This window comes from Rhizorhabdus sp. P4_G6 (assembly GCF_056401045.1).
The window spans coordinates 1-81,239 of record NZ_JBFUKC010000015.1; the positions used below are offsets into that span (position 1 = coordinate 1).

Genomic DNA, 81,239 nt, shown 5'->3' on the forward strand with positions numbered 1-81,239 from the left:
TGGGGTCTGGTGAACGCTGTGGTTCCGGGGGATCAGCTGGATGCCGAAGTCCGGAAATGGTGCGATGAATTGTTGGCGCTCAGTCCCACGGCGCTGAAGACAGTCAAGTCCTCGTTCAAGGATCACATGCTTCCCTACATGGGCAAGAACGTCTCGGACGTCGTGATGGAAATCGCCCCAGGCTTCTTCGAAACCGGAGAGCCGGAAGAAGGGGGACGCGCCTTCATGGAAAAGCGCAAGCCCGACTTTTCCCGTTTTCGCTAGGAGCCAGACCGATGACGATGGACCTTCCGCTCACGTCTCCCGAAAAAGCCAGCGAATATCGTGCCGCAGGATTGTGGCAGGATGTCACCCTGAGTGAGCGCTTCTTTGCCCAAGCCGATCGCCATGCCGACAAGGTGGCGATCATCGTGGGTGCCCGGCGCGTCACTTACCGAGAGCTCCGACGTGACATCCTGAGCGCCGCCAGCGGTCTGTTGGCCGAGGGATTCCAGCCCGGTGACGTAATCGCCGGCCAATTGCCCAACAGCTACGAGATTCCCTTGCTGCACCTGGCGTGCAACAGCTTGGGCATGCTGTACATGCCGCTGCATGACAGTTGGCGGCAGCTGGAAGTGGGGCATCTGCTTGCTCAGGCCCAGGTCAAAGCGATCGTCTCTCGCAAGGTTTACCGAGACTTCGACTTTGCCGATATGATCGCGGAGCTGAGGTCCGATCTTCCGGACATTAAGGTGCATTTTGTAATCGGTGCGGAGGAGGAGGCTGACGGGGTCAAGCCGTTTGACACGCTCATCGCGGCAGAGCCATTGGACGAAGCGCGGATCGCCTCGCTCCGGCCGGATGCAGACTATCCGGCTGCCGTGATGCTGTCGAGCGGGACTACGGCGATCTCGAAGATCAGCCGCTTTTCGAGCAATGACCTGCTGACCATGCTGAACGTCGCCAGGGAAGGCGCGCGCTTAGGTGAAAACGACATCGCGGCAGCGCTCGCGCCGGCCGGAACCGGCGCGACCGGCTATGTCTATCCTGTCCTGATGCCCCTGCTGGCCGGAGCCACTTCGGCGATTTTGCCGCGCTGGGGCGATCCCGAAGCCGCCGCCGATCTGATCGTGAACGAGCGCTGCACCTATGTGACGGCAATTCCGGCCCAGCTCATCAAGCTTCTGCCTATCTTGCGGGCGAGATCGCGGGATGATTTCCGCAACCTGCGCGTCATCACCAATGCCGGCGCGCCGCTTCCGTATGAAGCTGCGCGCGAGGTCGAGGAACTGACGGGCGCTATCATCCAGAGCATTTATGGTGCCACGGACGCCGGAACACCGACGCTGACGACCGTTGATGACTCACGGGAAAAGCGGCTTGGCACTGTGGGGCGCGTTGTCCCCGGTTGCGAGTGCGAAATTCGCGATTCCGGCGGGACCGCATTGCCGGCGGGATCGGTCGGCGAAGTGACCTGGCGGGGTGCCGACAAGTCCTGGGGGTACCTGGGTGCGGCTGACCAGACAAAGGCGGTGTTCACTGAGGACCACTTCTACAAGAGCGGCGATATGGGCCAGTTCGACGAAGATGGCTATCTCAAGATCGTCGGCCGGATCAAGGACATGATCCTGCGGGGCGGCCGCAATGTTTCCCCGCTCGTGATCGAAGAGGCGCTGAGCAGGCATCCCGACGTGCAGGATGTCGCCGTGGCGCCGATGCCCGATCCGGTACTCGGCGAACGGGCCTGCGTCTTCGTCATCCCGACGCCGGAAGCGAAGCTGGAACTCGACATATTGCTGGATTTCCTGCGCGCGGAGGGCCTTGCGACCTGGCAGCTGCCAGAGCGGCTCGAGCTCATGGACGAGTTTCCGCGGTCGGCGGGCGGCAAAACGCTCAAGCGCGACCTTACAGCCATGATCACGGAAAAGCTCAAGCTCGAAGCGGTGAACGGAGGTTGAGAAAACGACTGGCGGCGGGGCTACGGCCTCGTCGGGTCCAAAGAGCTCATCAAGCGCGCCGCAATGCCGCCTTTATGGCGGCGGTTCGTGTGTCGATCCGATGTTCGAGCTCGGGATGGGTGAAGATCCAGAACTCGTCGGTTCCCAGCGCGTCGGCGGTCTGCCTTGCGACAACCTCAGGGTCCTTGCCGTTGCGGATTGCAGCCGCCTGCGCTGCCATGTCCCGGCTCGGAAAGGTTTCCGGCGCGCGCGCGGCATTACCGTCGATGAGGTTGGACTTCACCGACGCTGGCATGATCACCGAGACTTTGACGTGATGGTCGGCCATTTCGGCGCGCAGGCATTCGCACAATCCGACGATCGCAGACTTGGTGGCGATATAGATGGCCGAACCCGCCGGCGGTGCAAAAATGGACATCGACGAGGTGGCGATGACGTGCCCCGGTTGACCGGAGGCCAGAATGCGCCGTGCGCCATGCGACAGGCCATAGAATGCGCCGTCGAGGTTGACCCCGCGTGACCATTCCCACAACGCCGACGGTGTTTCGCTCAAGGGCAGGACACTGCCGGAAACACCTGCATTGCTCACCATCACGGCCAACGGCCCATGCCGTGCCTCGGCGGTGTCCAACGCCGAGATCCAGTTGGCTTCGTCGCGAACATCGAGCTGCACGGCAGATGCGCCTGGAATTCCCGCCGCAACCCGCTCGACGTCGGCCAGTTGTCGGCTGGCAAGAACGACCCGCATGCCTCGCCGGCCGAATTCCTCGGCGATGGCGCGCCCGATGCCGCTGGAGGCGCCGCTGACGAAAGCGGTCTTTCCGGCAAATGGACAATCCCTCATGGCCTGCTCCCTTGTGCTCAAGTCGGATTTCTACTGCGCTTCGCTTACCGTTGATAATATATCTAGTTCACGTGTTCTAGATACCGCTGGCCCCCAACGATGCAATAGGCCATCCTTGGCGCGCGCCCGGCGCATGCCGACGGTCCCAAAACGAATCTAGGAAGGGAATTGCATGGCCGCCGTTCTTCAACTCCGCCGGGATGGCCCAATCGGCATCATCAGGATCGACGAGCCGCCGGTCAACGTGCTTAGCGTTACCGTCCGTCAGGCAATTATCGATGGTTTTGCAGCCATGCGGCCCGATCCCTCGGTCGAGGCGATCATTTTGCTGTGCGGCGGGCGAACATTCATCGCCGGCTTCGACATCACCGAATTCAGAGGCGGATTGCAGGAGCCGGCCTTGCAGCTGGTGCTTGACGCCGTGGAGAACTCTGGAAAGCCCACTGTCGCTGCGATCCACGGTACGGCGCTTGGCGGCGGGTTCGAACTGGCGATGTTATGCAGCCACCGCATCGCCGTCCCCTCCGCAGCGGTCGGATTGCCCGAGGTCAAGATCGGATTGATGCCGGGTGCCGGCGGTACGCAGCGATTGCCGCGCATAGTGGGCCCCGAACTGGCGCTTGAGCTGATGACCAGCGGGCGACAGGTGGGCGCCACAGAGGCGCTGAAGCTGGGTCTGATCGACTGCCTGGCGGGGGAAGGTCAGCTCGAAGCAGACGCGATTACGTTCGCGCGCCGGATACTCGCGGCAGGTGGGCCCTTGCCTCTGATCCGCAATCGACAGGAACTGGTCGAACCGATGCGGGGCAAGCCGGAGTTCTTCGCGGCCTTTCGCGACAGCAAGGCGGTCGAATTCCGCGGCTTCAATGCGCCAGAGGCGATCATCAAGGCGGTTGAGGCCGCGGTGGAACTGCCAATTGCCGAAGGACTCCAGCGCGAATACGAGCTCTCCTACGCGTTGGTGAACACCCGCGAGAGCCTCGCCCAGCGCCATGCGTTTTTTGCGGAGCGACGTGCAGCGAAGGTTCCCGACCTGCCTTCGGCCGGTGCAATCCGGCGGATCAACTCAATCGCCATTTTGGGCAAAGGCGGGCGAGCCGAAGCGACGGCGGGATATTTTGCGGGCGGTGGCCTTCCGGTAAGCGTGATCGACCCGGCGACCTTCGTGTCAAGCCAGGCTGACCTGATTGTCGTCGCCGGCCCGCAGGCTTTGCCCGATGATATTCGGACGGGCGCGATCGTCGTCCTGACCGACGGACTGGCGATGCTCGACGATCTGGCCGCAACCGCCAGCGCTCCGGAAAACCTGTTAGGCCTGCACATGTTTGCTGGCGAAAAGCGGCTGGCAGAAGTCGTCCGCACCAAGCGCAGCGACGCAACCGCGGTTGCGGCGCTGGTGGACCTGTTGCGTAGATCGGGCAAGGTTCCGGTACTTTGCACGCCGTCTCTCGACCTCATCGCCGACCGCCTGTTTACCGTTCTGCGTCATCAGGCGGCACAATTGCGACGCGAAGGCGTGCCTGCCTCAACCATCGACGCTGCCCTGTTCGATTACGGGTTCAGGCCAAGCCTGTTGTTCGGTGAGGCCGACGCTGTTTCGCTGACGCTGGGGCAAACCGACCCCGGGAATATCCTTGAGCGGCTGCTCTATCCAGTGGTGAACGAGGGCGCGAGATTGCTGAAGAAAGGCATTGCCCTTCGTGCATCGGACATCGACACAGCCGCAATTCACGGCTTGGAATGGCCGGTCTACACCGGCGGGCCCATGTTCTGGGCCGATACGGTGGGGCTGGATGCAATCGTAGCCCGGCTGACGGCTGCTACGGAACGGGGGGAGAGCTTACGGCCGRCGCGGCTGCTCGAACAACTGGCCACAGAGGGTCAGGCTTTTTGTTCCCCTGGCTGTTGAAGTTGAGCGCCTCTTTCGGGGGGAGGGCGGCCACATATCCGTCGCCTTCGGGTCCAGAAAAATGGGCCAAGAGTTTATCGCCGGACCCTTTCCGACTGGCACATTCGAACGCTTATACTAAAGTAGGCGAAAGCGTGCTCTGAATTCCAGCCTTGCGCTGCGGTCCGGGTAAAATGTTGGCATTCGCGGGAGATTGTCATGGCGACATCAGCAAAGCACAGCCGCAACGCTGGCCGTTGGGTGCGCGAGGATGCCGGGGCGGGAACATTCAAGGTCAACCGTGAAGTATTTACCAGTCAGGAACTCCTTGATCTGGAGAAAGAGCGGATCTTCGACCGGTCGTGGCTTTACCTCGGACACGCTACGGAGCTGAAGAAGCCGAATGATTACCTTACCCGTTCCGTCGGGGGACGCGAACTGATCTTCAACCGGAACCGCAAGGGTGAATACCAGGCGTTTTTCAACGTGTGTCCGCACCGCGGGGCGCAGGTCGTTCGCCAGCCGACAGGGAACGCGATCAGCTTCAAGTGCTTCTACCATGGCTGGGCGTTCAACAACAACGGCAAGTTCGCGACCAAGTCCAGTCCCAAGACCTATCCCGAAGGTTTCGATTGCGATGGCTCGGTAGATTTGCCGCGGGTGCCGCGGCTCGAGTCCTACCGCGACTTCTTCTTCATCAGCTACGATGCGAACATCGTGCCTCTGCCTGAATATCTTGCTGGCGTGACCGATATCCTCGATTTGATAGGCGACCAGTCGCCCAACGGCATGGAAATCGTGAGTGGCACGCAGGAATACAGCATCCGCGCCAACTGGAAGCTTTTGTGCGAGAACAGCTACGACGGTTTTCACGCTGCCGAGACGCACGAGACCTACTTCGACTATCTCGTCGATGAGCTCGGCGGTATCGACGCCGTCGACTTCAAGTCACTCGAGGAGTGCAACGGCATCCTCGACCTCGGAAACGGCCACGCCGCCACCCAGGTCAAAGCCCCATGGGGGCGCCCGGTGGCGCGGACCATTCCCACTTGGGGCGAGAAAGGAAGGGCTGACGAGGAGCGGCTGGTCGCAGAACTTGTCGAGCGCGTCGGCCCGGAACGCGCCCTGATGATCGCCGATCGGGATCGGAACACGGTGATATTCCCCAATCTCGTGGTGAATGACATCATGGCAATTACCGTCCGCACGTTCTTCCCCGTGGCGCCGGATCTGATGTTGGTCCGCTCGTGGGCGCTGGCGCCGATCGGCGAGGAGCCGGAGGTGCGGCATCGCCGTCTCAACAATTTCCTCGAGTTTCTGGGGCCTGGCGGCTTCGCCACCCCTGACGACGTTGAGGCCCTGGAATCGGCGCAGCGCGGCTACGGGGCGCTCAAGTTTGCACCGTGGAATGATATTTCGCGCGGGATGCTGCGCGAAACCCCTCGCCATGATGACGAGGCGCAGATGAGGGCATTCTGGCGTGAATGGAAACGCCGGATGGAGGGCGAATAATGGCTGTGAAGGATGCGGCGGAAGTCCGGCCCGGGTTGAAGCCGCGGACGCGTTCCGAGTATGAGGATTTCCTCTACAATGAGGCCGCCCTGCTCGACGACTGGAGGCTGGACGACTGGCTGGCGCTGTTCACGCCCGATTCGGTCTACGAGGTGCCGACGATGGGAAAGGGCTTGGAGACCGGCCCCGACAACACTTTGTATTACGTTGCCGACGATTACCGCCGGCTGCAGCATCGCGTGAAACGGCTGAACAAGCCAACCGCGCACGCAGAATGGCCGCATTCGACCACCGTTCGCGCGGTGCACAACGTGCGAATTCTAGGTGTTGAGGAGCGTGGCGTTCACGTCACCTGCAGCTTCACGACCTATCGCTCCAAGCACAGCGTGACCGATACCTATATCGGCCATGCACATTACTGGCTGATCGATGTGGATGGAGAAATTCACATATCCGGTAAGCGTGTGCTGCTTGGGATGAACAGCCTTCAGCCACACGGCAAAGTCAGCATCATTCTCTGACTGCATGCCGGGGACACCCATGCGCTGCCCACAGCATGTTGCCCGGTTCGGTTCAGTAGGGCGGCAGCCGACCTCCGGGGAGGCTCGCCGGCCGCGTCATTTTCATTTCCGTTCCCACTCAGTTGGAGCGCTTGATCCCCAGCGCATCAAGTACATCCAGATCTTCCGCAGCTTGCGAGAAGCGATAGGAGTACAAAATCGTATTGGCCTCGGGCATCTGCTCGTGCGGGGTCGGAACAGCCACCGCCAGCCCATGCATCATCTGTCGCCGGTGCTCCAGCCATGCGTCATCAAAGCTTGGCGCTTCGCCGCAATATGCGCCCAGGGCACCCAGATAATGACGGAGCAGGTCCCGTTCATTGGCTCTCCGGTCTTCGATGGAAAGTGCGCAGGTCATGAAGTAGGAGACATCGTGCCCCCATCTGCCAGGCATGCTGCATTGCCAGTCGAGTATGCCGGGTGCGGAGTCGGTTTCGTAATAGCTGTTCCCGACATGCAGGTCCGCATGAACGTAGGTCTGCGGCTGGCTGTCGTTCAGTTCCCACAACCTGTCGACGGCGCGCTCGACCAGGTCCCCGTCGCGCATTCCGGCAGGCATGTAGGCAGCCGCCGGCATGTCCATCACCTGATTCCACCAGCTGCGACGCAACTGCCACTTCATGAAGACGCGCAAAGGTTCTTTCTGGGCGGTGTAATTCCCAAGCCGCGGGTCGTTCCACCAACGGCCGTGATACTCTCCCATGAGTTCGAGCATTGCCGCCACCCTGTCGGGCGTGATGGGCCGGTTAGGCGCGCCGAAGGTCGCGCCTCTGGCTGTAAGGTCCTCCAGCAAAACGATACCCTGGCGGCTTCTCTCATCGAACTGCGCGAAATAGCAGCGCGGGATGTTGATCTTCAATTCCGGAGCGATTTCCGTGAAGAAGCGCACCTCGATCGCCAGACCACCCCAAATCCGCTTGAGCACGCGAGGGTCGAAGCCCCCTTTGATGTACATCTGCGGGGGGAGTCCAGCACGTTGCCCTGCATCGTTATACTGGAGGCGCAAGCGCGCCTTGCTCGACGTCGTGTGCATTCCGCTATCGATTGCGAATGAAGTGACTTCGACACCCGGATAGCGTTGTGACAAGGCTTGGCTCAGCCATTCCCTCCCGATTTCCTCGAATGTGAGCGGGAGCGGGATTTTCTCGGCGGTTAGCATTATCTTCTCCATGGCCAAGACTTTTTAGTGCTAGTAAAGTTTTAATCATTCACGCTGGTCGCACCAACCTTGGAGGTCAAGCCGCGGTCAGACGGTTAACGCGTATGTGGCCGACCATCGAGCCCCTCGACATGGTCGCATGACTCAAACAAAACTGCCTCCCGGAAAGCCCGGGCGGTTCAGTTCCGCGCCAACATCACATATAGTTGAAACCTGAGGTGCGACCGTTGCGGAGTTAATACGTTCGCTCTAGGCGTGCCGTGAGTCCGATCTGTCGGAGAGGATATGAACCTCCATGTCAAACTTGCCATTGGCACGGGGGCAATCGCGGTGGCATGCAGTAAGATGCTGAGCAACGGTGCCGGAAGTCTGGCGCTCAGCTTCGTCGTGAACGCGTTCCCCTCTGGCCGCTGCTGGACGCATCATTGGCAGCAATCGGAATTGCAGGCCGGTCGCCCGATAGGCATCACAAAGCGCTGCAGTTCCTGTCCAAGAGTCTTCGGACGCGCCCGGCCCGACCGAACCGGTGAATCCTGGAAAATTTGCTGTCGCCGCGCGTCGGCACGAGCCGGCCAGGGGCACGAAGTCTGCTCGAACATGTTTTGAACAGGGAGAATACCGCAATGCTCGTTTCCCATGTAGAACTGGCCAGCGCTCTCGACGCCGACAAGCTGCTCGCCGAGGCGCGGCAGATTTCCGGCCTGACCGATTTCGGCGACGAGAGGTTCATCGTTGCGCTGCGCCGAATGACTGAATGCTACATCCAGGATGTGCAAGTCGACCAGGAAGGTCTTCGCCTCTTACGCGACACCATCGTGAGGCAACTGGTCAACCGCGCGCGCTTCGCAGCTGATCTCAAGGCCCACCCAGAAATTCGCGAGGAGGACGTCAGTGATCCGATCGTGATCCTCGGCATGCCCCGGTCGGGCACGACCAAGACGCACCGCATGCTCGGCGCCGATCCCAACCTGCTCAAGACCTTCATGTGGCAGCTGGTCAATCCCGCGCCGTTCCCCGATTGGAATGGTCAGGGGCGTGACCCTCGAATTGCCGCCGCTCGCGCAGATGATCCGCTGATCGAGGCCAACGACAGCAATCCCGAGTTGCGCGCCGGCCACCATTATGGCGAGGAAGAAGTGCAGTCCGATCTCTGGCTGCTCGGCCTGACTTTCAACGACAATTTTTGGAGCAGTTGGCGCCCACCATCACCGTCTTATTACCACTACCTGATTGATCGGACTTACCCTTCGGACCGTGACAATCACGAATATGCGGCCGACCTCTACCGGTACCTCCAGTGGCAGCAGGGCGGACGAAAAGGCCGACGCTGGCTGTTCAAGAACGAGTCGCTGCTCAATTCCGCGCACGACTTCCTGACATCGCACCCCAGGGCCACGTTCATCCATATCCACCGCGATCCGCACGTCTCGATCCCTTCGCTGCTCAAGCTGGGCACGGAGTTCTCGCGACCATATTTCGCCGAGATCGAGGCACGGGATATCGCCCACACGGTGGTGGACCGGTTCTCGCGCTATGCGCACCGCTACATGGCGATCCGGGATGAGTACCAGTTGGGCGACCGGATCATGGACGTGCAGTACGAACAGATCCGGAGCAATCCGATGCCTGCCTTCCGCGAGCTTTATGAGCGAGCCGGACATGTACTGACCCCTGAGTCCGAACAGCGGATGATCGGCTGGGAGACTGCCAACGAGCAGGGAAAGCACGGCGCGCACAAATATTCGCTCGCCGACTTCGGCCTGACCGACCGCGTGATTGACCAGTACTTCGGCGAATATATTCGTCGTTTCATTCAGCGCGGCTGACCAGACAACCAGCTATCGGCGGCAGTCTTCACGCTACCGGATAGCCAACGGACGCCGCCACTCCCGCGTCATCAGAAGGGAACGACATGGTTGAGGACCGGACATACGGCCAGGCGCAGTGGAGCGCCTTCATCGATACGCTCGCTGCGGGAGGTGCCGAGGTCTATCGTGTCTCGACTCCTGGCCGATCGGTCGAAGAGCAGAGCCAGGTCACCCAGGCGCTGACCTGGGCACTGATCGCGGAGCTGCAGTCGCTCGCCAGTATCGACCGTGACCATCCGCGCTGGTTGACTCTGCTCAACCACGAGATGCGCCGTTTCAATTCCAACGCCGACAATACCTACGAAGTCGCCTATATTCGTGGCAGCGGCACCTATCGCATCTTTGGCAAGCGCGGGACGACCAAGCTGATGTACCTGCAGGTCGGCGCTGGCACGCTCGGCGTGGGCGATCTCACGCGTCACAAGATGCTTGGAGACCTCAACGTCGACGATTGCGAAATCGCTGATGACGGCACTTTCGAGGTCATCCTCAGCCCCCAACGCCCGGCCGGATACACGGGTGCATGGATGCAGCTCGATCCGACGCGCGACGATTCATTTGTTTGGGTGCGGCAGGTCTCTTACGACTGGCTGAACGAGATTGATGGCCAGCTGTCGATCATGCGCCTCGACCAGCCGATCGCCAAGCAGGAGCTCGCCGCCCAGCAATTTGCGGAGAACCTTGTATTCACCGCCGAGTCGGTGCGCGATGACGTGCTCGCAATGCTTCGGGTAATGAACGAGCAGATCGAGGGCGTCGAGGTCAACAAGTTCGCCGACGTCTCGGGGAGCTTCGGCAGCGCCGGCATTTCAGGTCAGGCCTATACACATGGCGTGATTGAGGTCACCGACGACGAAGCCTGGATTGCTGAATGCACGATCCCGGATGGATGCACCTACTGGAGTGTCCAATTGATGGACTATGCCTATAGCGCGCTGAACGGGATGTATGCGCAGACCAGTATCAACGGCCATACGGCGGTTGCCGATCCTGACGGGGTTGTTCGAATCGTGGTGAGCGCCAGGGATACCGGAGCGGCCAACTGGCTCGATACCCTGGGGCTCGAACGGGTCCAGATCCGCTTCCGCTGGTTTGCCTCGTCGGCGCCCGAAATCACTTCGAAGGTGGTTCGGCTCGATCAGCTCGATCAGGCGCTCCCCGCAAATACGGCGCGAGTGACCGCGCACCAGCGCCAGGACGCGCTCCGCAAGCGGGTAATCGGCCAGCAGTGGCGCCGCCGCTGAGTGGATGGAGTGGTCAACCTTCCTTGCGAAAACCAAATCGTCACGGGAAGGAGGCCATGGATATGAGCTTAAGGCATCCATCCGGTGAGGGCCGCGCCGAAGTTGGTCAGTCGTTTGCGCGCTTGATGACGCGTTTATGGTCTTGGCGAGATCGTGGTTGCGCGACAGCCTCGCGAGCTGGCTGGTCAGCGAGGCATGAAGCTCGGCGATCAGCGGCGCTCCTGCTGTTGATCGAGCGTTCTGCTGACTGACAGTCTTGCCCGGTCAACAGAAAGGATGATCGTGAGCAATGTGATCTTGCAGCTCGTGCGACCTTTCCCAACCGCGAGCAGACTGTGGTGTCAAATTGCAAGATTCTCGATCATGAACTGCCCGGCGATCGGCCGGCCGAAGGCGTGGGCAGACGTGATCGGGTTATAGTATTCCCGATAGCGGCGGACCTTGCCTCCGGCGAAATCGACGCGCAGGACGTAACGGTTGCGATACTCGGTGCCGGATTGCATGGTGATGTCGCCACGCGCTTCGAGGAAGAGCCGGGAGCCATCGGGGTTTACCGTCAGGTCCATGTCGGTGAAGGGGCGCATTTCGCCCTCGAAGGTTGAAGCTATCCGCCAGAATTCGAGGCAGGCGGGGATGCCTTCATAGACGCGGTAGAAACCGGCTTCGGTGCGGCCGCTTTCATTGAATGGCAATTCGATGATGATGTCCTCGTGCATCAGGCTTTCGAGCAGTGCGAAATCGTCAGTCTCGATCCCGAGGTGCCATGACCGCAGAGTCGCCAGCGCCCGGGCACGCCCTTCTGGATCATCGAGCGGGCTCACGAAGTCCGCGAGAATGGCATCAACGTGAGTGGTATGCTGCGCGGTCATCGGCTGGTTCCCAGAAGAAATCGAGTTCAGGCGGCAGGATAGGCTGCGGCTGCCCGACCGGCCAGCATGCCAAATGTCGCGGAGGATGAAAGCGAAGTGCCGCTGTAGTAGCCAGCTCCGTGGAACCCGCCTACCACCTCGCCGGCCGCGAACAGCCCGGGGATCGGTTCGCCCAACCAGTCGACGACGGCCATGTCGCCGTTGCTGGTGATGCCGCCATAGGTGGTTGTCAGCGCGTTGGCCGTGGCGGCGATGCAATATGGCGCGGTGTCGACCGGCATCAAATTGCGGGTACGGCCGAAATCGGGGTCAATGCCATTGCGGGCATTGGCATTGTAGCGCTCGATCGTACGTTCGAGCGCGGCCGGGTCGAGCTGCATATGCGCCGCCAGTTCGGCAATCGTGTCGGCGGTGCGGATATAGCCGGCGGCAATGCCTTCCGGATAGTTGTTGACCGTACTGTCTTCGAGCGTAGTTGCCAGCACCTTGTCATCGAAGATCTGGAAAGCGACACCGCCCGGCTGGGCCATTCCGGCATTGCCGAGTGCCTTGTAGGTCTGGCCCTCGTTGACGAAGCGCTCGCCGGCGGAATTGACCATGATCCCGCCCGACAAGAAGCTGAACAGCAGCGGCGGCACTTCGTCTGCTCCCTGGACGCCGTGCGGATAGTTGCGGATTGCACCGCCAAATGAGCCGCTGACGTAGCCAAGATCGGCAAGGCCAGCGCCGAGGTCGCACGCCATCATCATGCCATCGCCGGTGTTGGCGACGCCGCCGTGCTTGACCGCATCGAGCAGTTCCGGGGCAAACACGCCAAGTAATTCGCGCGACCGCGAGAAGCCGCCAGTGGCAAGGACGATGGCACGGCGGACCTCGATCTCGATAACCTGGTCGCCGAACGCGACGATAACCTGGCAGACGCGGCCGCTATCGGCGTCGCGCAACAGCTTCATTCCGGCGCACTTGGAGGCAAAGGTGATATTGGCGTGTGCGCGCGCCGCCATGTGCAAGTTGGTTATGACCCGGCCGGTGCCGGTCTCATGTAGGCAGCGATCCAGCGGGCTGAGTTTGAACTTGGCCCCATTCGCCTTCAGGAACTCGTATGCTTCGAGCTGATGATAGGCAAAGGCATCGACGAGCACGGGGTTGTTCCGGTTCTTGCCCGAAGTGAACAACTTCTCACGCAGATCTTCGGGGCCTTCATCATAGCCCGCTGCGATCATCAGGTCGGTGCCAGCGAAGATGAATCCCCCGCCGGCCATTGCGGAACTGCCTCCCGGCTGGGATGCCTTTTCGAGCAGTAGGACTTGCGCACCAGCGTCGGCCGCGGCCAGGGCTGCCGCATGGCCGGCAATACCTGCGCCGAGAATGACGACATCGGCTGCGTTGGGGATTTCCCCTGTTTCGCGCATCATTTGCCTGTTCTCCCTTTCAGGCTCTTAAATCAGGGCCGAAAACCCGGGCCATGTCCGGTAACGACGCGGGCGACTTCATTGATTGAATCGGGGTAGCCCGTTTCCCGCCAGGCGATGTGAAGGTCAGGTCGTATCAGCAGGACAGAAGCCTTTAGAGTCTCTCGGACGTGCGGCTCGTCGAGGCGGATGACTTCGAGCGGCGCGCCGATTTCAGCGAAGGCCGCTTCCATCGCAGCACTGTCATAAGTTCCTGAAAGATCTAGCAGAGTGTAGCCGCTGCCGAACARGTCCTGCATGGCCCCCCCATCCTTCAACCACATATGCGGTATTCGGATACCCGGTCGGCTGTGCGGGACAATCCGGCTGAATTCCCAGTGCGGCATGTTGCCCGGTTCATGGGCGACAATGGTTGAACCAGCGTAGGAATAGCATGTCTCCACGCCGACCATTCCGTGCATGCGGCCTTGCTGCGCGGTGAAGGTGGCGGCAATCCGCGCGCGCGCAGCTTCGCCCGCCGGGCCGAATTCCAGCGTTTCGCGTGTAACAGTCGCTTGCCAGGAGAACGCACCGTCGGCCGCCCAGGTCGAAGCCTCGACATTGCGGATGCCCACCGGGCGCCGTTCTGCCTCGTACGAGTTGAGCAGTTCCGGGCCGCCCCAGCCCTGGATCGTACCGGCGAGTTTCCACGACAGGTCGATGGCATCACCAATTCCTGTGTTCATGCCGAGCCCGCCGGTGGGAATGACGAGATGAATCGAATCACCGGCCATGAACACCCGGTCCTTGCGGAAGGACCGGGCAACCCGAAGGTGGGGGCGCCAGGTCAGAACATGGCTGATCCGGATGTCGCAATCGAACCCGATCAATTCGCGCAGCAGCCTGTGGAAGTCGGTGTCGGCCGGCAGGGGCGAATGCAGCGTGAACTCCTTGCGTGAGCCCTGCGCAACGATCGCATGACCGCCGGTTACGAAGCTATAGTGCCGCCCTTTGGGCACAGCCATCCGCTCGTAGAGATCGTCGGACTTGAAGATCACCTGCCGCAGATCGTTCGGCGCCGAAATCCCTTCAATAGGAATTTCGAGCAGGCTGCGCACAGTGCTGCGGCCGCCATCGCAGCCGACAAGGTAGCGGCAGCGGAACGTCTCGATGGCGCCCGCACCTTCTCCGACCGTTTCTGCATTGAGGTTTTCGGGAGAGGGGGCGATTGGGGTTTCGTCACCTCCGGTACGGCGGGTAGTGACGGTCACTCCGGTCTCATCCTGCTCGAACCCGATCAATTCGAGACCGTATCGGACTACGGTGGTGGGCGTTTCCTCCGCAACCTCGCGTAGCAGGGGTTCGAGATCGTTCTGCGCGACCAGCTGGTAAGGTTCGAGCGGCAAGGTGGCGTCGGTGCACGCCGCGACCTGCGCGCGCTTCTCGTCGACGCAGGGGAAGGGGATGGTGGCGATAGGCGGCTCGTTCATGGTTCTTACCAGGAACACGTCCATCGGGTTGTCGCCCGGATAGCCGAGTGCGCGAACCCGGTCGACTATGCCCATGCGACGAAAGATTTCCATGGTCCGCGCGTTGGAACGGTCCATCTTGGGCCACGGTGCGGTGGTGGGATCCCGTTCCATGATCATCGTACTGATGCCGCGGCGTCCAAGATCGATGGTCATGGTCAGACCCACCGGTCCGGCACCGGCGACGATCACGTCGAAATCATAGTGTTCGCCAGCCATCGCAATCCTTCCCCTATCAAGATATTTTCTGCTTGGAGGTTGCCTTGCCATTCCTGGTAGGGGTAGTGACAATTTCCTCAAACCCGGTGTGCGAACGCTGCGCATTGCACACGCCAGCGGGCTATCTCAGGATCGAAAAGCCGATGCGCTATCGCCTTCCTTCGCTCAATGCTCTGCGCGCACTGGAGGCGGCGGGGCGGCGTGGCAGCCTTTCGGCAGCGGCGAAGGAATTGGGTGTCTCGGTGGGAGCGATCAGCCGGCACGTGACGCTGCTGGAAGAGCATTTTGGCCGCACCATGCTGCGGCGGGGGCCTGCAGGCGTGGAACCGACGCCTGGTTGCGCCGCATTCCTGGACTCAATAGGGCGCGCGTTCGACGAGATCGACATGGCCAGTCATGCGCTCGCGAGCGACCGGCAGCGCGACAATACGCTGCGATTGCGGTTCTATTCGACCTTCACCACGGAGTGGTTGTCGGCAAGGCTGGCGAATTTCCAAGAGTTGTATCCTGAAATCCATCTTGAATTCAGCCTGTCAATCAAGGATGCAGAATGGCGCAACGATGATTTCGACATGGCGCTGACCGGCATGCCGCCGCTCGGGGAAGCGTTCCGTTGCGATCGTTTATTCGAAACCTACTTTGCGCTGGTCTGTGCGCCCAAGCTTGCGGAACAAGGCCGCATGGCAGGGCAGCCATGGTTGGCTGAGCAGACTTTCCTGATGGCTGCGCGAGAGGGCGATTTGTGGACCGGGTTACTTCAGGCGCTGGATGTTCCGGAGGCTGGCGCGCTTCGTAACATCCGCTTCGATTCGCTGAGCATGACCTACCAAGCTGCACGGCAAGGGGCCGGAATTGCACTGGGCAACCTGTTCTTCGTCGCTGGAGACTTGCAGAACGGGCGATTGGCCCTGCCGGTTGACCGGCTATTCTCGGTGTCGCTGCCGCATTATATCGTGACCCGCAGAGGTCGTCCGGACGGACCTGCGCTGAGGGCGTTCCGCACTTGGCTGTTGCATGAAACCGCCAAGGCCGCGACGGAGCTGGAAGCGTTCCTGGGCGAGCGTGGTCTGGCGCCCGAAACGCTGTCGGTACTTCCGGAGGTGCTAGCTACCGCCCAGTGAAGTGCGGCTGGCGCTTTTCTCCAAATGCCGCGATGGCTTCGGCAAAGTCCTCGGTCCCGGCGCAGCGGGATGCGAACATTCGTTCAGCGCTTAGCTGGATTTCCATGTCTGCCGTTTCGCTGGAGCGCATCAGTGCCTTGCTGCTGAGCAGGGCAAGCGGGGCCATCGCCAGCAATTTGGCGGCGATGTCGTCGGTCCGCGTTTCGAGCTCCGCATCGGGAACGAGGAAGTTGACCAGTCCGAACCGTTCGGCATCGAAGGCGGTCATGCGATCACCCAGCAGGGCGAGCTCCATCGCCTTGCGCTGTCCGATCAGGCGGGGGAGCAGGTAGGATTCGCCGTGATCGAAGACGTGGCCGAGCTTAACCTGGGGAAGTGAGATTTTCAGCGTTTCCGAAGCAACGACAAGGTCCGCGGTCAGGAGGAATTGCACGCCCAACCCGATCGCGTGACCGCGGGCACCGATGACTACCGGCTGGGGCAAGGCGAGGAAGGCCCGCAGCAGCGGTTGAATGCGGGTGGCAAGGCCATGGTAAAAGGCCCGCTCGCGTTCGGCTGGGCTCTGTCTGGCCGCATCGGCAATATCGCCGGTGTCCGCCCCGGTACACAGGTCCTTGCCGGTATGGCGAATGGCGACCACGCGGCATTCCGGGTCTCCGGCAAGATCACGGGCAATGTCAGTCAGGTCCATTATCATGTCCGGCGTCAGCGCGTTCATGCGCTCCGGCCGGTTGATGATGATCGTGGCCAGGCCCTGATCGACCTGAAGTTCAACAAATTCGCTCATTCCGTCACCAGCCGTTACCGGACAGGCCTGCGCCGTCAAATGAATGTATGAGGACGAGGTCGTTGGATCCCCGACGCACTGCCAGCCTCTCAGCGGACCGACACGGGCTTCAGCTTGCCCTCGCGGACCCTTTTGGCAAGCTCGAACTTCTGGATCTTCCCGCTTGGATTGAGGGGGAAGTCTTCGATCTGGCACCAGAGCACGGGCACCTTTGCAGGAGCCATTCTTTCGCGGCAATGCTGGTCGAGTTCGGCGAATTGCAGGGAGTATCCTTCGGCGGCCTGCACCACTGCAAGAACGATCTCGCCCCATTTGTCATCGGGAAGGCCGATCACCGCCGCCTGGGCGACCGCCGGCAGCTCGAACAGGACATCCTCGATTTCCCGGGGGTAGATGTTGGAGCCGCCGCGGATGATCATATCCTTGAGGCGACCGTTGATCCTGACGTACCCGTGTTCATCCAGCGTCCCGAGGTCGCCTGATCGCAGCCATCCGTCCGGGGTTATCGTCTCGCGCGTTGCATCTTCGCGGCCGTAATAGCCGAGCATGATCTGAGGGCCTCTGAAGCAGAGCTCGCCCACTTCGCCCGGAGCCAGGTTGGCTCCGGTTGCCGGATCGTGGATCTCCACCTCGACGCCGGGCAGGACCCGGCCAAGGGTGTGGGCAATTTCTTCGGGGCCGTCGGACAATGTGGTGTTGGTTACGGGCCCGCCCGACTCGGTCTGCCCAAAGCAGATCAGCACCGGGCAGCCGATGCGTTCGCGCACGCGTTCGAGCAGCGCGGGCGGCACGGGAGCGGCGCCGGTCACAATGAAGTCCAGGCTCGACAAGTCGCGCGTGTCGCAGTCCGGATGATCGAGTAGCGCCACTATCATGGTAGGAACGAGCAGCGTGCCGTTGACGCGTTCCGATTCGATCAGTTCCAGCGCAAATGCCGGATCCCAATGGGACATTAGCACGAAGGTGCCGTGCCGGGAGAGCGCCGCAAACAGAGTTACCGCACTCCCGCTGATATGATGCATCGGCGTCGGATTCATGTAGACGCCGTGCTGGCGAAAATCGCAGCAGTCGGCAACGCTGCGCGGCGGATTGGCAAATCCGTGGTGCAGTATGGCGCCCTTTGGCCTGCCGGTCGTCCCCGATGTGAACAGGATCGCCACCGGATCGCGGTGATGGACCTGCGGCAAGGCTGTTTCAGGAGAGCCCGAGGCGAGGAACTCGTCCCAGTCGGAAAGCGGTACGAGCACAAGCTCGGGCATGACGGACTCGCGGACAGCCGCCGCATTGGCCGCGATGTCGTTCTTGCGCCATCTGTCGGCGTGGAACAGCGCCGCTGCTTCGCAGTCCTGAAGAGTAGTGGCAAGTTCGGCCTGGCGCAGGTCAGCATTGACCGGCACTAGCACCATGCCCGCCAGCGCGACGCCATACTCGAAAATGACCCACTCGGCCGAGTTTGGCGAACAGATCGCGATGCGGTCACCCTGCTTGAAACGGGCCAACAGGGCGCGGGCCACTTGTTCCGCCTCTGCCAGCAATTCGTTGTAAGTCCAGCGCCTGCGGAGAGCTGGGTCCTCCACGCCATCGACCAGCGCCACGCGATCACCCGCCTCGCGCGCGGCTTCGCGCAGCAGGTCACCCAGCGCAATGTCGCGCAAGCTGCTGGCTGAGCCAGACTCACTGCTCGCGGCTTGCTCCACCGAATTATTGGCAACGCCCTTACCCACGATCCGCCTCCAGGTCAGCGGACACTGCACCTATGGTCAGCCTCCGCCCGATGTCAGACATTTTCTCGGTCAGTTCCGCGCCGTGTCAGGTGAACCACGGCGTGGCACCTGGTTGTGGGCGGGGGCCGAAATTTGGCCCGGACGGCATTTTTCCGGCAGCGCAGGGCTGTCTGTCAATTGCGGTGTCGAACTACCGCATATCTGGCACTTCAGCGGCCAACTCGCTCATCTCGGGCAAATGCTGATAATCATCCGGTCAAACGAGGAGAGGACAATCGCCGCTCAAGCCGGTCCGCGAACTTCGCCGGTACATCCTGCGACGCGCGGCTCGATGATCGGCGCGGCCATTGGCCTCGGTCCGTTGATCGACGGCACTATGTGCCAGTGCCAATAGACTATCTGTTCGAACCCCAATTTGCTTCCGGAGGATCCATGACCGCCACTGCCGCAGCCAAGCCGCTTACCCTTGTCGAGAACCGCGGACCGATCGAGATTCTCACGCTGAATCGGCCGGAGGCGCTCAATGCGATGAGCCCCGAACTGGCGGACGAACTTGCCGACTATTTTCAGGGGCTGCAGAAGCGGCGCGACGTCCGGGTCGTGTTGGTCCGTGCCGAGGGCAGGGCTTTCTGCGCTGGCGGCGACCTCGATTCGCAGGCCTTTGCATCCCCAGGGCCGGGTCGCGCACAGCGTCAGTATGATATCCAGGTTCGCTACGCCGCAGTGACGCGTTCGATGCGGTCCTGTCCGCAGCCGATCATCGCGCTGGTCCAGGGGCCGGCCTGCGGCGCGGGCTTCTCTCTCACTCTTGCCGCGGACATTCGCTACTGCACGCCCGAAGCCAAGTTCAATGCTGCCTATATCAGGATCGGCGTGAGCGGCACCGACATGGGGTCCGGATATTTTCTGCCAAAGCTGGTGGGTCTGTCGGTTGCCTCGGAGTTCCTCATGACCGGCCGCTTCATTTCGCCGCAGCGCGCGCTTGCGACCGGGCTGGTGAGCGATGTCGTTCCCGCGGACAAGCTGCTTGAAACCGGTCTGGAGCTGGCCAACGACATGCTGAAGACGGCACCGATGGGGCTGCGGATGACTAAGGAATCGCTCAATGCCCTGTCCCAGATCGGCAGCATCGAGGCTGCACTCGCTTTCGAGGATCGTCAGCAAATCCTGTTGATGGAAACCGCCGACCACCGCGAGGCCATCGCAGCATTCAAGGAAAAGCGCGCGCCCAATTACACCGACAGCTGAGCGGATGCGGGCTGACATGCGTTTGGCGGATGAAAGGCCGGAGCGATGACAGGTTCCGTCGGGCGGGATTTCGTCCTGTGCTATTTGACACTGCCGCACCTGCTGCCTCCCGCATTCATCTCGGTGGCTGCCGACGCGGGTTACCAGGGGGTCTCGCTCAGGCTGATCCCCATCCGCGACCAGCCAGAATTACCCATGTTCGGTAATTCCCCGCTGCTGACTGAAGCGATCGAGCGACTGGATGCGACCGGGATCTATGTGAACGACATAGAAGTGCTCCAACTGACGGCGAGCGTGGATATGTCAGCTCTGGAGCGCGTGCTCGAGACGAGCGCTCGCTTGCAGGCGCGGAACCTCATTGTAATCGTAAACGATGCGGACGAGAGCCGGGTGGCTGACAACCTTGCACGGGTGGCGAAGCTTTCCGCGGCATATGGGCTGCGCACCTGCCTCGAATGCATCGTCTACATGGGCGTCAAGACACTTGCACAGGGAATGCGGATTATCGAACGCACAGGCGATGACAGCATCGGCCTCGTCATCGACCCTCTGCACATTGATCGTGCCGGAGACGGGATCGCCGATGTCCAGCGGCTACCCGCCGGACGGATCGCCTGCGTCCAGCTGTGCGACGCCGGACCACGGCCCGACCCGCAGGATATGAACGCGATTATCCGCGAGTCGGTGGTGGACAGGCGGGTCCCTGGCACCGGAACGCTGCCGCTGCGCGCACTCATGGCGGAGCTGCCGGGGGATATTCCCGTGGCGCTGGAAGTGCCCGCGAAGGGATTTGCGAGGGCGATGCCGGACTTGGAAGTCGCTTCCATCATGCGCAAAGCCGCCCTGGACATCCTGTCAGGGTAACCGCGAAAGATCGGCCCCGCGGACGGGCTGCTCTTAGAGTGTCAGAGCCAGCCTCGTGGCCTGGTCAATTGCCCGCACCGCGTCCAGTTCTCCTGCCCGGTCGGCACCGCCAACGATATGTATTCGCGCGGCCGGCTGCATACGGATCAACGCATCGTAAAGCGATCGCTCGGCTTCCTGCCCGGCGCAGACGATGATCGTATCGGCCGGAATCACCTGCTCCTGCCCGTCCACTTCGATGACCAGACCCTCCGATGCGATCCGGCGATAAGTTACCCCACCCAGGAATTTGACGCCTGCGCGTTGCAGGGCGGCGCGGTGAATCCAGCTTGTCGAAACGGCACCCGGAATTCCCGAAGGCCGGCTGTGCTTGCGGTGCATCAGCGTTATCTGGCGCAGGGGAGGCGGCGGGGCGCTTGCCGCCCCGAGCCCGCCGGGCGCCTGGAGACTGAGGTCCAGCCCGTACTCCCGGGCGAAGTCATCGATTCCGTGGGGCTCGTTCGATTGGCCCAGCAGGAATGTCGCAACGTCGAAGCCAATGCCGCCCGCCCCGATGATCGCCACCCGGCGCCCGACCACCTTGCGATCGCGCAGCACTTCAACATAGCTGAGGACGCGCGGATCATCGCCACCCGGAATGTTGAGCACGCGCGGGAAGACGCCGGTCGCGACGACGATGTCGTCATACCCGGCAACGGTGAGTTCGTCAGGCGAGCACGGATGATTGAGGTGAACCGTTACACCCTCGTCCACCAGCCGCTGTTCGAAATAGCATAGCGCAGCGTTGAACTCGGACTTGCCGGGCACGACACGGGCCATCAGCAGCTGCCCGCCGAGGCGCGGGCCCGCTTCGAACAGGGTGACCGCGTGACCGCGCGCCGCGGCCGTAAACGAGAGGCTCATGCCTGCCGCGCCTCCGCCGATGACGGCGATCCGCCTGCTGGTCGCGGCCGGGGCGGCAATGAGGTCGAGTTCGTGTCCGGCCGCCGGATTGACCATGCACGAGACGCGCAGGTCGCGCAGCGCCCGGTCCAGACACGCCTGGTTGCAGGCAATGCAAGGGGCGATGCGATTGGGTTGGCCAGCTTCGGCCTTAATGGCGAAATCCGGATCCGCAAGCATTGGACGTGCGAGCGAGACGAAGTCCGCAACGCCTGCGGACAGGAGACTGTCCGCGTCGGCGGGGTTGTTGATGCGGTTCGAAGCGATGACAGGGATGGTCGCCGCCTCCTTGACCTGCCGGACTGCATAGGCCCAGGCGGCGCGGGGGACGACGGCGGCAATGGTTGGCACTGTTGATTCATGCCAGCCGATCCCGGTGTTCAGCATCGTCGCGCCGGCCTGCTCGATCATCGCTGCCAGTTGCCGGGTCTCGTCTCCGGTCATGCCTCCGGGCACCAGGTCAAGCGCCGAGATCCGGTAGATGACGAGGAAATCCTCAGGCAGGCGAAGTCGGATGGCTTTGACGATTTCGCATGCCAACCGAGCCCGATTCTCCAGCGATCCTCCAAACTCGTCGCGCCGATCGTTGGTTGCCAGAGCCGTGAATTGGTTGATCAGGTAGCCCTCGGAACCCATGATCTCAACGCCGTGGTAGCCGAAGCCATGGGCGAATTCGGCCGCGCGGGTGAAATCCTCGATCGTGCGCCATACCGCATCGGTGGAAAGAGCCGTCGGCGCGTACCGGTTGATCCGCGCCTGGCGAGCGGAGGCGCCGACGCACTCCTCATGGCGGGCATAGCGCCCCGCGTGCAACAATTGCATGCAGATACGGGCATCGGTTCCGCGCACCGATTCGACGATCGCACGGTGCCACTCGGTGTCCCTCCCGTGGGCCAGCCACGGAGCCTCGGGATCCATTCGTCCCTCGGCATTGGGTGAAACACCGCCTGTTATGATCAGACCGACGCCACCTTTGGCACGCGCGCGGTAGAACGCGGCGATACGTTCCTCGGGGCGGTCGAGGCGTTCAATACCGGTATGCATCGCCCCCATGACGATGCGATTGCGAATTGCAACCGGCCCCGATCGCCACGGCGCGAACAGATGCGGATAGGCGTGACTCAGCGCGCTGCGTTCGACCATCGAAAGCTCCCCGGTGTGGCGACGACCGCTAGATTGACGAGGCTCGCTTGGCCAGCCGCCCACCCGAATTAACAAGCATGCACGAACTGGGTGCCGCAGGTTCGCTTTAGGTATGTCTTGCTGGCAGCGAGATCGCCACATCGTGCAAAAGAGGATTGAATTCGATCGCTGATCTCAGGGAGTGGCACGATGGAGCCAGATGACAACTACGAGGCGCATCGGGACAACCTGCGGCGCTTTGCCGAGACGGAAATCAAGCCATTTGCGGCGGTCGTCGATCTTGAAGAGCGATTCCCGTCTGAGTCGATACAGGCGCTGCGCAAGCTGGACCTGCCGGGGTTGCCCTTCCCGGCGGCGCTGGGCGGGTCCGATGGCGATCTCATGGCCCAGGTCCTGGCCGTCGAAGAGATCGCACGGGTATGCGCCTGCACGGCGCACCTGATGCTCACCAGCTGGGTTGCGATAATGCCGCTGGTGCTGGCGGGCGATCCGGAGTTGCAGCGCAGGATCGTGCCCGACGTTGCGGCAGGCCACGACCAGGCGAGCTTCTGCCTGACCGAGCCAGGCGGGGGATCTGACGTCGCGGGAATGAAAACGACCGCCGAGCAGGTGGCCGCTGGCTGGCGCATCCGCGGCGGAAAGCGCTTCATCTCCAATGCCGGCAAATCAGACTGGTATTCCGTCCTTGCCCGCAATGCGGCGGGCGGGTTCGGTATCTTCATGGTGCATCGTGACGACCCGGGACTGGAGTTCGGCCGCAACGAACGCAAGATGGGAACCCGCGGATCGCCGCTGGCCGACGTTATTTTCAACGACTGCCTGATCCCCCTTGACCGTATCGTCGGGGACCCGTCCGGCGGCTACGGTATCATGATGGAGATCCTGACTTACAGCCGGCCGCTGATCGCGGCTCACGCGCTCGGGATTGCTCAGGGCGCGCTGGACGAGGCAATTTCCTATACCAGCCAGCGCACGCAGTTCGGCCAGACGATATCGCGATTCCAGATGACCCGCGGCATGATAGCGGACATGACCGCGCAGGTGGAAGCGGCGCGCAGCATGCTGTACCGCTGCGTTGCCATCGCGGGCAAGAACGACGACCGTGCCCGCGCATTTGCGAGCATTGCCAAGCTGGTCTGCACCAATGCAGCCATGTCGGTGACCACGGACGCCGTCCAGCTCCATGGCGGCTATGGCTACACGGCCGACTATCCAGTCGAACGCATGATGCGCGATGCGAAGGTGACTCAGATCTGGGAGGGCACCAACCAGATCCAGAAGCTGCTGATCGCCAAGCATGCCTATGCGGCGTACGAGAGGTAGCGGCGTTCTGGAACCGTCATCGACCGTACCTTCGGAGGATGAATCTCGCGTCAGGCGGTAATGACGACGCGAACCATCCCGGGCGGGCGCTTTTCCAGCACGTCGAACGCCTTTGCGATGTCCTCCAGGGGGAAGCTATGGCTGATCAGCCCATCCAGGGACAACTTGCCGCTGCGCACTAATTCGGTCACGGCCTGCAGGTCGCTGAGGCTGTTCGAATAGCTTCCGACGATCTCGATCTCTCGGGTCATCAGACCGGTGTATGTGGTCCCGATGGAGACCTTTTCGTCGAGGACCGAACCCAGGACGAGACGCCCCTGCTTCTTCAGCATACGAACGCCTTCGGTGGCGGCAGCCAGGGCGCCGCTGAAATCGATCACCGCGTCGATCTCGCCGAATTCCTTCCGAACCGCGCGCCCAGCGCCATCTAGACCCTGAACCACGGGAAATCCAAGCCCCCTGATCCGCTGGGCGGTTCCTTCGCTGTGTACGACGGCGATTGCCTTCAGATCAGGATCTATGGCGCGGCTGATTTGCAGGACGTTGGTGCCGACGCCGCCTGACCCGATCACAACCAATTTGCCGCCGCGCGGAAGCTGGGCGCGCTGCACGGCATGGTAGCCGGTGGCGACGGCATCGGGCAGCAGTGCGGCCAGATTGGGATCGAGATCGTCGACGGGCACCAGTCGGTTCGAAGGCCAGACCATTTCCTGGGCGAGGCCGCCTGGGCGGTGAACGCCGAGCATCTCGCCAAACGCGCAATAGTGCTCCCGCCCGGACATGCAGTCTTCGCATTTGCCACAGGGAAGCAGCGGGTGAACCACCACGCGCGTGCCGGGCTGCGGGCCGACGCCGGGGTCGGCCTCGATCACCTCGGCCGCGACCTCATGGCCCGGATAGACCGGGTATTCCGCGCCGACTGGCAATTTCATGCCGTGATGGAGGTGGAGATCGGTTCCACAAATGCCGCAAGCCAGCACTCTTAGTCGCGCCCAGCCGGGCTCACGGGTTTCGCGCGGGGTTGCTGCCAAGGCAATGTGGCCGGGCGAGATGACCACACGCAGATTGCTCGGTTCGGTTTTCATGCGGGGAACTCTAGCAGAATATCAGCTCAGGACGACCGCTCGGTAGGACCCGATGGAATTAACGCGTTTACGGTATCCGGCAGGGTGAGCCGGCGCGTGCCCCCGCAATGTTGACTTGGCCTAGAATTCAAAACTAGCGTTTTGCATCTGGCCTTGCGAACCCTGTCGGGATCGCGGGCAGGGTTCAGCTGCGCCGCTAAGAAGCGAGAGCGCATCGCAAATGGAGATTACCCGGATGAGCCAAGCTATTCCACTCGACAAATTTCGCGAGTTCTTCCTGACCGAGGTAGAAGAAATCTATCCGGAAGTCGCGGAGACGGAGACCGTTCCGGATCGCCTTAACCGCCGCGCGGCCGAAATGGGCTGCTACAAGCTGAGCCTGCCGGTGGAATACGGCGGCTACGGGATGAGCGTGACCGAATATATGCCGTATCTCGAAGCGGCTGCTGAAGGTCCCGGCATCGGGCGCATGCTGGTCCACACCACGAATGGCATCTGGCGTCCGATCCACCACTACGGCAATGCCGAGCAGAAGGCGATCCTGCCGCGGATGGCCGAAGGGGACTCGGTCGTGGCGTTCGCGCTTACTGAGATGACCGGCGGCACGGGGCGCGATCTCAAGTCGAGGGCGCGTTTGGAAGGCGACACCTGGTACCTGAGTGGTGAAAAGCACCTCATCACTTGGGCCGACCGCGCAGACTGGTTCCTCATCGTTGCAGCCAGCGATGACCGCGGCGGGCAGGACTCGCTGACCGCTTTCCTGATCCCGCGTGACACGCCTGGATTCGGCATCGACGCGACTCAGCATACGATGGGCTTGCACGGCACCGGCCATGCGTTCCTGACCTATGACAATATGGCGGTGCCGGACAAATACCGCTTGGGCGAGGTCGGGCACGGCCTCGAGGTCGCTCTGTTCTTCCTCGACTACAGCCGTGTTTCGCTGTCCAACTCGATGGTCGGCCTGGCGCAGCGCGCTCTTGACGAGGCGGTGCGCTTCTCTAAGCGCCGCACCACGTTCGGCAAGGCGATCGCCTCCCGCCCGCAGATTCAGACGCACATCGCGATGATGCAGGCCGATATAGAGGCCGCCCGACATCTGGTGGCGCATGCCGCGCTGCTGTGCGAGCAGGGCAAGGATTTCACTGCCCAGGCGGCCACTGCCAAGCTGTTCAATCTGAACATGATCGGCCGCGTCACCGACCTGTCGCTGCGGGTTCATGGCGGCTGGGGTTATACGCGTGAAGCCGTGATCGAGCGCATCTATCGCGATGCGCGTGGCTTCTGGTTCGAGGAAGGCACCGCCGAAATCCAGCAGTTGGTAATCGCGCGGTATGTTCTGGACAAGACTCAGGAGGCCTAGCTCCTTGCCAGGGTTGTAAGGCCGTCGAGTTGAAGCGTGAGAGATTCGGGTCGTCGGCCTTATATGTTGAGATTTGGAGAAGTTTGGTGACAGACGTTCAAGTCCTGTTCCGACCGTTCGAACACGGGTCGCTGAAGCTGCGCAACCGTGTCGTCATGCCGGCGATGACGCGTCACCGTTCCCCCAATAATGTCCCCGGCGATGATGTGCGCGATTACTACGCTCGCCGCGCCGCGTCGGTCGGCATGATCATAACCGAGGGTACTTGCATCAATCATCCCGCGGCCAATGCCTACGAGCGGGTGCCGTTCTTCCACGGGCACGAGTCGCTGGCCGGATGGAAAAGGGTCATCGACGCGGTCCACGCCAAAGGTGCGGCCATCATTCCGCAACTCTGGCATACCGGATCGGCCCGGCATCCCGGTGCTTCGCCTGACCCGTCGGTCCCCGCCTATACGCCTTCGGGGCTTACGCAGCAGTTGGAACCGCTGTGCCACGAAATGACCGAGCAGGATATTGCCGATGTCGTCCAGGCGTTTGCAGCAGCGGCCGCCGATGCCCAGCGCCTGGGCTGCGACGGCGTGCAGATCCATGGGGCTCATGGATATCTGATTGACGAGTTTTTCTGGGAGAAGAGCAACCGCCGAACAGATCGTTATGGTGGCAGCGTCGCCAATCGCGCGCGTTTTGCGGCCGAGATAGTTGCCGCAACTCGTGACCGGGTAGGCCCTGACTTTCCGATCGTCCTGCGCTGGTCGCAATGGAAGCAACAGGATTACAAGGCGCGGCTGGTTACGGATCCGCATTCGCTTGAAGCATTTCTAGAGCCGCTGGTCGAAGCCGGTGTCGACATCTTCGATTGCAGTACGCGGCGCTATTACCAGCCAGAATTCGAAGGGTCGGACCTCAATCTTGCGGGCTGGGTGAAGAAGATTTCCGGCAGGCCGACCATAACGGTGGGCAATGTGGGCCTGGATAGCGACTTCATGGCCGATGATAACAGCCGGGTCAGCATTCAAGTGGCGGAGACACGGTCGCTCGATGATCTGATGGCCCGGCTGGAGGCGGAGGAATTCGACCTCGTCGCCATCGGCCGCGCACTCCTTGCCAATCCGAACTGGGCGGAGATAGTCCAGGCCGGCGAATTCGGGGCGTTGAAGCCGTTCACCAAGGACGCGCTGCGGCAACTTACCTAGAGTGCGCTCCCCGGTTCTGCCTCGATCTCACAGCCGTGGGCTCTTTGACCGCTTCGGGGCTCGCTCTTCGCCGCGCTCGACGGGCCGGACCGGGGAAAGTCATCGCACCCAGATGATCGGGGCCCGCGAGAGTATTGTTGGTTCCAATGGGAGGCTGGTCTGGACGTTGATGCCTGGACGATAGCGAATTAGGCTTCTCGTCAAAGGCCCCGCCAGATGCCGCCAGAAACCGATAGGATTTCGCCGGTTATGTAGCTTGCGTCGTCGCTGCCGAGAAATATAGCCGCCGCAGCAACCTCTCGCGGCTCGCCGAGGCGCTTCATCAAATTCTGCTGGCGGGTTTTCTCGACTATGTCGGCCGGAATCCTCGCAGTCGCAGACGTTTTGATGACTCCAGGGGTGATGCAGTTTACGGTCACCGACGGGGCCAATTCGATCGCCAGCGTCCTGGACAGGGCGACGACGGCCGCTTTCGAAGCGGCATAGTCCGATTGCCCCCAGTCTCCGGCATAACTTATCGAGGCAATATTCACGATGCGCCCATATTCCCGGGAAAGCATGCCGGGGGCGAGCTCTCGGATCAGGAAGCGCGTGCCATCCAGATTGAACGAAAACGTCGCTTGCCATTGCTCTTCATCCATTTCGAGGAATCGGCAAAATGGATGCTTGCCAGCTATACCCCCCACGACGTTGACTAGAACGTCGACGCGGCCGAACTTCTCGACGGCGTCGCGGGCGAGCGCGACAGCCTCCTGTTCAAGCAAGACATTCGCCCGGACGGCAAGAATATCGCCCGCCCGGCCGGGAATCGCCTCAAGCTCGCCGACACACTCGTCGAGCCGTCTCTGTGAGATGTCGGTGACGACAACTGTGGCCCCCTCGGACGCGAAACGAACCGCGATGGCGCGCCCCATCGGGCCGCCGGCACCGGTTATGAGCGCCACTTTGTCCTGAACCCGCATCCCGACGCTCCCCTAGATGTAGCCTCGGCGCGACTGAGTGAGTTTCAACCAAGGCTGAAGCCTTGCCATGCGGGCCTTGCGCTAGCTTGATGTACTGAAAAGGCTACGGTCTGCGGCCGAGGGGTGTTCCCCGGGGCCGCAGACCGCCCTTTGGAGTGTGATTAGCGGTCGAAGAACCACGTCACCAAATGGTTGAAATCTTCGGACTTTTCCCACTGCACCCAGTGACCGCAGTTGGGCAGGAGGTGGAGCGACGCGTTCGGGAAGGCCTTGATGATACCCGGCGCCATGTCGACCGGGCAGACCCGGTCCTCAAGGCCCCACATCACCAGGATGTCATTCTTGATGCTGCCCAGGTCCTCGCGCCACATTTCCCCGAACGGGCGGGCAAAGGGCTTGAACCGCTTCGGGTCCGACGCGGCCTTCACGCGTTCGTCGAGCAGTGCGTCAGTGATGAACGAGCTGTCGTTCACGAGCAGTTCGATCACACCGCGCATCTGCTCGCGGGTGGGATTGTCGCTGGCATTGACGGCGCCCATGCGGCGCATGCCTTCGGTCGGCATCGGCGTGAAGACCGGCTGGAAGCCACCCGGCCCCATGAGGACCGCCCTGTTGATGCGATGGGAGGAATGCAGCAAGGCGCCCACGGTCGTCATGCCGCCCAGCGAATTGCCGACGCAATCGACCTTGTCGAGGCCCAGCGCATCGAGGAAATGGATCAGGAATTCCCCCATGGACTTGTAGATTTCCTGGAAGCCGAGCTTGTCCTCGCTGTCGCCGTAACCCGGCAAGTCGGGGATGATCAACCTGCGGGTCCTCGAAAGCTCGTCGACATTGCGGCGATAGTTGCTGATGCCGCTCGCGCCCGGGCCGCCGCCCTGAAGCAGGACCGTCGGCTTGCCTTCGCCTACATCCACATAGGCGATACGGGCGCCGTCCACTTGCACGAATTTCTTTTCCAGATCCATTTTCACTCTCCAATTACGCGGTTGGACTAAAAGGTTTGGCAATTTCGGCTGGTTGGACGTCCCGTGGCATGCCCGCCGAGCGACAGTTTGCGGCGATCATTTGGATTTCCCCATGTGGGCAAATGATAGATCGCGCCCGCTTCTGGCCTGTCTCTCGAAACCGATCTGCTGTTCAAGGACAAGACCCTCCGCCAAGGTCAGCCGGCTGACGCCGTCGATCAGCGCCTTTGTCTCGCCCGGCAAGCCGGGTGCGCCCGCGACAATGGCGCGGGCCATTTCACAAGCGGCATCGAGCAGTTCGGCCCGCGGCACGACGCGGTTGACCAGGCCCCATTCGGCCGCTTCGGATGCGGGCAGGCGCCGGCCGGTCAATTCCAGCTCCTTGGCGCGATAGAGACCGATGGCCCGATGCAGCCGGACCGATAGGCCCCAGCCGGGGAGCAGGCCGACGCGGGAATGGGTGTCGATGAAGGCGGCTTCCTCGCAAGCAAGGATGATATCGCAAGCAACCGTGATCTCGAACCCGCCGGTAACCGCGAGGCCGTTGATTGCAGCGATGACCGGGCCATTCCAGTCGGTGATCGTCTTTGCCGGGTTGAAGGGTAGGAAGGTTTCCGGCCCAACTTCCTGAAGTGTCGCGACGTCGAGTCCAACGCAGAATGTTTCGCCCTTGCCGGTGAGGATGACCGCCATGATGTCCGGATCGTCATCCAGTTGCTTCATCACCGCGTCGAACGAAGCCAGCAGTTCGGGGACCAATGCATTCTTCCGCTCCGGCCGATTGAAGCTGACGATCGCGAAGCCTTCGCGCCGTTCGACCTCGATAAAGACATGTTCTGCAGTCATTGTTCGCCCTAATCTCTTGTCCTAGTGCTGGAACGCACCGCCGCCTCGCTCAAGTCAGATTGCGGCGAGCCCCAGTCCCCCGGTCACGCAGATGCATTCACCGGTGATGTATTTCGACATGTCGCTTGCCAGGAACTCGACCGTGCCAACCATGTCGTCGACCCTGCCGAGGCGGCGCAACGGCACCGACTTCGCCTGATCATCCGTGCCGAGATTGCGTGCCTTGGCGGCGGCGGCGATGCGCGGAGTGAGAATGAGGCCGGGGGCGATGCAGTTCGCGCGAACGCCCGCAGGACCAACTTCGACTGCTAGGTGGCGGGTGTAGGTATGCAGCGCCGCCTTTGCAGCGCCGTAGGCGGCGCCCTGGCCCGTGATATCGCTGCCGAAGACGCCGAAAGTGACAACATTGATGACACTGCCACCCGGTTTGGTCATCAGGGGGAAAGCCGCCTGGCACATGTAGACTGCGCTCAGGAAATTGGCCTTGATCAGCAGGTCGATATCTTCGTCGGGAACAATCGTGGCAAAGCTGCGTGCCGCCGGCGTGATCGAGCCGCCGGCATTGTTGACGAGAATGTCGATCGGGCCCAGTTCGCGGGCGGCCTGCTCGACCGCCGCGGTCGCCTCGGCCCGATTGGAGAGATCGGCCTGTACGGCGATAGCGCGTTGACCAAGACTGCGGACTTCATCTGCCACGCTGCCTTCGGCATACTCGCCGTTGCGCCTGCCGACCTCGAGGTCCTTGTCAAGAATGGCAATATCGGCACCGAGACGAGCCAGGTGCAGCGCATAGCCGCGGCCCATGCCGCCGCCCGCGCCGGTGACGATCGCGACTTTGCCTTCCAACCGACGGCCCGTCATACCTCTCTCCCTTGTACTCGCCTGACGGCTGCGGAGGGTTGAACACACTCTTGCCATCCTTGCAAGAACGCGTCGCTTAGAATTTGTATTAGCGTTTTAAGTGCGCCGCGCGCAAGTGTGGGTTTTGAACGCCGGCAATCCAGAAATCAGGATTGACTGTCGATCAACGCGCCGCCGCCTGCAACCCGATACATCCAGGGAGCAACGCAGGTTGGCAGGACGTACGCAAGTCAGGCGCGCACGCAAGACTGAGGTGAATCGCAGATCAATCGATCGAACGGGCGCAACTGCCGCATATGTGTTGATTGCGATGGGGCGAGTCTACGAGATCGGCAACAGCGCGCCCGGCACTTGCTTGAAAAATACGATTCCGCACCGCGCATGGTAAAACATATGCACTAACATATCGGGAATCGACACCATATGCGGTGAGCAATGCTTTCGCCGAGACCATGCCGGTGGCCGCCGGTACGGCTGGACGGACACCTAATCGCGAAAATAGTCGGGCTTGCCCTGCGTCCACTGTTCGCCCCAGAGTTGGCCTCCACCATCGACGCGGAGGATTTCCCCGGTGGTGAAACTGCTGGCATCCGATCCGATGAACAGGCAGGATTCGGCAATTTCCCAAGGATCCCCCAGCCGCAGCATGGGGTTGCTGCGAGTGTAGGTTTTCTTCACCTCCTCGGGATATCCGGCCATGCCTTCAGTGAAGATTGTCCCGGGTGCGACGCAATTCACCCGAATTCTCAGCGGTATCCATTCGACCGCGACCGTCTTCGAAAGATAGATCACCCCGGCACGTGCCGCTGTGGTATGCGCGGCACCGAGAACGCCACGATCAACGACCACCACGACGTTGACGATCGAGCCGGGGGCCCCGGTGTCGCGCCAGAAGCGGGCTGCTGTCTGCATCATCGACCACGTGCCGAACAGGTTGTTTTCCACGACGGCGCGGAAGCCATTGGCGCTCATGTCGATAGCGGGCTGGGGGAACTGGCCACCGGCATTGTTGATCAGGAGGTCCAGCCTGCCGTGTCGGGTTTCCACATGCTGGAACAGCGCGGCCACCTCGTCCGCTTTACGGATGTCGGTCTGAATTGCGTCCACGGACAGGCCATATTCGGCAAGCTCGGCAACGAGGACGTCGAGCTTTTCTTGCGAGCGGCCGCAAGTGACCGCCTTCGCCCCCAGCCGGGCCAGTATCCACACGGTCGCCCGACCGATCCCGGTAGCGCCTCCTGAAACCAGCACGACCTTGTCGCGGAACAGGCCTTCCGCCAGCGAAATGGGACGCGAAGCCATCTTGGCAGCGGGGGGTCTTGCGGCGGCGGCGCTGAGGTCCTGTTGCGTCATTTCTGTTCTCGATCCTGATTTAATCGTCTGGCACTTCTATCATCGGTGTCGAACCTGGTCGTTACAGCCGCCGGTCAATGTCCGATCAGCTTTGCAATCGCCCCGCGCGCGCCATCGGTTCGGATCAACCGGGCCGCGCTCGCCAATTCTCCGGCGAGCGAAACGGCGATCGGATGCGTGCTCTTTTCGACCACTTCGGGATATCCGGTCAGGACGCCGATGATTTCGCGCATGACGACGGCGCTGTCTTCGCCCAGCGATCCGCTGGCGACATTAGCTTCAAGCCGTTCGAGGTGCAGCGAATAGGCTTTCTGGCCGCAATAGGTCAGTTGCGGGCGAGGAGGGGGTGTGAAGCCTTCGGTCATCATCGCCCGCGCTTTTTCAAGGGCCGCCGGCAGGAGGGCGGCGCGATTCTCGACGACCTGGGTGCCGGGGCGGAGCAATCCCATCGTCTCGACCTCTGCAGCCGACGAGGCGATTGCGCCGGCCTGAAGCGCGGCCAGCGCCTGCGCGAGGCCTTCTTCCGGTCCATGCCGTTCGACCAGTCGCAGCAGCAGTTGGGTGCAGCCGCCCCAGGCCGGGATAAGGCCGACCTTGATTTCGGGTAAGCCCGCTCTCAGCCCGGCATGGGCGACGACGGCGTGCGAATGGAGCATCATTTCGCAGCCGCCGCCAAGTGCGAAGCCGTGTGCCGCGGCCACCACGGGGACGGGCACGGAGGCGAGCTTCTGGTAAAGGTCCTGGCCGTTCTTGAAGTAGGTCGCCAGCGCGGCCCAATCTTCACGCGCAACCATGGCATGGTTGTAGGCGAGGTCTGCACCCGCCGAAAACGCCTTGGGATCGTCATTGCCAATGACGAGGGCGCCGAATGTCTTTTCAGCGTTCTCGATCGTGCCCGCGAGAAGATCGAGCGCGCCCACGTCGAGGGCGTTCATCTTGGTGTGAACCTCGAAGCAAGCCACCCCCGACCCGAAATCCCAGAGCGAGGCGCTTCCGTTGCTGGCTATCGGCGCGGAACTGACCCGCATGCTTTGCACAGTGCCGTCCGGCATGACCATTGATCCTTCAATCTGAATGGTCCGTCCAGCGCTGGACGGACCCCGAACCGGTTGGGACTTCGCCTGGCAGACACTTAGGCGGGCTGCGCCCTCTGCGCTCGCCAGTAATGAAGTTCCGAGTAGCCTGCACCTCTGCGAAGATCGGCTTCCAGTTTCAATGTCTCGCCGGATCGGCAGCCTATGTGCCACGTACGCGGTATATCCAGTCGTTCGGGATTTAAGAATGGTAACGCGCGGGCGTCGGTGTTTATCAAGCCCGCAAGCCCTATGCCGCGCCCCGTTGGCAGATGCCGCGCCGGCATGGGATTGCGTTGCCCTGAAACATGGGAGCCATCTTGGAGGAACGATGACCGCCTTTCTCGACAACTACGAAAAGCTCCTGTTCGATTTCCCTGCGCCGCGCGTGCTGCGGATCACCATGGGCGATCCCGAAAAGCTGACCCCGGTTTGCGCCAAGATGCATGCCGAACTCGTCACCATCTGGCGCGATATCGACGACAGCGAGCAAATATCGGCCGTAATCCTGAGCGGCGGCAAGAAGGCGTTCTCGGCTGGCGGCGACTTCGCCATCGTCGAGCGCTGCATGACCGACTATCACTTCCGGAACCAGGTCTGGAAGGAAACCCGCAACCTCGTTTACAACATCATCAACTGCTCCAAGCCGATCATCAGCGCGATGCGGGGGCCGGCTGTCGGCGCCGGGCTGGTCTGCGGCCTGCTCTCGGACATTTCGATCGCGTCGAAGACTGCGCGAATCATTGATGGACACACCCGGCTCGGCGTCGCCGCCGGCGACCACTCGGTGATCATCTGGCCACTGCTCTGTGGCATGGCCAAGGCCAAATACTACCTGCTGACCTGTGATTCGATCTCTGGCGAGGAAGCGGAGCGTATCGGCCTGGTCTCGCTTACGGTGGACGACGAGGAACTCGACGCCAAGGCGCTGGAAGTGGCCACGCGCCTTTCGAACGGAGCGCCGAGCGCGATCCGTTGGACCAAGAACTCGCTCAACAACTGGTTCCGCATGGCGGGGCCGGCGTTCGATGCATCCGTGGCCTACGAGATGCTCGGGCTGACCGGGCCTGAGGTCCAGGAGGGCGTCGCCTCGCATCGTGAAAAGCGGGCACCGGTCTTCGACCAGACCTGCAAGATTTAGCGAACTGAAGCTCACAAAGGGAAGGTGTCCAACTATGACGGGCAGATTTGAAGGAAAGTCGATGGTCGTGACCGGTGCTGCTTCGGGCATTGGCAAGGCAATCGCGGTCATGGCGGGCGCGCAAGGTGCGAACGTGGTCATCGCCGACATGAACGACGAGGGCGGTCAAGCTACCGTCAACGAAATCGTGGGCGCCGGCGGCAAGGCGGAATTCCACAAGGTGAACCTGACCGATCGCGACAGCATCAACGCCTTCGCGGCCAGCGTCCTGGCTAGCGTTGGCACAGTCGATATCCTGATCAATGGCGCTGGCTGGGACCTGATGGAGCGTTTCCTCGACAGCCAACCGGAAACCTGGGACACGGTCATCGCCATCAACTACACCGGCCCGGTTCATCTCTGCCACCACTTCGCCCCCGGCATGGTGGAGAAGGGCAAGGGCAAGATCGTCAGCATCGCGAGTGAGGCTGGACGCATTGGCAGCCCGAGCGAAGCAGTCTATTCGGGTGCCAAGGGCGGCATCATCTCTTTCACCAAGACGCTGGCCCGTGAACTCGCGCGCTACGGCGTCAACGTGAACTGCGTTTCGCCCGGCCCGACCCGGACGGCGCTCTATTATGCGCAATCCGAATCGGTGCAGCAGAACCTGACCAAGGTCATCCCGATGCGCCGTGTCGGCGAGCCCGAGGAAGTCGCCATGGCGGTCCTGTTCTTCGCCAGCGGGGAATCCGACTACATCACCGGCCAGACGCTTAGCGTGAGCGGTGGCATGGCGATGGTCAACTAGCCCGATTCGAAAACGGATCATGGGAAAGGCCGAGCCCGTGCCGGGCGGGTTCGGCTTCTTCGTGCTCGGCCTTCTAGTACGAGTGCTTTACTGACTATCGCATATGTGTTACCCCATCCAAGGATGATCGTCGAGCCCAGGCCGCGGTATGCGGCAGGTTAACGACGGCTCACGCATGGTGGGAGATGGACGTTGGGACTCGAACTCGCTGTCGGCCGCGAAACGGATGAAGTCACCCCATTCGGGCAGGACGGCGGCGCAGTTTCGTCACATGATGGCGCCGGAAGACCTGCCAAATGGGAGCCGCTGCCTGACAGTGTCGTAAAATCCACTGGCCGCACCATGCAGATTCTCGAGTTCTTCGATCATCACCAGGCCCCGGCAAACATCGCGCAGGTTGCCCGCGCGCTCGACTATCCGCAATCGAGCACATCGGAGATCATGCGCAGCCTGAACGTGCTTGGCTACCTGTCGTATAACAATGCCGATCGCACATTCGCTCCAACCAGCCGGGTACGGTTGCTTGGTTCGTGGGTGATGGGCCAATTGCACGGCGAGGACCGGCTGTCTTCGCTAGTTCGCAAGGTCAATGCGATTTCAGGACAGACCGCGTACCTTGCAATCCGCAATAAGCTTGAATCTCAATATATCCAGGTAGCCCAAGCGACAACGTCGCTTCGGCTGCATCTTACCCCTGGGCAGCGACGCCCGCTGCTGAGGTCCACGAGCGGACGTGCCTTGTTGAGGGACGTGTGCGATTCTGAGATCAGCAAACTGGTTCGGCGGGTGAATGCAGAAAAGGCGCCTGATGAAAGCCTTATCCATCTCGACCAGCTGCTGGAAGATGTCAGCTTCGTCAGACAGAATGGCTATCTGTACGTCGCCAAGAGCGAAATAAGCCCCGGCGCTGCGGTTATCGCCGTAGTCCTTCCGCACGAAATGTTCCCGGTTCCCACGGTCATCGGCGTGGGCGGCGCGGCCGAGATCATTGCGCCGCAAAAGGACTCGCTCGTCAAATTCGTGACCGACCTCATTCGGGATCACCTGCTCGAGAGCGCCCGGGAATCGGGATGAGGGTAGTGGACTTTTCGAGGCTTCGCAGGACGCGCGAGGAACGCGACGAGTGCTGAGATCGAATTGCGTGCGAGCGAGGGACGGATCTCTCAGCGGCGGAGTACGCCCGCGCCGGCATTCATCTGCGTGACGCATATGTGGTAATCCGCGCATGCCATGCGCAAAGGGCTGTCACGCGATCGGCGGGCCGCTAATCTCGAACACTCGAAGGGCGGGGAGCGGAATGAACCTCAGGCCGGGCAAGTGATGACTTGCTGGCAGTTCGCACCCCATCCATGGAAATCGTAGTCAAGTATTTTGCGAAAAAGACGGGTCTTTCGCAAAGCATTTGGCGGTAGTTCTACGGCGTTGAATTCTCGGGAGCCAGCGAATGCACAATCCGATGACACTGGAGAACAAGACCATCGTCGTCACCGGCGCGGGCCAGGGGATCGGTCGTGCCATTGCCAATTCCATTCTTGGGCTGGGCGGGCGGGTCGTTGCCATGGATCGCAACGCGGACGCGCTGGCCCAGTTCAGCAACGAGGCTGCGACCGAGCGACTCATCACTGCAGCGGGTGATGTGACTGACGGTGACTTCGTGAATGCAACAGTCGACAAGGCTGCCGATTGGGGCGGAAGCATCGAGGGGCTCGTCAACAATGCCGGCATTTCCCGTGCAGCGATGATCCACAAGATGGACATGGACACCTGGGAAGCCGTGATCGACGTCAACCTGACTGCGCCCTTCCGGTTGCTTCAGGCGGTGGGCCGGAAAATGCTCGCCCAGGCGGCTGCGGGGGAAAAGGCCCCTGGCTCCATCGTCAACATCTCGTCGGATGCAGGTCGCCGCGGAACCGTCGGCCAGATCAACTATGGTGCCGCAAAGTCGGGGATCACCGGTCTGACCATGTCGGCCGCGCGCGAGTGGGCAAGCAAGGGAATCCGGGTCAACGCAGTCGCGTTCGGGGTGGTCGAGACGCCGATGACCGAGACCGTTCGCGGCGAAAAATTTCGTGACACCTACCTCGCCCAGATCCCGATGGGCCGCTGGGGCTCGCCTGAAGAGGTGGCAACTCCGGTGTGCTTCCTGCTTTCGGACGCAGCCTCCTATATCACGGGACAGACCCTCTCGGTGAATGGCGGCTTCCACATCAGCACCTGAACCAGGCGAGAACCCTGTCCATGACAACCATTGACGCAATCCTACCCGACCAGGAATTCCTCGCCTTCCTGGCACAGGGAAAGTTCATGCTCCAGCAGAGCAGATCGAGCGGCAAGCCGTTCTTCTACCCGCGCGTCGCAGAGCCGGGCACGGGCAATACCGACCTTGAGTGGATCGAGGCTTCGGGCGGGGGAGCTGTGTATGCCGCCACGATCGTTCGCGTGCGACCGCCGAATGCCGATTATGGCGTGGTGATCGTCGAGCTGGACGAAGGCCCGCGGATGCTGAGCCGAGTCGAAGGGGTCGAACCGGCCGATGTCTTCATCGGCATGCGGTTGCAGGCGAAGATCGTACCGTTCGAAGACCAGCACGCCGTCGTGTTTGTCCCAGCCGCCGGCGGCAAGCCGGGGAAAGCTTCCTGACCATGACGATTGATCGTCGCACGCCAGCCGCCATTGTCGGCGCCGCCACCTTCGGAATTGGCGAGGCCTCCGGCTTCACTTCGATGGACCTCGCCGCGCGCGCTGCCCTCGCGGCGCTTGATGAAGCCGGCATCGGCCTCTCGGAGGTCGACGGTCTCTTCATCGGTCAGCCGAGCGATTTTCTCAGCGGTCTGACCTTTGCCGAATATCTGGGCATCCGGCCAAAGCTGACAAATAATAACCGCACCGGGGGATCGGCCTTCCTCACGCACATGAACGTCGCCGCGCTTGCGCTTGCTGCAGGCGAGATCGACGTGGCGCTGATAGCCTACGGCAGCAATCAGCGCACAGGTACTGGCGGGCTGGTCAGTGCGGCGGCGCCGAACATCTACGAAAAGCCCTACAGCCTGCGCCTGCCTGTGGGGGGCTATGCGCTTGCCGCAGGCCGCCACATGCATGAATTCGGGACGACGCGCGACCATCTGTACGCGGTGGTGAAATCAGCTCGCGATTGGGCAATGTTGAATCCGGAAGCCTTCTTGCGCAAACCTGTCACCCAAGAAGACTATTTCAATGCGCGGATGGTTTCCGATCCCCTTTCGGTGCTGGATTGCTGCCTGGTCACCGACGGCGCCGCCGCGGTGGTCATGGTCCGCAAGGACCGGGTCGAAAATCGCAAGGCGGCCTACCTGCTGGGCCTGGGCGAGGCGACTGACCACTACCAGATCGCGCAGATGCCCGATCTGACGACCTCTGCCGCAAAATTCAGCGGCCAGCGTGCTTTCGAGCAGGCGGGCATCACTCCCGAAGACGTCGACGTCGTCCAATTGTACGATGCGTTTTCGATCAACACGATCATGTTCCTTGAAGACCTTGGCTTCTGCAAGAAGGGGGAGGGCGGGGACTTTGTCGCCTCCGGAGTCATCGGTCCCGGCGGCAGCCTTCCGGTAAATACCAACGGCGGCGGTCTGGCCTGCGTTCACCCTGGCATGTACGGACTCTTCACCGTTGTCGAAGCCTATCGGCAACTGACCGGATCGGCTGGCGAGCGGCAGGTAAACGGCGCTGAAATCGCTGTGGCGCACGGCAATGGCGGCTTCCTCTCCAGTCAGGTGACAGCCGTGCTGGGCAGCACCGCAACCCGGTGAAGCCTTGCAATAACGGATTTGTAGTAACTGCCACCGGTAGCCCAATTCGCGTTTCCTGCTGAAGTCACTGCACCTACACAGCCATGCAATCCTTCTCATAAACGGAGGGGACAAGGAGCATACTGATGTCGGTACTGTCTGGTATCAAAGTTCTGGACATGACTCGGGTTGTCGCGGGGCCGACGGCGACGCAGTGCCTCGGAGACTTCGGTGCTGATGTCATCAAGGTCGAGCGCCCCGGCGAGGGTGACGATGTCCGTCACGTCGGCCCGCCCTGGCTGATCGACTTTAACGGCAAGGAAACGCGGGAATCGACATATTTCCAGGCGGCGAACCGCAACAAGCGGTCGATCGCGGTTAACTTCCAGACCGAGGAAGGCGCCGCTTTGCTTCGCGAACTTGCGGGAAAGGCCGACATCTTCGTGGAGAATTTTCGGCCCAATACGCTGGCGAAATACGGCCTCGATTACCAGTCGTTGAAACAGTCGAATCCTGGATTGATCTATTGCTCGGTCAGCGGCTTCGGCCAGACCGGACCCTATTCGACACGCAGCGGATACGACTTCCTCATGCAGGCTATGTCGGGACTGATGAGCGTGACCGGGGAACCTGACGGCCCGCCGATGCGGGTGGGCGTTCCGATCGCCGATATCCTCGCGGGCAAGGACGCAGTGATCGGTATCCTGCTGGCTTTGCGCCACCGCGACCAGACGGGGCAAGGGCAGTACATCGACATCTCGCTGTTCGAGTCCCAGGTGGCAGCAATGGCGAACACCTTCACCGCCTGGTTCAACGGCCGATTCGAGATGCCGCGTACTGCCAACGATCACCCGAGCGCCTCGCCCTACGGGGTCTATCGGACGGCGGACGGTTATCTGCTCATCGCCACCTTCAACAACCGCGAGTTCGCTCGACTGGCAACGGCAGTGGGCCGGCCCGACTGGATGGAAAACCCCGACTACAATAGCATGGGTGCGCGGGTCGCGCATCGCAGCGAGCTTGCCTCGGCGCTGACTGAAATCCTGGTCCAGAACAGCCGAGAGTACTGGATCAACCTGCTCAACCCCGCCGGGGTTTCCTGTGGTCCCATCAATCGGATGGCCGATCTTGAACGGGATCCGCATTTCATCGCGCGCGGAATCGAGGTGAAGCTGCCGCATGCGCTGTCAGGCGAGATCGCGGTCGCTGCCAGCCCCATCAGATGTTCGGAATCGCCTGCGGAATATCGGTTGGGGCCACCGGTCATCGGCCAGCACACAGCAGAAGTCCTGAACGAAGTGCTTGGGATGGACGAGAGTGCGGTCAAGCAGCTCGCCGAGAAGGGCGTGCTATGAGCGTGACCGAGGGCGTTGCAATGCTTCCGCCTGCGGCGTTTAAGCTTCGCCAGGAGGTGAGGGAATTCCTGGCCGGCTATGCGCAGGACTGGACGACCTTCGACCGGGCTCATTCGTGGGCGGGTGTCGATCGGGAATTCAGCCGGGCGGTCGGCAAGCGCGGCTGGATCGGAATGACCTGGCCCGTGCCGTGGGGTGCCGGCCGAAGTGCGTTCGAGCGCTTCGTCCTGCAGGAGGAAATGCTTGCGGCGGGCGCACCGGTAGGGCTCCATTGGATCGCCGATCGCCAAAGCGGCCCGCTCATTCTGAAAGTCGGCACGCCCGAGCAGCAGCAGCGTTATCTGCCCGGCATCGCCAGCGGCGACATCTCGTTCTGCATCGGCATGAGCGAACCCAACGCCGGTTCGGACCTGGCCTCGCTCGAATCCCGCGCAGATCGTGACACCGGAGGCTGGCGTCTGAACGGCACCAAGTTGTGGACCACCAACGCTCAGTATTGCCAGGTAATGATCGGCCTGTTCCGCACGCAGGGTCCGGCGCGTGAAATGCGCCAGGGCGGGTTGACCCAGTTCCTGATCGAACTGGACTGCCCCGGCATCGAGGTGAGGCCAATCGCCGATCTCAACGGCGAATCGCACTTCAACGAAGTCGTGTTCAACGACGTCTTTGTGCCCGACGAGCGCGTGCTCGGCACCGTGGGGCAGGGCTGGGCGCAGGTGACGTCGGAGCTGGCGCTCGAGCGCAGCGGATCGGAGCGGTTCCTCAGCGCATTCCCGCTGGTCGCGGCAGCGGCTGCGAAGTTCGCGGAGATACCGGAGGCCAGAGTGGAAAGCGCGGATCTGGCGACGCTGGGCGCGCTGATCGCGGAAACGGCGGTGCTGCGCTCTTTGTCGTTGATGGTTGCGGGCAAGCTCGAGCGCAACGAGGATACGTCCTATCTTGCGGTCATCACCAAGGATCTCGGCGCCGAGCTCGAGCAGCGCACGGCGCCTGCGGTGAGGAGCCTGTTTGACATGCCGGCAGCGGACTTGCGGAAGGCTATCGAACATACCATCCGGGCAGCTCCGACCTTCTCGCTGCGCGGGGGCGCGCGCGAGATCCTGCGCGGCATCACTGCCCGCTCTTTGGGAGTGCGGTGACCATGTCGGTTTCCGATATCCTCCTCGAGCAGGTCGTCCGCCTCCATGCCGATGGGCAGAACCGGCGGCGCGATGAAACCGAGGAATGCGATCCGGTGCTGTGGGCCAAGGCCGAGGAACTGGGCCTGCCACTGGCGATGTGCCCGGAAGCCGTTGGCGGCTTCGAACTGAAATGGTCCGAGCTATTCGACGTGCTCGCTCATTCGGCGTCATGCGGTGAACCTGCCCCGCTGGGCGATACGCTGGTTGCCAATGCCCTGCTCTGCGCGGCAGGCCAGGCACCTGCCCAGGGACCGGTGTTCCTGAGCTTGCCTTCGGGATTTGCGGGAGGCGAGCCAGGGCTCAACCTTCCGGCCGATGCCCGTGTCCTCACCGCCAGCGGCGCGGCGATTGCCCTAGCTTCCCCGGCTGGCAACGCTGACCGTGCAATCGCCGGGAGGCCGCCGCAAGAGGATCAGCTGATCCTTGCCGGAGCCTTGCTGCGCGTTGTGCAGATCGCAGGAGCGTTGCAGGGCGCGCTCGATCTTTCGGTCCGCTACGCACAGGAGCGCAGCCAGTTCGGCCGGCCGCTTGCGAAGTTCCAGGCGGTGCAGCACATGCTGGCCCAACTTGCCAGTGAAGCGGTGGCGACTGCGGCTGCAGCGCGGATGGCCTGCGCCAGGATGGACGACGGGGATGGCTCGTTGGCTGTCGCCATCGCCAAGTTGCGGGCGGGCCGTGCGGTGGAGAAGGGCGCGATGTTGGCGCATCAGATCCACGGGGCGATCGGGGTAACCCTGGAATACCCGCTGGCCCGCCTCAGCCGCAACATGTGGCGTTGGAGCGAGGATTTCGGCGGCCAACGCCACTGGGCAGTGGCTGTCGGTCGCGTTGGACTGGAACTAGGCGCCTGGGAAACGGTCATCGCCGCCAGCGACCCGATAGGAGCCAGTGACAATGGGTGATGGCCCGCTTCATCGCGAGATTGGCGCGGCGTCAGGGCAGCGCATACCAGAATTCTGCAAGCGGTGAGATGTCATGAAGGATTATGATGCATTGATGGGCATGGCGCCGGTGGTGATGGAGCAATCCTACACCAGCCTGGACAGCTGCCTTTATGCACTGAGCGTGGGCTGCGGCATGGATCTGGCCGATGACTGGATGCGGCGCTATCTGGGGCCGCTGCCGCCTGCGCTGACCTTGCCCGCCCTCGCGACGGTGCTGGCAGCGCCCCGTCTCCATGCCCTGGGGCTGGGCCTGACACTGTCCGGCCTCTTGCACGGCAGCCAGGGCCTCGTGGTCCATGCACCGCTGCCGACGGAAGGCAAGGTGCGCAGTCAATCGAGGGTGGAGAGCATTTTCGACAGAGGGGAGGGGCGTGGCTGCCTGCTCAACATGGCCCGCGAACTCCATGACGCGGAGTCGGGGACGCACTACGCCTCGCTGTCGATGACTGTCATTTGCCGGTTGGACCAGGTTGTGGGCGCGCCGCCGGCCGAAAAGCCCGCGGCCAACCCGATTCCCGACCGCGCGCCCGACCTCGTCGTCGAAGTGCCGACTTCGCCGCAGGCAGCTCAGCTGTTCGCACTTACGGGTGACCAGAACCCACTGCACATGCTTCCTGAAGTCGCGACCAAGGCAGGCTTTCCGGCACCGATCCTGCACGGCATGGCCACTTACGGCATTTGCGCCGCCTTTGCCGAGAAGGCGCTATGCGAGGCACCGGGGACTTCCGCCACCCGCAGGCTCGGGGCAATTTCCGGCAGGTTTAGCGCGCCGGTCTTCCCCGGCGAGACCTTGGAACTGGCGCTTTGGAACGAGGCATCGGGCGCGCGCATCGAAGCCCGCATCCCTGCCCGTGGCGTGCTAGTCTTTGCCGAAGGCCAGATAGCGATCGAGAAGGCGTTCTAAGTATGGACCTGAACCTCTCTCCTGCTGACATCGCGTTCCGCGACATGATCCGCGCTGAAATCCCGCCGATGGTGCCCGATGACATCAAGGAGCGCGTTGAGAACCTCCAACACCTGAGGAAAGAGGACTATCTGCGCTGGCAGGCGCTGCTTGACGAGCGCGGTTGGGCCACACCCGCCTGGCCAGCCGAGTTCGGCGGCCCCGGCTGGTCCCCGATGCAGCGCGTCCTATTCGAGGAAGCGTGCTTCATGGCCGGCGCGCCGCGCCAGATTCCGCATATCAACATGATCGGCCCGGTCCTCCAGACCTTCGGTACCGACGAGCAGAAGCGCCGCTACCTCCCCGGCATTCCTACCCTGCGCGACTGGTGGTGCCAGGGCTATTCCGAGCCGGGGTCCGGGTCCGACCTGGCTTCGCTGCGCACCAAGGCGGTGCGCGATGGAGACCGGTACATCATCAACGGGCAGAAGATCTGGACGACCTGGGCGCATTGGTCGAATTACATGTTCTGCCTAGTGCGCACCTCCGACAGCGGTCGCCCGCAGGAAGGGATTACCTTCCTGCTCCTTGAGATGGACACTCCGGGCATCACTGTCCGCCCGATCCATTCGCTCGACGGTGCGCACGACGTCAACGAGGTGTTCCTTGAGGATGTAGCGGTTCCGATCGAGAACGTCGTGCTTGGCGAGAACCAGGGCTGGACCGTCGCCAAGTTTCTGCTGAATGCCGAGCGCACGGAAATCGCGGGACTCGGCCAGTCAAAGCGGCTTCTCCAGTTCGCGCAGCGGCTGGCCGAGCGTCTCTCCGAAAGCGGCGTTTCGTCAGCTCGGCTCGACGCATTTCGCTCGCAGATCGCCCGTATCAAGATCGATCTCAGGGCGCACGAGTGGACGCTCATGCGGGTGATTGCAGCCGCGCCTGATGACCCCAATGCACCTTCCGCATCCATCCTCAAGCTCTGCGGCACGGACCTGCTGGAGCGCCTATCCACGCTGCTCATGGACATGGGTGGGCCAGTCGGCCTCACGTACGATGAGGAGGCGCGGAATGGCCGCGCTGAGGGCACGCCGCCCTACGGCCACATGCTGAACGGTACCAGCGCCACCTATCTTGAATTTCGCAAATCGGGGCTGGTCGGCGGCACCACGGAAATCCAGAAAAATCTGATCTATCGCGAATCTGTCAGCCGGTGGGGTGCACAATGAAATTCGACCTCTCCGAGGATCAGCGCGCACTCGTCGAGACGGTAGAGAAATTCGCGCGGAGCGCCGCCGCCAGGCGACTGGTCACCAAACCGGCTGAGGTCGCCACGACGGCCGTTATCGCACGTTGGGAGCAGATGGCGGAGCTTGGCCTTGCTGGCCTCGTCATTGCTGAGGCCAGCGGTGGCATCGAGCTAGGCGCGGTCGAGGCGATGCTGGTCAGCGAGGCGCTCGGCCACTCACTGGCGCAGGAACCTTTCGTGACGGCTGCCGTGGTGGCACCGATGTTGCTGCGGCTTAGCGCCTCCGATGCCTTGAGAGCAAAGTATCTTCCGGCAATGGGTGATGGAAGCGTAAGGATCGCGCTCGCATGCGACGAGTCCGTGCATGACTTCAACCTGGAGTCGGTCGAGACCCGCGTCGAGGATCGGAACGGTCTGTTGGTGGCGACGGGCGCCAAGGAGATTGTTGTCGACGGTGCGATGGCAACGCACTTTGCCGTGACTGCCCGGTCGGACAAGGATGGTCTGAACGTTTATTTGGTGTCTGCCGATCAACCCGGCGTGACAGTGGCTCCTCTGCGCAGCCTGGATGGTGGTTGGCTGGCGCGGGTCGTGCTGGAAGGGGCCGCGGTTGAAGGGCCGCTATTCGCATCGCCGTCGGGACTTGCGAGCCTCGAATCCGCGGTGGACCACGGTACGGTCGCGATCTGCGGCGAGGCGCTGGGCTTGATGGACCGTATGTTGGCGCTGACTGCCGGCTACCTCCAGACCCGCCACCAGTTCGGCAAGGCGATTGGCACGTTCCAGTCGCTTCAGCACCGCTTCGCTGAAATGGTGACTGCCACCGAGCAGGCACGCTCGGGGACGCTAATGGCTGCTGCGGCCTTGGCGAATGACGATCCGGACGCGCGCAAGGCCGATGTTTCGGCTGCAAAGGCGCTCGTCTGCCGGCATGGGCGAGCCGTGCTTGAGGGCGCTATCCAGCTGCACGGCGGCATCGGTATCACCGACGAATATGAGCTGAGCCGCTACGTGCGCCGGATGATCGAAATCGAAAAGACGTGGGGAGACGAGCTCTATCACGAAGCCAGGTTCGCGAGGCTGACGGGATCTCGCTGACGACCCGTCCTTCCGAGCGGCGAACGCGTCAGGGCCTGATCGGCACCGGCAAAGTGGCCATGTAGCGGCGATAGCAAGAAAGTGGGATGGATGATCAGTCTCGAAGGCAAGACCGCGATAATCACCGGAGCCGCGCGCGGCCAGGGCGCTGCCACCGCCACCTTGTTTGCCGCTTCAGGCGCGCGCGTATTCCTGACCGATGTCCTCACCGAGGAAGGCGAGGGAATTGCGGCCGGAATCGGCAAGGCTGCCACCTTCCGACGGCTTGACGTAGCCAGCCAGCAGAACTGGGCAGATCTGGTCAGTGAAGTGGAGCAGATTGCGGGCAAGGTCGACATCCTCGTCAATAACGCCGCGCTTGCAGATTCTACGCCATTCCTCGAACTTTCACCCAACAGGGTGGACCAGGTGATGACGGTCAACCTGAAAGGTTGCATCCTGGGAATGCAGGCAGTCCTTCCGGGGATGATCGACCGCGGCAGCGGCTCAATCATCAACATCTCATCGATCAACGGTCTGCGCGGAACGGGCGGGACCGCTGCCTACGATGCCACCAAATGGGGTGTGCGCGGGCTGTCGAAGTCTGTCGCGCTGGAATTTGCCGACCGCGGGATCAGGGTAAATTCCGTCCATCCCGGCGCGATCGATACGCCGATGCTCAACCCCGGTGGGGGCGACATGTCGGGCCTCGCCAAGAGCTTCAGGGTACCAATGGGGAGAGTCGGGGAGCCCACCGAGGTTGCCTATGCTTCCCTCTTCCTCGCCAGCGACGCCGCATCCTACATTTCAGGAGCCGAACTCGCCGTCGACGGGGCGTGGTCTGCCGGCGTTGTTTTGGGAAGGATCGCCGATCACCGCTGAAATCGGCGAAACCGCACCGCTGGTCACGCTGCGCTGGACCTGGCTCATGTTGCGGTCCAGTTCGGCTTGCGCTTTTCCCTGAACGCAGCCTCGCCCTCCTTGGCGTCGTTCATCTTCCTGACGCGGTTGAACCACTCCATCGACAGTTGATAGACCGCCTCATTGGCGGCAGCTGGCTCAACCGCCGCGCGGGCCACGGACTTGGTGGCCCTGATCGACCACGGCGCGCCGGCAATGATAGCCTCTGCATAGCGATTGGCGACTTCCATGCAGGTGCCCTGCGGGGCGATGTCGCTGACCAGCCCCCAGCGTTGGGCCTCGTGCGTGTCCATTATTTCCCCGGTAAGCAGATAACGCATGGCCATGTGCCAGGGCATGCGCAGCGGCAGCAGGCTGGCACCTCCGCCCAGTGCGGCATATCCCACGAGGGCTTCCGGGAGGCCGAATCTTGCGGTTTCATCGGCGACGACCAGGTCGCACGCCAGCACGATTTCCCAGCCGCCACCCACGGCAAGTCCGTTGACTGCGGCGATAATCGGCTTGTCCATGGTTTGCCGGTGGGCCAGGCCGCCCCATCCGGTGTCGGGCAAGGGAGTCGAGAAATCGTCGGCGAGGTCGTGGCCGGCGCAAAAAGCACGCCCGGTGCCGGTGATGATGGCAACGCGCAGGGTGTCGTCCGCCTCGTACATGTCCCAGATTTCCGACAGCTCGTGACAGTCGGACGAGGTCAGGGCGTTCAGACGCTCGGGCGCGTTCAGAGTGATGGTCAGGACCTGACCGGTACGTTTCGATTCGATCATCGCCTCTGCCCTTCGCATCCAAGACCCACCGCCACGGTTTCGCGGGCGCAGCGTCTGCTTGCGCCATTCCGCCTGTGACTGCAGCCGCTTGTCAATCCTGAAGGATGATCGGGATCAAACGGAGCGGAATTCGACGTGAATGTGGCAACTGCGATCGGCACTTGTTCGCCTGTTCGCATTCAAGGCATGAACCCGGCAGGCGAACTCAGTCATGCACGAGGTGTGGGATGGCGGCAGGCGACGCAGGCGGCGCAAATGCGCGGATCGGTTTCATAGGATTGGGTGACATCGGTCTACCGATGGCGATGCGCCTGCACGAGTGCGGGCACGACCTGATGGTCTGGAACCGCACAGCCAGCCGATCGAAAATGCTCGCCGAGCAAGGCGTCGCGATCGCCGGAACGGCTGCCGAACTTGCCGAAGCCTGCGAGATCCTGTGCCTGTGTCTCCTCAATGCAGATGCGATTGAGGCGGTGGTATTCGGCCCGGATGGGATTGCCGAAGCCAAGCCGGCACCGCGCCTCGTGATCGATCATTCGACAATTTCGCCCCGGAACACGATCGACTTTGCCGAGAGACTCGAAGCGCGGAACGGTGCCGCGTGGCTTGATGCACCGGTTTCGGGCGGCCCGGCGGGCGCACGGGCCGGTTCGCTGGCGGTCATGGCGGGAGGGCGGGCAGCCGATTTCGAAGTCGCGGCGCCCGTGTTGCAAAGCCTGGGGCGGCGGGTCACGCATGTCGGCGGTCTGGGGATGGGACAGACTGCCAAGGCCTGCAATCAGATCATCGGTTTCACGATCGTGGCGGCGATCGGAGAGGGGTTCGCCTGTGCGCGGTCAGCCGGGCTGCCCCCTGCCGAGCTGGCTGAGATCATGGCGGGCGGCCTCGGCGATTCGGCCGCACTGGCAGAGTTTCGGCGTGCCTCTGCAGTCGGCGAGACTGGCGGCATCAAGGGCCTGATCGAGGCATATATCGATTTCGCCGGTGGCCATGTCCGGCCAGACTACGCTGGCAAACTGGACATTCTGCACAAAGATATCGGGATCGCCAGGGAGATAGCTGGTGAAGTGGCCCCGCGATTGCGGCTGCTGGATCAGGTGGAAGCAATGGCGCGAAGCCTCAATTACCAGTAGAGGATAAGTCATAGGTGACCGGGCTGGCTGGCTGTATCCGCTACACTCCCGCTCGCCTTTGGATGTCGCTGCACGGCTTTGTCGCTGGCAGGCAGGTTTGACGCCGCCGCGCCTGACGGATACTACAACGTCACCTCTGCCTTCCTCGATGTCCTCAAGAGAACGCAGGGCGCGATCGTCAACATATCGTSGATTGCTGGCCTCGGCAGCGGATTCAGTAATGCAGGCTACGGCAGTCAAAAGGTGGCGTGGAGTCGTTCACCCAAGCCTTGTGCCGCGAGCTCGCGCGGGCGATTAACGAGCATGTGTTAAAGACTTTATTCTAGTTTTGTCCCGTGTTCGTCCCTTGCGATTCCTCTTATTACGATCAAGGATCAATGAAGTGAAGGTCCGGGCGTTCGACCGCGTCGATCGAACCGGGAAGGACTTCGCCAAGGTCGGGAACCGTAAGTAGATCCGACCGGCAAAACGGTTTGGGAGGGGATTAAAATGAAAAACGAACTTCGCTTAGTGAGCTTTGCCGCGCTGGCGTGGGCCAGCCTTAGCACTCCAGCGCTTGCAGCGGACGAATCTGCCGCGGATCAAGGTCGGGCCGCGTCCTCAGAGGCTGTGGGAACTGTTGACGATATCATCGTGACCGCGCGACGGCGCGATGAGACCTCGCTGGAAACACCGGTCGTTCTCACCGCGTTCTCCGGCGAGAAGCTTGCCCGCTTCGGTGTCACGAGCATCGTCGATGTCGCTAAGCTGACCCCGCAACTGGTCATCTCGCCCGCGACCGGTCCCTATGGCGGTAACCTCACCTTGCGTGGGGTCGCGAGTCCGACAAGCAACCCGGCCACGGAACCGGCGGTGACCATCAATATCGACGGTATACCCATCAGTTTTGGCGGTGTTGTGCGCATGGCGACGATCGACCTGGGCCAGGTCGAAGTTCTGAAGGGGCCCCAGGCGCTGTTCTTCGGCAAGAATTCGAGCGGCGGCATTGTCTCGATGCACAGCGCAGAGCCGACCACGACGTTGCAAACCCAGTTTAGCGCTGGTTACGAATTCAAAGCCCATCAGATTGACCTGGATGGCTATGTTTCGGGGCCCTTGTCGGACAGCCTTACAGCACGCGTAGCCGGTCGTTTCTCGCGACAGAGAGGATATTTCACCAACGTAGCTCCCAATGCCGCCTTCTCTCATGCGCCGGGAACCGATGAAGAGGGCGGTCGCATCAGCCTGAATTGGGTTCCCACCGACCGGCTGACAGTCAAGTTGCGCGGGACTTATGATCATGTGTCGGACAACGGCAGCTATTCGACCAGCCAGAAGTTCGCCTGCCCCCAGGGCGTCTCCAAGGGCTTGGCCGCAGTGCCGGGTACCGACGACTGCATTGCCAACGATACCGTCGTTTTCGCGCCGTTTCCCGCAGCCGCGGCCGCCGCATTGACGGGAAACCCCCGGTTCAATTCGGACGCCAACTACCTTCGGGTGCGGCAGGCGCTGCTCGTATCCGACATCTCCTACGCGCTCTCGGATTACCTGACCTTGAGTTCGCTCTCGGGCTATTTCCACCTACGCCAACATGTTCTCGACTCGCAGACCAGTGGAGGGCGCTTCTTCATCGGCGGCTATTACGATGTCGCCAAGGATACGTTTAGTCAGGAAGTCAGGCTGTCATTCAGCAACCCGGACTCCCCTGTCGACTTCATGATTGGTGGTTTTTATCAACACGACAAGTTTACCGACGAAGAGCAGCAAGTAATCAATATCGCCGCTCTCACCCCGCTTATCCCGAAATATCGCTTTCCGCTGAAATCGAAGTCCTACTCCGCGTTCGCGCAGCTTGGTTGGGACATCACCAACCAGTTGAACCTCTCGGCCGGCGTTCGTTATTCCGAGGACCACAAGCATCAGGGCGCGATCACCGTCGGCGGAGTGGCAAACCCCAAATTCGGTGTGCACGATCGTAAGTATGACAATTGGTCGCCAGAGGTGACTGCCTCTTTCAAACCGAACGAGGACCTTAACATATTTGGTTCTTACAAGCACGGTTACAAGTCCGGCTCGTACAACATTTCTGGCATCTCCTTCAGCGCCCTATTGGCAAATCCGGCCGTCACGCTGATCGACAACAGTTATAAGCCCGAAACCGTCCGTGGATTCGAAGGAGGGGTGAAGGCGCGCCTGTTCGATCGTCAACTGCGGGTGAACCTTTCCGCATACAGCTATCTCTACAAGGATCTGCAGCTTAGCCGCCTCGATCCGGTCACGATTGCACTTTCGATCCTCAATGCATCGTCGGCGCGCGTGAAGGGCCTCGAAGGCGATTTCAACTTCAACCCTCAGGCGGTCCCGGGCCTGAATTTGTACGGCGCATTCGGATATAATACATCGCGCTACGCCTCGTCGTTCGTTGCTCCATGCTACGTCGGCCAGACAATCGCCAACGGGTGCGCCATCGATGGCCCTGACGCAGGGACGGTTCCCGACCTTCAGGAGTTCAAGGGACGCACCCTCCCGCGCGCTCCGAAATTCAGTGCCAGCCTGGGCTCGACATACTCGCTCCCCGTTTCAGACGACCTCAAGCTGACATTGAACGCCAATGCGATCTACACGTCCAGTTCGTTCCTTTCCCAGGAACTGAACCCGATCGGGAAGGCCCCCAGAAGGGTTCTCGTCGATGCGGGGGTGGCGGTCGGCTCGCAATCCGGGAGCTATGAGCTTGCATTCATCGGCAGAAACCTGACCGACCGGCACTATGCGTTCAGCGGTTTCCAGTCGCCAAGCACAGGAGGGGGCACGGGCACTACTGCAGGCACGCTGCCGGATTTCGAAGGTCCCATTTCTCGCGGTCGCGAATTTTGGCTGCGGCTGACCATCCGACCCGAAAAGTTTTAATCTAGATAGGTTGAAAGCCGGCCCCTATGTCCAACTGATGTAGGGGCCAAACACTTAAGACAAACCTCGGCTCGCCAACCGAAAAGCAGGAGCCGAAGCAGATGCCGTCGTCCGGACAAGGTTCCGGAGACGGCAGGCAGTCAATGGCTGCGCGCGCCGACCGACCTTGACGAACCGAGCGAGATGCCCCTGATAGGAGTGATGGACAAGCAACCACAAATGCCGGGTGCGCTCCATCACTCCGAGGAAGTCTTGGTCATCGGAGCAGGTGCACTGGGTGGTTTTCTTGCGGCGCAATTGGCAGGCAGTGGGCAACGGGTTTCCGTTGTGGCCCGCGGGCAGCGGCGAGCGGATATCGAACAGCACGGCATTCTGCTCGATATGGACAATCAGCGACGCGTAGTCCGGATCAACTGCCATAGCAGTACGGCCAAGGCGCAGACTGCGGGTCTCGTCATCATCGCCACGAAAAGCGCAAGCCTTGGCGAGGTGCTTGCTGAACTTGGAAGCTGGCACAGGCCTGCACGTGCGGTGCTGACCTTGCAGAATGGGGTCGACGCACCCGACCATGTCGCCCTGGGGTTGCCCACCGCCAGGGTGCTGGCCGGTAGAGTGCATGGGTTCTTCGTCCTGGTCGATGGTGTCGTCGTACACACCGGGGTGCCGCCTGAAATCGCTTTTGGCCCATGGCGCTCAGCCGACAATACAGATGCCGACCTCTTGGCCGCCAGGTTTGCGGCAGCCGGCATCCCGTTTTCCCGGCCGTCCGACATTGCGGCGACCCTATGGGAGAAATTCCTGCTCGCATCCACGATTGGGGGTGTAGGCGCAGCGCTCGGGATCCCGGTCGGCCGCTTGCGTGAATCGCTGGAAAGTTGGTCGCTGCTTGGTGGAGCCATGCAGGAAATCCATGAGCTGGCGGTCGCGCGCGGTGTGCAACTCCCGGAAGGCTGCGTGGCCAGCACACTCGATTTCGTCGCCGGCTTCCCACAAGAGGCGACGAGTTCACTGCAACGGGATTTGCTGGAACGGCGCGAATCTGAGTTCGCCGTGCTCACCGGTGCGGTTGTGCGTATGGGGCGTGAGTTGGGTTTGCACCAACCGGTCCATGACCGAATTTTGGACCTGCTCACCCAGAACGGCTTGCTCAAGCCAGAGCTTGTCAGTCCGGAGTCCCGAATGCTGCCTGCTCGATGGTCCGGGCCGCTGCGCGTAACCCGTCCAGGATAGTACCGAGCCCTTCGGATGGGTCTGCGGAACTTGCACGGGATACGGAAATGGCGGCATGGACCTGGCCGTCCGGGGCCTGGATAGGAACTGCCACGCAGACTAACCCGTCGGCGATCTCACCCTCGTCGGTTGCGTAGCCTCTGGCCCGGACCCGTTCCAACTCATTCTCCAGTTGGCATGGATCGGTTATCGTGCGGCTCGTCAGCGCCACGAACGGTCCCCCGGCGAGGTAGGCCCGGCGCTGGGCTTCGGGCAGGTGGGCAAGCAGGACTTTGCCGATTCCCGAGCAATAAGCTTCGAGCTGCATTCCCACTTGCGTGAACAAGGAACCCGCCCCCTCTCCGGTCTTGATCCGGTAAGTAACCATCTCGTTTTCGAACGTGCCCAATTGCACAACGCAGCCAGTCGCTACCGCCAGTTCGTGCAGCTGCGATGCCGCGATGTTGACGATCACCTGGCGCACGTCCAGTCGATGCACAAGGCCGAGCAGCCGTGGCCCGGGAATGTAGCGCCCACGATCCGACACGCCCAGGTATCCGGCCGCGACGAGCGAAACCACCTGTCGGTGCGCAGTAGCTGGAGGAACACTGTTGGCACGCGCAAGAGCGGCTATGCTCGATTGTCCCCCATCGGCAATCACGGCTTCAAGCAGCGCAAGCGTACGGCCAAGCGCCGCGATCGGAGGCGTACCTTTTCTCACCATGCGAGATGATGATGCAGGGCCAAGCTATATTCAAGCCCTAGGTGAAGCTATTGTGTCCTTGATGAAAATAGAGAGGATGTGGCGATGACAGTCCCTGACCATGCAGAGTTGGCGCGGCGCCTGCGCGACGCCTACACCGGGGGCGCTGTCCCGCCGATGCGCGATGGCCTGGAGCCGACCGATGCCATCGGCGCCTATGCCGTGCAGACGATCAATACCCGGTTCTGGGAAGCCCAGGGCCGGCGCATCGTCGGTCGCAAGGCCGGGCTGACGGCGAAGGCGGTGCAGGCTCAGCTCGGCGTTGACCAGCCTGACTTCGGCGTGCTGTTCGACGACATGCGCGTGGCTGACCGCGGCACGCTATCGCCCGCCCACTGCCTCCAGCCCAAGGCCGAAGCCGAAATCGCATTCGTCCTCGCGGCTGACCTGCCTTCGCCCGACACCACAGTGGAACAGGTCGCCGCTGCTGTCGGCACCGTCCATGCCGCCATCGAGATTGTCGACAGCCGCATTGCCGACTGGAAGATCACTTTTGCCGATACCGTGGCCGACAACGGCTCTTCGGCATTCTTCGTGCTTGCCGATCAAGGTCTGCCGCTTGACGGGCTGGACCTCGCCGGTGCCGCGATGGTGATGCGCTACAATGGTAAGGAGGTCTCCACCGGCATCGGCGCTGCGGCGCTTGGCCATCCGCTCAATGCCGCCGCGTGGCTGGCGCGGACGCTGGCGACCCGCGGTGAGCCGCTGCGGGCGGGTGACATCCTGCTCGCCGGGGCGCTCGGCCCGATGGTCGCGCTCACCCCGGGCGACCGGGTCGATATCGAGGTCGCGGGCATCGGCGCCTGCAGTTTCACTTACGCGTAAAGGTTGATCGACATGGGCAAGACCAAAGTGGCGATCATCGGTTCGGGCAACATCGGCACCGATCTGATGATCAAGATCATGCGGCTTTCGCAGCGGCTCGAAATCGGCGCCTTCGTCGGCATCGATCCCGAAAGCGATGGGTTGAAACGCGCCGCCCGGATGGGCGTGCCGATCACCGCTGAAGGTATCGATGGCCTCTTGGTAATGCCCGAGTTCGCCGACATCGGCATCGTGTTCGACGCCACGTCAGCCGGCGCGCACAAGCGCAACAGCGAGCTGGTGCTGGCCGCCGGCAAGCGGATGATCGACCTTACCCCGGCTGCGATCGGCCCGTTCACCATTCCCCCGGTCAACGGTGACGCCAATCTCGATGCCGCCAACGTCAACATGGTGACCTGCGGCGGGCAGGCGACGATCCCGATCGTTGCCGCGGTCAACCGTGTCGCCAAGGTCCACTACGGTGAGATCGTCGCCTCGATCTCATCGAAGAGTGCTGGCCCTGGCACCCGCGCCAATATCGACGAGTTCACCGAAACCACGAGTCAGGCGATCGTCGACGTCGGCGGCGCCACGCGCGGCAAGGCGATCATCATCCTCAACCCAGCCGAACCGCCATTGATAATGCGCGATACCGTCTACTGCCTCTGCGAGAACGCCGACCAGGATGCAATTCGCCAGTCGGTCGAGGCCATGGTCGCGGAAGTGCAGACCTACGTGCCCGGTTATCGGCTCAAGCAGGCGGTGCAGTTCGAGCATATCGGATCCAACCGCCCGCTGCGGATTCCGGAGATGGACGGTGAATATACCGGTCTCAAGGTCAGCGTGTTTCTCGAAGTGGAAGGTGCCGCGCACTACCTGCCTGCCTATGCCGGCAATCTTGATATAATGACCTCGGCCGCGCTGAAGACCGCCGAGAAGATCGCTGAAAGGATGGCGGCATGACATTCGATCCAACCAAGACCAAGCTCTACATCCAGGACGTCACCCTCCGCGACGGCATGCATGCCATCCGCCACCAATATGGGCTTGACCACGTCAGGTCGATCGCCCGTGCACTCGACCAGGCGAAGGTCGATGCCATCGAGGTTGCGCATGGCGACGGCCTGCAGGGATCGAGCTTCAACTACGGCTTTGGCGCCTATACCGACTGGGACTGGATCGGCGCAGTCGCCGAAGTGCTTGAGCACAGCGTCCTGACCACGCTGCTGCTGCCCGGAATTGGCACGGTGCACGACCTGAAGCACGCCTGCGACATGGGCGTGAAGTCAGTCCGCATCGCCACTCACTGTACCGAGGCCGACGTCTCCAGGCAGCATATCGAAGCCGCCCGCAACCTCGGCATGGACGTCTCCGGCTTCCTGATGATGAGCCACATGACCAGCCCCGAGGCGCTGGCAAGCCAAGCGCTGCTGATGGAAAGCTACGGCGCGCACTGTGTCTATGTCACCGACAGTGGCGGTGCCATGAACATGGACGAGTACGCCGCCCGTCTCCAGGCCTATGACCGAGTGCTCAAGCCGGAAACGCAGCGCGGGGTCCACGCCCACCATAACCTCAGCCTTGGCGTGGCCAACTCGATTGTCGCGGTGCAGAACGGTGCGGTCCGCGTCGATGCAAGCCTTGCCGGCATGGGTGCCGGTGCCGGCAACGCGCCGCTCGAAGTGTTCATTGCCGCCGCCGACCGCATGGGCTGGAATCACGGCTGTGACCTCTATGCATTGATGGATGCCGCTGAAGAGATCGTCCGTCCGCTGCAGGATCGTCCGGTGCGCGTCGACCGCGAAACGCTGACACTGGGCTACGCCGGGGTCTACTCCAGCTTCCTTCGCCATGCGGAAAAGGCGAGCGCCGACTACGGCGTCGACACCCGCACCATTCTTGTCGAAGCGGGCAAGCGCAAGATGGTTGGCGGACAGGAGGACATGATCGTCGATATTGCTCTCGACATAGCTAGAAGCTGAGAGCGTGCGGCAGGTCGATACTTTCGGTGGTCGCGTCCGTCACGATAGAGCTCACGCCCGCGACTGATATTGAGCTTGGCCTGGTCCTCAAGACCGGGTTGGTTGAACTCGCTGACGGTGATCGCGCCACACTCTACGGCGCGTTCCTTGGCGTCCCCGACGCTGCCGACCGAAGGCTCGATCCCGGCTTCGGCGAGGCGCTCGGTATATTTGGTCGAGATATTAGGTACCGCGGTCTGAGCGTCCGGCATCGCGAAAATGAAAATCCCCATTCTCGCTTTCCTAGCTGATCGCCAACCGCGCTCGCCGCGATCCATGTCGCCCTTTATTCTGTGTGTACAGGAAGGTAAGCTACGACATGAGCGAGCAAGCCTTCAAAATCGAAACCGACCTTAGCCGCAACTATCTACGGCTGACGTACACCGGTTTCCTGGCAGTTACCCAGCTCGCTCCCCTGGAGCGCGAGGTGGACGCAGCGTTCGCGAGCCTTATAGCAGCCGGACACCCACGGGGCAGCCACCGCACCATGGTCGATCTCATCAATGCAGGAGTGCAGTCACAGGAAGTTGCGGTTTGCTTGCAAAGGCTCGCCGCGCGGGTGCGCGCACTGTCGCGTCGTGTCGCAATCCTTATGCCGAATTCGAAGCTGACTGCCTTGCAGATCAAACGCGCTGTTCCCGAGGATGCCGAGGCCACCTTTCACGATGAGAAGGATGCATTAACTTGGCTGTTCGATGGCGATGGCGCATCGGCATAATTCGCATTTGGGAATGTTGCCATGACCTGCGCCGAATGCGATGGCGGATTGGGGTTTGCTTCGCGGAATTAGGGTCACAGCTCGTCCAACAGGCCGCCGCGCCGATATAGTCGCTGAGCTGACCTGCGGTCATGAAGAAGCTCAAGGGTCGGCCGTTTGCATCGGTGACAGCATGAAACGTGGTGTTCATGCCGCCCTTGGTGCGACCAGCTAGCGCAGAACCCCATCCGATTCCGCGCTGGATATCTGTGGGGCGGGGACGGGGGGTACATCTGCCATGATCGGCTGCCTTCGCCTGATCGACGAAATGGCCCGGTGCGGTGAGACCGGTTCGGTGGTCAGCCTCTTCTGCGACGCGGGCGACGATACGCCTCGACCTGCTACAATCCGGAATGGCTGACCGATCGGGGCTTGAGGATCGCAGAAGGGGCCTCGCTCCTGCAAGCCTATCTGCCACTCCCGACCGGTGCGGAACGTCGCCAGAAACAGCTTGTCCACGACTGAATACAACATTCTCTATCCATCTAGTTGACAAAAGATTGAGGTAAGTTAGATCGGCTCGTGCTGATGGACCTGCGAAAAGGAAGGTGAAGAAATGCGAATTGAAGGCTGTCACGAATCGCATGGCTTGTCATTTTCGCGCCGGAGATTTCTGCAGTCGGCATCGCTTACGGCCGGTGGAGGCGGCGTCCTGCTGGCCACGGAAGCGCTTGCTGCGCCGCAAGTCTCGTCTCCTGCCGGGTCAATGCCGAGCATCAATGCCGGAGCCGACTTCCTCGCGCACGCCAGAAGCGCTGCAGACTGGATACTTTCGGTCCGGACGAGCGACGAGTTCGGCGTCTTTTTCCCGCCCGATCCCGAAAAGCCCGCGCAGAAGGTCACCGTGACCGCGCCGGAGACGATTTACAGTGGGATGGCCGGCACCGTGCTTTTCCTTGCCGAACTTGCTCATGCCACCGGTGAAGAGCGCTATGCAGAAGCGGCCCGTGCCGGCGCCGAAAGATTGCTCGCGCGTTGGCCACAGCTGACGGATACCAAAATGGAGCCGGTGGACGTCCGCTGGAGCCTCAACATGGGCATCGCGGGCACTGGCATGGTGCTGTATCATGTCGGCAAGCTGCTGTCTGAACCTCGCTTTTCGGTAGCTCTTGGCGCGATCGCGGATCGCATTGTCAAAGCCGCCGATCACGCCGATCCAACAGGCACCTGGACCGAATATGCCGGCATTATCGCCGACAGCAGCACGATCCTGTATCTTCTCAACGTTGCCAGGTTACTGGGCCGGGAACGCTATCGGCAAACAGCCCGCAAGGCCGGCGACCGGCTGCTCGCGCTGGCACGGCGGGAAGGCAATGGAACGCTTTCCTGGCGTGGCCCGCAAAATCCGTCTGCGCCGGGCGTCTATTATCCGAATTTCGAGCTTGGAACGGCAGGCGTCGTCTTCACGTTGGCATCGCTGTTCGAGGAGACCGGCGATGGGCGGTTCCTGGACGCGGCGAAGCGCGGCGCCAGCCATCTGATGGATATCGCCGTCACGAATGGCACCGCGGCATTGGTGCCCTATGCACTGCCCGATCATGCCGACCTGTTCTATCTGGGATACTGCCATGGCCCGGCTGGTACGACGCGCGCGTTTTACAAGCTTCACGCACTGACCGGCAGTCGCGCGTACCTCGACTGGACCAACCGGCTGGCGCAAGGCATCATCGCAAGCGGCGCGCCGGAGCTCGACAGCCCCGGGCTATGGAACACGGTGAACCAGTGTTGCGGCGCAGCTTCCCACGTCGAACTGTTTCTCGGTCTGTGGGCTGCGTTTGGCAATCCTGAGCATCTCGCGTTCGCCCAACGGGCTGGGCGGATTCTGTCGAGCCGGGCAAGCAACCTCGATGGCAAGGGAAGCCGCTGGTATATCGCCTGGACCAGAGTGACCCCCGCAGTCGTCAACGCCGAAACCGGTTACATGATTGGCGCATCCGGAATCGGCTCGGCGTTGCTGCACCTTCAGCATGCTGTCGACGGGCGCTATTCGACGATCCCGCTGTTCGACAACCCGTTTCCGGCCACCAGTCGCACCTGACAACTGACGTCGTGAGAGAATCAACGAATGGTGATCGGTTGACATCATGATGATTGGCTTGGTGTTCGTCTTTCAAAAAATAGAAATCATCTAAGGGCGCAACTCATGAATATTGCGAGTGACAGGGGTATTTTCGTGCCGGCGTGGAAGCCCACTGATGGGATCTCGAAGCAATGGCGGTGGTATTTGATCATTCCGGTGAGTCTCGCGCTTTTTCCGGCATCTCACGCGTGGGCCGCCGATGCGCCCGGTGCCGGTACCCAGGCCGAACAAGTCGATGGCACGATCGTCGTTACCGCCCGCAAGCGGACCGAAAGCATTCAAAAGGTTCCGTCGAGCATTCGCGCCCTTGGTGCAGAGGAACTCACCAGGCTGGGCGCAAACAGCATCGAACAATATGCGGGGCAGGCTCCGGGCCTGTCCATTTCCGGCAATCGCGCCAACACCCAGTTGGTGATGCGCGGCGTATCCACCGGACCGGTGAATCAGGACCAGTCGGAAATTGGCGAGACCGTCGGCTACTATCTCGACGAGACGCCGATCGCCGTTCAGCGATTTACGCCCAATCTCGCGCTTTACGACCTCGAGCGTGTCGAGGTTCTGCGCGGTCCGCAGGGCACATTATATGGTGCGGGATCGATGGCGGGAGCAATCCGGCTAATTACGGCCAAGCCCGATACCGCCAGCGTCGAGGCCAGTGCGCGCGGACAGGTTGGCCAGGTCGATCGCGGCGGAACGAACGCATCAGTCGATGCGATGATCAACCTGCCGGTCGTCCAGGACATATTGGCGCTGCGCGCCGTCGGATTCTACCATCATATCGCTGGTTTCATCGACAATGTCGTTACCGGTGAGAGCAATGTGAACAGCGGAGCAACAAAAGGCGGACGGATGGCGCTACGCGCTACGCCAGATGAAAGCACCACGATAGACACGATGGCATTCTATCAGAAGACTACCTACGACGGCCGCACACTTTACACGAAAAGCGCAGGTTTTCTGAATACGAACGTGCCGTTCAATGAGCCTCAGCGTGACCGGAACCTGATCGTCTCGGCCACCTTGCGACACCAAATGAAGCCGTTCGACATGGTTCTTACCGGAGCCTATTTCGACAAGCGTTTGAACTATTCTTACGACGCCAGCCTGACCGGGGCATTCGTTCCCGGTGTCGGCGCGGCGTTTACGACACTGCCCTTGGCCACGCTGGACAGTGCTTCGCGACAAAAATCATACAACGCCGAACTGCGCTTCTCGTCGAAAGTTGATTCGGTGATCGAATGGACGATCGGCTCATTCTATGAGCGCAAGCGGAGCAATTTTGCCCAGCGTATTACAATTCCTGGTGTCGATGCACTGTCAGGCATAGACAACACCCTGTTCGGATCGGATGCGGATACTTTGCTGAAGAACGATATTGGGCTTAGACAGCGCCAGGTCGCCATTTTTGGTGAAGTGGTCTTGCCGGTTACCAGCAGGCTGAAGGCAACAGCCGGGGGACGGTATTTCGATTCTCGACAATCGTCCCATCTCGTTTTCGGAGGAATCTTCAGCGATCCTGGTACAACGAACTACCGTGCCAAGGAACACGGCTTCAATCCGAAGTTCAACCTCTCCTACGAGATCGATCCTGACCGACTGGTTTATGCTCAGGCCGCCAAAGGCTTCCGTCTTGGCGGAACCAGCGAACCCGTGCCTGTCTTCTGCAAGGGGGAACTGCCGAGCCTGGGGCTGACTGAGGCTGATATCAAGCCCACATACCGTTCCGACAGCCTGTGGAGCTATGAGGCGGGCGCCAAGACCGGATGGCTCGGAAGGGCGCTGACGGTCAACACCTCCTATTATCATATCGACTGGAAGAATCCGCAGCTTGCGCTGAAATTTCCCATCTGCGGATTCAATATTCTCGCCAATGGCGGTAAGCTGAAAGTGGATGGCGGCGAGGTTGAAATGATCGTCCGCCCCGCGCCAAGCCTGACCATCAAGGTTGGGCTCAGCTACAACAAAAGCCGGCTGGCCGAAGATGTCCAGCTCATCAATGCGCGGCGCGGAGATCGCGCGCCGTTCGTTCCGCCGTGGTCGATGAGCGGTTCGATCGATTATGAGCCGAGATTCAATGAAGGACTGAAGGGCCTCTTTTTCTTGGGTTATCAGGGAACGGACATCCGCAACACGCAGTTCAATACGACGCTTGGGTCGAACCGTCGGCTTCCCGCCTACGATCTGATAACGGCCCGCGCGGGCGTTTCCGCAGATCGTTGGGCATTGAATCTATTCGTTGAAAACGCCGGCAACTCGCACGGCATCACCGGCAGTTCATTCTACGGAAACTCGATCAACGCGCGCGAGCAGGTGGAGCCGGTTACGCCCAGGACAGTGGGTGTGGAATTGTCGGTGTACTACTGAGCCGGGAGTCCAGATGAACTTGCCGGTGATATTGGACGATGCCTGCGTCCGGGAACCGCAACGGAAAGTGGCCTCGCGGTCGCTTTCCGTTGTAGTCGCCACATATGTCTGTGCCTTCCTGAGCGGGCTCCTGGGAGAATCGGTCGCCTTGGCGGCTTTCCTTGCGGATATCATCAGGGAAAATGGCTGGAGCCGTGGCGAGGTCAGCGGCGGCGTCACTGCCCTGTTCCTTGGAATGGTCTGCCGGATCGGGTCCAGTTTTCCTTTTCTTGCCGTGATTTCCGGGTCGTCAGGTGATCTCCACCTGACGTGAATCATTCTAGAAACCGAAGTCGCTGAGGCCGGGATGATCGTCGGGCCGGCGCCCAAGCGGCCACCTGAACCTGCGCTGCTCTTCGGCGATGGGGTGCTCGTTGATGCTGGCATGACGCTCCCGCATCAGTCCATCCCCGGCAAACTCCCAATTCTCATTGCCATAGGCGCGGAACCACTGGCCGCTGTCGTCATGATATTCATAAGCATATCGCACGGCGATGCGATTACCGGTGAATGCCCACAGCTCCTTGATCAGCCGATAGTCGAGCTCCTTGTTCCACTTGCGGGTCAGAAAGGCCTGGGCCTCCTCGCGGCTGGTCACGAATTCCGCGCGATTTCGCCAGCGGGTCTCGAGGGTGTACGCCAGCGCGACCTTGGCGGGATCGCGGCTGTTCCAGCCGTCTTCGGCCAGGCGCACCTTCTCGACGGCGCTCTGCTCGGTAAAGGGCGGAAGTGGGGGCCGGGACATGACGGTTCTCCTGGTTGAAAGAGGTGAGGGGGAGGGCACGGGTTAGTTCGGTTAGAGGCGAGATGTTCTGCTGATGCCGGTTGCAGCCTGACAGAGAGGCGCTTGATGCGGAGCGGGATTCCTGTTGACACGTGGCGCTGCTAACATTTTAGTAAGTAAAGACGGCCCATGTTAAAAGTCAGCTGCCTCTTATCGAGAGTTCCCGAGGATCCTGGCAAAGGCTTGCCGCTGAACCTGATTTCGTTACCAGCGCGAAAGCGCTGGCTCCAGGCCTATTCGTAGAGGCTGAGCACATCGCATAGCCGCGGCCTCCCTGTGCTGCTGCACCACAGGCCGCTCGGGTTTACCCCCGGCCTGACTCTCTTCGGACAATTGCATCCATAATGGATTCAAAATCCAGGATCGATCTCTATTTATTAACTTTCGATGGCGATGTCTGCTGCCGCCGCTGGCAAGGGGGGGCATATATCTGAGCCGGACTCAATTTCTAAAAAAAGGGGGAGTGGATCTCAGTTAACCGTGGGACGGATTAAATGGTCTTCACTTGCAGGATTGGGTAGGAGATGAGAAAATCTCGATTGCCGGAAGATGCGCCGCAAGAATTCGCGCTTTCTGGTTATACCATCCTTGTAGTTGAGGACGATTATCTGCAGGCTAGCGATTTGGCCGATCTGGTTCGCGCTGAGCGGGGCCATGTGATAGGGCCTGTTCCTTCGCTCAATGAGGGCCTCGAACTTGTGCGCCGCGCCGAGGCAATTCACTGCGCCGTCCTGGACATCAAACTCGGGGAGCTGCTGGTCTATCCTCTGGTCGAAAGGCTCAGGCAGCAGTCCACCCCCGTCATTTTCATCAGCGGCTACGACCAGTCTGCTATTCCCGAAAGTTTTGCGGCTATCCCTCTGTGCCAAAAACCCATTCAGGCGCACGAACTGCGTGGATTCATGGTGCGTGCGCTTGCCGATCGCGAGAGTTTTCGCGGAGCGGGCGTCGCTCCCGGCGACCAACGACGATCATGAAAGTCCCCACGAAAGCCCAGTTGGTTACGAATCCGGAACGACTGGCTACGCCTTGGCAAGCTGATCGTCTCTGCATTTCGTGAAACCAATCGCCAGATTGTCCGTTATGGCGCGACTGGACCGTGGGGGTGTCCAAATTCATGGACCAAGCCGAACTCATCAACAAGATGCGCGGGCGCGTGGAACAGTGCCGGCGGCTTGCCAAGGGTGCCACCGACGCACGCACCGCGCAGATATTGAACCAGATGGCCGATGAGGGAGAGGCGGACATATTGCGCCTGCTCGACGAAGCCTCTGGTGATCGACAATCTCCGTCGGACTAGTCAGCCCTGTATCTCGCTGCCAGATACGCCTCGACGGTTGCCTTTAGGTCGCCGCCGCCGTGCAATCCAAGCTTTGTCCGGCGCCACAGGATATCGTCGGCAGTGCAGGCCCACTCCTCATCGACAAGATAATCGATCTCGGATGTGGACAAACCGCATCCGATGTCGTCGAGCCGAGCGGCATCGCCGAGTATCCGGTCGATGCGGGTGCCATAAGCGTGCGCCATGCGGGTCGCGTTTGCCTCGTCGAGAAAAGGCCAGCGCGCGCGGACGCCCTTGAGGAAGGTCGCGAAATCGCCGTTGGGGAGATCGCCTCCAGGCAAAGCGACGCCCGTGGTCCATGGCTTGGCCATCGGCGGCAGGAATGGTTCAAGCTGTTCGAGCGCGTGTTCGGCCAGGCGTCGATAGGTCGTGATCTTGCCGCCGAACGCCGACAGGATCTGCGGCGCCCTCTCTGCCCCCAGCCGCAGGACATAGTCACGGGTGACGGCTGTGGCGTCTTCGTGGCCGTCGTCGAAAAGCGGGCGGACACCCGAATAGCTCCACACGACATCGCCCGCGCCGATCTGCCGCGTGAAATAGCGGTTGGCGCTCGTGCACAGATATTCGGTTTCGTCGGGGTCGATGCTGGGGTGTGACGGATCGCCCTCGAAGGGCTTGTCGGTGGTGCCGATCAGCGTGAAATCGCCCTCATAGGGGATCGCGAAGACGATCCGCATGTCCTCGTTCTGCAGGATATATGCGTGGTCGCCGCCGAACAGCTTCGGCACGATGATGTGGCTGCCCTTGACCAGCCGCGGCGGGATTTCGGCGTGCGCCTGCGGCACCCCCTCCAGCACCTTGCTGACCCAGGGGCCGGCGGTGTTGACGATCGCTCGCGCCGACACGGTGCTTCCGTCGTCCAATGTCGCGACCCAATGGTCGGTCTCGCGGCGCGCGCCTTCGAAACGGGTACGGACACGGATGTCCGCGCCGCGTTCGGCGGCATCCAGCGCGTTCAGCACGACGAGCCGGGCATCGTCGACCCAGCCGTCCGAATAGACGAAGCCGTGGCGGACGGGCTTCAATCCGGCACCCCAGTGGCTCCTGTCCAGCCGCACGCCCTTCGACTTGGGCAAGCGTGTGCGGCCGCCGATATGATCGTACAGGAACAGCCCCAGGCGGATCAGCCAGGCCGGGCGCATGCCGTCGGCGAGCGGCATCACGAACCGCATCGGCCGGATCAGGTGCGGCGCGACATCGATCAGCGTCTCGCGCTCGGCCAGCGCTTCGCGGACCAGGCGGAACTCGTAATATTCAAGATATCGCAGCCCGCCGTGGATCAGCTTGGTGCTCGACGACGAGGTGTGCGCGGCGAGGTCGTCGCGCTCGACCAGCATCACGCTCAACCCGCGACCGACGGCATCGCGCGCGATACCGGTGCCGTTCACTCCGCCACCAATGACGAGCAGGTCGACGTCGGTTCCGGCCATGTGCGTTTCGCCCTTCAAGCGTTCGACCTCGATCGGGTTCGGTCGAGCGCCTCCTGCCAACCCCTCTTCATTATCATCCGCCGATCGTCCTTCATCATCGGTCTGAACGTCCGATCCTCCTTCCAGGCCGCGGCGATCTCCTCGGGGCCGTTCCAGATGCCGACCGCCATGCCCGCCAGAAAAGCCGCGCCCGCCGCGGTGGTCTCGATATTGGCGGGGCGTGCGACTTCGATATCGAGCATGTCCGCCAGAAATTGGCAGAACCAGTCGTTCGCTGCCATCCCGCCATCGACGCGGATATGCCGCGCGTCGCACCTGCCGTCCGCGACCATGGCATCCACCAGGTCGGCGGTCTGATAGGCGACCGATTCGAGCGCGGCGCGCGCGATGTGCGAGCCGGTGGCGGCGAAGGTCAGGCCGGTGATCGACGCCCGGGCATCGGGATCCCAGTGCGGCGCGCCGAGGCCCACGAAGGCGGGCACCATGTAGACGCCACCATTGCCATCAAGCCTGCTCGCCATGTCGTCGGTATCCGCGGCGCGATCGATCAGGCCGAGGCCGTCGCGGAGCCACTTCACGGCGGCGCCGGCAACGAACATCGAGCCCTCGAGCGCATAAGTGATCTCACCGCCGAGCTGGTAGGCGATCGTGGTCAGCAGGCCGTTGCTGCTGGCGACGGCGTCGCTGCCGGTGTTGAGCAGCATGAAGCAGCCGGTGCCGTAGGTCGATTTGACATCGCCGCGCCGGAAACAGGCCTGGCCGATGGCCGCCGCCTGCTGGTCGCCCGCCATGCCGCCGATCGGGACAGGCTTGCCGAGCAGACCGGACGTGGTCTCGCCGAAGATGGTGCTGTTGTCCTTGACCTCGGGCAGCAGGTTTTCGGGGATGTCGAGCATCTCGAGCATATCCGCATCCCACGCGCCCTTGTGAATGTCGAACAGCAAGGTGCGCGACGCGTTGCTCGCGTCGGTCGCGTGGACCTTCCCGCCGGTCAGCCGCCACAGCAGGAAGCTGTCGATCGTACCGAAGGCAAGCTCGCCCCGCTTGGCGCGGGCGCGGACGCCTTCGATTTCGTCGAGCAGCCACTTGAGCTTGGTACCCGAAAAATAGGGATCGAGGATGAGCCCGGTGCGCTCGCCAACCAGGGGCTCGTTGCCATCGGCCCTGAGTTGCGCGCACATTCCGGCGGTGCGTCGATCCTGCCAGACGATCGCCTTGTGGACCGGCTCGCCAGTCTTGCGATCCCACAGCACCACCGTTTCGCGCTGGTTGGTGATGCCGATCGCGGCGACCTTGCCGCCATCTGACGCCACCGCTTGCCTGAGTGTGTCGACGGTGTCGCGCCAGATATGCTCGGCATCATGTTCGACCCAGCCCGGCTGGGGATAATGTTGCTCGAATTCGCGACGCACCGTCTGCCGGGGCACGCCGTCGGTGCCGAAGGTCATGCTGCGCGTCGATGTCGTGCCCTGGTCTATCGCCAGGATGATGGTGTCGGCCACGCTTCCCACTCCTCGATCGCTGCACGCTTGCACGACGTTGGCGCGGCAGGGCCGGCCGGATCAAGTGCTGCGCGCCGCCGCGGGTCATCATTTCCCAACTATTCGTGGGGGACTTGGCGAGCTCGAGCGAAGCGGAAGCCTTCGGCCGCGAGGCCGGGTCCGAAAGCGAGCGCGATCCCCGTGCCTGTCCCGTTCTGTTCGAGCATATCCGCCAGAACGAACATCAGCGTCGCCGATGACATATTGCCGTAGCGGGCAAATATGCTGCGCGAAGGGGCAAGCGCCTCGCGGTTCAGTTCCAACCCCTGTTGCACCGCGTCCAGTATCGATCGCCCGCCGGCATGAACTGCCCAGTTGTCGATGGCGGACGGGTCGGCCGTGCCGCAGATCCGGCGTCGTGTCAGGCTGTCCTTGAGCGCCGCCTGGATACGACCGGGGACTTCACCCCCGAGATGCATGAGAAAGCCGGTGTCGCCGATCTCCCAGCGGATCAATTCGGCCGACTCGGGCAAATTGAGCGCGAACGGCGCGTCGATGTCGAAGCCCTCGCCCTCGGCCGTGACGAGCGCGGCTGCCGCTCCGTCCCCGAATTGCAGCATCATCAGCAATCGCTCGAGTTGCTGCTCGGCCTGAAGATGCAGCGAGGATAGCTCGACGGTGACGACCAGCACGCGCGCCTTCGGTTCCGACCGGACGATATGCCGGGCCGTGCGCAGCGCAGCGACCGCGGCATAGCATCCCATGAAGCCGATCAGCGTTCGCTCCACCTCCGGCACGCCCAGTGCCCTGGCGATGATCTGGTCGACGCCGGGCGCGACGAATCCGGTGCAGCTTGCGACCACCAGATGGCTGATCCCCTCGATCGGCGCCTTCGCGCGAAGGCTGTCTATCGCGCGCAGGCACAGCGCCGGCGCAAGGCGATGATACAGCGCCATGCGGCTCGACGTTGGCGGCATGGCGCCGGCATAGAAGCCCCCTGCATCGACCGGCGATCCGCCCCCGGGCGCAGGGGGGAGGACCGACCAGCGGTGCTCGATGCCGCTGCGGTCGGCCATCCGCATGAACAGATCGCGCGCGCGGCCATCGTGTAATTGGCGCTTCGCCCAATCGATGAACGCGTGATGCACATCCTGTTCCGGCACGGCGCAGCCGATCGCGTTGATGCAGGCTCTACCGTTTTTCATCGTCCATTCGACCGCAGTTCAGGCCGTGACTTGGCCTCGGCAGGACCATGCGAGGTTCGCGGCCTTCCCAATCGCGCCCAAAGCGCCCGCGCCATCGCCGCATCGCCGCGCGCGTCGGGATGACCGTCCCCGACAAGCCTCCAACTTTCATCGAGCGGAACGACAAGATGAGGAACCGCCAACCCATCGAGAACCATCCCCCGCAGGGCGCGCTCGCGGGGGCGTTCCGGTTGGAAAACCGGAACCAGGATGAGCGGTTCGGCACCGCGCGCGCGCGCCATCGCCACCTCCGCCTTTAACAGGCGGCGATCGCCCGCCACCGCCTCGGCAATGGCGGAGGTGCTGTGATAGGGAAACAGCACTCGGGCCAGATGGCCGAGCGCCCAGGTTGGCGAGGCGCGATGCCAGCGTCCTGCGCTGTCGATCCGCGGCCGGTTTCGATCGAGATCAGGCACCATCAGGCTGGGCGAAAAAAGGATGACAACCGCCACGGGTCGCCGGAATTTCGGCAATTCTCGCTGCAGATGGAGAAAGCCCTGGCCGAGGGAATAGGCATTGACCGCGAGATTGGCGCTCTGGATGCCGCTCAGCGCCTGCACCTTCCCTGCCACCGTGTCGCGCCAGTTCAGGCCCTTGCCGAACATGATCGATTCCCCGACGAACAGGATCGAGGGGGCCGCCAGGTCGAGCGCAGCGCCTTTGGCTGCGACACGATAACCATGGCTGTCGATGAAATAGGCTGGCCGCCAGGCATATTCGGGATCGGCCTCGCTGCGCGAGGGGATGTAGCTCCAGCCGACCGGGGGGTCGGCCATGCGCAGCGGTCTGTCGGTGGGGCTCCATGCGAGGCCACGCCGCCCTGATATGAGCTGCATGACCAGTTCGCTCGCGGGAAACGCCAGGACCACGGCCATCGCGATGATGAGCCCTCGCCAGACGGAGGCGCCGCGCCGTGCCCTGATCCGGTGAACGGCCAGCAGCAATGCGATGGCGATTGCGATCAGGATGAATCGTTCGACTTGCACGATCGCCATCAGCCAGCTGGTCGGCACGAGAATGTCGGGCAGCAGGTGACGGTCGGTCCATTGGTGGTTCATGCTGACGGCTAGCGCGAGCAGCAGCAGCGCTATCCCGCCGAGCAGGAGCTGCGCGGCCCAGCGGAGGGCGTCGGCCGGGCGGATCGAAAGGCGCCGGTCCGCTCTCGGATTGGCGAGGGTGAGAGGCATGACGCGGCACCGGACCAAGCAGAAACGGACCTTTGTGCCGCCAGCCGCGGCTTTGGTTCAAAAAGCGTAGGCCAGAGCGATCACCAGCGCGCCGTCCTGCCGGTCCCGCCCGCCATAGCGGGGCCGATCCACCACATAGCCGGTCCAGGCGGCATCGAGATCGACCGGTCCCAGGCGGCGGCGCAGGCCGATCCGCCAGTCGGTGGCGTCGCCGCCGCGCCCGTATGAATGATTCCGCAGGCGTGTAAGCCGACCGGAATGGGCGAACAGCGACCATTCGGGATCAAGGTCAAGACTGCCGTTCATTTCGGCATAGAGAGTCGGCTCGCCCTTGCGGAAATAGCCCGGCGACAGCGAGACCCGGGCCGAAAGATGCCGGCCGTTGATGCCGGCATAGGCTTCGGTATAGCTGCCGCCGCCGGGGATGGCCGAGTATTCGGTATAGCCATTGTGGACCATGCCCACCTCGATCGCTGTTGCCGACGACAGGCGGCGGGTGAAGCCCGCATATTGTCTGAACGACAGGGCTTTGAGACCTCCATGGTGCGTCGCGACGAACGCCGCCGATCCGCCGATGTAGAAGCCGCCATCGCTGTCATGGAACAGCTCCAGCTCCGCCGCGGGCCGGTGCCCACTGATCTGCTGTCCGCGCAGTCGCGCCTGGCTGGAGAGCGTCAGGGCTCCGCCCAGCTGTGCGGCTGCGGGACCTGTGGCAAGGGCAGTGGCGAAGAGGGCAGCGCTGAAGCTAGTCGCGGCTCGCCGACGCCATGGAGCCGCGGCAGGCGCCTTCGCATCCCGCCGCCTTGCCCTGCACCGAGGCAAGCGCATCGATGAGCCCTCCTGCCGTTTTGACGAACATGGATCGCCCCTGCCTATGTGTCTTCGCTTGCTTGATCAAGGCGACGAGCCCGCTCACATGCGCGGCCGCATAGGATGTTCCATCGACCAGCCCCCATCCTCCACCGGGCTGGGTCGTCGGAATATCCGCGACGGGCGCCACATAGATGTTCGCGCGCGCGCCCGGCACCGCCTTCCCGGAAACGGCGATGATGCCGGGCCAGGAAGCCGGGAAGCCGCCATCGGGACGATGCGGGTCATAGGCCGCGACCACCGAAGCGCCGCGTGCCATCGCCGCGTCGAGCAGCGTCGCAAGCAACCGATCCGATGGCCCGCCAAGACTGAGATTGATCACCGGCGCGCCGTGGTCGATGGCATAGTGCAGGGCCTTGGCGAGGCTCAGGCTGTCGCAGACCGCGCCGCCGCCGGACGCGCTCGTCTGCCAGCAGGCGCGCAGCCCCAGCAGGCGTGCGCCCGGCGCGATTCCCGCTATGCCGATCCGGTCGTCCGCCTGCGCCGCGATGATGCCGGCGACCGCCGTTCCGTGGGCTTCAGCGGCGAAAGCGCGGTCGCCGACGAGATTGACGTTGGCGGCGACCTGCCCTGCCAGATCAGGGTGACGCGCGTCGATGCCGCTGTCGATGACCGCGACCCGGATACCGCGACCCGTCGCCAGCCGGTGCAATGCATCCAGATGCCAGAGCATCCTGGCGGGCTGAGCCGGATAGAGCGGATCGTCATGCCCAGGCCCTTGCCCGTTTTGATCCCCCAGCGTCCTGTAATCATGCATCGGCTGCGACCAGGCGACGTGACCGTCCTTCGAAACCTCTTCCGCCATCGCATCCGCCGATACCCCGCTCGGCGCGCGCATCACGAAACAGTCGAGGTCGATGGCCGGCATCATCCAATCGGAGATCAGCGTCAGATGATGGTCGCGCGCGATGCGCTGGGCCTGCCGCATCAACTGATTGCGGCCGATCCTGTTGCCATAGCCTCTGCCATAGGACTCGCCGGCCCGGAAATGCGGCGGCGGAATGCGCAGCATCACCAGGATCTGCTCCCCCTCGGCGGCGTGGCCGACAACCGGCGCTGCGAGCATGGCCATCGGGGCGAGAAGCCGAAGGAGGCGGCCGATCATCGCGCCTGCCCCGCCTCGATCGGCTGGGCCAGCATGACGCTGCGCCGCGTCCGCAGATCCGCCAGCGCCGCATCCCGCCGCGCCGGCGAAACCGCCAGCACATAGGCGCCAGCGGCGGTGGGGCCGTCGACCAGCCGCGCCCCGGCGCGGTTGAGCGTGAAGCGCATCTCCTGTTCCACCGTGTCAGGCCGGAACATGACGATGAGAGTCCCGCTGTTCCGCGAAGATGGGGCGCCCAGGGTCCGATAGCCGGCCTGGGGAGCGGCGGACCAGATCAGCAGGACCGCGACGCATAGCAGCGCGGCCTGCGCCGTGGCGAAGGCCGCCAGTGCCGGCCATGTCGGCGTCCGCCAGGCCCTGGGCGGCCTCCGCTGGGTCTGATCGGGCGCGAGGCGGCGCTGCAGCTTTTCCCAGCCGAGATCGGCGCGGATCGGCAGCTGCGCGATTTCCCCCTTCAGCCGCTTTTCCCGCTCCAGCGACGCCCGGCATAGGGCGCAGGTGCCAAGATGCGCGTCCACCGTGGCCCTGTCGCCGTCGTCCAGCTTCCCGGTCGCATACCAGGGCAGCAGAAGCTCGATGGCCCGATGCGGATCGCTGAAAAAGGAGATGATGTCGGCCATGGGCTTTTCAGATCCAGTCGGCGAATTCGCCGGCGAGTTCGCGGCGCAGATGCCGCCGGGCATGGAACATCCGCGTCTTCACCGTGTCCCTCGGACAATCCATGATCTCGGCGATCTCGCGATAGTCGATCTCGTGAAAATAGCTGAGGTCGACCACCGCCCGATGTTCGGGCGAAAGGCCGGCCAGCGCATCCAGCAATGCCGCCCGCAACCTCCGGTCCCCGGCACTTTGTTCGGGCGAAGGATCCGGACTCATCCGGTTTTCCGCGAAGACATCCTCGACCGGTTCGTCCTGCTTGCGCAGCGCCTTCATCGCCTTTCGCCAGGCAATGCTGAACAGCCAGGTCGACAGCTTGGCCCTGCCGGAAAAACTGTCGGGACGGTCCCACAGTACCAGCAGCGTGTCGTCCAGCACCTCCTCGACCAGATGCGGCCGGCGCAGGATGTTCATCAGGAATCGCCCCAGCCGCGGTTGATAATCCCGATAGAGCGCCTCGAAGGCCTTGAGATCCCGCCGCTTGATCCGGGCGACCAGGCGCAAATCTTCCTCGGCGCGCATATGCGCCCTGATTTCTCCCCGGCCCGCAGTCTCGACGGTCTCCAAAGGCGACTCCTTCGCACCGCTGCATGAGTGTGCGCCCGCGGACTGCAGGTTCAAAATTTTTTCGCAAAGCGGTGAACCAGCCACGCTGGCCGCCGACACTCATGCCCGTTCAAGGCGAAGAGGAGGCAGGCATGTCTCGTTGGCGGTCGTTCACGGTGCTGGCTGCGCTCATCCTGACGTCATCGGCCGGGGCGCAAACCGCGGCCGACAGCTGGAGCGGCGCTCGCCTGCTCACCATCCAGTTGTCGAGCTTCAAGTTCGAACCCTCGAACATCATGCTGGAGCATGGGCAGCCCTACACGCTGCACTTCGTGAACAGCGCTTCGGGCGGCCATGATTTTGCCAGCAAGGAGTTTTTCGCCCAAGCTCGGATCAAGCCCGAAGATGCGACGAAAATCGGCGGCGGGCGCGTCGAACTGGGCGGAGGCGAGAGCGTCGACGTGCACCTGATCGCGTCGCAGCCTGGCAGCTACAAGGTGCGCTGCACACATTTCATGCATGGCATGTTCGGCATGACCGGGCGGATCGTGGTGCAGTGAAAAGCTGGCGCATGTTCATCGATCGGCTGATTTGGGCCGACCCGCGACGCCGGGCCCGCAAGCTGCTGCAATTTGCCGAAGTCGAGGCGCAGGGCGCGCGCGACCTGTTCCGCGCGGCGGAGATTGCCGACGACCCGCAGCTGCGGCGCCGTCTCTTCGCCCATGCGCGCGACGAGGTGCGCCATGCCGAACTGTTCCAGGCGCGCGGGCTGGCGCTGCGGCGGACCATCGCTGATCCCGGGCCCGACCGCGCGCTGGGCGACGGGCTCCTTCCCGGCGAACGCGGCTTCGACCGGCTGGTGGTCGAGCAGGAGCGCATGACGGGACTGCTGGCCTTCATCCACCTGTCGGAACGGGCCGCGTCCCGCGCCTTCGCCGCCTATGGCGCGGTGCTGGACCATGATCCGGAAACGCAGGCGGTCATCGGCAAGATCGCCCGCGATGAGGAGGGGCATATGCGCTATTCGCGCGCGGAACTCAGCCGCCTGGCGCCGGGCCATGCCCCTAGGGCCTTGTGGGCCGCGCGGCTGCGCCGTTTCTGGCGAGCCTATCTCCGCCTGGCGCTGATCCTCGCCGACATGATCTCGAAGATCATCCTGACGCTGCTCTATTTCCTCCTGCTGGCGCCCTTCGCCTGGGTCGCGAAGCGGGCGGCGCGACAGGAGGCACCCGGCTGGTGCGCCGCTACGCGGCCGCGCGACAAGGGGGGAGGGCAATATTGATGAAGATCCTTGGCATTTCCGCCTTTTATCACGACGCCGCAGCCGCCTTGCTGGTCGACGGCCTACCCGTGGCCGCGGCGCAGGAAGAGCGGCTTTCGCGATGCAAGAATGACCCCGCCTTCCCCCTGCAGGCGGCAGAATGGTGTCTCGACCATGCCGGGCTGGACCCCGAGCAACTGGACGCGGTGATTTTCTATGAGCGCCCAGCGCTCAGGTTCGACCGGGTGTTGATGACGCTGTTGCGTGCTTTTCCGCACAGCTGGCGCATATTCCCCAAGGCGATGAAGAATATGGTCGGGGAGAAATTATGGGTGCGGGGCATCATCAGCGCCCAGCTGGGAATCCCGACGCGCCGCGTCCATTTCACGGACCATCACCTCTCCCACGCGGCAACGGCCTTCCTGACCGCACCAACCGAAAAGGCCGCGATCCTGACCGCCGACGGGGTGGGCGAATGGGCGACCCTGACCGTGGGGCATGGCAGCAAGCGCACTGGCGGACCGGCGGAGATCAACCTTCTGCGCGAGGTGCGCTTCCCCCATTCGCTTGGCCTCTTCTATTCGGCCTTCACGGCCTGGCTGGGATTCCCGGTCAATGAGGGCGAGTACAAGGTCATGGGCCTTGCTGCCTATGGCACGCCGCGCTTTGCCGACGAGGTGCGGCGGATATTGCAGCGGACGCCGGACGGCGCCTTTGCGCTCGACCTCGACTATTTCGATTATCATCGGACGGTCGATTCCGCTTATTCCCGCCGTTTCGTGGGCCTGTTCGGCCCGCCCCGCGATCGTTTCGAGCCGATCGACCTGGGGACCGCGCAAGGACGGCATTATGCCGATGTCGCGGCCAGCGCGCAGGCGGTGCTGGAGGACGTGATGGTCGACATTGCCGCGTCGCTTCGCAAGGAAACGGGTCTTGTCGATCTTTGCCTTGGCGGCGGCGTTGCACTGAACGGCGTCGCCAATGCCCGCATCTTGCGCGAGGCTGGGTTCGAGCGGCTGTTCGTGCCGTCCGCGCCGGGCGACGCGGGCTGCGCGCTGGGGGCGGCGCTGTGGGCCGACCGCATCCTCTTCAACCAGCCGCATCGCGACTGCCCCGACCATCCTTTCTGGGGGCCGGCGGTCGAACCGGATGATCTTGCCCGCCTTGCTGCCGAGGACGGGCTTCCGTTCGAGCGGGCGGATGAAGCCGAGCTGATCGATAAGGTGGCCGATGCCATCGGGCGAGGGGCCATAGTCGGCTGGATGGAGGGGGCGGCGGAATTCGGCCCGCGCGCACTCGGCCATCGCAGCATCCTCGCCGATCCGGGCGACGCGGCAATGCGCGACCGAATCAACCGCGACATCAAGTTCCGGGAATCCTTTCGCCCGTTTGCGCCGGTGGTACCGGCCGAGCATGCGGCGACCTATTTCGACCTGTCCTCGGGTGGCGCGCGTCTTGGCCGCTTCATGTCCGGCGTATTCCCGGTCCGGCCCGAATGGCGAAGCAGCCTGAGCGCCGTCACCCATGTCGACGGCACCGCGCGCGTGCAGATATTGGAGGCAGAGTTGGCGCCGCGCCTCCACGCGCTGCTCGGCGCCTATGGGCGTCGGCGCGGCATACCGGTCCTGCTCAATACATCCTTCAACCTCGCCGGCGATCCGATCGTCACCAGTGCCGCAGAAGGCTATTCGACGTTCCGGCGGGCGGGCATCGATCTGCTGGTGGCCGACGACGTGGTCGTCCACCGCGATCGGGTCGGGCACCAACAAGCAGTGGAGGCTATCGCATGATCCGGCGCAAGGGACGCCTGCGGCGTCAGCTCATCATTGTCGGCAGCGCATCCGGCACGATCGCCGATCTGGTCCGCGGCATGTGGCACGCGCCGGGCGGTCGGCGATGGATGATCCCGCTGGTGGTCTTCCTCTGTTCGGTGGGCGTCATCCTGGCGCTGGCCGCCGGTGTGGAGGCCCTGGCGCCTTTCATCTATTCGATCTTCTAGCGATGGATCGCCGCGCGCTGTGCTTGCTCGCCTGTCCCGGCTGCGGCGGCTCGCTCGATGGCGCGCTCTGCTGCCAGGACTGCGGGGCGCGCTATGAGGCGGCAGACGGAATAGCCGATCTCCGCCTGCCCGGCGATGTCCGGACCGAACGGGTGAGAAGCTTTTATACGGTGGCGCCATTTCCGGGTTATCCGCCGCGCGACAGCATCGATTGGTTGCGCGCCCGTGCCCAGCGCAGCCAGTTCGCGCGGCTCCTCGATGCAGCGATCCCCTATGATGCGCGGATCGTGGAAGTGGGCTGCGGCACCGGCCAGATGAGCCTCTATCTCGCCCGGGGCGAGCGGATGGTCATCGCCGCCGATCTGTGCCGTGCCTCGCTCGCTCTCGGCCGGGCGGCGGCGAAGCGTCTCGGGGTCGGCCAGATCGCGTTCGTGGAGACCGACGTGCATCATCCCGGGCTGCGCGCCGGAGCGTTCGATATCGTCTATTGCTCGGGCGTGCTGCATCATACGCCCGACCCAGGCGTCGCATTCAGCCATCTGGCGCGACTTGCCCGGCCGGGAGGGCTGGTGATCATCGGCCTGTACAACAGCTATGCGCGCCTGCCGCACAGGGCGAGGCGACTGATCGCGCGGCTCAGTGGTTGGCGCTGGGTTCCCGGAGACAAGGTGCTCGCCGATCGGCAGCAGCAACCGCAACGGTATCGTGCCTGGCTACGCGATCAATATCATCATCCAGAAGAACATACGCACACGATGGCACAGCTGCGCCATTGGTTTGCGGCCAACGGCATCGACTATATCAGGTCCGTACCGAGCGCGCTGCTCGGCCAGGACGACGGATCGCAGCAACTGACCGATGCCGAAGAGGGCGGCTGGTGGCTGGAAGACATAGTGGCGCAGCTGAGCTGGATTGGGCGGATAGCGGCGGAAGGCGGCATGTTCGTCGTCGTCGGTCGTGCGGGATGCGCCCGGCTATAGCGGCAGTCCGATATAATTCTCGGCGATCGTCGGCGGCGCCGCGACCGACGATGCGATATATAGAGACCGGCGAGTTGCATGCGCCGGTCGTCTGAAGTGTTTCTTGCGCCCTGCGGCGGCCGTCGCCTCAGCGAGACGGCGTGACGGGTTCGCCATCGGCGCTGATCCGCTGCCGGATATCGTCGCGTAGCAGGTCCTTGCGGATCTTCCCGGATGCCGTGCGGGGGAGATCCTGGAGGAACTCGAAGCGTTCCGGGCATTTCTGCCGGGCCAAACCCGAGGCCCGCACATGCGCCGCCAGATCGGCGGCGGACACCTGCGCCGCGGGGCGCAGGACGATATAAGCGCAGACGCCTTCGCCCAGCCGGGCGTGCGGCATAGCCACCACCGCCGTCAGCGCCACATCAGGATGGGCCTGGAGCACGTCCTCGATCTCCCTGGCGGAGATATTCTCGCCGCCGCGGATGATCAGGTCCTTCTTGCGCCCGGTGATGGTGAGCGCTCCGCGGTCGTCCAGCCGGCCGATGTCGCCGCTGCGGAAGAAGCCGTCGGCGGTGATCGCCTGATCGGTCTGCCCCGGATCGCCATAACCGAGGAACATGCCGGGGCCGCGCACCAGCACTTCTCCGTCCATGCCGGCGGGCAAGTCCCGCCCCTCGTCATCGACGATGCGGAGCTCATAATCGACCGCATGGCCGTCGCTGGCGGCGGCAAGATCAGGCTCCAGGACGGGCGAATAGCCTTGCGTGGTCTGCGGCACTTCCGAACTGCCATAGACGCGATAGGCGCAGGGGTTTGCGAGCGCCGCATTGGCGGTGCGGATCAACTCGTCGGGCACCGCCGCGCCGCCGCAGGCGAAGCTCCGCAGGCTGGGGAGCGACCGGCCGGCCGCGTGCGCGGCCTGGCAGAGTTCGACCAGGAAGGGTGTCGCTGCGGTGGTGTAGGTCGCCTGATAACGCTCGATCAGTTCGACGGCGCGGGCGGCGTCCCATTGCTCCATCAGCACCGCCCGCGAGTCGAACTGGAAGGGCATTTCCAGTGCGCCGGCATAGCCGGTGATGTGCGTCACCGGTGACGGCATCAGGATCACGTCCCGCCCGACCGGCGACCGGTGGCGGAAGGTGGCGTCGAGCACGCGCGCCAGGCTATTGTGCGAATGCAGCACGGCCTTGGCGCGGCCGGTCGTGCCCGAAGTATAGAGGATCAGCTTGACCGAATTGGGATCGGCGCCGACGAGCGGATGCGTCAGTTTGCGCCCATGCTCGACGAGGTCGGCAAAGGACGGGCTGCTGCTTTGCGGCCGGACGAAGATGGTCTGCGCCAGCATCGGGAGATGCGGCGTGATCCGATCGACCATCCCCGCATAGTCGATCGAGCGGAATGCCTCGGCAACGAAGAAGATCCGTGCTGCGCAATCGGCCAGCATGTGCTGGACCTCGGCATCGCGGTAGATGTGGACGATCGGGTTGATGACGAAGCCGCCCAGCGCTGCCGCAAGGTTGATGACCGCTGCTTCCACCCAGTTGGGGGTCTGGAAACTGATGACGTCGCCGGGGTTGATGCCGAGGTCGATCAGCGCCCGCGCAAGCGCCTCCCCGTCGCCGAGCAGGCTGGCGAAACTGGGGCGGGCGGGATCGCCGAGGAACACCGGCTCGTCGGGCGTGGCCTCGGCGCGCAGGCGTGCCCATTGGTCGAGCCTGTGATCCTGCCATGAACCCATGCCGGCATAGCGGCGGAGATGGGCAGGCAACTCGGTGGGAAAGTGGATCGTCACGGCTTCGGCTCTCTATCGGCGAAGGGCCGGCGGGCCTCCATGATCCACATCGTTGATCTCCGGATGGTCACGGCGCCACCGCCAAAAATGCCAGTCGAGCCTCGATCAGCCCGTGATGGCGGGATCAGGCGAAGGCGCGGAGTCACCCGATAATAGTTCCATCGCCTGGCGCAGCAGCGCGAGCGTCTCCTGCGTGCGGTCCCGATTGGGGGGAGGCGGCACCGATCCACCCTGTTCCGTCGCGGGGGTTTCGGATGAAATGCCCGGCCTCTCGCCATCGAGATCCACGACCCCGCGTCTTACCCAGAAGTCGCTCAGGCATTCCTTGAGCATCGCGACAAGCCGCGCCCGCCAGATCGGCGCATCGGCGGGAAAGTTGTGGGAGGCGAGGCCATCGATGAAGATGGTGGTGAAGTAACGGCCGAGATGCAGTTCGTGTCCTCCCACCGCGGCGAGCGCGGGAAAGGTCTGGCGCGTCGCGCGATCGAGTTGCTCCTCATCCTCGATATGCAATTCCGCCAGCCGACGTCGCAGTCCCTCGTCGGTGCGCGCGGCAGCCTCCACATTTGCCATCGCGACATGCAGCGGATCGCGCGCCAGTTCCCACAATACCTCGACGCCGCGATCGAAGCTCACGCGGGTGGGGGCATCCGGGCTGATGCGATCGAAATAGCTGCGGCGCCAGGACTCATAGAGATGTTCGATCGCGGCGAACTTCAGCTCCTCGAGCACGGGGAAATAATATTGGATCTTGCCCCGCGTCATTCCGGTTTCCCGTGCCACGAGCGACATGTTCGTGCCCGCCCATCCTTGCGCCGTGAAGCATCTTACCACGGCATCGAGAATGGCCTTGCGGGTGTCGTCGCTGCCTTCGCCGGCCGCTGCAGCATCGCCGACGGCCGATGGATCACCTGATAGGAGTTCGCCGGGCAGCCTCTCGCCGGATTTCGCTTCGGTCCTGTCCATCGTCTCTCCGCAGGGGTGTGCTCCCCAATTTGCGAGTTTACCCGGTAGCCGCTTGATCGCAACCCATCATCATGCATTACTGCTGCTTGTAGACGATCCGGGACGAAACCGGCAACCGGAGTGGACGCCGACATGATGGCAGAGGACGCCACGACTCGCCTGCTTGCCGAAGCAGAGTGCACGCGATTGCTGCATGCCTATGGGCGCGCTGTCGACTGGCAGGACCGGGAGGGCCTCGCCCTGCTATTCTGGCCTGACGCCATAATCGATCTAGGCTTCTTCAAGGGCGATGGCGAGGAGGCGACGTCCTTCCTGCTCGCCAATGCCGCGCTGTCGCTGCGCCGCTTCCATGCGACATCGAACATAGTGCTGAGGATCGATGGCGACATCGCGCTCGCCGACAGTTGCTCGATAACGCATGCTGTTGGCGATGACGGCGCCGGCGGGCAGGGCTGGCAGCTCTTTTATGGACGCTATCTCGACCGGCTGGAGCGGCGTGCGGGCGAATGGCGCTTTGCCGAACGCACATTCCTGCTGAACGCCCACCATTCCGGCACATACGGGGATTCGCCCCTGCTGGCGGCGGTGCCCCGCGCCGACGATTTCACGCCTCACCATCCGTTGTTCCGCTTCCGCTGAGCGGTGGCCCCAAACGCCTCCAGGAGATATTGCGATGGCCCGCCTTTCCACCCTTCCCGCATCCGAATGGCGCGCCGATCTGCGCGCATTGGCTGGCGGCGATACGGCCAGCCCGACCGAGCAGGGGATCATGCGCATATTGGCGCATAACCCTGATCTCGCCAAAGGCGTGCTGAGCTTCGGCATGACGCTCTATCAATCAACGCATTTGCCGCGCCGGCTGGTCGAACTGGTGCGCCTGCGCGTCGCATTCCACAATCAGTGCCGCAGCTGCATGGCGATACGCTATGAATCGGCGATGGAGGACGGGCTGACCGAAGGGGCGGTCTGCTCGCTCGAACGGCCGCAGGAGTCCAAGGACCTGTCCGCGGCGGAAAAGGCTGCGCTCGTCTATGCCGATATTTCCTCGACCAACCATTTCGCCATCGACAATGCAACCTTTGCAGAACTGCGCGAGCACTTCAGCGAGATGGAAATCGTCGAGCTCGGCGCCTTCATCGCATTCTTCATCGGTTATGGGCGCCTCTCGGCCGCCTGGCACCTGGTGGAGGACCTGCCCGAGGGCTATCAGCGCGACGACGGCATGACGATCGCCCCGTGGAGCGAGGAGGCGGTTGCCGTGCGGGGCTAGACTCGATCCCGTTCAGATTGAACCGGATCGAGCCTAGATTTTGTCCGTTTTCCGTGATTTCCGAGCCGGCAGATGATTCCATCTGCCTCGAAATCACTCTAGGCTGAATCGACATTCAGCACCAGAAGCTGAGGGCAGCGAGGCATAGGCTAGCGAGATAGTTTTGCGGGATGCGATCGTACCGTGTGGCGATACGGCGTAGCTGCTTGAGTTTACCGATGGTCCGTTCGATGCGATTGCGCAGCTTGTACTTGACCGGATCGAAGGCTCGTTTGCGGGGCATGCAGACGCGCTGCGGGATGATCGGTTGAGCACCCGTTGTTTCGATGAAGTCGAGTATCGCGT

General features: G+C 62.5%; 74 protein-coding genes and 2 pseudogenes. 46 read left to right on the forward strand and 30 right to left on the reverse strand.

All coding sequences use genetic code 11. The annotated features are described in order from the left end of the window. On the forward strand, positions 1–264 hold a 264-nt coding region (locus AC1DPF_RS14585; RefSeq protein ID WP_477962071.1), incomplete at its 5' end, for an enoyl-CoA hydratase-related protein. A gap of 11 nt (positions 265–275) precedes the next feature. After that, positions 276–1,937 carry an AMP-binding protein gene (locus AC1DPF_RS14590; protein WP_477962072.1) on the forward strand — a complete coding sequence of 554 codons (1,662 nt, stop codon included), beginning with the start codon at positions 276–278 and terminating at the stop codon, positions 1,935–1,937. Between the two features lie 49 nt (positions 1,938–1,986). Here the strand turns inward: AC1DPF_RS14590 and AC1DPF_RS14595 are convergent, their stop codons facing one another. Then, positions 1,987–2,781: an SDR family oxidoreductase gene (locus tag AC1DPF_RS14595; protein ID WP_477962074.1), complete on the reverse strand. Its 795-nt coding sequence runs from the start codon at positions 2,779–2,781 to the stop codon at positions 1,987–1,989. A 172-nt stretch (positions 2,782–2,953) separates the two neighbouring features. Here AC1DPF_RS14595 and AC1DPF_RS14600 point away from each other — a divergent pair, with 172 nt between their 5' ends. From AC1DPF_RS14600 to AC1DPF_RS14610, 3 genes are all read left to right on the forward strand, one after another. Then, on the forward strand, positions 2,954–4,690 hold the full coding sequence (locus tag AC1DPF_RS14600; RefSeq protein ID WP_477962076.1) for an enoyl-CoA hydratase-related protein: 1,737 nt from the start codon (positions 2,954–2,956) through the stop codon (positions 4,688–4,690). 198 nt (positions 4,691–4,888) lie between these two features. Further along, positions 4,889–6,181, forward strand: a complete 1,293-nt coding sequence (locus AC1DPF_RS14605; protein WP_477869316.1) for an aromatic ring-hydroxylating oxygenase subunit alpha — start codon at positions 4,889–4,891, stop codon at positions 6,179–6,181. Then, positions 6,181–6,702, forward strand: coding sequence for an aromatic-ring-hydroxylating dioxygenase subunit beta (locus tag AC1DPF_RS14610; protein WP_477962078.1), 522 nt, complete (start codon positions 6,181–6,183; stop codon positions 6,700–6,702). The genes AC1DPF_RS14605 and AC1DPF_RS14610 overlap by 1 nt, the downstream gene beginning before the upstream one ends. Before the next feature lie 118 nt (positions 6,703–6,820). Here the strand turns inward: AC1DPF_RS14610 and AC1DPF_RS14615 are convergent, their stop codons facing one another. Beyond that, positions 6,821–7,900, reverse strand: coding sequence for a phosphotransferase (locus tag AC1DPF_RS14615; protein ID WP_477869320.1), 1,080 nt, complete (start codon positions 7,898–7,900; stop codon positions 6,821–6,823). 623 nt (positions 7,901–8,523) lie between these two features. Between AC1DPF_RS14615 and AC1DPF_RS14620 the strand changes: the two genes are divergently transcribed. Both AC1DPF_RS14620 and AC1DPF_RS14625 read left to right on the forward strand, forming a co-directional pair. Next, the gene (locus AC1DPF_RS14620) at positions 8,524–9,726 is read left to right on the forward strand and encodes a sulfotransferase family protein (RefSeq protein ID WP_477869322.1); all 1,203 of its coding nucleotides are present in this window, start codon (positions 8,524–8,526) and stop codon (positions 9,724–9,726) included. Between the two features lie 287 nt (positions 9,727–10,013). Next, positions 10,014–11,012, forward strand: coding sequence for a DUF1214 domain-containing protein (locus tag AC1DPF_RS14625; protein ID WP_477962080.1), 999 nt, complete (start codon positions 10,014–10,016; stop codon positions 11,010–11,012). 341 nt (positions 11,013–11,353) lie between these two features. On the opposite strand, the gene AC1DPF_RS14630 is transcribed toward AC1DPF_RS14625, so the two are convergent. The 3 genes and pseudogenes from AC1DPF_RS14630 to AC1DPF_RS14640 form a co-directional block, all read right to left on the reverse strand. Continuing rightward, complete coding sequence (locus AC1DPF_RS14630; protein ID WP_477962082.1) at positions 11,354–11,881, reverse strand: nuclear transport factor 2 family protein; 528 nt, start codon at positions 11,879–11,881, stop codon at positions 11,354–11,356. 26 nt (positions 11,882–11,907) lie between these two features. After that, positions 11,908–13,299 (reverse strand): annotated as a pseudogene (locus tag AC1DPF_RS14635) (FAD-dependent oxidoreductase); the annotation flags it as partial. Positions 13,300–13,325: 26 nt separating this feature from the next. Further along, a complete protein-coding gene (locus AC1DPF_RS14640) occupies positions 13,326–15,020 on the reverse strand; it encodes an FAD-dependent monooxygenase (protein ID WP_477962084.1) in 1,695 nt (564 codons plus the stop codon). Between the two features lie 65 nt (positions 15,021–15,085). Here AC1DPF_RS14640 and AC1DPF_RS14645 point away from each other — a divergent pair, with 65 nt between their 5' ends. After that, entirely contained in the window at positions 15,086–16,141 is a 1,056-nt protein-coding gene (locus AC1DPF_RS14645; RefSeq protein WP_477962086.1) for a LysR substrate-binding domain-containing protein, read from the forward strand. Here the strand turns inward: AC1DPF_RS14645 and AC1DPF_RS14650 are convergent. Together AC1DPF_RS14650 and AC1DPF_RS14655 are read right to left on the reverse strand one after the other, a co-directional pair. Next, a complete protein-coding gene (locus tag AC1DPF_RS14650) occupies positions 16,128–16,967 on the reverse strand; it encodes an enoyl-CoA hydratase/isomerase family protein (RefSeq protein ID WP_477869332.1) in 840 nt (279 codons plus the stop codon). The two genes, AC1DPF_RS14645 and AC1DPF_RS14650, sit on opposite strands and share 14 nt — an antisense overlap. Positions 16,968–17,017: 50 nt before the next feature. Then, positions 17,018–18,652 carry a class I adenylate-forming enzyme family protein gene (locus tag AC1DPF_RS14655; protein ID WP_477869334.1) on the reverse strand — a complete coding sequence of 545 codons (1,635 nt, stop codon included), beginning with the start codon at positions 18,650–18,652 and terminating at the stop codon, positions 17,018–17,020. 432 nt (positions 18,653–19,084) lie between these two features. Between AC1DPF_RS14655 and AC1DPF_RS14660 the strand changes: the two genes are divergently transcribed. Together AC1DPF_RS14660 and AC1DPF_RS14665 are read left to right on the forward strand one after the other, a co-directional pair. Further along, complete coding sequence (locus tag AC1DPF_RS14660) at positions 19,085–19,900, forward strand: enoyl-CoA hydratase/isomerase family protein (protein WP_477869336.1); 816 nt, start codon at positions 19,085–19,087, stop codon at positions 19,898–19,900. A gap of 45 nt (positions 19,901–19,945) precedes the next feature. After that, on the forward strand, positions 19,946–20,764 hold the full coding sequence (locus AC1DPF_RS14665; RefSeq protein ID WP_477869338.1) for a sugar phosphate isomerase/epimerase family protein: 819 nt from the start codon (positions 19,946–19,948) through the stop codon (positions 20,762–20,764). A gap of 33 nt (positions 20,765–20,797) precedes the next feature. Here the strand turns inward: AC1DPF_RS14665 and AC1DPF_RS14670 are convergent, their stop codons facing one another. After that, positions 20,798–22,849 carry an oxidoreductase gene (locus AC1DPF_RS14670; protein ID WP_477869340.1) on the reverse strand — a complete coding sequence of 684 codons (2,052 nt, stop codon included), beginning with the start codon at positions 22,847–22,849 and terminating at the stop codon, positions 20,798–20,800. A 189-nt stretch (positions 22,850–23,038) separates the two neighbouring features. Here AC1DPF_RS14670 and AC1DPF_RS14675 point away from each other — a divergent pair, with 189 nt between their 5' ends. After that, positions 23,039–24,172 (forward strand): acyl-CoA dehydrogenase family protein, encoded by a 1,134-nt coding sequence (locus AC1DPF_RS14675; protein ID WP_477869342.1) that lies wholly within the window; start codon positions 23,039–23,041, stop codon positions 24,170–24,172. Positions 24,173–24,222: 50 nt separating this feature from the next. Here AC1DPF_RS14675 and AC1DPF_RS14680 read toward each other — a convergent pair whose 3' ends face one another. Then, on the reverse strand, positions 24,223–25,257 hold the full coding sequence (locus tag AC1DPF_RS14680; RefSeq protein ID WP_477962088.1) for a zinc-dependent alcohol dehydrogenase: 1,035 nt from the start codon (positions 25,255–25,257) through the stop codon (positions 24,223–24,225). Between the two features lie 235 nt (positions 25,258–25,492). Here AC1DPF_RS14680 and AC1DPF_RS14685 point away from each other — a divergent pair, with 235 nt between their 5' ends. After that, positions 25,493–26,620, forward strand: coding sequence for an acyl-CoA dehydrogenase family protein (locus AC1DPF_RS14685; protein ID WP_477869346.1), 1,128 nt, complete (start codon positions 25,493–25,495; stop codon positions 26,618–26,620). 86 nt (positions 26,621–26,706) lie between these two features. After that, positions 26,707–27,816 (forward strand): NADH:flavin oxidoreductase, encoded by a 1,110-nt coding sequence (locus tag AC1DPF_RS14690; protein ID WP_477962146.1) that lies wholly within the window; start codon positions 26,707–26,709, stop codon positions 27,814–27,816. A gap of 200 nt (positions 27,817–28,016) precedes the next feature. Here AC1DPF_RS14690 and AC1DPF_RS14695 read toward each other — a convergent pair whose 3' ends face one another. The 6 genes from AC1DPF_RS14695 to AC1DPF_RS14720 form a co-directional block, all read right to left on the reverse strand. Then, on the reverse strand, positions 28,017–28,778 hold the full coding sequence (locus AC1DPF_RS14695; protein WP_477869348.1) for an SDR family NAD(P)-dependent oxidoreductase: 762 nt from the start codon (positions 28,776–28,778) through the stop codon (positions 28,017–28,019). Between the two features lie 161 nt (positions 28,779–28,939). Then, positions 28,940–29,746, reverse strand: a complete 807-nt coding sequence (locus AC1DPF_RS14700) for an alpha/beta fold hydrolase (protein ID WP_477962090.1) — start codon at positions 29,744–29,746, stop codon at positions 28,940–28,942. Between the two features lie 96 nt (positions 29,747–29,842). Then, a complete protein-coding gene (locus tag AC1DPF_RS14705; protein ID WP_477869352.1) occupies positions 29,843–30,592 on the reverse strand; it encodes an enoyl-CoA hydratase-related protein in 750 nt (249 codons plus the stop codon). A gap of 54 nt (positions 30,593–30,646) precedes the next feature. Continuing rightward, positions 30,647–31,453, reverse strand: a complete 807-nt coding sequence (locus AC1DPF_RS14710) for an SDR family NAD(P)-dependent oxidoreductase (protein ID WP_477869354.1) — start codon at positions 31,451–31,453, stop codon at positions 30,647–30,649. A 486-nt stretch (positions 31,454–31,939) separates the two neighbouring features. Continuing rightward, entirely contained in the window at positions 31,940–32,806 is an 867-nt protein-coding gene (locus AC1DPF_RS14715) for an SDR family oxidoreductase (RefSeq protein ID WP_477962092.1), read from the reverse strand. 74 nt (positions 32,807–32,880) lie between these two features. Further along, a complete protein-coding gene (locus AC1DPF_RS14720; RefSeq protein WP_477962094.1) occupies positions 32,881–34,053 on the reverse strand; it encodes an enoyl-CoA hydratase/isomerase family protein in 1,173 nt (390 codons plus the stop codon). 157 nt (positions 34,054–34,210) lie between these two features. Here AC1DPF_RS14720 and AC1DPF_RS14725 point away from each other — a divergent pair, with 157 nt between their 5' ends. The 13 genes from AC1DPF_RS14725 (at position 34,211) to AC1DPF_RS14785 (ending at position 47,142) form a co-directional block, all read left to right on the forward strand. Further along, positions 34,211–35,020 carry an enoyl-CoA hydratase/isomerase family protein gene (locus tag AC1DPF_RS14725; protein ID WP_477869360.1) on the forward strand — a complete coding sequence of 270 codons (810 nt, stop codon included), beginning with the start codon at positions 34,211–34,213 and terminating at the stop codon, positions 35,018–35,020. Positions 35,021–35,054: 34 nt separating this feature from the next. Further along, positions 35,055–35,807: an SDR family NAD(P)-dependent oxidoreductase gene (locus tag AC1DPF_RS14730; protein WP_477869361.1), complete on the forward strand. Its 753-nt coding sequence runs from the start codon at positions 35,055–35,057 to the stop codon at positions 35,805–35,807. 192 nt (positions 35,808–35,999) lie between these two features. Then, on the forward strand, positions 36,000–36,881 hold the full coding sequence (locus AC1DPF_RS14735) for an IclR family transcriptional regulator (protein WP_477962096.1): 882 nt from the start codon (positions 36,000–36,002) through the stop codon (positions 36,879–36,881). 370 nt (positions 36,882–37,251) lie between these two features. After that, on the forward strand, positions 37,252–38,025 hold the full coding sequence (locus AC1DPF_RS14740) for an SDR family NAD(P)-dependent oxidoreductase (RefSeq protein WP_477869365.1): 774 nt from the start codon (positions 37,252–37,254) through the stop codon (positions 38,023–38,025). A 20-nt stretch (positions 38,026–38,045) separates the two neighbouring features. Then, entirely contained in the window at positions 38,046–38,447 is a 402-nt protein-coding gene (locus tag AC1DPF_RS14745; protein ID WP_477869367.1) for a Zn-ribbon domain-containing OB-fold protein, read from the forward strand. Between the two features lie 2 nt (positions 38,448–38,449). Further along, complete coding sequence (locus AC1DPF_RS14750) at positions 38,450–39,595, forward strand: acetyl-CoA acetyltransferase (protein ID WP_477869369.1); 1,146 nt, start codon at positions 38,450–38,452, stop codon at positions 39,593–39,595. Between the two features lie 125 nt (positions 39,596–39,720). Continuing rightward, on the forward strand, positions 39,721–40,929 hold the full coding sequence (locus AC1DPF_RS14755; protein WP_477869371.1) for a CaiB/BaiF CoA transferase family protein: 1,209 nt from the start codon (positions 39,721–39,723) through the stop codon (positions 40,927–40,929). After that, complete coding sequence (locus AC1DPF_RS14760; RefSeq protein ID WP_477962098.1) at positions 40,926–42,068, forward strand: acyl-CoA dehydrogenase family protein; 1,143 nt, start codon at positions 40,926–40,928, stop codon at positions 42,066–42,068. Before AC1DPF_RS14755 ends, AC1DPF_RS14760 begins: the two co-directional genes overlap by 4 nt. Before the next feature lie 2 nt (positions 42,069–42,070). Next, the gene (locus AC1DPF_RS14765; protein WP_477869375.1) at positions 42,071–43,012 is read left to right on the forward strand and encodes an acyl-CoA dehydrogenase family protein; all 942 of its coding nucleotides are present in this window, start codon (positions 42,071–42,073) and stop codon (positions 43,010–43,012) included. A gap of 73 nt (positions 43,013–43,085) precedes the next feature. After that, entirely contained in the window at positions 43,086–43,958 is an 873-nt protein-coding gene (locus AC1DPF_RS14770) for a MaoC/PaaZ C-terminal domain-containing protein (RefSeq protein ID WP_477962100.1), read from the forward strand. A 2-nt stretch (positions 43,959–43,960) separates the two neighbouring features. Further along, positions 43,961–45,163 (forward strand): acyl-CoA dehydrogenase family protein, encoded by a 1,203-nt coding sequence (locus AC1DPF_RS14775; RefSeq protein WP_477869379.1) that lies wholly within the window; start codon positions 43,961–43,963, stop codon positions 45,161–45,163. Beyond that, the gene (locus AC1DPF_RS14780; RefSeq protein ID WP_477869381.1) at positions 45,160–46,281 is read left to right on the forward strand and encodes an acyl-CoA dehydrogenase family protein; all 1,122 of its coding nucleotides are present in this window, start codon (positions 45,160–45,162) and stop codon (positions 46,279–46,281) included. The genes AC1DPF_RS14775 and AC1DPF_RS14780 overlap by 4 nt, the downstream gene beginning before the upstream one ends. 90 nt (positions 46,282–46,371) lie before the next feature. After that, on the forward strand, positions 46,372–47,142 hold the full coding sequence (locus tag AC1DPF_RS14785; protein ID WP_477869383.1) for an SDR family NAD(P)-dependent oxidoreductase: 771 nt from the start codon (positions 46,372–46,374) through the stop codon (positions 47,140–47,142). A gap of 44 nt (positions 47,143–47,186) precedes the next feature. Here the strand turns inward: AC1DPF_RS14785 and AC1DPF_RS14790 are convergent, their stop codons facing one another. Further along, positions 47,187–47,942: an enoyl-CoA hydratase-related protein gene (locus tag AC1DPF_RS14790; RefSeq protein ID WP_477962102.1), complete on the reverse strand. Its 756-nt coding sequence runs from the start codon at positions 47,940–47,942 to the stop codon at positions 47,187–47,189. Between the two features lie 227 nt (positions 47,943–48,169). Here AC1DPF_RS14790 and AC1DPF_RS14795 point away from each other — a divergent pair, with 227 nt between their 5' ends. The 3 genes from AC1DPF_RS14795 (at position 48,170) to AC1DPF_RS14805 (ending at position 53,191) form a co-directional block, all read left to right on the forward strand. After that, entirely contained in the window at positions 48,170–49,075 is a 906-nt protein-coding gene (locus AC1DPF_RS14795; RefSeq protein ID WP_477962104.1) for an NAD(P)-dependent oxidoreductase, read from the forward strand. Between the two features lie 489 nt (positions 49,076–49,564). Continuing rightward, positions 49,565–51,961, forward strand: a complete 2,397-nt coding sequence (locus AC1DPF_RS14800; protein ID WP_477869391.1) for a TonB-dependent receptor — start codon at positions 49,565–49,567, stop codon at positions 51,959–51,961. Positions 51,962–52,162: 201 nt separating this feature from the next. Further along, on the forward strand, positions 52,163–53,191 hold the full coding sequence (locus AC1DPF_RS14805; RefSeq protein ID WP_477962106.1) for a ketopantoate reductase family protein: 1,029 nt from the start codon (positions 52,163–52,165) through the stop codon (positions 53,189–53,191). On the opposite strand, the gene AC1DPF_RS14810 is transcribed toward AC1DPF_RS14805, so the two are convergent. Beyond that, positions 53,124–53,894 (reverse strand): IclR family transcriptional regulator, encoded by a 771-nt coding sequence (locus tag AC1DPF_RS14810; RefSeq protein WP_477869395.1) that lies wholly within the window; start codon positions 53,892–53,894, stop codon positions 53,124–53,126. The two genes, AC1DPF_RS14805 and AC1DPF_RS14810, sit on opposite strands and share 68 nt — an antisense overlap. A gap of 84 nt (positions 53,895–53,978) precedes the next feature. Here AC1DPF_RS14810 and AC1DPF_RS14815 point away from each other — a divergent pair, with 84 nt between their 5' ends. The 5 genes from AC1DPF_RS14815 (at position 53,979) to AC1DPF_RS14835 (ending at position 57,476) form a co-directional block, all read left to right on the forward strand. Further along, on the forward strand, positions 53,979–54,758 hold the full coding sequence (locus AC1DPF_RS14815; protein WP_477962108.1) for a 2-keto-4-pentenoate hydratase: 780 nt from the start codon (positions 53,979–53,981) through the stop codon (positions 54,756–54,758). Between the two features lie 12 nt (positions 54,759–54,770). Then, positions 54,771–55,700, forward strand: coding sequence for an acetaldehyde dehydrogenase (acetylating) (locus AC1DPF_RS14820; RefSeq protein WP_477869399.1), 930 nt, complete (start codon positions 54,771–54,773; stop codon positions 55,698–55,700). Next, positions 55,697–56,719: a 4-hydroxy-2-oxovalerate aldolase gene (dmpG, locus tag AC1DPF_RS14825; RefSeq protein WP_477869401.1), complete on the forward strand. Its 1,023-nt coding sequence runs from the start codon at positions 55,697–55,699 to the stop codon at positions 56,717–56,719. The genes AC1DPF_RS14820 and dmpG overlap by 4 nt, the downstream gene beginning before the upstream one ends. Before the next feature lie 26 nt (positions 56,720–56,745). Then, the gene (locus AC1DPF_RS14830) at positions 56,746–57,009 is read left to right on the forward strand and encodes a hypothetical protein (protein WP_477869905.1); all 264 of its coding nucleotides are present in this window, start codon (positions 56,746–56,748) and stop codon (positions 57,007–57,009) included. 68 nt (positions 57,010–57,077) lie between these two features. Then, positions 57,078–57,476: a hypothetical protein gene (locus AC1DPF_RS14835; protein ID WP_477962110.1), complete on the forward strand. Its 399-nt coding sequence runs from the start codon at positions 57,078–57,080 to the stop codon at positions 57,474–57,476. A 91-nt stretch (positions 57,477–57,567) separates the two neighbouring features. Here AC1DPF_RS14835 and AC1DPF_RS14840 read toward each other — a convergent pair. After that, positions 57,568–57,690 (reverse strand): annotated as a pseudogene (locus tag AC1DPF_RS14840) (IS5 family transposase); the annotation flags it as partial. A 531-nt stretch (positions 57,691–58,221) separates the two neighbouring features. On the opposite strand from AC1DPF_RS14840, the gene AC1DPF_RS14845 reads away from it, so the two are divergent. The 3 genes from AC1DPF_RS14845 (at position 58,222) to AC1DPF_RS14855 (ending at position 62,272) form a co-directional block, all read left to right on the forward strand. Then, the gene (locus AC1DPF_RS14845) at positions 58,222–59,553 is read left to right on the forward strand and encodes a lanthionine synthetase LanC family protein (protein ID WP_477962112.1); all 1,332 of its coding nucleotides are present in this window, start codon (positions 58,222–58,224) and stop codon (positions 59,551–59,553) included. 105 nt (positions 59,554–59,658) lie between these two features. Then, positions 59,659–61,959 carry a TonB-dependent receptor gene (locus AC1DPF_RS14850; RefSeq protein ID WP_477962114.1) on the forward strand — a complete coding sequence of 767 codons (2,301 nt, stop codon included), beginning with the start codon at positions 59,659–59,661 and terminating at the stop codon, positions 61,957–61,959. A 13-nt stretch (positions 61,960–61,972) separates the two neighbouring features. Further along, complete coding sequence (locus AC1DPF_RS14855; protein ID WP_477962115.1) at positions 61,973–62,272, forward strand: hypothetical protein; 300 nt, start codon at positions 61,973–61,975, stop codon at positions 62,270–62,272. A 6-nt stretch (positions 62,273–62,278) separates the two neighbouring features. On the opposite strand, the gene AC1DPF_RS14860 is transcribed toward AC1DPF_RS14855, so the two are convergent. Beyond that, the gene (locus AC1DPF_RS14860) at positions 62,279–62,743 is read right to left on the reverse strand and encodes a nuclear transport factor 2 family protein (RefSeq protein ID WP_477869409.1); all 465 of its coding nucleotides are present in this window, start codon (positions 62,741–62,743) and stop codon (positions 62,279–62,281) included. Between the two features lie 563 nt (positions 62,744–63,306). Between AC1DPF_RS14860 and AC1DPF_RS14865 the strand changes: the two genes are divergently transcribed. Both AC1DPF_RS14865 and AC1DPF_RS14870 read left to right on the forward strand, forming a co-directional pair. Further along, positions 63,307–63,759 carry a response regulator gene (locus tag AC1DPF_RS14865; protein ID WP_477962117.1) on the forward strand — a complete coding sequence of 151 codons (453 nt, stop codon included), beginning with the start codon at positions 63,307–63,309 and terminating at the stop codon, positions 63,757–63,759. 128 nt (positions 63,760–63,887) lie between these two features. Continuing rightward, positions 63,888–64,082 carry a hypothetical protein gene (locus AC1DPF_RS14870; protein ID WP_477962119.1) on the forward strand — a complete coding sequence of 65 codons (195 nt, stop codon included), beginning with the start codon at positions 63,888–63,890 and terminating at the stop codon, positions 64,080–64,082. Here the strand turns inward: AC1DPF_RS14870 and glpD are convergent. From glpD to AC1DPF_RS14910, 8 genes are all read right to left on the reverse strand, one after another. Beyond that, complete coding sequence (glpD, locus tag AC1DPF_RS14875) at positions 64,079–65,554, reverse strand: glycerol-3-phosphate dehydrogenase (protein WP_477962121.1); 1,476 nt, start codon at positions 65,552–65,554, stop codon at positions 64,079–64,081. The two genes, AC1DPF_RS14870 and glpD, sit on opposite strands and share 4 nt — an antisense overlap. A 14-nt stretch (positions 65,555–65,568) precedes the next feature. Further along, positions 65,569–67,056: a glycerol kinase GlpK gene (gene glpK / locus AC1DPF_RS14880; protein ID WP_477962123.1), complete on the reverse strand. Its 1,488-nt coding sequence runs from the start codon at positions 67,054–67,056 to the stop codon at positions 65,569–65,571. A 98-nt stretch (positions 67,057–67,154) separates the two neighbouring features. Further along, positions 67,155–68,240, reverse strand: coding sequence for a type III polyketide synthase (locus AC1DPF_RS14885; RefSeq protein ID WP_477962125.1), 1,086 nt, complete (start codon positions 68,238–68,240; stop codon positions 67,155–67,157). Then, the gene (locus tag AC1DPF_RS14890; RefSeq protein ID WP_477962127.1) at positions 68,237–69,466 is read right to left on the reverse strand and encodes a hypothetical protein; all 1,230 of its coding nucleotides are present in this window, start codon (positions 69,464–69,466) and stop codon (positions 68,237–68,239) included. The genes AC1DPF_RS14885 and AC1DPF_RS14890 overlap by 4 nt, the downstream gene beginning before the upstream one ends. 57 nt (positions 69,467–69,523) lie before the next feature. Further along, the gene (locus AC1DPF_RS14895) at positions 69,524–70,294 is read right to left on the reverse strand and encodes a TorF family putative porin (protein ID WP_477962129.1); all 771 of its coding nucleotides are present in this window, start codon (positions 70,292–70,294) and stop codon (positions 69,524–69,526) included. Next, positions 70,212–71,408 carry a S8 family peptidase gene (locus tag AC1DPF_RS14900; RefSeq protein ID WP_477962131.1) on the reverse strand — a complete coding sequence of 399 codons (1,197 nt, stop codon included), beginning with the start codon at positions 71,406–71,408 and terminating at the stop codon, positions 70,212–70,214. Before AC1DPF_RS14900 ends, AC1DPF_RS14895 begins: the two co-directional genes overlap by 83 nt. 29 nt (positions 71,409–71,437) lie before the next feature. Then, positions 71,438–72,061 carry a zf-HC2 domain-containing protein gene (locus AC1DPF_RS14905; RefSeq protein WP_477962133.1) on the reverse strand — a complete coding sequence of 208 codons (624 nt, stop codon included), beginning with the start codon at positions 72,059–72,061 and terminating at the stop codon, positions 71,438–71,440. Positions 72,062–72,068: 7 nt separating this feature from the next. Next, positions 72,069–72,665, reverse strand: coding sequence for an RNA polymerase sigma factor (locus AC1DPF_RS14910; protein ID WP_477962135.1), 597 nt, complete (start codon positions 72,663–72,665; stop codon positions 72,069–72,071). Positions 72,666–72,796: 131 nt separating this feature from the next. Here AC1DPF_RS14910 and AC1DPF_RS14915 point away from each other — a divergent pair, with 131 nt between their 5' ends. The 5 genes from AC1DPF_RS14915 to AC1DPF_RS14935 are packed head-to-tail and all read left to right on the forward strand — an operon-like array spanning position 72,797 to position 76,884. Then, positions 72,797–73,204 carry a cupredoxin domain-containing protein gene (locus AC1DPF_RS14915; protein ID WP_477869431.1) on the forward strand — a complete coding sequence of 136 codons (408 nt, stop codon included), beginning with the start codon at positions 72,797–72,799 and terminating at the stop codon, positions 73,202–73,204. A gap of 11 nt (positions 73,205–73,215) precedes the next feature. After that, positions 73,216–73,926: a ferritin-like domain-containing protein gene (locus tag AC1DPF_RS14920; RefSeq protein WP_477869433.1), complete on the forward strand. Its 711-nt coding sequence runs from the start codon at positions 73,216–73,218 to the stop codon at positions 73,924–73,926. Continuing rightward, complete coding sequence (locus AC1DPF_RS14925) at positions 73,926–75,695, forward strand: carbamoyltransferase family protein (RefSeq protein WP_477962148.1); 1,770 nt, start codon at positions 73,926–73,928, stop codon at positions 75,693–75,695. Before AC1DPF_RS14920 ends, AC1DPF_RS14925 begins: the two co-directional genes overlap by 1 nt. Further along, positions 75,692–75,904: a DUF5989 family protein gene (locus AC1DPF_RS14930; protein ID WP_477869435.1), complete on the forward strand. Its 213-nt coding sequence runs from the start codon at positions 75,692–75,694 to the stop codon at positions 75,902–75,904. Before AC1DPF_RS14925 ends, AC1DPF_RS14930 begins: the two co-directional genes overlap by 4 nt. Before the next feature lie 2 nt (positions 75,905–75,906). Next, positions 75,907–76,884: a class I SAM-dependent methyltransferase gene (locus tag AC1DPF_RS14935; protein WP_477869436.1), complete on the forward strand. Its 978-nt coding sequence runs from the start codon at positions 75,907–75,909 to the stop codon at positions 76,882–76,884. 127 nt (positions 76,885–77,011) lie between these two features. Here AC1DPF_RS14935 and AC1DPF_RS14940 read toward each other — a convergent pair whose 3' ends face one another. Next, the gene (locus AC1DPF_RS14940; RefSeq protein ID WP_477962137.1) at positions 77,012–78,658 is read right to left on the reverse strand and encodes an AMP-binding protein; all 1,647 of its coding nucleotides are present in this window, start codon (positions 78,656–78,658) and stop codon (positions 77,012–77,014) included. Positions 78,659–78,763: 105 nt separating this feature from the next. Next, positions 78,764–79,624: a TetR/AcrR family transcriptional regulator gene (locus AC1DPF_RS14945; RefSeq protein WP_477962139.1), complete on the reverse strand. Its 861-nt coding sequence runs from the start codon at positions 79,622–79,624 to the stop codon at positions 78,764–78,766. A gap of 132 nt (positions 79,625–79,756) precedes the next feature. Between AC1DPF_RS14945 and AC1DPF_RS14950 the strand changes: the two genes are divergently transcribed. Then, a complete protein-coding gene (locus AC1DPF_RS14950) occupies positions 79,757–80,263 on the forward strand; it encodes a nuclear transport factor 2 family protein (protein WP_477962142.1) in 507 nt (168 codons plus the stop codon). Positions 80,264–80,297: 34 nt separating this feature from the next. After that, positions 80,298–80,894, forward strand: a complete 597-nt coding sequence (locus AC1DPF_RS14955) for a carboxymuconolactone decarboxylase family protein (protein ID WP_477962144.1) — start codon at positions 80,298–80,300, stop codon at positions 80,892–80,894. Positions 80,895–81,009: 115 nt separating this feature from the next. Here AC1DPF_RS14955 and AC1DPF_RS14960 read toward each other — a convergent pair. Beyond that, positions 81,010–81,239: transposase (locus AC1DPF_RS14960; RefSeq protein ID WP_477960652.1), on the reverse strand; the 230-nt coding region annotated here is incomplete at its 5' end.

Excerpts from the sequence above, each read along its gene's own strand:
- AC1DPF_RS14590 (WP_477962072.1), top strand. The coding sequence starts at position 276 with ATGACGATGGACCTTCCGCTCACGTCTCCCGAAAAAGCCAGCGAATAT.
- AC1DPF_RS14595 (WP_477962074.1), bottom strand. The coding sequence starts at position 2,781 with ATGAGGGATTGTCCATTTGCCGGAAAGACCGCTTTCGTCAGCGGCGCC.
- AC1DPF_RS14605 (WP_477869316.1), top strand. The coding sequence starts at position 4,889 with ATGGCGACATCAGCAAAGCACAGCCGCAACGCTGGCCGTTGGGTGCGC.
- AC1DPF_RS14610 (WP_477962078.1), top strand. The coding sequence starts at position 6,181 with ATGGCTGTGAAGGATGCGGCGGAAGTCCGGCCCGGGTTGAAGCCGCGG.
- AC1DPF_RS14615 (WP_477869320.1), bottom strand. The coding sequence starts at position 7,900 with ATGCTAACCGCCGAGAAAATCCCGCTCCCGCTCACATTCGAGGAAATC.
- AC1DPF_RS14620 (WP_477869322.1), top strand. The coding sequence starts at position 8,524 with ATGCTCGTTTCCCATGTAGAACTGGCCAGCGCTCTCGACGCCGACAAG.
- AC1DPF_RS14630 (WP_477962082.1), bottom strand. The coding sequence starts at position 11,881 with ATGACCGCGCAGCATACCACTCACGTTGATGCCATTCTCGCGGACTTC.
- AC1DPF_RS14660 (WP_477869336.1), top strand. The coding sequence starts at position 19,085 with ATGACCGCCACTGCCGCAGCCAAGCCGCTTACCCTTGTCGAGAACCGC.
- AC1DPF_RS14665 (WP_477869338.1), top strand. The coding sequence starts at position 19,946 with ATGACAGGTTCCGTCGGGCGGGATTTCGTCCTGTGCTATTTGACACTG.
- AC1DPF_RS14670 (WP_477869340.1), bottom strand. The coding sequence starts at position 22,849 with ATGGTCGAACGCAGCGCGCTGAGTCACGCCTATCCGCATCTGTTCGCG.
- AC1DPF_RS14675 (WP_477869342.1), top strand. The coding sequence starts at position 23,039 with ATGGAGCCAGATGACAACTACGAGGCGCATCGGGACAACCTGCGGCGC.
- AC1DPF_RS14680 (WP_477962088.1), bottom strand. The coding sequence starts at position 25,257 with ATGAAAACCGAACCGAGCAATCTGCGTGTGGTCATCTCGCCCGGCCAC.
- AC1DPF_RS14685 (WP_477869346.1), top strand. The coding sequence starts at position 25,493 with ATGAGCCAAGCTATTCCACTCGACAAATTTCGCGAGTTCTTCCTGACC.
- AC1DPF_RS14695 (WP_477869348.1), bottom strand. The coding sequence starts at position 28,778 with ATGCGGGTTCAGGACAAAGTGGCGCTCATAACCGGTGCCGGCGGCCCG.
- AC1DPF_RS14700 (WP_477962090.1), bottom strand. The coding sequence starts at position 29,746 with ATGGATCTGGAAAAGAAATTCGTGCAAGTGGACGGCGCCCGTATCGCC.
- AC1DPF_RS14705 (WP_477869352.1), bottom strand. The coding sequence starts at position 30,592 with ATGACTGCAGAACATGTCTTTATCGAGGTCGAACGGCGCGAAGGCTTC.
- AC1DPF_RS14710 (WP_477869354.1), bottom strand. The coding sequence starts at position 31,453 with ATGACGGGCCGTCGGTTGGAAGGCAAAGTCGCGATCGTCACCGGCGCG.
- AC1DPF_RS14715 (WP_477962092.1), bottom strand. The coding sequence starts at position 32,806 with ATGACGCAACAGGACCTCAGCGCCGCCGCCGCAAGACCCCCCGCTGCC.
- AC1DPF_RS14725 (WP_477869360.1), top strand. The coding sequence starts at position 34,211 with ATGACCGCCTTTCTCGACAACTACGAAAAGCTCCTGTTCGATTTCCCT.
- AC1DPF_RS14730 (WP_477869361.1), top strand. The coding sequence starts at position 35,055 with ATGACGGGCAGATTTGAAGGAAAGTCGATGGTCGTGACCGGTGCTGCT.
- AC1DPF_RS14740 (WP_477869365.1), top strand. The coding sequence starts at position 37,252 with ATGCACAATCCGATGACACTGGAGAACAAGACCATCGTCGTCACCGGC.
- AC1DPF_RS14745 (WP_477869367.1), top strand. The coding sequence starts at position 38,046 with ATGACAACCATTGACGCAATCCTACCCGACCAGGAATTCCTCGCCTTC.
- AC1DPF_RS14750 (WP_477869369.1), top strand. The coding sequence starts at position 38,450 with ATGACGATTGATCGTCGCACGCCAGCCGCCATTGTCGGCGCCGCCACC.
- AC1DPF_RS14755 (WP_477869371.1), top strand. The coding sequence starts at position 39,721 with ATGTCGGTACTGTCTGGTATCAAAGTTCTGGACATGACTCGGGTTGTC.
- AC1DPF_RS14760 (WP_477962098.1), top strand. The coding sequence starts at position 40,926 with ATGAGCGTGACCGAGGGCGTTGCAATGCTTCCGCCTGCGGCGTTTAAG.
- AC1DPF_RS14765 (WP_477869375.1), top strand. The coding sequence starts at position 42,071 with ATGTCGGTTTCCGATATCCTCCTCGAGCAGGTCGTCCGCCTCCATGCC.
- AC1DPF_RS14770 (WP_477962100.1), top strand. The coding sequence starts at position 43,086 with ATGAAGGATTATGATGCATTGATGGGCATGGCGCCGGTGGTGATGGAG.
- AC1DPF_RS14775 (WP_477869379.1), top strand. The coding sequence starts at position 43,961 with ATGGACCTGAACCTCTCTCCTGCTGACATCGCGTTCCGCGACATGATC.
- AC1DPF_RS14780 (WP_477869381.1), top strand. The coding sequence starts at position 45,160 with ATGAAATTCGACCTCTCCGAGGATCAGCGCGCACTCGTCGAGACGGTA.
- AC1DPF_RS14785 (WP_477869383.1), top strand. The coding sequence starts at position 46,372 with ATGATCAGTCTCGAAGGCAAGACCGCGATAATCACCGGAGCCGCGCGC.
- AC1DPF_RS14790 (WP_477962102.1), bottom strand. The coding sequence starts at position 47,942 with ATGATCGAATCGAAACGTACCGGTCAGGTCCTGACCATCACTCTGAAC.
- AC1DPF_RS14795 (WP_477962104.1), top strand. The coding sequence starts at position 48,170 with ATGGCGGCAGGCGACGCAGGCGGCGCAAATGCGCGGATCGGTTTCATA.
- AC1DPF_RS14800 (WP_477869391.1), top strand. The coding sequence starts at position 49,565 with ATGAAAAACGAACTTCGCTTAGTGAGCTTTGCCGCGCTGGCGTGGGCC.
- AC1DPF_RS14805 (WP_477962106.1), top strand. The coding sequence starts at position 52,163 with ATGGACAAGCAACCACAAATGCCGGGTGCGCTCCATCACTCCGAGGAA.
- AC1DPF_RS14810 (WP_477869395.1), bottom strand. The coding sequence starts at position 53,894 with ATGGTGAGAAAAGGTACGCCTCCGATCGCGGCGCTTGGCCGTACGCTT.
- AC1DPF_RS14815 (WP_477962108.1), top strand. The coding sequence starts at position 53,979 with ATGACAGTCCCTGACCATGCAGAGTTGGCGCGGCGCCTGCGCGACGCC.
- AC1DPF_RS14820 (WP_477869399.1), top strand. The coding sequence starts at position 54,771 with ATGGGCAAGACCAAAGTGGCGATCATCGGTTCGGGCAACATCGGCACC.
- dmpG (WP_477869401.1), top strand. The coding sequence starts at position 55,697 with ATGACATTCGATCCAACCAAGACCAAGCTCTACATCCAGGACGTCACC.
- AC1DPF_RS14835 (WP_477962110.1), top strand. The coding sequence starts at position 57,078 with ATGAGCGAGCAAGCCTTCAAAATCGAAACCGACCTTAGCCGCAACTAT.
- AC1DPF_RS14845 (WP_477962112.1), top strand. The coding sequence starts at position 58,222 with ATGCCGAGCATCAATGCCGGAGCCGACTTCCTCGCGCACGCCAGAAGC.
- AC1DPF_RS14850 (WP_477962114.1), top strand. The coding sequence starts at position 59,659 with ATGAATATTGCGAGTGACAGGGGTATTTTCGTGCCGGCGTGGAAGCCC.
- AC1DPF_RS14855 (WP_477962115.1), top strand. The coding sequence starts at position 61,973 with ATGAACTTGCCGGTGATATTGGACGATGCCTGCGTCCGGGAACCGCAA.
- AC1DPF_RS14860 (WP_477869409.1), bottom strand. The coding sequence starts at position 62,743 with ATGTCCCGGCCCCCACTTCCGCCCTTTACCGAGCAGAGCGCCGTCGAG.
- AC1DPF_RS14865 (WP_477962117.1), top strand. The coding sequence starts at position 63,307 with ATGAGAAAATCTCGATTGCCGGAAGATGCGCCGCAAGAATTCGCGCTT.
- glpD (WP_477962121.1), bottom strand. The coding sequence starts at position 65,554 with ATGGCCGGAACCGACGTCGACCTGCTCGTCATTGGTGGCGGAGTGAAC.
- AC1DPF_RS14885 (WP_477962125.1), bottom strand. The coding sequence starts at position 68,240 with ATGAAAAACGGTAGAGCCTGCATCAACGCGATCGGCTGCGCCGTGCCG.
- AC1DPF_RS14890 (WP_477962127.1), bottom strand. The coding sequence starts at position 69,466 with ATGCCTCTCACCCTCGCCAATCCGAGAGCGGACCGGCGCCTTTCGATC.
- AC1DPF_RS14895 (WP_477962129.1), bottom strand. The coding sequence starts at position 70,294 with ATGCGCTTGCCTCGGTGCAGGGCAAGGCGGCGGGATGCGAAGGCGCCT.
- AC1DPF_RS14900 (WP_477962131.1), bottom strand. The coding sequence starts at position 71,408 with ATGGCCATGCTCGCAGCGCCGGTTGTCGGCCACGCCGCCGAGGGGGAG.
- AC1DPF_RS14905 (WP_477962133.1), bottom strand. The coding sequence starts at position 72,061 with ATGGCCGACATCATCTCCTTTTTCAGCGATCCGCATCGGGCCATCGAG.
- AC1DPF_RS14915 (WP_477869431.1), top strand. The coding sequence starts at position 72,797 with ATGTCTCGTTGGCGGTCGTTCACGGTGCTGGCTGCGCTCATCCTGACG.
- AC1DPF_RS14920 (WP_477869433.1), top strand. The coding sequence starts at position 73,216 with ATGTTCATCGATCGGCTGATTTGGGCCGACCCGCGACGCCGGGCCCGC.
- AC1DPF_RS14925 (WP_477962148.1), top strand. The coding sequence starts at position 73,926 with ATGAAGATCCTTGGCATTTCCGCCTTTTATCACGACGCCGCAGCCGCC.
- AC1DPF_RS14930 (WP_477869435.1), top strand. The coding sequence starts at position 75,692 with ATGATCCGGCGCAAGGGACGCCTGCGGCGTCAGCTCATCATTGTCGGC.
- AC1DPF_RS14935 (WP_477869436.1), top strand. The coding sequence starts at position 75,907 with ATGGATCGCCGCGCGCTGTGCTTGCTCGCCTGTCCCGGCTGCGGCGGC.
- AC1DPF_RS14945 (WP_477962139.1), bottom strand. The coding sequence starts at position 79,624 with ATGGACAGGACCGAAGCGAAATCCGGCGAGAGGCTGCCCGGCGAACTC.
- AC1DPF_RS14950 (WP_477962142.1), top strand. The coding sequence starts at position 79,757 with ATGATGGCAGAGGACGCCACGACTCGCCTGCTTGCCGAAGCAGAGTGC.
- AC1DPF_RS14955 (WP_477962144.1), top strand. The coding sequence starts at position 80,298 with ATGGCCCGCCTTTCCACCCTTCCCGCATCCGAATGGCGCGCCGATCTG.